This window comes from Pseudomonas rustica (genome assembly GCF_049959085.1).
GTDB classification, from domain to species: Bacteria; Pseudomonadota; Gammaproteobacteria; order Pseudomonadales; family Pseudomonadaceae; genus Aquipseudomonas; species Aquipseudomonas rustica.
Map to the genome: position 1 here is coordinate 4,998,182 of NZ_CP188200.1, position 115,343 is coordinate 5,113,524.

Sequence of the window (115,343 nt, forward strand, 5' to 3'; positions counted from 1 at the left end):
CACAGCGCCAGACGCCCATCGGGATGTGCGATCAGAGTACCGGCACCTTTGAGAGTTACAGTCGCTGCATATTTTTTGCTCAATGCCCGCGCGGCGGCCGGTCGGTCAGCCTGCACTTCGGCGGTACTGATGCCGAGCAACCGCGCCGCTTCGCCGGGATGCGGGGTGATCACGCAATCCTTGGGCAGCTTCGCTAAACCGCTCGCCAGCAGGTTCAACGCATCGGCGTCCCACACTTGCGGCAACGGCGCATTGGCAGCTGCTGACAGCAACGCCCGGCCCCAACTGGCCTGGCCGAGTCCGGGGCCGATCACCAGTGTCGAGACTTTTTCCAGCAAGCCCATCAATTGATTGGCCGACGATGTGCCGAGCGTCATCACCTCCGGCACACGAGTCAGCGCAGCCGGGACGTGCTCCGGGCGCGTCGCCAGCGAAACCATCCCGGCGCCGCTGCGCAAGGCGCTTTCGGTGCTGAGCAGGATCGCCCCGCCAAACCCGTGATCGCCACCGATCAGCAGCACATGGCCGAAACGACCTTTGTGCGAAGTCGGCGTACGCGCCGCCAGTTTCGGAAGATTAGTCGGGTTGAGCCGCTGGGCGATGCCCGGAATGTCACGATAGATGTCGGCACTGGCTTGCAGATCATTAAACAGCAACGAGCCGATGTGATCCGCCGCATCGCCGGTGAACAAACCGAGTTTCAGCCCGATAAAGGTCACCGTCAGATCGGCCTGCACGGCGGCACCGAGCACATGCCCGGTGTCAGCGCACAATCCGGAAGGGATATCGACGGCCGTTACCGGCAAGCCGCTGGCGTTAATGGCTTTGATCGCCGAGAGGTAAGGCTCGCGCACGTCACCGCTCAAACCGGTGCCGAGCAAGGCATCAAGAATGACGCCGCGCAGTTCGCTGCGAGCCTGCCAGCCTTGCACCGCAACACCTTCAGCCCGCGCCTCGGAGTGGGCCAGCGCGGCATCGCCCTGCAATCGCTGCGGATCGCCGACTGCCAACACCCGCACCTGCCAGCCAGCTCGCTGCGCCATGGCCGCAACCAGATAACCGTCGCCAGCATTGTTGCCATGCCCGGCCAGCACCGTCAGCTCAGTCGCCGACGGCCATTGCCGAACCAGCGCGCGCCACGTTGCATGCGCCGCGCGCTGCATCAATTCGAAGCCCGGCGTGCCGGCGGCAATCAACCGCGCATCGAGTTCGCGCACCTGTGCGGCGCCATACAGCGCGTCGGGTAATTCATCTTTCGTGTGCGGCATGCGTCTTCGGGCTCCGATGTCTGGCAGAATTATACGCACCTCAGCTCCGGTTTCTCTCGCCTCATGTCCGCCATCACCACAGACCTGCCCGCCCTCGCCCAATCGATCAAGGATTGGGGCCGCGAGCTGGGCTTTCAGCAAGTCGGCATCAGCGGTCTGGATCTCGCCGAGCATGAACAGCATCTGCAGCGCTGGCTTGCGGCCGGCTACCACGGCGAAATGGACTACATGGGTGCCCACGGCAGCAAACGCTCGCACCCGGAAGAACTGGTGCCGGGCACATTGCGCGTGGTTTCGCTGCGCATGGACTACCTGCCCGGCGATACCGAAATGGCCAAACGCCTGGCCCAACCGGAAAAAGCCTACGTCTCGCGTTATGCCTTGGGCCGCGATTACCACAAATTGATCCGTAAACGTGTGCAGCAATTAGCCGACAAGATTCAATCCGAGATCGGCCCGTTCGGTTTTCGCGCCTTTGTCGACAGCGCGCCGGTGCTGGAAAAAGCCATCGCCGAGCAGGCCGGACTGGGCTGGATCGGTAAAAACACCTTGGTACTGAACCGCAAGGCTGGCAGCTACTTCTTCTTGAGCGAGTTGTTCGTCGACTTGCCGTTGCCGGTCGATGATCCGCACAGCACCGAACATTGCGGCCGCTGCACCGCGTGCCTCGACATCTGCCCGACCAATGCCTTCGTCGGCCCCTATGTGCTGGACGCGCGACGCTGCATTTCGTACCTGACCATCGAACTGAAAAACGCGATCCCCGAAGACCTGCGCCCACTGATCGGCAACCGCGTGTTTGGCTGCGACGACTGCCAGATCGTCTGCCCGTGGAACCGTTTCGCCAAACCCTCTGGGGAGAGCGACTTCAAACCACGGCACAATCTGGACAATGCGGAACTGGCTGAGTTGTTTATGTGGGACGAGGACAAATTCCTCAGCAGCACCGAAGGCTCACCGCTACGCCGCGCCGGGTATGAGCGTTGGTTGCGCAATCTGGCGGTGGGGCTCGGTAACGCGCCGTCGAGCATTCCAGTGCTGGAAGCGTTGAAGGCGCGGCGGGATTATCCGTCAGAGCTGGTACAAGAACACGTCGAATGGGCTCTGAAACAACACGGAATCGCATAATCCCCTGTAGGAGCTGCCGCAGGCTGCGATCTTTTGATCTTGAACGTCAAAAGATCGCAGCCTTCGGCAGCTCCTACATGGAATATCGCGTTACGGCTGATCGTTATAGACGAACTTGGGCATTTCCCAGTGGAAGCGGATCGCCAGCAGCCGCAGCAGGAAACCGCCGAACAACGTAATCAGGATCGCCTGCTCGCTTGGCAAATTCAGATACAGGCAAAGCATGTAACACCACGCCGCCGCGAACGAGACGCTGGCGTAGAGTTCTCGGCGGAAGATCAGCGGGATGTCGTTGCAGAAGATGTCGCGGAGGATGCCGCCGAAGACGCCGGTGATCACGCCGCTGACCGAGGCCACCAACATGCCGTGGCCCATTTCCAGTGCGGTCATGCAGCCGATCAGGGTGAAGGCCACCAGACCGACGGCGTCGAGCACCAGAAACAGTGAGCGCAGGTGGCGCATCCAGCGGGCGGTGAATACTGTGAACATTGCTGCGACCGAGGTCAGCACCAGGTATTCCGGGTGTTTGACCCACGTCAGCGGGTAGTGTCCGAGCAGTACGTCGCGCACCGAACCGCCGCCCAACGCCGTGACGCAGGCGATCAGCACCACGCCAAACCAATCCATGCCGCGACGGCCGGCGGACAGCGCGCCAGTCATGGCTTCAGCGGTGATGGCGATCAGATAGAGCATCAGCAACATGGTGGCGATCCAGTCAGGAAGGCGCGCAGTCTAGCCATTTCGGTGCGGCACCAAAAGAGGGCGCCGCAGCAAACACAAAACCCCGTAGGAGCTGCCGCAGGCTGCGATCTTTTGATCTTGATTTTTCAGGTTCAAAGAAAGATCAAAAGATCGCAGCCTGCGGCAGCTCCTACAGGGATCGCATCAGAACTTGATGAAGTGCTTGCGGTAGTGCTGCAGCTCGGCGATCGATTCGCGAATATCGTCCAGCGCCAAATGGGTGCTGCCCTTTTTGAAGCTGTCGCGTACGTCCGGTGCCCAGCGTGCCGCCAGTTCCTTGAGCGTCGAGACGTCGAGGTTGCGGTAGTGGAAGTAGCTTTCCAGCGCTTTCATGTGGGTATAAAGGAAGCGCCGATCCTGGCAGATGCTGTTGCCGCAGATCGGCGACTTGCCCTTCGGCACCCATTTCTCGAGGAAGGCGATGGTTTCCGCTTCGGCTTCTGCCATGCTGATGCGGCTGTCGCGCACGCGCTGGGTCAGGCCGGAGTTGCCGTGGGTGCGGGTGTTCCACTCGTCCATGCGCGCGAGCACTTCGTCGCTGTGGTGGATGGCGATCACCGGGCCTTCGGCCAAGGTGTTGAGGTCACTGTCGGTGACGATGGTGGCCATTTCGATGATGACGTCGTTGTCCGGGTCAAGGCCGGTCATTTCGAGGTCGATCCAGATCAGATTCTGCGGGTTTTGCATGTTTCGGCTCCTGAGCAATGCTGCGCAGTTTAGCCTAGGCCGGCTGCCGGGCGTGCTAAACTCGCGGCCGTTTTACCTAATCGCTGCATTCTTCAGACGGAACACCCATGGCCAAACGCCAACTCAATCGTCGTCAAAACTGGCGCATCGAAAAGATTCAGGGCGAACGCGCCGCACGCGCCGCCAAACGCGAGTCCTCGGCTGTCGAAGCCCTGGAGGGCGGCGACCTGGGCCCGGAACAGACCGGCCTGGTGATCGCTCACTTCGGCGTGCAAGTCGAAGTCGAGGCCATTGACGGCGAACAGGCTGGCCAGGTTTTCCGCTGCCACTTGCGCGCCAACCTGCCTGCGCTGGTGACCGGCGACACGGTTGTCTGGCGTGCCGGCAATCAGGGCATCGGTGTGATCGTCGCGCAATTGCCGCGTACCACCGAGCTCTGCCGTCCGGACAGCCGAGGCCAGTTGAAGCCGGTCGCGGCCAACGTCGACATGATCGTCATTGTCTTCGCCCCGCTGCCCGAGCCGCATGCCAACCTGATCGACCGCTATCTCGTAGCCGCCGAACACGCCGGCATCCGCCCGTTGCTGCTGCTGAACAAATTCGACCTGATCGACGAGCACAACGCACCGGCGCTCAATGCGCTGCTGGCGGTGTACCGCACGCTCGGTTATCCGGTGCTGGAAGTGTCGGCGCACCACGGTGACGGCATGGAACAGCTGCAAAAGCAGCTCGACGGACGCATCAGCGTGTTCGTCGGTCAGTCCGGTGTCGGCAAGTCGTCGCTGGTCAACAGCTTGCTGCCTGAAGTCGAAACCCGCGTCGGGCCGCTGTCCGAGTTGTCCGGTCAGGGCACGCACACGACGACCACCGCGCGCCTGTTCCACTTCCCCGGCGGCGGTGAGTTGATCGACTCCCCGGGTATCCGTGAATTCGGCCTCGGCCACGTCAGCCGCGCCGATGTTGAAGCCGGTTTCATCGAGTTCGACGACCTGCTCGGCACTTGCCGTTTCCGCGACTGCAAGCACGACCGCGAACCGGGTTGTGCGTTGCTCAAGGCACTGGAAGACGGCCGCGTTCAGCAACAGCGCATGAACAGCTACCGCTCGATCATCGCCAGCCTGCCCGAAAACGGCTATTAAACAGTCGCACCGGCAGCCCTTTCCCCAAGGGCTGCCGGATGTCGGTTTTCCCCTGACACCCTCCTCCCTTTTTTAAACATCGGTCTTTTCTGTAGGACTTCTGCACGCCTGTTTGCAGGACATTTCTCTTTCTCCGCCCAAGCCTTGTAGGCTCATTTCATGGGCCTACATTGAGTTCCTCGTCGCACGTTCGCGCCCCAGAGGAACCCCCATGCAAACCTACCATTTGTTCATCAGCCACTCGTGGAACTACTCCCACGCCCACGACAATCTGGTGCGCCTGCTCAGTGCCCACCCCGACTTCACCTACAAGAATTTTTCGGTGCCGCCGCACAACCCGATCATGGGCGCGCAGACTGACAAACAGCTCGAAGAAGCCATCGAAAACAAGATTCGTCCGTGCTCGGCGGTGCTGATCATGGCCGGCATGTATTCGACCTACAGCAAGTGGATCAACAAGGAAATCGAGATCGCCAAGCGCATGGGCAAGGTGATCATCGCGGTGAAACCGTTCGGCGCCGAGCGCATTTCCACGGTGGTGCGTAACGCCGCACACGCCGAATGCGCGTGGAACACCAACAGCATCGTCGGCGCGATCCGCCTGCACACGGCGGCCTGATCATGCGCAAGGGACTGTTTATCGGCATCAACGACTACACGCATATTTCGCGCCTGAGCGGTTGCAGCAATGACGCCATGGCCATGGCCTCGGTGCTGAAAACCGACGCCGACGGCGACCCCAATTTCAAGAACGTCGTGCTGACGTCGGCCGAAGATTACCTGGGTCGGGAGATGCTCGAAGACCAGATCCGCGAGCTGTTTTCCGGCGACTGCAATGTCGCCCTGCTGTATTTCGCCGGGCATGGCGGTTTCGATACCGACAATGACGAAGGCATGTTGCTGCCCCAGGATTATCGCAACGCCAAGGACGGCATCCGCATCAGCGACATCCTCAACTGGGCGAGCAAAGCCACGCGCATCAAGAACAAAGTGATCATCCTTGATTGCTGCCAAAGCGGCGCCGCCGGTGAAGTGCGCGCCTTGCGCAGCGAGAGCAGTGTGGTCGGCGAAGGCATGACCATTCTGACCGCGTGCAAAAAGGAAGAACCGGCCATGGAAGGCGCGCAACACGGCGTGTTTACCGGTTTACTGCTGCAGGCTTTGCACGGTGGCGCGGCGAACATTCTCGGCAAGATCACGCCCGGCAGCCTCTATTCCTTTGTCGATAACGCGCTCGATGCGTGGGAACAACGCCCGGTGTTCAAGACCAATGTGTCGCAGTTCATTTCCCTGCGCGAAGTCTCGCCGCTGATCCCCAAAGAGATCCTGCGCAAACTGCCCGAATGGTTTGCCGAAGCCGAATCGACCTACCCGCTCGACCCAAGCTACGAACCGACCGAAGCCAGCTTCAATCCGGAACACGGCGAGGTCTTCGCGCAACTGCAGAAGTGCAATCGCCACAGCCTGATCGAACCGGTCGACGCCGAGCACATGTACTACGCCGCCCTCCACTCCACCGGCTGCCGCCTCACCGCGCTCGGCGCCTACTACCGCGAACTCGCAATCAAAGGACACTTCTGATGCCTGTGTTTATCAGCTACCGCCACATGGATCGTATGCAGGCCATGGCGATCAACAGTCGCCTGAAACAGGCGAACATCAAGACTTATCTGGATGTGCTCGATCCGGAATCACAGACCACCGACGACATCACCGGCGTCATCACCCGCAACATCACCGAGTGCACGCACTTGCTGGCAGTGGTCTCGGAGCGGACGGCTTCGTCGTGGTGGGTGCCGTTCGAGATTGGTGAGGCGACCATCAGCAACCGGCGGATCTGCTCGTTCAAGACCGGGCCGGCGGAGCTGCCGCTGTATCTGGATAAATGGCCGAAATTGAGTACGGATAAAGATCTGGATTTCTTTATTGATGCTTATCGTGAGGAAGTGACGAACAAGCGTTCGGTGATGCTGGATTCGATGAGTGAGTCGATGAAGGGGACTTACAAGAGGAATGCTGAGCAGTTTCATGATCAGTTGAAGGGCAGGATTCGGCGGGGGTTTTGAGATCTCACTGACCGCCTCTCAATCATTTTCGTGGCGTTAAGAAAATGATCTGCAAAATGAAACCGACAACCACAAAAAAGCCGACATCTCTGTCGGCTTTTTCGTCTCTTACTGCTTCGGCGCAGGAGCCGGCGCTGGCGCCGCACTCCCCGGTTCCGCCGGTTTCGGCGCGGCGTCATCAAACAAGTTCAGCCGTTCACGCAACTCATGCGGCGGCACCGGTTGCTGATCCGCCGGCAGAGCATTCGGATCAACCGGCGCTGCCGGGGTGGCGCCGTTGTGGCTTTCATCGACTGGTTTCGCTGCGTCCGCACCTTGCGCACCCTCGATCGCTTCCTGGGCCTTTTTGGTCAGGACGACGATGTCGATGCGGCGGTTGACCGGGTTGAACGGATTTTCCCGGTCGAACAACGCCGACGAGGCATAACCGACCACTCGCGCCACTTGCGCATCCGGATAGCTACCCGCCACCAGTGCACGACGTGCAGCGTTGGCGCGGTTGGCCGACAGCTCCCAGTTTCCGAAATCGCCGGTGCCAGTGTACGGCTTGGCGTCGGTGTGGCCGCTGATGCTGATCTTGTTCGGCACCGCTTTGATGGTATCGGCCATCGCCAGCAAGATGTCTTCGAAGTACGGCTTCAGGCGTGCAGAGCCTGAGTCGAACATCGGCCGGTTTTCGGCGTCCATGATCTGGATACGCAAGCCGTTCGGGGTGATCTCGAAGAGGATCTGATCCTTGAATTTCTGCAGCTGCGGGTTCTCGTCGACCTTGTTCTGCAGTTCTTGCAGGAGCAGTTCCAGACGTTCTTTCTCGACCTGCTCGGCCATGCCTTCGACCTGTTCGGTGTCGACGGTAACCTTGTCTGGTTGCGGCTGGGATTTCACCTCAGGGTTGAGGGTATTTTCCGGCGCCAGGGTCGGCGTGCCGCCCAAGTCGATGATGTACGGCGTGCCGCTTTCGGAGAAGCCGACCGGGTCTTTGAAATAACCGGCGATGGCGATCTTCTGCTCAGGCGTGGCGGTGGACAACAGCCACAGCACGAGGAAGAACGCCATCATCGCCGTCGCAAAGTCGGCGAAGGCGATTTTCCACGCCCCGCCGTGATGCCCACCGGCTATGCGCTTGACGCGCTTGATGATAATCGGCTGATTATTTTCCATGACTTAGCGACCGCGAACCGCTTGTTCCAGCTCGGCGAAGCTTGGACGGTGCGCCGGGTACAGAACCTTGCGCCCGAACTCGACTGCCAGCGATGGCGGCATGCCAGAAGCCGAAGCCACCAGCGATGCCTTGATGGCTTCGTAAACGTTCAGCTCTTCCTTGGCGTCGTGGGCCAGCGAATGCGCCAGCGGGCCGAAGAAACCGTACGCCGCGAGAATACCGAAGAAGGTACCCACCAGTGCCGCACCGACGTGCAGACCGATGGATTTCTGATCGCCTTCACCCAGCGAAGCCATGGTCACCACGATACCGAGTACCGCCGCAACGATACCGAAACCCGGCATGGCGTCGGCGATGCCGTTCACCGCGTGGGATGGGTGTTCGAGGTCTTCTTTAAGGCTGTACAGCTCCATGTCGAACAAGCCTTCCAGCTCGTGCGGGGCCATGTTGCCGGACGACATGATCCGCAGGTAATCGCAGATGAACGCGGTCATGCGTTCGTCTTTGAGCACGGCCGGGTACTTGGCGAAGATCGGGCTCGCGGCGGCATCTTCGATGTCGCCCTCGATGGCCATCATGCCTTCGCGGCGGCTCTTGTTGAGGATCTCGTAGATCAGACCCAGCACTTCCAGATAGAACGTGTGGGTGAAGCGCGAACTGAACATGCTCAGGGATTTCTTGAGCACGTGCATCGTCATGTAGCCGGGGTTGGCCTGCAGGAACGCACCGAGTGCCGCGCCACCGATAATCAACACCTCGAAAGGCTGGATCAGGGCGGCAATTTTGCCGTGGGAAAGCACGTATCCGCCGAGCACGCTCGCGAATACGACGATGATGCCGATAATTTTAGCCATAGGTAGAAAGTACTTATTTAAGTCGGGTTCAAGGTCATATTCGGAAGTTAAAAAATCTCTTCTTCTACTTATCGGCAAAACTGCGCCAGACTATAGCCAGTTCAGGCGAAAAGCCAATTTAGCCCATGCCGGGCGCGTCTAAAGCAGATGAAGATCCCGTCCAGACATGGCTAATGAAACGAACGTCCCACACGCAAAACCGACCACCCTCGAAGGCTGGGTCAAGCTGCTCGACAGCGTTCGCCTGCCGGTGCCGCAAGAGGCGCATGACAAGGTCTGTCGCGCGATCCGTGACAACCGCAGTTCGCTGCGCGACATCGCCGATTTGATGCAGGACAGCCCGGCGCTGGCCTTGAGCATCATCCGTGAGGCCAATCGTCACACCCACGGCAACATGGGCACGCCGGCGGAAAATCTGGAAGTGGCGATCAACCGTCTCGGCCTCGCCCGCACCGAAGAACTGCTCGCGCGCCTGCCAGCCGAACCGCAGATGCAAATCCCCAAGGCCCTGCGCCAATTGCAGATGATCAGCCAGCACGCGACGCAACAGGCCAACGGTTTTTTCGCCAGTCGCCTGGCGCGGCTGTGGCAGGACATTCATTGGGGCAGCCTGTTGTTTCTGTCGCCGCTGTGGCCACTGGCGCTGACTTATCCACAGTTGCTCGAAGAGTGGGAGCTGCGGGTTATCCACAAGGGCGAGTCGGCGCGCACCGTCGAAAAGCAATTGTTCGGCGTGCGCCTGCTGCGGATCGCGGAAGCGCTGGTTGCGGTCTGGCACCTGCCGATCTGGGTGCAGCAAGGCTATAAATTGCTGCTCAGCGAACAGCGTGAACTGGTCAAAGTGCTGCGCATCGCCCGCGACAGCGAACACCCGCTGCGCCAGCAAAATCGCCTCGACGATGACCCGACCCTGCGCCGCTGGCTCAATCAACCGGCCAACACCGTGCTGCTGGCCAACGGTCTGGCGCTGTCGGCGCAACAGGCCTGGGACAGTCCGCACAGTGAACGCTGGCAGTACCTGACCAGCCTTTACCTGCAGATTTCCATGGACGAGGTGCAGCAACAGTTGCACCAACAAGCCGCGAACAGTGCCCGGCAACATGCGATGCCTGATTTGTGGCACCCGGCGGTTTCCCTGCTGTGGCCGTGGGGCATTCGTCGTTTACCCGCCGGCATGCTGCCCGCCGCCGCGCCGACCTCTGAAGATTTGAGCCAGTGGCGCAAGCAATGCGCCGAACTGCTAGCCGAGCCGAGCCGTTTCACCAATGCCATGAGCCTGACCGTCGCCGCCCGCGATGCGCTGGTGGCCAGCGGCATGCGTCGGGTGATGATCCTGATGGCTGACCGCACGCAATCCAATCTGCGCGTGAATCAAACCTCCGGCCTGCCGAAAGAAGCGGCGGCGCTGAATTTTGTCGTCAGCCAGAGCAGCGTGCTGCAACGTTTGCTCGCGCAACAGGCGCAGGTGCGGATCAACCCGGACAACAATGCACAATTTTCCGCGCTGCTGCCGCCGGGCCTGTGCACGCTGTTTCGCGGCGAGCATTTGTTCCTGCGTTCATTGGTCAACAATGGCCGGGTGATCATGATCGTCGTCGCCGATCAGGGCGGCGGGCCGTTTGCCGACATCACTGTGCAGGCCTTTGGCAAAACCGCGCAGTGCATCGAAAAAGCCCTGCACAGCTTTAGCAGCCGTGGCCGATGAGGCTGCGCTACAATCCTCCCCTTTGTGCTCTGGAGACCTCGCATGTCTGACTTCTCTGGCTTGCCGCTCGTCATTGAACCGAGCGACCTGCTGCCTCGGCTTGAGTCTGAAGAGCTGATTCTGGTGGATCTGACCAGTGCCGCCCGCTACACCGAGGGACATCTCCCCGGCGCGCGCTTTGTCGACCCCAAGCGTACCCAGCTCGGCCAGCCGCCGGCGCCGGGTTTGCTGCCGGCCAAAGCCGATCTGGAAGCATTGTTCGGCGAGCTGGGCCATCGCAAGGACGCGGTCTACGTGGTTTACGACGATGAGGGCGGCGGCTGGGCCGGGCGCTTCATCTGGTTGCTCGACGTAATCGGTCACCACAAGTACCACTATATAGACGGTGGTTTGCCGGCGTGGCTGGCGGATGGCATGCCGATGTCGATTCAAGTGCCGGCAGCCGTCGGCGGCCCGCTGCCGTTGACCCTGCACGACGAGCCGACCGCGACCCGTGAATACCTGCAAAGCCGTCTCGGGGCTGCCGATCTGGCGATCTGGGATGCGCGCGGGCCGCTGGAATACTCCGGCGAGAAAGTGCTGGCCGCCAAGGCCGGGCACATTCCCGGCGCGGTCAATTTCGAATGGACGGCGGGCATGGACAAGGCGCGTCAGCTGCGCATTCGCAGCGACATGCCGCAGATCCTCGAAGATCTCGGGATCACCAAGGACAAAGAAATCATTACCCACTGCCAGACCCATCACCGGTCGGGCTTCACTTATCTGGTGGCCAAATCCCTCGGTTATCCGCGGGTCAAAGGCTACGCCGGTTCCTGGGGCGAATGGGGCAACCACCCTGACACGCCAGTCGAGATTTAAGGTTTTTAAGGACAACTAATGAAAGAGCGTCTGTTTATCCTCAGCCAGTACCTGCTGCCTCATCACCTGCTGTCGCGCCTGGCCGGCTGCGTTGCCGAGTGCCGCGTGCGCTGGTTCAAAAATGCGTTCACCCAGTGGTTCGCCAAGCGTTATCAAGTCGACATGTCGCAAGCGCTGGTGGAAGACCTGACCGCTTACGAGCACTTCAACGCCTTCTTCACCCGCGCCCTGAAAGACGGCGCGCGCCCGCTGGACGAAACCCCGGGCGCGATCCTCAGCCCGGCCGACGGTGCGGTCAGCCAGCTCGGCCCGATCGAACACGGTCGCGTGTTCCAGGCCAAGGGCCACAGCTTCAGCGTGCTCGAACTGCTCGGCGGTGATGCGGCCAATGCGGCACCGTTCATGGGCGGCGACTTCGCCACTATTTACCTGTCGCCGAAGGACTACCACCGCGTACACATGCCGCTGGCCGGCACCCTGCGCGAGATGGTCTACATCCCGGGCCGGATCTTCTCGGTGAATCAGACCACCGCTGAAAACGTGCCGGAACTGTTCGCTCGCAACGAGCGCGTGGCGTGCATTTTCGACACCGAGCGCGGCCCGATGGCGGTGGTGCTGGTCGGCGCGATGATCGTCGCTTCGATCGAAACCGTGTGGGCCGGTCTGGTCACCCCGCCGAAGCGTGAGCTGAAAACCTTCCGCTACGACGAAGCCGCCCGTGCGCCGATCCACTTGGAGAAAGGTGCTGAACTGGGCCGCTTCAAGCTGGGTTCGACCGCGATCGTGCTGTTCGGCCCGGATCAGGTGAAATGGGCTGAAGAACTGGTTGCCGGTTCGCCGGTGCAGATGGGCCAAGGCCTGGCACTGCCAAACGCCTGAGTACGCATCGACCGTCATGGATTCCCCTGACGGTCGATACCTCTGTAGGAGCTGCCGAAGGCTGCGATCTTTTGATCTTTGGACGCGGAGCGTCCACGGCTGCATTCCCACGCAGAGCGTGGGAACGATCAAGATCAAAAGATCGCAGCCTGCGGCAGCCCCTACACGTTGTTTTGTGTGCATCTTCAATGACGATGCGTTGAGGCAGAACACCCGCTCGCTTATTTGCTGCTATGGTTTTTGGCATGAGCCAGACCATCTCTCCCCCACAGCTGCGCGCCCCGACCCCGAATCAGCCGCGCCTGTCATTTTGCGAAGCCACCCCGCGCGACCTCAAGCGCTGGATCGCCGGCCTGCCCAAGGCCAACATCGGCGAAACCGCCCGCCAGTTGTATCAAGGCCTCGGCGAACTCAACCAATTACTCACCCCCAGCGACAATCGTCTGCACCTGCTCGAATTGCTGCGGCCCGAGGTGTATTTCGTCTGTCAGCATCTGGAGCGACATTTCCTGCATCAGGCGATCATGCTCGATGAGCGTTCGCGCAAGATCAGCAATCTGTGTCAGGCCCTGCAAAGTCATCTGGCGATCGGTTACAAACAGATCGTTCTGCGGATTACGCCGAAGTACAGCAAGGATCGTGCAGCACTGCTCGGTTTGGCGTTGCAGCGCGCGGCGCATGCGTTGAAGGGCCAACTGGTTCGCGCAACCCAGCTATACAGTCCGCCGCCAGAGCATTTGTGGTTTGAACTGCATCAGCTCTATCGCATCGCCTGTGAGTTGCAGCTGCAACAGCGGCGCGTGCATGACGATCTGGCCAGCCTGACCACCGAGCTGAGCCTCGAACAAACCTACATCGCCGCCCTGCTTCTCGGCAGCGCCCGCTGCAATCAACTGCGCCAGAACCAGATCGCCCGCCTTGCCGAAGTGCTTGAACCATGGAGCGCCCTGCTCAAGCTGCACCCCGGTACGCCCGACGACGGCCTGTTTGCGATCAGCGCCGAACTCGATATCGGCCCGCGTTACCGCAGCATGTTTCGCAGTGAGCAGCGCGCCGGTTTGCTCGGCTTCGATCCGCAACCGCTGGTGAATACCCTCGAAGCGCATTTGCTGCATCAGGACACGTCCAAGCCTTTGCCCGTCCCGACCGGACTGAGTTTCGACACGCTGCAACATTTACACGCGACGTGGGGCGAAGCGGCTGAACGCAGTTTTCAGCGCACCGTCGGCCAAGGCAATCTGACCGTGTGCGTCGGCATGAGCGCCCTGCACTTCTACCTTGGCGGCGAGCGCAGTTTCAGCGACATGCTCAAACATCCCGGCGCCCGCGCAGCGAATTTCAGCCACGCCGTGGCCGAGGGTGAAAAGGACAGCTGGAGCCAGGCCTTCGATGCGGCGCCACAGAATAACGAGGAGTTTTTGCCCTACGAAGAAATCCAGTACGACCACCTCGTCGACGACGAAAGCAGCGCCGATGCGGCACCGCACTATCCGACTTATGCATTGCCCGTGATCAATCACAGCCCCGGCGGCTACTGTTTAGGCTGGCCGAAAGAAGTCCCCGCCGAGTTGCAGGCCGGGGAAATGCTCGGGATTCAGGACAGCGTCAGTCTGGGCTGGAGCATCGCGGTGATTCGCTGGATTCGTCAGGTGCGCGGCGGCGGCACGCAAATGGGCATTGAACTGGTGGCGCCACACGCCCAGCCCTGCGGCTTGCAACTGGTGCGTTCGCGGGACGATCACAGCCAGTATTTGCGTGGATTATTGTTGCCGGAGATCAGCGCCATCGACGTGCCCGCGACACTGCTCGCACCGCGTCTGCCGTTTCAGGAAGGCAGCAAAATCTTGATCAACACCCACGGCGAAGAACACCGCGCCGGGCTGGATCGGCGGGTGGCGAGTACGCACAGTTTTAATCAGTTCGCTTACCGCTCGCTGGAAGCCGCGCAGAATGGCGGGAGCGAGGAGGATTTTGATTCGTTGTGGAAGTCGCTATAAAGCAAAAGATCGCAGCCTTCGGCAGCTCCTACAGGAGAAAAACCATGTAGGAGCTGCCGAAGGCTGCGATCTTTTGATCTTTAATTACAACTGCCCATCACGATCGCGGAAGCCCAGCAGATACAGCACACCATCCAGACCCAACGTCGAAATCGCCTGCTTCGCCGATTGCTTCACCAACGGCTTGGCGCGGAACGCCACGCCCAACCCGGCAATTGCCAGCATCGGCAGATCGTTCGCGCCATCGCCCACGGCAATGGTCTGCTCCAGACGCAAACCTTCCTTGTGTGCCAACTCTTTCAGCAAATCAGCTTTACGCTGCGCATCGACAATCGGCTCGATCGCCACGCCGGTGCACTTGCCGTCGACCACTTCCAGTTCGTTGGCGAACACGTAGTCGATGCCGAGTTTGGCCTGCAATTGCTTGGCGAAATAGGTGAAGCCGCCAGACAGGATCGCGGTCTTGTAACCCAGACGTTTGAGCTCGGCGAACAACGTTTCCGCGCCTTCGGTCAGACGCAGCGAAGCGCCGATCGAATCAAGCACGCTGACGTCGAGGCCTTTGAGCAGCGCCAGACGTTCTTTGAAACTGGCGCGGAAATCCAGCTCGCCGGACATCGCCCGTTCGGTGATGGCCGACACCTGTTCGCCGACACCGGCAGCCTTGGCCAGCTCATCGATCACTTCGGCTTCGATCAGCGTCGAGTCCATGTCGAACACGGCCAGACGACGGTTGCGACGGAACAGCGAGTCTTCCTGGAAAGCGATGTCGACGTTCAGCTCTTGGGCGACGCTGAGGAATTCGGCGCGCAAGGCCTGCGGATCGGCCGCTTCGCCACGCACGGAAAACTCGATGCAGCCCTTGCCCTTGTCCGCTGGCGTGTCCAGCGGCATGCGACCCGACAGACGGTCGATGTGGTCGATGTTCAAACCGTATTTAGCAGTGATAGAGCTGACGGCCTGCAATTGGCCGGCGGTCACCTTGCGGGTCAGCAAGGTCACGATGTGGCGTTTTTTGCCCTGGTTGCCCACCCATTGCTGGTAATCCTCTTCGGACACCGGGGTGAAGCGCACCTGCTGGTCGAGCTCGTAGCCCTTGAACAGGATGTCCTTGAGCACGGATTTGCCTTGCTCGGAGTCGGGAATTTCAACCAGGATGCCGAACGACAGGGTGTCGTGGATCACCGCCTGACCGATATCGAGAATGTTCACACCACCTTGTGCCAGAACACCGGTAATGGCTGCCGTCAGACCCGGACGGTCGACTCCCGTGATGTTAATCAGGACGATTTCGCGCAACGCGCACCCCCGCAACTGGAAAAAAACCGCATTCTACTCACTTTCAGTGACCATCGGGCACCGTCAGCGCTTTGCCGGTCTAGGGCCTGTCGCTATACTGCGCGTCAACTTCACGGACAAAAGAGCCGAGCTCAGTGAACCGGCCCACGCCAGTTAAAACCGATAACTTCTTCCTGCTGATCTTCCGTGCACTGCGCCACCGCCGTGTACCGATTGCATTGCGCATTGCCAGCCATAACGTGATCCTGGTCGCTCTGGCCCTGGTGATCTATGCCGGCGTGATGGGTTTGCAATTCAAGCAGGCCATGCACCAGCAGGCCGATGCGCTGGGCGAAAGCCTGACCACGCAGACCGCGACCTCTGCCACGGAGCTGTTGGTGTCCAACGACATCCTCAGCCTCAACGTGCTGCTCAACAACCTGACCAAGAACAAACTGGTGGCCCACGCGGCGATCTACAGCGTGGATAACCGCATCCTCGCCGAGTCCGGTCAGCGGCCCAAGCACAGCCTGTTGGGCGAAGCCGAAGGCATGTACGAGAGCAAGATCACGTTCCAGGACGTGACCGCCGGGCAACTGCGCATCAGCCTCGACATGGATCAGTTCCAGCAGCCGATGACCATCAGCCTGCAAAGCATGGGCATTCTCAGCGGGATTCTGTTGGCACTGTCGCTAGCCCTGAGCCTGCGCATTGGCCGTAATTTGTCGACGCCACTGCTGCAATTGCGCGTGTGGCTGCGCAACATCGACGAGTACACGCCAGGCACAGATCGTCAGGACGAGATCGGCGATCTGGCGCGTCAACTGCACGCCAACTACGCCCCGGAACCAGCGCCCGTGCCTGAACCGGAACCCGAGCCGGAATTCGAAGAAGAGGACGACGAGCCCGAGTTCGAAGTGCGCAACCTGCGCGATCCGAGCTTCGACGAATCCCGTCCGATGGCCGCCCAGAAACCGGCGCCACGCCACGTCGTCAGCACCGTTGAAGACGATGAAGACGACGATGCGTTTGCCGATCTGCGCGACGAATCGCTCGATGCAGCACCGCAACCGGTCGTGCGCAAAGCCACGCCGAGCGTGCCGCAACACAGTGCGGTGCTCGCCGTGCAGCTGGGTTCGCAGGAACAACTGCGTCGCCTGCCGCGTGCGCGTCTGGAAGAATTGCTGGAACGTTATCGCGACTGTCTCGATCAGGCGGCTTCGTTGTATCAGGGTGAAATCGAAACCTTGAACGACGGCAGCACGCTGATGCTGTTCCACACCGAAGACAGCGGCGACGATTACCTAACCAACGCGATCTGCTGCGGCGAGCTGCTGCGCGCGCTGGGCCATCAGTTGCAGATTGAAGTCGCGGACAGCGGCATCACCCTGCAATTGCAGTTGGGCCTGACCTTGGGCGATGAGCTGTTTGGGTTGAGCCAGATCGATCTGCTGCTGACGGATTCGGCGCAGGATGCTTTGGCCCTGTCGCAGCACAGCCGCAATCTGCTGCTGGTGGAACGCAAGATTGGTGACGACGCGCTAATCCGCCAACGCGCGCGAATCCGCCCGATCGCCAGCCCTGAGGGCGCTTGCTGTGTGGAGCGTTTGATGGAGCCTTATCCGTCGATGCTGGAACGGCAACTGGCGCGGATGCATGAGCGTCGGGCTTAAGTTGTAGGAGCTGCCGAAGGCTGCGATTTTTTCGCTGCTAAACATAAGGCCTGTAGACGAGTGATTGTCTGCGGGCTTTTTTGTGGGTGACTGAAAATCCCCTCACCCTAGCCCTCTCCCGGAGGGAGAGGGGACTGATTGGGGGATATTGCAGAGTTACACCGACTTGAACGCCCAGCTGTGAATCCATAATCGCCAGGATATTTAAGATCGATGTATGCCGCCAGACACCTCGGTCAGTCCCCTCTCCCTCTGGGAGAGGGTTAGGGTGAGGGGCTTTTGATCTTTCACGCAGAACCCCAGACACAACAAAGCCCGCACAAGGCGGGCTCTGTTTTAACTCGATCCAGCTTTAGAAGCGGAACACTTCCATATCCGTCCGAATCGGCGAAGCCATCGGAATCTTCGGCTGCTTATCCGCGTCCGCCGCCGGCGCAGCCGGTTTCGGTGCCGATTTACGCGGCGCTTCAGCCACCGGAGGCTGATTAGCCAACGGTTTCAGCGCCACCGACAACTGCTCAGCCAGACGCTGCAACAAAATTCCTTGCGCCTGAACCTGCGAAGCCGTACTACCGGCATGCAGCTCTTGCAGATGAATGATGCGGTTATCCCGCACCTGACCACGACGGTCAATCAAACGCCACTGCGCATCCAGAATCGCCGGTTGTTTAACGCCGGAGTCCAGACGCGTGATGGTCAGCAACACCTGCACATCCGGGGTAAACCCGCTGGTGGCCGGTGCCAGCACCACACGTTGGCTGTCGAGGTGACCCGCGACCTGACGCATCAACAACTGATCGATATCCGACGAAAGGCTGCCGGCCCAACGACCATCGGTCGCCGCTTGCAGGCTGCCGTCGGGTTGACGTTGCAGCAGTGTTTCACGTTGCAGGTAATCAGCGACGACTACCGGGCCCAACAAAACCGCCATGCCCGCGCTTTGCGCAGGCTGAACCGGACTTCCGCTGTCCAGTTGATACAGCGACACCGGCTGGTGAACGCTGCAACCCGCCAGGCCAAGAACGCCGGCGAGCAACAAAATAAGTGGAAGGCGTAGCGCAGTCATCATCCCGTCCAGGTGGCCGCCACAAGGCTGACCACAGTGAAAATACTCAATAAATATGAAGAACGCTCGGCCACGCCGGCGCTTGAAAGGCCATATCATCCGTGAATATGCGTTCCGACTCCAGCGCCAAAGCGTCGATCTACGCGTTAAATCGTGGATCGACGCCTCTAGGACGCCTAATTGAGGTTTTCGACGAGCAGCGCATCCACTCTCTGGAAGCCCCTAGGTAGCTTATTGCCACGACGTCCACGCTCACCTTTGTAGTGTTCGAGGTCGTCGGCCTTCAGCGACAGAGTCCGTTTTCCGGCCTGTAACACCAACGTGGCGCCTTCCGGAATGACGGCGATGTCTGTGACATATTCTTCGCGACTGGCCACACGTTCACCGGAAATACCGATGATCTTGTTGCCTTTGCCCTTCCCTAATTGTGGCAGATCGCTGATTTTGAAGATCAGCAGGCGACCTTCGGTCGTGACCGAGGCCAGCCAGTTGTGCTCACGATCAGCCACCGGACGTGGCGCGATGACTTTGGCGTTGTTCGGCAGGCTCAACAGGGCTTTACCGGCCTTGTTCTTGGCTTGCAGGTCTTCGCCTTTCACGACGAAACCGTAACCGGCGTCTGAGGCGATCACGTACAACGCGTCGTCTTCCGGCATCAGCACGCATTCAAACGAGGCGCCCGGTGGCGGCGTCAGACGGCCGGTCAACGGTTCGCCCTGGCCACGCGCCGACGGCAACGTGTGCGCGGCAACCGAATAGCTGCGGCCGGTGGAGTCGATTACCACGGCAGACTGGTTGGAACGCCCCGCCGCCGAGGTCTTGAAGCCGTCGCCAGCCTTATAGGACAGGCCGGTCGCGTCGATATCGTGACCTTTGGCCGAACGGATCCAGCCTTTTTCCGACAGCACAACGGTGACTTTCTCGTTCGGCAGCAGATCGTGCTCGGTCAACGCTTTGGCTTCGCTGCGCTCGACGATTGGCGAACGACGGTCGTCGCCATAGGTTTCGGCGTCCTTGATCAGCTCGGTGCGCACCAGTTTTTTCAACTTGGCTTCGCTGCCCAGCAGCGCTTGCAGCTTGGCTTGTTCCTTGAGCAGTTCGTCCTGCTCGTCGCGCAGCTTCATCTCTTCCAGTCGCGCCAACTGACGCAGACGGGTGTCGAGAATGTAGTCGGCCTGAATCTCGCTGAGGGCGAAACGCTCGATCAGCTTGGCTTTCGGGTGTTCCTCGGTACGGATGATGTGGATCACTTCATCCAGATTGAGGTAGGCGATCAACAAACCGTCCAACAGGTGCAGACGACGCTCGACTTTATCGAGGCGGAATTGCAGGCGGCGACGCACGGTCTGCACGCGGAATTCCAGCCATTCGACCAGCAAGGCGCGGAGGTTTTTCAGCTGCGGTTTGCCGTCCAGACCGATGATGTTGACGTTGACCCGGTAGGTCGACTCCAGCTCGGTGCTGGCGAACAGGTGCTGCATCAGCGCATCGTGATCGACGCGGCTATTGACCGGAATGATGACGATGCGGCACGGGTTTTCGTGGTCGGATTCGTCACGCAGGTCCGCGATCTGCGGCGCTTTCGACGGTTTCGCCTGCATCAGCGCGGCGATCTGCTCCAGCACTTTCGCACCGGAAACCTGGTGCGGCAGCGCGGTGACGATGATGTCGCCATCCTCGACGTGGTACACGGCGCGCATGCGTACCGAGCCCTTGCCGGTTTCGTACATTTTCAGCAGGTCGGCGCGCGGCGTGATGATTTCCGCTTCGGTCGGATAGTCCGGGCCCTGAATATGCTCGCAGAGCTGTTCGACGGTGGCTTTCGGCTCATCGAGCAGACGCACGCAAGCAGTGGCGACTTCGCGCAGGTTGTGCGGCGGCACGTCGGTGGCCATGCCCACGGCGATGCCGGTGGTGCCGTTGAGCAGAATGTTAGGCAGGCGCGCCGGCAGCACCAACGGTTCCTGCAGGGTGCCGTCGAAGTTCGGGCCCCAGTCTGCAGTGCCTTGGCCCAGCTCGCTGAGCAATACCTCGGAATAACGCGACAAACGCGCTTCGGTGTATCGCATGGCGGCGAAGGACTTCGGATCATCCGGCGCACCCCAGTTACCCTGGCCGTCGACCAGCGTGTAGCGATAGCTGAACGGCTGAGCCATCAGCACCATCGCTTCGTAGCACGCCGAGTCACCGTGCGGGTGAAACTTACCGAGCACGTCACCGACGGTACGCGCCGATTTCTTGTGCTTGGAATCGGCGTCCAGGCCCAACTCGCTCATCGCATAAATGATGCGACGCTGTACCGGTTTCAGACCGTCGCCGATATGCGGCAGCGCACGGTCCATGATCACGTACATGGAGTAGTTGAGGTAGGCACTTTCGGTGAAGTCAGCCAGCGACCGGCGTTCTACACCGTCCAGGCTGAGATCAAGGGGATTGCTCATGCAGGCCTCATCGGTTCGTTGTCTGGCGCAGCAACATGGTGCCACCGCGCTGAGTAAATTCAAGTTTGTTCAAGGCGCTCATGCCGAGCAGCACCTGATCGCCATGCAGCCCCGGCGCCACCAGTGCGCGGACATCCCGCAACACGATGTCGCCCAATTGCAGGCGGGCAATTTTGGTTCGATAGCCCTGGCTCAGGCCGTTGGCCGTGCTCAGGGTCACACCGAAACCTTCTTCCAGCTTCAAACGTTTGGCCAGATCCGCCGGGATCGCCACGTCAGTGGCGCCGGTGTCGAGCATGAACTCCACCGGCTCACCGTTGATCTGACCGCTGGCGACAAAATGCCCTTGGGCATTGCCGGCCAGTTTCACCTCAATAAATCCTTCGCCCTGCTCCGAACTGACTACCACGTTCGGATTCTGCTGGCGTTGCTCCCACTGGCCGAAAAACCGCGTAGCGAGAAACAGCGCCGCGCACCAGGCCAGAATCATCAGCACGCGACCGGCGCGTTTGCCCGGGGGTTGCTGGCTCAAGGCTTGGCGCTCCAGCCACCGTCAGGCGCGGCAAAGCGCCAGATGATCGGGCGTTTTTCGCCGTCGGCGCGGACGCCTTCATTGTTGTCGATACCGATCCACGCGCCCTGCGCATCCACCACCAATGCTTCTGCCAGACCGTAGGCCTGTGGGTATTGGCGCTGCGGCTGCAAGGCATCTTCAGCGAACGACCAACATTGCTCGACTTTAGCCGTGACCGCGTCGCGGCGGCAGATCTCGAAGGCATTGCGTTCCAGCGTGAACAGCTTGCCGTTGAACAGCGACAGATCGGCGAAATCACGGGTGACGGCGCGAGCCTTGGGGAACTGCGGCGGCTGCATTTCAACGCCAGCTTCGCTGAGCAGAACACAGGCACCGTCGCAATCCCAGACCGTTTGCTGACGCTTGATGGTCAGCAGACCACGGCGCTCACGCTCGGCGGCCAACCAGATCTGATCGCCCGCCGGGTTGATCGCCAAGCCTTCGAACAGCGCATTGAAGTGCAGCAACATGCCACTGGCGCGGGCTTCTTTGACCAGCATTGGCGAGATTTTCAGCCATGACGCCGGGCCTTGTGGCGGCACTTGCAACACGGCCGCGTGGGCCTCGCTGACGATGAAGCGATTGCCAGCGTTGTCGCAGGTGATGCCTTCGAAATCCAGATCGCCGCCACGCACAAACGATGCAGCCCACGTGCGCGAGCTGATGCCCCACGGCAAACCGCTGTCAGGCACCGGCGGGACGTCGATGTGCACGGTTTCGGCCTGCCAGACCTTGTCGCCGGTATTGAGACGGTAGATCTGATCGTCATCGCGATCGGACACCGTCCACAACTCGTTACCGCACAGCGCCAGCCCCGAAAGGTTGCCGCCGCGCATGCCGTCGACCGGATGCTCGGCGAGCAGGCGCAGCTCTTGTATCGGCTCGGCCGACACGCTCATTGAACTCAGCAGCAACGCACCCGCCAAGGCCCAGCCAAAGTGCATCAGGTCAGCACCTCGGCGAGGTTGCCTTTGGATTCCAGCCAGGTTTTGCGGTCACCGGCGCGTTTTTTCGCCAGCAGCATGTCCATCATTTCCGAGGTTTCGGCGTAGTCTTCGCCCAGCGTCAGCTGCACCAGACGCCGAGTGTTCGGATCCATGGTGGTTTCGCGCAGCTGCGGCGGGTTCATTTCACCCAGACCTTTGAATCGCGTGACCTGCGGTTTGCCGCGTTTCTTCTCGGCAACCAGACGGTCGAGAATGCCGTCGCGCTCGGCTTCGTCGAGGGCGTAGTAAATCTCTTTGCCCAGGTCGATGCGGTACAACGGCGGCATGGCGACGTAGACGTGACCGGCATCCACCAGCGGGCGGAAATGCTGGACGAAAAGCGCGCACAGCAGCGTGGCAATGTGCAGACCGTCGGAGTCGGCGTCGGCGAGGATGCAGATCTTGCCGTAGCGCAGCTGGCTCATGTCCGCCGCGCCAGGATCGACACCAATAGCGACGGCGATGTTGTGCACTTCCTGACTGGCGAGCACTTCGCTGCCGTCGACTTCCCAAGTGTTGAGGATCTTGCCGCGCAACGGCAGGATCGCCTGGAATTCCTTGTCCCGCGCTTGCTTGGCGGAACCGCCGGCGGAATCACCTTCGACGAGGAACAGTTCGGAGCGCATCGGATCCTGGCCGGCGCAATCCGCCAGTTTGCCCGGCAATGCCGGGCCTGCGGTGACGCGTTTACGTTCAACCTTTTTGCTTGCCTTGAGACGACGACCGGCGTTGTTGATCGCCAGTTCGGCCAGGGCCAGACCGGTTTCCGGGTTGGCGTTGAGCCACAGGCTGAAGGCGTCTTTAACCACACCGGAGACGAATGCCGCGGCTTCACGGGACGACAGTCGTTCTTTGGTCTGGCCGGAGAATTGCGGCTCCTGCATTTTCATCGACAGGACGAACGCAATGCGCTCCCAGACGTCTTCCGGCGCCAGCTTCACGCCGCGTGGCAGCAGACTGCGGAATTCGCAGAATTCTCGCATCGCATCGAGCAGGCCCTGACGCAAACCGTTGACGTGGGTGCCGCCCTGCGCCGTCGGGATCAGGTTGACGTAGCTTTCCTGCACCGCGTCGCCACCTTCCGGCAGCCACAACAGCGCCCAGTCGACGGCTTCTTTATTACCGGCAAAAGCGCCGCAGAACGGCTCGTTTGGCAGGCGTTCGAATTCGTTGACGGCGTCGACCAGATACGAGCGCAGGCCGTCTTCGTAATGCCACTCGACTTTCTCGCCGGTGCCTTTGTCTTCGAAGCTGACCAGCAGACCCGGGCACAGCACAGCCTTGGCCTTGAGCACGTGCTTGAGGCGGCTGATGGAGAATTTTGGTGAATCGAAGTATTTCGGATCCGGCGCGAAGTACACGCTGGTGCCGGTGTTGCGTTTGCCGACGGTGCCGACGATTTCCAGCTCGGTGGCTTTGTAGCCATCGGCGAACGTCATCTGGTATTCGTTGCCGTCACGCTTTACGCGCACGCGAACTTCGGTCGACAAGGCGTTGACCACGGAAATACCCACGCCGTGCAGACCGCCAGAGAACTGGTAGTTCTTGTTGGAAAACTTGCCGCCCGCGTGGAGCTTGGTGAGGATCAGTTCGACGCCCGACACACCCTCTTCCGGGTGGATGTCGACCGGCATGCCACGGCCGTCATCGCTGACTTCCAGCGAGTGATCGGCGTGCAGGATGACCTGCACCGATTTGGCGTGACCAGCCAGGGCTTCGTCGACGCTGTTGTCGATGACTTCCTGGGCGAGGTGGTTCGGCCGACTGGTGTCGGTGTACATGCCGGGGCGTTTGCGCACCGGGTCGAGGCCCGAGAGGACTTCGATGGCGTCGGCGTTATAAGAGCTAGCGCTGGGAGTGGCCATAGGGTCTCGTCGTCAGTCATTCATGAAATAGGGGCAAGACTTCACAGTGTGGTGAAATCGATTGCCTGGTACACATCGGCACCAATGCCGGCAAAACTCAGCAACGCCGGCAATTGACCGGCAAAGCCTTGGAAACTGTGGTCGCCGCCGGCCTGAATGCGCAAGGCACAGGCGCGGTAATACTGCTGGGCGAGGCGATAATCCAGTGTTTCATCGCCGGTCTGCAACCATACCTGATAGCGCTGGGCGTCCACAGGTGCTGGCACTTCCAGCTCGGCCAGGGCCGTTACATGGTCGTGGGTCAATTCCCAGGTTTCATCGGTATACAGGTTTTTCTGCGTGCCCAGATAGCCGTCGAACATCCGGTGCGGGCTGACCGCCGGGTTGACCAGCAAGGCTTTCAGGCCATGGCGCTCGGCCAGGTGAGTCGCATAGTAGCCGCCGAGGGAGCTTCCCACCAGCAATGGGCTGCCCAGTTCAGCGATTGCCTGCTCCAGCTGACCGATGGCTTCGCGCGGATGGTGATGCAGGGCCGGGACACGCAGTTTGTCGCTCAAACCCAGTTGCTCCATCACCGTTACCAGCTGACAGGCCTTTTTCGAGGCCGGGGCGCTGTTGAAACCGTGGATATAGAGGATCGAACCGGACATTTGAGCTCCCTGAGTGTCGGCGAAAGATAGCGGAGTTTACAGGGAGTCACGGCAGGATGGGCCATCCAAATGATGCCTGGCTGCATCCTGTAGGAGCTGCCGAAGGCTGCGATCTTTTGATTCTGTTTTTAAGATCAAAAGATCGCAGCCTGCGGCAGCTCCTACAGGGATTATCAATAGCCGTTGGAGCCGTAGTCGACGGTGAAGGCGAAATTGATGACGCGTTCCACGCCAGTTTCCAGCCGCCCATCCGGCAACAGCCGTAACCAGCGATACCCCGGCGCCTGCTCCCCCACCTTGAAGTCCTCACTGCCCGGCTCAAACTGAATGCACGTCGACGGCGAAGCCATCAACCGCACACCATTACGCTCGCGATCGATCTCCTGATGCACATGCCCCCACAACACCGCGCGGGCCTGTGGAAAACGATCCAGCACCTCGAAAAACGCTTCAGGATTGCGCAAACCAATTGGCTCCATCCACGCGCAGCCAATCGGAACCGGATGATGGTGAAAGCACACCAGATGATGCCGCTCCGGCGCTTCGCTCAGCGAACGGGCCAGCAGCTGCAATTGATCGTCCTGCAAATACCCCGGAACCGAACCCGGCACCGCCGAATCCAGCATCGTCACCCGCCAGTTGCCGATATCCACAATCGGTTCCAGCAATGCGCTTTGCACGGCGGCAACCGCCATGATTTGCGGCTCATCGTGATTACCGGGTATCCAGCGCGCCGGCGCATCGATCTGCGCGCTCATCTTGCGAAACTGTTGATACGACTCCAGCGTGCCGTCCTGGGAAATATCGCCAGTGGCCAGAATCAGGTCGATCTGCGGCTGTTGCCCAAGTACCAGTTCGATGACCTTTTGCAGGCTCTCGCGGGTGTTCATGCCCAGCAGCGAACCGTCCGCCTCGGCGAACAGATGGCTGTCGGACAACTGCACCAGCAGCGCCGAATCGGCGGGGGTCAACGTGGATACGCTCGGCAAGGCGTTCTCCCAAGGCAAAAGCACGGAATCGATCAAGTGCCGCAATTATGCTGGGGGATCAGTAAAAGAGGAAAGCGGTGAACCGGACGCAGTTCACAACTAGCGTACGACTTCGTACTCGTGCCCCAGCGCCAGGCAATGACTCAACCATTCCCCCAGGAACAGATTGAGCTGAGCCTTTTCATCCGGCTGATGCATCGCGGCGTTCGGGTAAGGATAGATGCCGCGAAAGCGTCGTGCATGTTCGGCGCTGACCACTTCGGCCATGCGCGCGTCGTGATAGACCTGCACTTCTAGTTGCGGCACCGGCAGCCACGGCAGGCTGTGCTCCTGACGCACTTGCAAAGTGGTGGTGTACGGGCAGGTTTGCAGCACTTCGAGGGCCAGCACGCCGAGCATCTGCTCGCCCTGGGTCACGGCGATGCGCCGCGCCTCGGGCTCGTTGCGCATGTCCGGCACCAGTCGCATCAGGCGCGCGTAGTTGGCCTCGCAGGCGGCTTGCAGCCCCGCGAGGTCGACTCGATAACGATCGCGCAACTTGTTTACAACCATAGCCCCCTCACTTCGGCGCGGTTCAGCGCCAGCCACTGCAAGGCGATAATGCTCGCCGCGTTGGCAATGCGTCCGTCACGGACGGCCTGCAAGGCATCTTCAAAGGCCCAGACCGTGACGCGGATATCTTCTGCCTCTTCTTCCAGGCCATGCAGGCCGCCTGCGCCTTCGGTGCTGCAACGCCCCAAGTACAAATGCACGAACTCGTTGCTGCCGCCCGGCGACGGGAAATATTTGGTCATCGGCCACAGGGCCTTGATGTCCAGCCCAGCTTCCTCCTGCGCCTCGCGGTGAGCAACTTCTTCCGGTTGCTCATCCTTGTCGATCAGACCAGCGACCAGTTCGACCAGCCACGGGTTGTCGGTCTTGCCCATGGCGCCGATGCGAAACTGCTCGATCAGCACCACTTCGTCGCGCTGCGGATCGTACGGCAGCATGCACACGGCATCGTGGCGGACGAAGATTTCACGGTTGATTTCGCGGCTCATGCCACCGGCGAACAATTCATGGCGCAGGTGCACGCGGTCGAGCTTGTAAAAGCCCTCGTAGCATTTTTCGCGCCGCACGATATCGACGGCGGTCGGAATGGCGTTGGCAAAATCAGTCATGAGCATCCTCTTTACTGCAATTCCATTACGAGGCTGCGTTGCTTGATTGGCAACCTCGACTTCGCGCCATCCTAACGCGCCCGAACGGTTTGATGCAGCCCCTTTACCGTCAGCGGGATGGACGGTGGAGGCGAAACCCACTCTAATTAGCTTAGTGGCGAACTGACTGCCTCGTTGAGAGTCGAAGCGGTAACTTTTTGCCTTCCCTTGTTTTCGAAAGGACGCCTATGTCGCTTTTCAAAATTGCCTCCGTGGCCGCCATCGCCCTGACTCTGGGCGCCTGCGCGAGCCTGTTCCAGCCCAACTACCGCACGCCGCTGGAGACCACTCGCGACGCATCTGAACAGTTGAAACCTGGCTGTTCCAACCCGGATTGTCCGCTGGTGAACATCGACACCCTGCGCTTCCCGGCAGAACCTGCACTGGACGGCATCATCGAAAAACGTCTGCTGCAAATGACCCGCACCGAGAAAAATGCCCCGGTAGCGCCGACCCTGGCGGCTTATCGCGATCAGTTTCTGGCCAGTGCCGGCCCGCGCAACAGCAGCTACCTGCAAGCGAAAGTACGTGAGCAGCATGACGGCTTGGTGATCATCGAGTTGTCGAGCTACCTCGACACCGGCGGCGCGCATGGCAATCCGGGTCGCGGTTTCATCAACTATTCGCGCCAGCAGCACAAGGTGCTGAACCTGTCCGACATGTTGCTGCCGGGTCAGGAAGACGCATTCTGGAAAGCGGCGCAGGTTGCGCACAACAGCTGGTTGATCAGCACTAAGCTCGATCAGGAAGCGGAGTTCGTGAAGAACTGGCCGTTCGTGAAAACCCAGAACGTGGCGCTGACCTATGGCGGCGTGATCCTCAAGTACGACGTGACCACCATTGCGCCTTACGCACTGGGCCACGTCGAACTGAAGATTCCTTATCCGCGTCTGAACGGCATTCTCAAGCCTGAGCTGTTTCCCGGCCGTAACTGAAGGCCCGACCCAGCACTAGCTGCAACAGCCCTGCCAGCACCAGCGCCGGCAGGGTTGCGCCGACATCCGGATACAGATTCGCCAGCAAGTGATAGGTGCTCACGCCACCCAGCCACGCCAACAACGCCGGCCAGCGCAATGCGGCTGATGCGACTTGAGCGCTGCGCTTACGCAGAATGAAGTGATCCACCAGCACCACGCCGAACAGCGGCGCAAACACCGAACCGATCAGCAGCAGGAAATTCTGATACTGCGCCAACGGCGCCAGCAGGGCGATCAGCGTGCAGATCACGCCGATGGCCAAGGCCAGATGCTCGACTTTCAGGCGCAACAGAATCCCGCTGGACACCGCTGCCGAGTGAATATCGGCGAAGGCGTTTTCCGACTCGTCCAACAGAATCAGCAACAGCGGAATGCCCAGACCGGCGCCAGCCAATGCCAACAGCAGCGCGTTGACTTCACCGCTCGGCGCGAAGGCCAGGGTGTAGGCGACGCCAAGGCTCATCAGCCAGAAGTTACCGATGAAGAAACCGACCGCAGTGCCACCGAACACATTCTTCGCACGCTTGCCGAAACGCGAGTAATCGGCGATCAGCGGCAGCCACGACAGCGGCATCGCGATGGCAATGTCGAAGCCCACGGCGAATGGCATCGAACCGTCACCGGCGCGCGACCACAGAGCGGCCAGATCGGCTTTGGCGAACAGGTTCCAGGTCAGCCAGATGCACGCGGCGAGCAACAGCCAAATGCCCCACTTGCGCAGGATCTTCCGCACGAAGGTCAACGGGCCACTGACCGCTAGCAAGGTTGCCAGCGCGCCGAAAAACAGCGTCCACAACACCGGGTTCGACCACAGCGAACCTTCGCTGAACGCGCGGGTGCCGAGCAGGCTGGCGGCGTCGCGCATGACGATGATTTCGAACGAACCCCAACCGATCAGTTGCAGCAAATTGAGCAGCGCCGGCAGGCTCGCGCCTTTGCTGCCGAGGCTGAGCTTCAGCGCGGCCATCGACGACAGGCCGGTGTCACTGCCGATCACGCCAACGGCGGCCAGCAACAGCACACCGACCAGCGTGCCAAGGAAAATCGCCAACAGCGAACCGGACAGGCCCAAACCTGGCGCGAGCAATGCGCCGGTCTGCAAAACCATCAGGCCTATGCCGAGGGAGAACCACAGGGAAAAAAGATCGCGACCACCGAATACACGCTTGTCGGCGGGTACGGCGAGGTCGGGAGAATAAGTGCTGGGTTGAATGCTCAAGGGTGCTGATCTCACAGGAGTGATAGCTACAAGTTGCAAGCCACAAGCTGCAAGAAAAAGCAGGTTTCGCATCTGCTTTTATCTTGCAGCTTGCAGCTTGCCGCTTACACTTTTTTATAAAGCTGACTGCCTTCCTTCTTGAACCGCTCGGCCTGTTCCGCCAGGCCTTGGGCGACGTCCACGTCGACCGCTTCGATCCGCTGGTTGGCCGCGTATTCGCGGACTTCCTGGGTGATCTTCATCGAGCAGAATTTCGGCCCGCACATCGAACAGAAGTGCGCGACCTTCGCCGAATCCTTCGGCAGGGTTTCATCGTGATACGAACGCGCGGTGTCCGGATCGAGGCCGAGGTTGAACTGGTCTTCCCAACGGAATTCGAAACGCGCCTTGCTCAAGGCGTTGTCGCGAATCTGTGCGCCCGGATGCCCTTTGGCCAAGTCCGCCGCATGCGCCGCGATCTTGTAAGTGATGATCCCGGTCTTCACGTCATCCTTGTTCGGCAGGCCCAAGTGTTCCTTCGGCGTCACGTAGCAAAGCATCGCGCAACCGAACCAGCCGATCATCGCCGCACCGATACCGGAGGTGATGTGGTCATAGCCCGGCGCGATGTCGGTGGTCAGCGGGCCGAGGGTGTAGAACGGCGCCTCGTCGCAGCACTCCAGCTGCTTGTCCATGTTCTCTTTGATCAACTGCATCGGCACGTGGCCCGGGCCTTCGATCATGCACTGCACGTCGTGTTTCCAGGCGATCTTGGTCAGCTCGCCCAAGGTCTCCAGTTCGCCGAATTGCGCTTCGTCGTTGGCGTCGGCAATCGAGCCCGGACGCAGGCCATCGCCCAGCGAGAAGCTGACGTCGTAGGCCTTCATGATTTCGCAGATTTCGTCGAAGTGGGTGTAGAGGAAGTTCTCTTTATGGTGCGCCAGGCACCACTTGGCCATGATCGAACCGCCACGGGAGACGATGCCGGTCACGCGCTTGGCGGTCAGCGGCACGTAGCGCAGCAGTACGCCGGCGTGGATGGTGAAATAGTCGACGCCCTGCTCGGCCTGCTCGATCAGCGTGTCGCGGAACAGCTCCCAGGTCAGGTCTTCGGCGACGCCATTGACTTTTTCCAGCGCCTGATAAATCGGCACGGTGCCGATCGGCACTGGCGAGTTGCGGATGATCCACTCGCGGGTTTCGTGAATGTGTTTACCGGTGGACAAGTCCATCACGGTGTCCGAACCCCAGCGAATGCCCCAGGTCAGTTTCGCCACTTCTTCTTCGATCGAAGAACCCAGCGCGCTGTTGCCGATGTTGCCGTTGATCTTCACCAGGAAGTTACGGCCGATGATCATCGGTTCCAGTTCGACGTGGTTGATGTTGGCCGGAATGATTGCGCGGCCACGGGCGATTTCTTCGCGGACGAATTCGGCGGTGATTTCTTTCGGGATGCTCGCGCCGAAGCTGTGCCCGGCGTGTTGTTGCGTCAACAGGCCGGCAGCGCGGGCCTCTTGCAGTTTCATGTTTTCGCGGATGGCGACGTATTCCATCTCGGCGGTGATGATGCCTTTACGGGCGTAGTGCATCTGGCTGACGTTGGCCCCGGCCTTGGCGCGGCGCGGGTTGTTGACGTGGGCGAAACGCAGTTTGGTCAGTTCGGCATCGGCCAGACGTTGTTGGCCGAAGTTCGAACTCAAGCCTGGCAGGCGCTCGGTGTCGCCACGGTCGTCGATCCACGCCGAACGCACATCGCCCAGACCTTTGCGCACATCGATCACCACGTTCGGATCGGTGTACGGGCCTGAGGTGTCGTAAACGGTGACCGGCGCGTTGATTTCACCGCCGAAATCGGTCGGCGTCACGTCGAGGCTGATTTCGCGCATCGGCACGCGGATGTCCGGGCGGGAGCCCTGAACGTAGACTTTTTGCGAACGGGTGAACGGCTTGACCGATTGCTCGTCGACCTTGGCCGAGTCACTCAGGTTGATCGCGTTTTTTGATTTTGTAGTCATCACGGGCTCTCCAGACAGCATCCAGGCAGTGGATTGTCGGAGCAGAACCTGAAAGGCACGGACGCACCAGGACTGGTGCTGTGCATCGTCGTCGAGCGTTCGATTGTCGAACAATTTCCCGGACGAAGCACAAGAGGACTCGCCGGGTGACGAGAAATCTTGTTCCCTACGCAGGCGCTAACCTGATCAGGTTCAACGGGATCCGAAATTATTCGATCTCAGCCTCATAGCAAGGCACCCCGACAAGAACCCGGCCAGTCTAGACACAACTGGCAAAGAACGCCAACACCGCGGCAAACACCATGATGAATGGCGCAAATACAGGGGCTTGGCCGATTGTTGTGAACCGATTGCGCAACTACACTCGCTTTGCCCTGCCGCGCCTTGACGCTACAGGGGCCGCGCCGTAGCCTTGGCGCGCACATTATTTCCATAATATTAATGCTAGGGATCGCCTCATGCTGCGCAAACTCTCACTGGCTATTGCCGTGTCTTGTGCGTCCAACGCAATGGCCTGGGCAGCAGAAGCGCCCTTGTCGACCAAAACCGATCTGGTCAGCGTTTACCAGGAAGCGGTCGACAACAACGCCGATCTGGCCGCCGCCCGCGCCCAGTACGGCGCACAGAAAGAAGTGGTGCCACAGGCCCGCGCAGGTTTGCTGCCGAACCTGTCCGGCGGTGCCGAAACGGCCAACGTGCGCACCTCGATTGATCAGCCTTCAGCCATCGCCAACCGCAGCGCGCATTCGTACCAAGCGACCCTCGCCCAACCGTTGTTCCGCGCCGATCGCTGGTTCCAGTACCAGGCCGCGAAGGACGTCAACGAGCAAGCCGCACTGCAACTCTCGGCAACCGAGCAGAACTTGATCCTGCAATCGGCGGAAAGCTATTTCAACGTGCTGCGCAGCCAGGACAATCTGGCCTCGACCAAGGCCGAAGAAGCCGCGTTCAAGCGCCAGCTCGACCAGTCCAACGAGCGTTTCGATGTCGGCCTGTCGGACAAGACCGACGTCCTGCAATCGCAAGCCAGTTACGACACCGCGCGGGCCAACCGCATCGTTGCGCAGCGTCAGGTCGATGATGCGTTTGAAGCGCTGATCACCCTGACCAACCGTCAGTACAACTCGATTCAGGGCATCGTTCACTCGCTGCCGATTCTGCCGCCAGCGCCGAACGATGCTAAATCGTGGGTTGATACGGCGGCGCGCCAGAACCTCAATTTGCTGGCCAGTAACTACGCCGTCAGCTCGGCGGAAGAGACATTGAAGCAGCGCAAGGCCGGCCACTTGCCGACCCTCGATGCTGTGGCCAAATACGAAAAAGGTGACAACGACGCCCTCGGTTTCGCCAACCCGAACTCGTTCGGCGCGCCTTACGGTGGCAACGTTGAACAGACCACCGTCGGCCTGCAACTGAGCGTGCCGATTTACAGCGGCGGGCTGACCAGTTCGCAAGTGCGTCAGTCGTATGCGCAGCTGGATCAGAGCGAACAACAGCGCGAATCGCTGCGTCGGCAGATCGTCGAAAACACCCGCAACCTGCACCGCGCGGTGAACACCGACGTCGAGCAGGTACAGGCGCGCAAGCAATCGATCATCTCCAACCAGAGCGCGGTGGAAGCCACGGAAATCGGTTATCAGGTCGGTACGCGCAACATCGTTGACGTGCTCGATGCGCAGCGTCAGCTGTACACCTCTGTGCGCAACTACAACAACACGCGGTATGACTACATCCTCGACAACCTGCGCTTGAAGCAGGCGGCGGGGACGTTGAATCCGGGTGATCTGGAAGATCTGCGACGCTATCTGAAAGCCGACTACAACCCGGACAAGGATTTCCTCCCGCCGGATCTGGCCAAGGCTGCGGAAGAGCAACTCAAGGCCCGCCCTTAAAAGCAAAAGATCGCAGCCTTCGGCAGCTCCTACATTGGAATGAATTCCCCTGTAGGAGCTGCCGAAGGCTCGGGCCGCGATCGGACGATCTTTTCGCTTTATTTGATCAGCCGCGCCAAGCCATCCAGCAACCGCTGCAACGCGCCCTGATTGCGGCGCATCACGGCCAGCCCGGCGTCGGCCATGCGTTGCGCATCACGCGGCAACTCGAACAAGCGCCGCACTTCCACCGCCAGCCCTTCGGCATCCTCCACTTCTGCCAACGCCCCGGCTTCACGCAACTGCGCGGCGATGTCGAGGAAGTTGAACAGGTGCGGGCCGCTCAGCACCGGTTTCGCCAAGGCTGCGGGCTCCAGCAAATTGTGCCCGCCATTAGCCACCAGGCTGCCGCCAACAAACGCACTGTCGGCCAAGGCATACAGAAACAGCAATTCGCCCATGGTGTCGCCAAGCAGCACCGACGTTTGCGCATCAACATTGGCCCAGGTCGAACGTCGCACCGTGGAGAAACCCTCACGCTGACACAGCTCGAACACCGAGTTGAAACGCTCAGGATGACGCGGCACCAGAATCAGCAACGCGTCCGGGTGATTGGCCAGCAAACGACGATGGGCATCAAGCACCACTTCGTCCTCGCCTTCGTGAGTGCTGGCGGCGATCCACACCGGACGCTCCAGCGCCTGCCATTGCCCGCGCAATTCGGCGGCGCGTTGCAGCAGCGCGGGGTCAATGGTCAGGTCGAATTTGATCGAGCCCGTCACCTCGACCGTTTCCGAACGCGCACCCAAATCACGAAAGCGCTGCGCTTCTGCCTCCGTCTGAATGGCGAAAAAACTCATCTCGGCGAGCATCGGCGCCGTCAGTTTGCGGAACCGCCCATAACCGCGCGCCGAACGCTCGGACAAGCGTCCGTTGGCCAACGCCACCGGAATCCCGCGTTTGGCGCACTGATGAATGTGGTTGGGCCACAACTCGGTTTCCATGATCACCGCGAGTTTCGGTTGCACGCGATCAAGAAACCGCGCCGCCGCACACGGCAAGTCATACGGCAGGTAGCAGTGCTGGATGCGCGGCTCGTTGGCGAACAGCGCTTGAATCCGCTCCGAACCGGTCGGGGTCATGCAGGTCACGGTGATCGGCAGGTGTGGATAACGTTGCAGCAGAGCGCGGATCATCGGCGCCGCAGCGATGCTCTCGCCCACCGACACCGCGTGCACCCAGATGCCGCCGGGTTGCAGCTTCGGCATCCCATAGGAAAAACGTTCGCCAATCCGCTTGGCATACGCCGGCGCCTTGCGCGCCCGCAGCCACAGCCGAATCGCCACCAATGGCAGCCCCAGGTAAAACAGCGCGGTGTAGAGAGTTCTATTCATGGCGGCGGAGTTTATCGACTTTTGTCGCCGATCGCCCGCAAGTGCACGGCAAAACGCTCCGCCAGCCAACGCGCCGCCGGGCCGAGCGGCTCGTCACGGCGCCAGACCAGTTCCACCACCAGCGCCGGCGGTGTCCATTCGCTGTCGAGTTCGACCATCAAACCTTGATAGGCCGAGTACTGCACGACGTGGCGTGGCAGCCACGCCCAGCCGAGATCGCGCACCAGCCATTCGGCCATCACGTAGTAGCTGTCGGCGCGCCACACCTGCGGGCTGGCCGGTTCGTTGCCGGGGTAGACACTGGTTTGGGTCGACATCAATAGTTGCCGATGCTGCGCCATCTGCTGACATGTGACGTAGCTCTGCGTCGCCAACGGATGATTGATCCCGCAGACAGTGACCATTTCCACGCTGCCAAGGACTCGACGCTCTAGCGCTTCGGGGATTTCGTCGTGATAGAACAGCAGGCCGAGGTCGGCGCGACGCTCTTCCAGTTTGCGCGCGACTTCACCTTGGGCGGCGCTGGTCAGTTGCACTTCGAGGCTGGGGAATTGCTCGGCCAGTGCGCCGAAACTTTCCACCAATGCCTGATAAGGCATCGCTTCATCCTGCGCCACGCGCAACTGCGCTTCCTGACCGCGCATCATCGCCATCGCCCGGCCGTTGAGGCGCTCGCACTGGCGCAGTACTTCCCGCGCCTCTTCGAGCAACGCCTCGCCCGCTTCGGTGAGGGTCGGCTGGCGACCGCTGCTACGCTCGAACAGGCTGACACCGAGATCGTCTTCGAGCATGGCGATGGCGCTGCTGATCGCCGACTGCGCCTTGCGCTGCTGCCGCGCCACGGCGGAAAACGAGCGCTGCTCGGCGACGCTGACAAACACCCGAAGCTGATCCAGATTCCACTGCATGCTGACTCACCAACCCATCTTCAGAACAGATAGGTAATGACTTTACCCCATCTGGGGAATCTCTAGAATGCCGGCTCAGTAAAGCAACGTTTCACCTTGAGGATTTGAACCATGAACGCCTACGCCTACCTGGCCATTGCCATTTGCGCCGAAGTGATCGCCACCGTGTCGATGAAAGCCGTCAAAGGCTTCAGCACGCCGCTGCCGCTGGTGTTGGTCATCGTCGGTTACGGCATCGCGTTCTGGATGCTGACGCTGGTGGTGCGCACGGTGCCAGTCGGCGTGGCTTACGCGGTGTGGGCGGGGATGGGGATTGTGATGGTCAGCGTCGCGGCGCTGTTTATTTATGGGCAGAAACTGGATGTGCCGGCGATGCTCGGGATGGCGCTGATCGTGCTGGGCGTCGTCGTCATTCAGCTGTTCTCGAAAACCGCCGGCCACTAATCGGCAAACACCTATCCCTGTAGGAGCAGAGCTTGCTCGCGAAGGCGTCGTGTCAGGCAAAAAATTCATCCCAGACACACCGCTTTCGCGAGCAAGCTTGGCTCCTACAGGTTTTGCATTCGTCGCATTGATCATCGACAAATCCCGCGCTTTGCCGAGTCTGTATACTGCGCCCTCGTCTTGAACACCTGAGGTCGTTGCATGCCATCCGTTATTTCCACCGACGTTCTGATTGTCGGCGCTGGTGTCGCCGGCCTCTGGCTGAACGCGCGTCTGCGCCGTCAGGGTTTTTCGACCGTGCTGGTGGAAAGCGCCAGCCTCGGTGGCGGGCAGACCGTGAAGTCCCAGGGCATCATCCATGGCGGCGCCAAATACGCGCTGCACGGTGCGCTGACCGGTGCTTCGGAAGCCATCGCCGACATGCCGCGCCGCTGGCGTGAAGCGCTGGCAGGAGACGGCGAGCTGGATCTGTCCGGCGTGCGCCTGCTCTCCGAAGCTCACTATCTGTGGTCGCCCGGCACCCTCGCCGGCAACCTCACCAGTTTCTTCGCCAGTAAAGCCGTGCGTGGCCGCGTTGATCAGGTCAAGGGCGAGCAACTGCCGCCGGCCCTGCAAGACAAACGCTTCAAGGGCAAGGTCTACCGCCTCGCCGAACTGGTGGTGGATGTGCCGAGCCTGGTGCAGCGTCTCGCCGATCTGGCGGGTGACGGTCTGCTCGCCGGACAAACCATCGAGCCGCTGCTGGAAGCGGGCGTGCTGGTTGGCCTGAAAGTCGATGGCCGCGAAATTCGTGCGCAACGCATCGTGCTCAGCGCTGGCGCCGGCACCGCGCAATTGCTCGAAGACCTCGGCCTGAGCCAACCGGCCATGCAACGTCGACCGCTGCACATGATCATCGCCAAAGGCCCGGGCCTGAAGCCGCTGTACGCGCACTGCCTGGGCGGCGGCACCAAACCGCGCATCACCGTGACCACCCATCCTGCCGCTGACGGTCAGTGGGTCTGGTACATGGGCGGCGACATCGCCGAAAGCGAAGGCGTGCACCGCGAACCCGCCGAGCAGATCGCCACTGCACAAAAAGAAATTGCACAGCTGCTGCCGTGGATCGACCTCAGCACCACGCAATGGACGACCCTGCGCGTCGACCGCGCCGAACCGCTGCAAACCGGGCTGACACGCCCCGATAATGCCTTCCTCGCCGAGCAGGGCCGGTTGCTGGTCGGCTGGCCGACCAAACTGGCGCTGGCGCCGGACTTCGCTGATCGCGTGATCGCTGCACTTGAGCGCGACGGCATTCAGCCCCACGCCAGCGAACCGTTACCGGCCCTGCCGAAACCACCGATGGGCGTTCCTGCCTGGGAGCAACTGCTGCCATGAGCCTTCCGAGCCTGCACGACTTCCACCGCCCATTGGGCAGCACCGGCCTGACGGTTTCGCCGCTGGGTCTGGGCACGGTCAAACTCGGCCGCGACCAAGGCGTGAAATACCCCAACGGTTTTCAGATTCCCGGCGACGACGAAGCGCGGATGTTGCTGCGCCAGGCGCGCGAACTGGGCATCAACCTGATCGACACTGCCCCCGCTTATGGTCGCAGCGAAGAACGCCTCGGCCCGCTGCTGCGCGATCAGCGTCAGGACTGGGTGATTGTCAGCAAAGTCGGTGAAGAATTTGCCGATGGCCTGTCGCACCACGACTTCAGCGCTGCGCATACACGCATGTCGGTTGAACGCAGTCTGCAACGTCTTGAAACCGATTTTATCGATCTGGTTCTGGTGCATTCCGACGGCAACGATATGGCGATCCTTCAGCACGAAGAAGTTTACGCAACCCTCGCCGCGCTCAAGGCCGAAGGCAAGATTCGCGGCTTCGGCTTCTCCGGCAAAACCGTCGAGGGTGGCTTGAAAGCGTTGGAGCATGGGGACTGCGCGATGGTCACCTACAATCTGAACGAACAGAGCGAGAAAGCAGTCATTGACTATGCTGCTGCCCACGGCAAAGCCATTCTGGTGAAAAAGGCGCTGGCCAGCGGTCACGTTTGCCTGAGTCCGGGAGTCGATCCGGTGCGCGCCAGCTTCGAGTTGTTGTTTGCCCAGCCAGGCGTAGCCAGTGCTATTGTCGGAACGATCAATCCGCTGCACCTCGCCCACAACGTTGCGACCGTAGCCCAAGTCCTTCGTGGTCACTGACGCCGCCCCGCGGCATTAAGCAGGAGCCGACATGCCGCGCACGCTCATCAGAAAGAACCCGAGCAACTTCAAAACCCTGCCACTGTTCGTCGAAGCCACGCCTGAAGGCCTGACCTATCAGAGCGTCGGCATGCCGCTGAATTTTTCCCAGACCCTGCAACGGCGCAAACCGGTGAGCGTGGCGGACCCCGAGCGTTTTTCGCTGGAACTGGCCAACCTCGGTGTGTCGGTGCGACTGACCCTGCATTGGCAGAATCGCGATTACTGGGTGCTGGTGCGTCAACGACGGCAGGATCGCGGCGACGTGGTGCTGAAACTGATTTCCGGTTATGTGCCGGCGCACGAACTGAATATTCCGCTGCACACGGCGATTCAGGAAATTGCTGAAGAGTGTTTGCTGGAAACCCCGGAAGGCTGGCTCGGCGGCCGATTCAACGATACGTGGCTGCCGGCGCCCTACTCGTCTGCCCTGCATTATCGTGAAGCGTTGCCGTTTCGTTTGTCGCCGCTGTCGGGTTCAGCGCGTCCGGTGCGCTGCGCCAATCTGCAATTGCAGGAACGGCCACGGGCTTATGTGCATTTGCCGACGGCGTCGCTGCAATTGATTTACGACCTGCGTCTAGACGTGCCCAAGGAAGCCAAATCCTTGAGCCTGTTTCATGTCGACGAGCGACTGGAAGGCGATCAACTGGTGGCGCGGCTGGATCGCAAGCGGCCCGATTTGTACCTGATGCCGTTGCAGGACGGTCAGCCGTTGCCGGAGTTGTACACCCTGAAAAAGGATCAACTGTACCCGGCGAGTACTCGCGGTTTATATCTGGCGGAAAGCTTTGCCCGTCAGGAGGGCTGGCTGGTGCGCGATGAGCGGATTCGCTGGAAGGACTGGTTGCGTCAACAAGGTCTGACGCCACCGGAGAAGACAACTGGTCTCGCGCGATTACGCGGCAAGGCCAAGCAATTGCTGAAGAAAATCGTACCGCGCAAGAAAGTGAATTCCTGAAAGCAAAAGATCGCAGCCTGCGGCAGCTCCTACAGGGGAATACATTCCAATGTAGGAGCTGCCGCAGGCTGCGATCTTTTGACCTTAATGACCGCGGATTTTTTCCACAATCGCCGTGGTCGAGCTGTTTTCCACCAGCCCCAGCACTTTCACCGTGCCGCCATAAGCGGTGACGATATCCGCGCCAACCACCTGATCAATGCCGTAATCCCCACCCTTGACCAATACATCCGGCTTGACCTCGCGCAGCAGGTTTTCCGGCGTGCCTTCAGGGAAGCTGATCACCCAGTCCACCGCGCCCAGACCGGCAAGAACCGCCATACGACGGTCGACGCTATTGATCGGACGGCCCGGGCCTTTCAGACGGCTGACAGAGGCGTCATCGTTGATCGCCACGATCAGGCGATCACCTTGCGCGCGCGCCTGTTCCAGATAGGTCACGTGGCCGGCATGCAGAATGTCGAAGCAGCCATTGGTGAAGACGATCCGCTCGTTGTGCGCACGGGCATCGTCAACCGCCAGCAGCAGTTGCTCCAGCCCCAGCACGCCACGCTCCGAACCTTCTTCGCGCTGGATTGCGCGACGCAGTTCCGGGGCGCTGATCGCCGCCGTACCCAATTTGCCAACGACGATGCCGGCGGCCAGGTTGGCCAGGGCCACCGCGTGAGGCAGTTCCTCGCCCGCCGCGATCGCTGCCGCCAACGTCGAAATAACGGTATCGCCAGCGCCGGTGACGTCGAACACTTCACGGGCACGTGCCGGCAAGTGCAGCGCCGGATGATCCGGGCGCAACAGAGTCATGCCGTGCTCGCCGCGGGTCACCAGCAGCGCGCCGAGCTCGAGGTCGTGCATCAGGGTCGCGCCCTTGCTCACCAGCTCGTGCTCATCGGCGCAACCGCCGACGATGGTTTCGAATTCGCTGAGGTTCGGCGTGATCAGGCTGGCGCCACGGTAGATCGAGAAATCCTTGCCCTTCGGATCGGCCAGCACCGGAATGCCTTTGGCACGCGCGGCCTGGATCAGCACCTGATGGTTTTTCAACGCGCCTTTGCCGTAGTCCGACAGCACCAGCACCTTGATGCCTTCGAGCAAGTCTTCGACCTGCGAGGCCAAGGCCAATGCATCAGTGGCAAACGGTTCTTCAAAGTCGATACGCAGCAATTGCTGGTGCCGGCTCATGACCCGCAGTTTGACGATAGTCGGCTGATGCGCGATGCGCTGGAACAGGGCACGAACACCCGCACCTTTGAGACTGTTGCTCAGGCTGTCGGCAGCTTCGTCATCGCCGGTCACACCGACCAGCGACGCCGGCGCACCCAGCGCGGCAATGTTCAAGGCAACGTTGGCAGCGCCGCCCGGACGGTCTTCGATTTGCTCGACTTTAACGACCGGCACCGGCGCCTCAGGGGAAATCCGTGAGGTACCACCATGCCAGTAACGGTCGAGCATGACATCGCCGACCACCAAGACAGGGGCTTGATCGAATCGCGGCATGGACAACTTCATGGAGCAACCCACATACAAAATGAACAGGGGCGCGATATTAACACAGGGTTGGCGCCGGCTTGCGCGCAGGCTGCAACAGGATGAAACAGGTGGGTTTTCTGCTCATTTTTTGAGCACAGCACCCGCCACACGCTGAACGACAGTTGCAAACACCTTGCCCCTTATTCGTAGCCCAATAATTCATAGTCACGGGCGTAAACCTCACGTACCCGTTGCCGGGTGAGCGCCGTGCAGAATTGTCGCGCAGGCATGGGCTGGCGTTGTCGAGAACTGTTGAGGTGAGGCAACCGGCCCGCCACGCCCAAATGTTCGCAGACCAAGTGAAAATCGCGCTGCAGATGCTCCTGATAGCCGATGAAGTCCAACGCCAGATGCCCGAGTGAATCGGTGAGGAAGTCGGTTTGCGCGGCGAAGTGCAATTGTCGCGTGATGTTTTCGGGGTGCAACCAGCGGGCGACGAAATCATCGAAGTCGCGAAACTGCCGCACCAATTGCTGCGCGGAGTGATCGCGACCACTCAACTCGTTACCGCGCAGAAACGCATACGCCGAGTAGGCCCGCTCCAGCGGGTCACGCACAAAGGCAAACTTGAAGGTGGTCGAAAACTGCCTGGGGAATTGCTCTTCGTACCAGTACAACGGCAGATGCCCCGGACGCCAGCCGTCGAACATCGCTTCGCAGACACTGCTGCCGGCGCACTTGGGCACATGAATGAATAAACAGGAGTGCTGCTGAAAAGCCTTTGGAAACGCCACGCTGGCCGACATCGACTTGTTCACGACCTGCCGATCAACCACCGACAAGCGCCCCAGCAGGAAGGCCCGCTGCGGTTTGGGCAGCAGTTTCCACAGATAGCGTTGCAACATGAGAGTACCCGCGCGACGGGGATGTCCCCCTCGATAGATGTAAGAGTTCGTTGAGGAACCTTAACAAGCGCGGTGCCCGGTTTTATGCCGGTTTGGTCAAGAAGGGTAAAGGTCTGGATACAAACAACGTCCCACAGCTGCAATGCAGTTTCCCTGTAGGAGCTGCCGAAGGCTGCGATCTTTTGATCTTGCTTCTATGAAAACAGATCAAAAGATCGCAGCCTGCGGCAGCTCCTACCGGACCGCGTGAACATTATCAGGCGATGTCTTCAGCCGGGGCATCGAGGCCCATGGCGTTCAGACGCGCGTAGTAACCGTTCTGCGCCAGCAATTCATCGTGGGTGCCGCGTTCAACAATGCGGCCCTGATCCATGACCAGAATCAGGTCAGCCTTCTCGATGGTCGACAGACGGTGCGCGATCACCAGCGTGGTGCGGCCCTTCATCACTTGATCCAGAGCCGCCTGAATGTGCCGTTCCGATTCAGTGTCGAGGGCCGAGGTGGCCTCGTCGAGAATCAACAGCGGCGCGTTCTTGAGCAACGCACGGGCAATCGCCAGACGCTGACGCTGACCACCGGAAAGCAGCACGCCGTTCTCGCCAACCTGAGTGTCGAGGCCTTCAGGCAGTTGCGCGATGAAGTCCATCGCGTAGGCATCACGCGCGGCTTTCTCGATGTCTTCACGCGGCGCGCCGGCCAGATCGCCATAGGCGATGTTGTTGGCCACGGTGTCGCTGAACAGGGTTACGTGCTGAGTCACCTGAGCGATATGACGACGCAGGTTGAGCAGTTTGTAGTTTTCGACTTCCACACCGTCGATAAGGATTTCGCCCTTGTCGTGGTGATAGAAGCGCGGAATCAGGTTGGCCAGCGTCGACTTGCCGCTGCCGGAGCGACCAACCAGCGCAACCATCTGCCCCGGCTCAACGCTGAAGCTGATGTTGTCGAGCACCTGACGCTCGGTGTCCGGGTAGGTGAAGCTAAGGTTGCGCACGTCCAGACGACCGGTGACCGCATCGCGCTCGACCGTGCCGGTGTCGACTTCAGGCGCAACATCCAGCTGCTCGAAGATGCTTTCCGCACCGGCCACACCTTTCTGGATGGTCGAGCTGACCTCGGACAATTGGCGAATCGGCTTCGGCAGCAAGCCCGCCAGGGTGATGTAGGCGACCATGTCACCAGCCGAAGCGTCACCGCGCAGGTACAGCACGAGGAACATCAGCACGGCCATGGCGCTGTAGATCACCAGTTGCAGCATCGGCGTGTAGATCGCACCGGTGCGGGTCATGCGCAGCTGTTTGTCGGTGTTGCTCTGGCTGGCCTTGAGGAAGCGCTTCTCTTCGTAGACTTCGCCGCCGAAGCTGCGCACCACGCGATAACCCTGAATGGTTTCCGACGCCACGTGAGTGACGTCGCCCATGGCCAGCTGGATTTTCTTGCTCTGTTTGCGGAATTTCTTGCTCGCAGTGCGCACCATCACGGCGATCAGCGGCAGGATCGCGACCATCACCAGCGTCAGCTTCCAGTTCATGAACAGCAGGGAGGCGAACAGGAAGATCACCGTCATGCCTTCACGGATTACGACCTTGATCGCATCCGTTGCCGCCCCCGTGACCATGGTCACGTTGAAGGTGATGCGGGAAATCAGATGACCGGAGTTATGCTTGTCGAAGTAGCGGTTCGGCAGCACCAGCAGGTTATTGAACAACTGCACGCGCAAGTCATGCACCAGGCCTAAGGAAACCTTGGCCAGAAAATAGTTGCCCAGATAAGATCCCAGACCCTGCCACGCCGCGATCAGGATGATCAGCAACGGTACGGCCTGCAGCAGTTGCAGGTCACGCAGGTAAGGCACGGTCGGGAACAGCACGGCTTCCGGGTTCGACAGGCCGTCGACGAAGTACTTGAGAATGTAACCAAGCATCGGCTGGGTCGAAGCGAAAATCAGAAAACCGACGATGCTGATCAGAAACAGACTGATGTACGGCCGAACATAGCCGAGCAGGCGGAAGTAGATTTTCAAGCTCGAGGGGCTTGCGGCAGGACTGGAGTCGGTCATATCACGCGAAGAGTCGATAAATAAGGACGCCGACTTTAACACAGCTTCTTCGGGGTTCTGGCAATCGGCGAAAGGCTGTTATTGTTAGACACCTTTTTAAGCATCAAATAGCCATCATCCGAATGGTCGATCAACTTCTTCAGGATTGAATCTCTCAGCATGCAACTTCGCGGCTTCAGCAGTACGTCCAATCGAGTCTTCGACTTCATTAGCCTGTGGATACTTCCCGTCGGCTATTTCCTGCTCCTGTGCGCGCTGTTCTTTTTGCCGGGCCGAAGTCTGCATCACAAGCTGTTTTACGGCTTGTTCAGCATTCCAACGCTGATCGCCCTGTGCCTGCGCCCACGTGAACTCAAAGAATTACTGCGTGAACCGATCTTCGTCTCGCTGTTGATATTTGTCGCCTGGGCGCTGCTGAGCCTCAGTTGGGGGCCGCGCGAAGAAGGCCTCGCCGGGATGTTCAAACCGTCATTGCACACCTTGCTGCTGTTTGCCGGCACCTATCTGCTGGTGCGTTATCGCAGTGAGATTCTGCAACCGTTGATGTTCGGCGCGGCGCTGGTGGCCCTGGGCGCAACAATCTGGTTCCTGTTTCGTTTTGCCCACATGTATCAACCGGGCATGCGCCTGATCGGCGGCGGAGCCTTCGACAACCCGCTGCTCAGTTCTCACTTGTTCGGTTTTTTCGCCGCCTATTGGCTGAGCGTGACCATGACCTGCAAACGCCGCCAGATGATGTGGCTGAGTGTGCCGGCAATGGCAATCATGTTCATGGCGGTCATTGGCACCGGCTCCAGAACGCCGCTCGTAGCGCTGACCATGGCCGCGTTGTGGCTGTGCTTCATTTGCTGGAACCGTCGCTCGATAGGCTTGTTGATCGGCCTGGCGCTCAGTGGCGTGACGGTCGCCGTTCTGTTTGCACAAATGATCATCGAACGTGGCGATTCGTATCGACTGGAAATCTGGAAGCAAGTACTGCACATGATTGCCGACCATCCCTGGATCGGACATGGTTACAGCGCCACGTTGTCCGTCGACCCCGGCGTCGGCATCAATTTCCAGGAGCCGCACAGCTTCGTGCTGGGCGTTCTCTATTACGTCGGCATTGTCGGCCTGCTGCCATGGCTGTTCTTCATTTTCTGGGGCTTGTTGAGCAGTTGGCGTCAGCGCGTACAACCACTGTTGATCGTTGCCTCGACGCTGCTGATCTTCGGCATCGGCGCCGGCCTCACCGAAGGCGGCGGGATCATTTCGCGGCCCAAGGAGCACTGGTTCCTGCTGTGGATCCCGTTGGCACTGATCGCGGCACTGAGCATCAATCAGCGTGCGCGACGACTGCTAACCCTGCCGGTGCAAAAACTCTCTGCGACTGACCTGCAGCACTTGAGCAATGGCGCTCAGGTCATAGAAGAAGACGGCCTCGGCCCGAAAGTCCTGCGCCTGACCGATGGCAGCTTCCTCAAACTGTTCCGCCGTCGCCGCTGGTACACCTCGGGCAGTTTCAATCCGTATTCCGAGCGCTTTGCCGTCAACAGCGAACAGTTGCGCCTTATGGGCATTCCCACCCCGCAAGTGCTAAATCTTTATCGCCTCAACGATGGCAGCAGCGCCGTGCATTACGCCCCGCTGCCTGGCCACACGTTGCGTCAGGTATTGCAGAGCATTACCGCACCGGCCGTCCGTCAGGCGCTGGTCGAGCGCTTTGGCAAATTCATGGCGCAACTGCATGAAAAAGGCGTGTATTTCCGCTCGCTGCACTTGGGCAACGTGTTAGTGCTGGAGGATGGCGAGTTCGGTTTGATTGATCTGGCCGACCTGCGCGTTTACCCTAGCCCGCTCAATCTTTCCCTACGTCAGCGCAATCTGCGCCATATGCAACGTTACACCGTCGACAAGCGCTGGCTGTTCGAGGATCATTTCGAAGCGCTGCTTCAGGGCTACGCTGTGATGGCGTCGCAATCTGCGGTGGATAATCTGCACAGGCAAGTGCTGGCCGGCAACACTGCGGCCCGAGTTCATTGATGATCGAAACCAACCCCCTCATTGCGCTGGTAGCCTATGCGCTGGCCATCGTATCCGCCGCGCTTTTGTTGCGCGTCGTACCGAAAATCGCCCGCCACCTGCAGCATTCCGGTGAAAGCCGCTATGCCAGCATCGATGGCCTGCGCGGCTACTTGGCCTTTGGTGTGTTCGTACACCACGCCGTCATTACCTGGATCTTTCTGCGCACTGGCGAGTTCGGCTTTCCGCCGAGCAACTTCTACTCGATGATCGGCCAGGGCAGCGTTGCGCTGTTCTTCATGATCACCGGCTTCCTGTTCTGGAACCGTCTGCTGACCCAAGGGCGCCAGCACGACTGGCTGGCCTTCGGCATTTCACGGGTATTTCGTCTGTATCCGCTGTACCTGCCGCTGATGTTGATCGTCTTCGTCACCGTGTTCCATTTGCAGAACTGGGAACTGAAAGAGCCTGGCAGCGCACTGTTCAAACAGATTCTGGCGTGGCTGACCTTCGACCGTCCGGACATCAACCAATACCCGCAAACCGGCATGCTGATTTCCAACGTCACCTGGACGCTGGCCTATGAAGTGTTCTTCTATCTGGCGCTGCCACTGGCCGGGATGGTGTTCATCTATCGCGGCAGCTGGATACAAGTGGTGCTGTGCCTGATCGGCATTTACGCGCTGTATCAAGTGGTCGGCTGGGAGCACTCGCTGAAGAAACACTTCCTCGCCAGTTTTCTCGGTGGCATCGCCGCGGCGTACTGGATTCGCAAGCCTGCGCTGGTGGCCTGGAGCCGCACACGTCTGGCGGGCGTGATTGCCGTGTTGGCGCTGGTGATTGCGTTCACAGCGTTCAACCGTGCGTTCAAGACCGGGCCGCTGTTCCTGCTGTCATTGTTTTTCGTGATCGTGGCGTCGGGCAACAGTCTGTTCGGTGCGCTCAAGCCACGCAGCATCCGCTGGCTCGGCGAGATCAGCTACAGCACCTATCTGCTGCACGGTTTTGTGTTGTGGCTGATGGTGCAGCGTCTGCCGCTGCTGCTGAATCTGGATGCGCGGGAGGCGGATGTCTATCTGCCGCTGATCGCGATCTGCACCTGCCTGCTGATTCTGATCAGCAGCCTGAGCTTTCTGTACATCGAGTTGCCGGGCATGGCCGCCGGCAAGAAGGTGTTGCAGTGGATTCGCTCGCGGCAGAAAGGCGATAAGCCGCTCTCGGAGAAAGTCGCCCGCTAAGCGCGGGCGACAGCTGTTTCAGCTCTTTTCCTGCGGCGAAAACAGTAACCGCCCAAGACCGCGCCAGGTCTTCTTGTTCCACGCCTTGAACGGGATCTGCTTCAGCAGCTCCCACGCCAGCTTGCGATTGCGGTTGGCGGTTTTCAGGAACATCGAATTCAGCGCCTTGTAGCGCACTTCGTCGTACAGCGGATGATCGCTGAACAGCGCATAGATACGCAGAATGCTTTCGATCATGAAGCGGTGATTCTTGTACGAGTTGGTCGCGTGCTTGCGATAGCGCGCCATCACCACGTTCAAGCCATCGATGAAATAACCGGCGCGGGTCACCTTCAGTTCGATGTAGAGGTCTTCGAGGCGAATCGTCGGGTCGAAGCCACCGACCTTGTCCAGCGCTTCGCGGCGAATCATCAGGGTCGGGGCTGGTGGATACGGTTTGCGCTCAAGGAACATGTCGTCGAAATCCAGACGACGGAACGGCACATCACGGCGCTGACGCTTTTCCGGGTAGAGGTTGCCGTCGGCGTCCATCAATTCGATGTTGCCGGCACAAATCCCCACTTCCGGCTTGCCGTCCATATACGCCACCTGAATCGCGATGCGCTCCGGGTACATGATGTCGTCGGAGCCGAATGGCACGATCAAGCTACCCTTGGCCCGCGCGATGGCGCCGTTGAGCGTATTGGTCAGGCCCTGATTCTGCTGCACTCGAAAATCGAAACCGTACTGCGCCTGCAAGGCACTGATGCGCTCGACGCTGTCGTCCTTCGAGCCGTCATCGACCACCAGCAATTCGATGTTCTGGTAGGTCTGATTGATGACACTGAGGATGCTCTCCTCGATGTACGGGCCGTGGTTGTACGAGGCGATGATCACGGTGACGAGGGCGTTCGCTTCGCTCATGGCTTCTTGTTCGCTCAAGGCTGTTTGCTCGCCCATGGCTTTCTGCTCGCTCATGGCTGCTCCTTGCGTGCCTGTTCCAGGCCAGAGTCGATCAGATTGAGGTACTTCTGACGGAACACCTCGATGTCATGTTGTTCTTGCAGATAGCGGTAGGCTTGCTCGCCCTTGGCCTTGAGTTCGTCGTCGGACAGAGCGAGGTACTGATCCAGCGCCGCGACAATACTCGGCACATCCTTGGGCGTAATCGCCAGACCGCCAGCGCCTTCAATCAGCGGCACCATCGCCGGCACGTTCGAGGCGATCACCGGCAAATGTCCGCTCATGCCTTCCAGCAAGGCCAGACCCAAACCTTCGGCCAGCGACGGCATCGTCCAGATATCAAACGCGCGCACGTATTGCAGCGCGTTTTCTTTGAAACCCAGCAAGTGCGCACGACCGCTCAGGCCCAGTTGTTCGATCTCGGCAGCCAGCGGTGCTTGCAGGCGCCCGGCACCGATGATCGCCAACTGCGTGTTCGGGTATTTGTCTTTCAGCGCGGCAAATGCCTGCAACAGATAGGTGTGACCCTTGACCGAAACCAGCCGCCCCAACGCGCCGATCAGGCGCACATTCGGGTCGATGCCGAGCAGCTCACGCGCCTTTTCGCGGCTGTGCTGCAAACCTTCGGCCTGTTCGATGTCGATGGCGTTGGTGATGGCATACGTGTTCTGGTCGGTGAAACCGCAATCGCAGTCCAGCAAGTACTGTTTAACCGCCGGCGAAACACCGACGAAGCGCCAGTGCCGATCAATCAGCCGCTGCGTTTGACGACGACGATAGAAGCGGTCGTACTCGCCGAAACCATGGGAGATGCCAATGCACAGCGGCACCTTCAACCAGCGGTTCAGGGTGAGCATCATGTTCACCGGTTTGAAGCGGTTGCAGATGACGACGTCGAACTTTTCCCGGCGGCAGAACTTGTACAGTTCCCACATCGCGCGCAGGCGCATGCCTTTCAGGGATTTGTCGGAAAACTCGAAATACACCGAGCGATCGGCGCGGCTGACTGGCTCGCCAGGTGCGGGTTTGCCACGCAGGAACGCTGCGGTGATTTCATAGCGATCCGACGGCAACGCCTTGACGATCTGCTCGGCAAGGTCAGCGAAATCATGGGCTTTGACGTTGTAGTCAGGCTGCAACTGCAGCACCTTCGACCGTTGACTCATAACTCTCCCCGATTAACGCCTGATTCACCCGGTTTCAGCAGCCACAGCAATTCCTGGCGTCTGACCGCTTTTCGAAAAAATTCGTTTTCGCCGTACACCGACGGCGCGCGACCGGCCAGCAAACGCTGGATCACGCGGCGCAAACGGCGTTTGAACGGCGCTGGCGGCTGCAAGTCATGCATCATGCCCAGCGCCATGGCTTTGTCGCGTTGCTGTTCGATAGTCAGTGGCAGGCACAGCGGCTGCATCGGTACGGCGCCATCGAACGCTGGCGGCAGCGCGATGCCTGCACCGGCATTGCCCATCGGCCAGCGATCGTTGTCGTGCAAATGGTTGGCGTAGCCGAGCAGGGTTGGCTGCCAGTCCAGAGTGTTCAGCACTTGCAGCACGGCTTGCTGGCTGCACAGATGATCAGGATGCGGATCCAGCGTCGGATGCGGCAGGACGATCACGTCCGGACGTGCGCGCAGCAGCACTTCGCGCAGGTCGGCCAGCAGATTGTTCCAGGTCGGCGCGCCATCGACATCGCTCGGCAAGCTGAACGGGTTCAACTGGCGGAACAGGCGGGTATCGCTCAGATCGGCTTCGCGTGAAGCCATCGCTTGATTCGGCGCCGCCTGCATCGCTGCCAGTTGCAGACAGAAGTAACCAAGTTGCACGCAGTTTTCCGCCGGCACACCGGCCCAGCGCGGCACGGCGAGGCTGTCCCAGGCGCGCAACCGGCCCTTGAGCCGCGCGGCTTCGACCTTGTTCAGGCCCATCTGCTGATAATGCTCGGCTTCGATTTCGCCAGCGGTCAGGGTGACGATCCAGGCTTCATCGGCCTGGCTGTACAAACCGTAGGCAGCCAGCTCGGCGTCGTCGGCGTGCGGTGCGATGACCATCACTCGTGAACGGCGATAATCGGTTTGCTCCAACGCCCACAAAACCGGTTCACCGGAGACGCGACAGAAGCGCCCGCGCAAACGCAGCACACCTTGCGACAAGGCTTGCGCCTGACCGCTGAGGTTCAGATAGCGCAGACCGTTGACGCCGCGCTCGAAGGTTTGCGCATCAGGATTCGTACCGCCCACCAATTCGATACGCGGATCGAAGAAGCGGCCCAGCCACGTGCTTTTGACCTGCACCGCGAGAATCAGCGTGGCGTCATCCATCACCATCACGCCGTCATCCAGACGCAATTGCTCGCCGTTCAGATGCACTTTCGGCTGTGGCGTAAACGGTGGAAAGCTGTACTGGTAATCGTCTTTCGGCGAATAGAACAAATGATCGGCGAACCACGCCTCATGGGCGACCCAGCCGATCACCGCGAGCAGCAACGGCAACCACCAAGCGACCAAAACGCCGATCGCGATCAACACGATCAACGCAATCAGCAGGCCGATACGTTTGTTGCGCCGGTGGCGCTTGAGCAGTTGCTGTTTGCGGCTCATGGGCGGGCTCATACGGTGAACACCGGCACAGGATTGCACCAGCGATCCTTGTATTCACGGTCGGCGCGACCGAAGGAAAAGCGCAGCGGCTTGTTCAGCGCGCGCGCATGTTCCCAGGCGCTTTGCGTATTGAGGAAGCTCAACACGCTGCCGGGACTGAATTCACGGGTTTCGGGGTCGACGCCGCCGTTGATGTATTCGACGCTGATCCACTCCGGCGCTTCGACGCGGTACACCAATTGAATGGCAATCGGCGCCTCGTTGAGGAAGATCACCGAACCGATCAGCAACTCACGCAACAGCTCGATGACATCAGCCATGCGCGCCGCGCCGGTAGCGGGGAAACCCCAGCGGCGCTGAAACAGATCGCAGTAGATCGCCGCCAGCTCAACGCTGGAGAAGTCGCTGACCGGACGCACCACGCCGCCCGCCTCTTCCAGCAGACGCAATTCGCGGCGCTGGTTGTAACGAAACTTCTTCGACAGTTCTTCCGGGGTGCGGGCCATGGCCAGTTGCTCGGTCTGCAACTTCATGCCGCTGAAGCGACTTTCGTTGAGCGCCGACAGGTAGCGCGCGCGATGGCGCAGCGGGGCTTGGACATCGACGGCGGCCGGCAGGATCAACTCGGCGTTACCGAGGTCGAACAGGCCTTTTTTGCCGTTGCGCTTGAGCACGTCCTTGGACAGCGCGAGATCACGGCCCCAGGTCGGGATCGCCGCTTTGATTTCGCCTTGCTGCTCCCAGGCCAGATAGCGCACCGGGATGCCAGCCAGATCGGCCAGACGCTCAACCACCAGCGGATGCGTGGCGACACTGCCGCCGAAACGCTGCCAGGTGGTTGCATAGGTCGAGGCGTCAACGGGCGACCAGCCACGTTCGCGCCAGCCTTGGAATCGGTTGAGCATCAGCCCCTCGGTGCCAGATCGATAACTTGCGGCAGACGCCAGAAGGTGTCGCGCACCGCACGGTCGGAGAATTGCTCACGCAGACGTTCGAGCATCATCTCGGCGCACTGATGGCGCTGTTGATCATCCATACCAGCCAAATGTTGCAAGCCCTGGGCAAGACGCTCGGCATCGCCCAGCGGGAACAGAATGCCCACGCCTTCGACGACTTCCTTCGCCCCGCCACACGCGGTGGCCAGCAACGGTACGCCGGCGGCCATGGCCTCCAGCAGCACCATGCCGAACGGTTCGTGATCGGAGCTCAGCGCGAAGACATTGAAGGCGCGGAAGTAATTGCGTGCGTCCGGCACCTGACCGAGGAACAGCACGCGATCGCCGATACCCAGCTCTAGCGCCAGCTCTTTGAGAACCTGTTCCAGACGGCCCTTGCCGAGAATCACCAGTTGGCTGTTATCGGGCAACCCCGGCAGCGCGGCGGCGAAACCTCGCAGCAATGTCGCCTGATCCTTGTCCGGGTGCAGTCGACCAACGTTGCCGACAATCCACGCATCCGCCGCCAGCCCCAAGGTCTCGCGGGCTTCGCGGGCGGACACCTGAGCAAATTGCAGCGCAGGCAGATCGATACGGTTGTACAGCGTCTGAATCCGCGTTTGCGGCCACTTCGGCAGGCAACGACGCATGTCGTCACGCACCGCATCGGACACACCGAGCAGGCTCAGACGTTTACGGAAAATGTGCGCAAACAGCTTGCGCGTACGGCGTTGGTAATCACCAAACGCGTGATGCACGCCAATCACCGGCAGCGACGTGCCGAGCAAGGCGATGTAGATCGGCTTGAAACGATGGGCGATGCAGAAACTGAAATTGCGTGAAGCGGCGATCTTGCGCAGATCGCCGATGGCGCCCAGCTTCAGGCCACGAATGGCCTTGGAGCTGTATTCCATGAACAACACTTCATCGGAGGCACACGCCGCAGCCACCTCGCTATCGGCGGCCCCGGTCAGAAAGACCGTGGTCACCCGATAACCGGTGCCCGCGAACAGGCTGGCGTACTGCCGTGCGCAGTCGAGGAACGGCCCGTCATAGCCGTGACAGAACTGCAACACATGGCGTTCAGCCGAGCGAGTCATAAGCGTTTGCGCCCTCTTTGACCACCAGAATGTCTTCCATGATCAGGTACTGCAGATCGGAGCCGAAGAACATGTTCAGCGCGTCGGTCGGCGAGCAGATCATCGGTTCGCCACGACGGTTGAGCGAAGTGTTCAGCGACACACCATTGCCGGTGAGGACTTCGAGCGCTTTCATCATGTCGTAGTAGCGCGGGTTGTATTCGCGCTTGAGCACCTGGGCACGGGACGTACCGTCTTCATGGACGACTTCCGGCACACGGGTTTTCCACTCATCCGCGACTTCGAAAGTGAAGGTCATGAACGGCGCCGGGTGATCGATCTTGATCATCTGTGGCGCAACGGTGTCGAGCATCGACGGGCAGAAAGGCCTCCAGCGCTCGCGGAACTTGATCTGATGGTTGATGCGGTCAGCCACGCCAGGAATGCTCGGGCAGCCGATGATCGAACGGCCACCGAGTGCGCGCGGACCGAACTCCATGCGGCCCTGGAACCAGGCCACCGGGTTGCCATCGACCATGATCTTGGCGATCTGCTCAGGCATGTTGTCGAGCTTGCGCCAGGTCGGCTTGTTCTCGTGACGGGCGCACGCGGCGATCACGTCTTCGTTGCTGTACGACGGCCCGAGGTAGACGTGTTCCATCTTCTCGACCGGTACGCCACGGGCGTGCGACACGTAAGCGGCGGCGCCAACAGCGGTGCCGGCATCGCCGGACGCAGGTTGTACGAACAATTCTTTAACGTCATCGCGGGCGATGATTTTCTGGTTGAGCTTGACGTTCAACGCACAGCCGCCGGCGAACGCGAGTTTGCCGGTTTCCTTGAGGATGTCGCCCAGGTAGTGGTCGATCATCTGCAGCGAGATCTTTTCGAACAGCGCTTGCATGCTCGCGGCGTAGTGAATGTACGGCTCGTCAGCGATGTCGCCTTCGCGTTTCGGGCCCAGCCATTCGATCAGCTTCGGCGAGAAGTAGAAGCCTTTGCCCTTCTCTTTGTAGCGACGCAGGCCGATCACGTTGGCGTAGTCGGTGTTGATCACCAGCTCGCCGTTCTCGAACGAGGCCAGACGCGAGAAGTCATATTTGCTGGCGTCGCCGTACGGCGCCATGCCCATGACCTTGAACTCACCGTCGAGCATCTCGAAACCGAGGAACTCGGTGATCGCGCCGTACAGGCCGCCGAGGGAGTCCGGATCGAAGAATTCCTTGATCTTGTGGATCTTGCCGTTTTCGCCGTAACCGAAGAAGGTCGTGGCGTACTCACCCTTGCCGTCGATGCCGAGAATCGCGGTTTTCTCTTGGAAACCCGAGCAGTGGTAGGCGCTGGAGGCGTGAGCCAGGTGGTGCTCGACCGGCTCGATCTTGATCTTTTTCGGATCAAAACCCAGTTGCTCCAGGCACCAGACGATCTTGTTGCGATAGCGCTTGTAGCGGCGGTTGCCCATCAGAATCGCGTCAAGAGCGCGATCCGGTGCGTACCAGTAGCGCTTGGCGTAGTGCCAGCGCGCCTCACCGAACAGGCTGATCGGCGCGAACGGAATCGCTACCACGTCAACGTCGGACGGCTTGATGCCAGCCTGCTCAAGGCAGAACTTCGCCGATTCGTAGGGCATGCGGTTCTTTGCATGCTTATCGCGTACGAAGCGCTCTTCCTCAGCCGCCGCCACCAACTTGCCGTCGATGTACAAGGCTGCTGAAGGATCATGGCTAAGGGCGCCGGACAGGCCAAGAATCGTCAATGCCACAGGGGTCTAGCCTCTTTAGTCTGCATGCAGGCGCAAGGCGCCTTGAAAATTGAAGTGCCCTCGCACCGGGCGAGAGACAGCTAAAGGGCGGGATTATAGCGTAAACGTGGCGGGAATGACCCAGAGCTATTTGCCGAACAGCGGTGAGGATCAAAAGATCGCAGCCTTCGGCAGCTCCTACAGGAAATCGCATTCCAAATGTAGGAGCTGCCGAAGGCTGCGATCTTTTAAGTCTTCAGACTCGATCAATACTTTTCGGCAAGCGCTGATCAATCACTTGATACAGCGCGCTGCTCTCGGGCCAGTTGCGCATGAAGCGTGCGCGGTCGCGGGCGTAGGCCGGGGCGAAGCTGCTGGCGGAGCGGTGTTGGCACATCGAGTCGAGATCGATCAGCGCCCAGCGATCGTCCTGCCAGAACAGGTTATGGCCCTTGAAATCGCCATGACTGATGCGTTCGGCGATCAGGCGGGCGAACAGTTGATCCAGCGCCTGCAGCTCGGATTCCGGCGCGTTGCCGTTTTCAACATACGGCGCAAAGCGCTCGATGATGTCCGGGCCCGGCAGGTATTCGGTGATCAGATAAGCGCGGCTGCGCAGCCACAGAAAGCGTTTTTCCAGCACGGCCAGCGGTTTCGGCGTGGCGATGCCGAGGAACGCCAGACGATTGCCTTCACGCCATGAGTGCCAGGCGCGGCTCGGGCGCCAGAAGCGTTTGAGCCAATGAGCAAAATTCTTGATGTTGTAGCGCTTGATCACCAGTTTGCGCCCGGCCACTTCAACCTTGCCGACGCTCGCCGCGCCGCCGGTTTTGTACAAATGGCCCTGATCGAGCAACGCATCGGCCTGTTCCAGCACCGGCGCCATCGCCGCTTCTTCCTCACGACGAATAGCACGTAGCGCGAATGCTCCGCGCTGCACGGCAAACAGCGTGCACTCGCGACCGACCTTGATCAGGTAATCGCGCAAACGCCAGGCGCGCACTTTGTCGATCTGCTTCTGCAACGCTTCCAGCGGCAACGCGTGTTCGCCGTTGCTCAGCAGGTAATACACCAGCAATTCTTCGGTAAATGGCTCCAGCGCCTTGGGCAACTGGGCGAAAAACACACCGAGATTTTCCAGCACTTTCTGCCGCGACAACGGCTGACCGGCGGTTTCCGCGCAGATGCCGGCACCGTCGATCAGATACAACTGGCCGCCATGGCGCAGCAGATTGTCGAGGTGCAGGTCTTCCTGCCAGAGGCCTTTGCTGTGCAACTGCGCAATCGCGCCGAGTGCGTCGCCCAGCACCGCCGATTGTTCATCCGCCAGCACCGGCAACGACTCGACCTTTTGCCAGGCATCGCCAAGGCTTTCAGCGTCTTCAAGGAATTCGAACAGCAGCCAGCCGCCCTCGCCGTCCTTCAAGCCATCGGCCAGCAGCAGCGGCGTGGTCAGGCCTTGTGCCGCCAGCAGCTTCACGCCATTGAGTTCACGCTGAAAATGCCGCGCCGCCTTGCTGCCGACCAGCAACTTCGCCAGCACTGGCCGCCCGCGCCAGACCCCGGCACCGACATAACGCTGCCCCGGCAGCACCCGCAGCAGACTTAGCAGCTGCAAATCGGCAGGCCCGGCGGCATCGGCCAGGGAAATCGTCAACGGCAGACTTGGCGTGCGCCCGGCGTTTTTCAGGTCGGACAACTGCATCAGCGAGTCTCCTTGCGACTGCGCCGCGCGGTCAGACGCGTAACCCAGGCGTCGACCAACGAACTGTCGGTCGCCTGATCGACATAAGCCGCAAGCAGCTCGCGCAGTTGCGCCTCGTTCCATTGCGGCGCACGGCGCACCAGCGGTTCCAGATCCTTGACCCGATCGCGCATGCCCCACAGCAGTGGCCGGGTTTTCTCCAGGTCGATCAACTGCGCGCGATACTCAGCACCGTCGGCCTGCAAAAAAATATGTTTCGGGTAAAAACAGCCGTGCACCTGACGCAGACCGTGCAGCAGCCGCGCCAGTTGCCCGCAGGCCTTGAGGATCGCTGATTGCTGCGCGGCGGTCAGTTCCGGCCAGCACTGCAACAACGAATCAAGATCATCCCAGCCATCGAGGGCGCGGGTCAGCAGGATCGCGCGGACTTCGCCGTCGACCTTGCGCTGGCCGAAGAACGCCGCTTGCAGCGCCGGGATACCGAGCTTGTTGTAGCGACTAATGTTGCGAAATTCGCGAGCAAAACTCGGCTCACCAAACGGCGCGTGCAAGGTGCGCGTCAGGTAGTTGCTCTGGCGCTTGAGGTAGTAGGCGTGCCCTTCCAGCTCCAGACGAAACACGCTGCTCCAGCCGCCACCGTCGGTGTTCGGCTCGTCCACCGCTTCAAGCTGTTTGGCCCAGAGCGCGTCGAAGGTGCCGAGGCCATGGCGCTCAAGCAGCGCACGGTCTTCAGCGGCCAGAAAATCAGTCATTCGCGTCCCTCGAAAAATCTCACCACGTGGCGAATGCGCTTCTTGTCAGCGGCATTCAGGCGATCACGCCCACGGTATTGCAGATAAAAGCGCAGGCGCTGGGTGTTCGACAGGTGATATTTGGCGACCTTGTCGAGGCAGGCCAGATCCTTGGTGATGCGGTACTTGAGCCAGAAACCGCGCCAGAAATCGCCGTTCGGGCAGTCGATCAGGAACAGTCGATCCTGATCGTCGATCAGCAGGTTGCGCCACTTCAAATCGTTATGGGTGAAGCGGTGATCGTGCATCGTTCGCGTATAAGCGGCCAACTGCCGACTGACACCATCGACCCAGGCGCGATCCTTGAGTTTCGGATCGTTGCGCTCAGCCAGCGCCGAGAGATCCTCGGTGCGCGGCAGTTCGCGGGTGATCATCGCGCCACGGGCGTACGCCGCGCCACGGCGCTCCAGACCCCAGGCCACCACTTCGGCGGTGGGAATGCCCCACTTGGCGAAGCGCTTGAGGTTCTGCCATTCCATCTTCACGCGCGGCTTGCCGAGGTAACGGCGCAAGCCTTTACCGGCGCCGACGTAGCGTTTGACGTAATAGTTGACGCCGTTGCGCTCGACCCGGACGACTTCCGACAGCGGATCGCGAGTCAGCCGTTCGCCTTGCAGCGCGAACACCGCTTCGAGGCTGCCAAAATCTTCGGCGAGTTCACTGTATTGCGGCTCCAGAATCCAACCCGCCATCAGAGCGCATCCCCGTAGCGCTGTTTACGCGCATAGAGCTTGTTGGCCTTGCCTTCGAGCCAGCTCAGCAACGGCGCTTCTTCGGCGAGAATCTGCCGCAGCGGTTGCTGGAAATAACCCTTGAGGAAACGCAGCTTGTCGCGTCGGGTCAGGCCGATATCCAGCGCGGAAAAGTACAGCGCGGCCAGATCCTTGTTGCGCCAGCGCTGGGTGATTTTCGCGCGGGTCTGGGCACGGTGCAGGTCGATCACCGAGAGCTTGAAATCGTCTGCCGTCACCGGTTTGTCGGTGTGCAGAAGGAAGTGACAGATGTAGCAGTCACGGTGATTGACGCCGGCGCGGTGCATCATGCCGGTCATGCGCGCGACTTCGGCGATCAGCGCGCGCTTGAGTTTCGGCTCGGGCGGCTGCTTGATCCAGTCGATGCTGAAGTCTTCGAGGCTGACGGTCGGCGCCAGTTCTTCAGTGACGATGAACGAGTGCTGATCCGCCGGGTTGCTGCCCTTCTCGCCGTACGCGACGGCAGTCATGGTCGGCACGCCGACTTCCTGCAAACGCTGGATAGCCTTCCACTCCTGACCCGCGCCGAGTACCGGCAGCTTGGCGGTCAGCAGGTTCTTGAAGATTTCGCCCCAGCCGATGCCACGGTGGATCTTCACAAAAAATCCGTTGCCGTCGACTTCCGTGCGCAGTGTCCGGCGTGCTTCCAGCTCGCGGTATACCTCGCCCTGCAAGCCTTCGACTTCGGCGAACGGGTCGCGTCCGGCCCAAAGGCTTTTGAACGGTTCAGCCAGCATCAACTTCATTAAGCGTGCTCCGCCAGAATCACATCGGCCGCGTGTTGCGGCATGCTGTAGAGGTCGGCCGTCTCGGCGAAGGCCAGACCATTGCGGCTCCAGGCCGCGCGTGCAGCGTCGTCTTTCAACATGTCAGTCAGGTAGTGCGTCAGCTGCGCTTGATCGAACGGTTCGTCCAGCACTCGCCCGGCGTCGGCCTCGGCGATGTAATGGGCGTAACCGCAGACCGCGCTGACCAGCACCGGCAACCCGGCGACCAACGCTTCAAGCAACACAGTACCGGTGTTTTCGTTGTACGCCGGGTGAATCAACAGATCAGCGCCGAGCAGGAAACGCGGGATATCGCTGCGCCCTTTGAGGAACGTGACGTTATCGCCCAGACCCAACGTCGCGCTCTGCATCTGGAATAATTTGGGGTCATCCTGGCCGATTACAAACAGCCGCGTGCGCTTCTTCAGTTCGGCGGGCAATGCCGCGAGTGCTTTCAGGCTGCGATCAACGCCCTTGGTCTTGAAGCCGGAACCGATCTGCACCAGCAGCAGTTCGTCATCCTTCAGATTGAATTCGGCGCGGAAACCGGCGCGGATTTCGTCAGCATCCGCTGGACGGCGACGATCCTGAGCGATGCCCGGTGGCAACAAGTGGAAGCGCTCAAGCGGCGTGTCGTAATGCTTGATGAACAGCGGCTGCTGCACTTCGGAAATCATCAGCACTTCGGTCTTCGCATCTTTGGCGAACACCGCGCGCTCGTATTCGGCGAAGTGGCGATAGCGGCCCCAGCGGCGGTACAGCGAGTTGCGCAGGTTCTGCGCCTTGTCTTCGAAGCAGCCGTCGGCGGCGTAATAAACGTCCAGACCGGGCATCTTGTTGAAGCCGATCAGGCGATCAACCGGGCGCTTGGCCAGATCCGCTTCCATCCACGCGCTGAGTTTTTCGTTGCGACGATGATTGAAGAACGCTTTCACCGGGGCCACCAGCACTTCAAAACCGGGCGGCACGTCGCCTTCCCAGATCAGCGTGTAGACGCGGATCTGATGCCCGCGTTTCTGGCATTCGAGGGCGATGCGCATGAAGTCGCGCTGCAAGCCACCGAACGGGAAATATTTGTACAGGACGAATGCCAATTGCATCAGCGCAGCTCCTCAGCCATTAACAACGTGCTCAGTCGGCTGGCGACACGCTCGGGATTCAGACGCGTGAAGCACAGAGGCTGTTCACGCTTCAGGTCAAACTGACGGGCATCCTGCGCGGTCGGTTGATAGGTACATTTCTTTTGCAGGCACGGCGCGCACGGGAAGTCGCTGGCCAGGTGAATCTGCAGTTTGCCGTAGGCGCCGGTCAGGCCCGGATTGGTCGGGCCGAACAGCGAAATGGTCGGCACGTCCAGTGCCGCTGCCAAATGGCCGAGGCCGGTGTCCACCGCCACGCAGGCTTGCGCCCCGGCGAGGACTTTGCCGACGCCGGCCAGATTGAGTTTCGGCAGCACTTCGGCGTGCTTGAAACCGACGGCAATGCGTTCGGCGCGAGCCTTTTCCTGCGGGTTGCCCCACGGCAGTTTGACGCCGACGCCGAGGTAACCGACGCGTTCGGTCAATTCGCGCCAGTAGGCTTCCGGCCAGTGTTTGGTGTCCCACGTGGTGCCGTGCAGGAACACTACGAAGGCGTTTTTGCGTGGCAGTTCGACCAGACGCTCGACGTTGAGGCCGTAATCGCCCAGGCCTTTGGGCAGGTCGTAACCGAGGGCGATGGCGAACAGTTGGCGCACGCGTTCGACGGCGTGTTGCCCACGGGCCACGGCCAGTTTGCGATCGTAAAAACGCGCGGCCATCGGCTCACGCGCCGAACCTTTGTCGAGTCCGGCCACCGGCGCTTTGACGTAACGGGTCAGCCAGGCGCTTTTCAGCAAGCCTTGGGCGTCGATCACCAAGTCGTATTTGTTGGCGCGCACGCTTTGCTTGAAGCGTTTCCACTCGCCGCTGGCGATAGTTTTCCAGAGGTTTTTGCGCCAGCGGCGGATCGCCACCGGAATCACTTTGTCGACGGCCGGGTGCCAGGTCGGGATCTCGGCAAAACCTTCTTCAACGACCCAGTCGAATTTGATTCCGGGAATGGCCCGGGCGGCGTCGGTCAGCGCCGGCAACGCATGAATCACGTCGCCCAGCGATGAAGTTTTGATCAACAGTACCCGCAACTTAATGAACCTCGACCACAGAGCCCTGCAATTTCTGCAAGGCATCGTTGACCGCGTCCGGCATCAGCTGGCGCAGGCAGTTGTAATGGCCGAAGCGGCAGGTACGGTCGAAGCATGGGCTGCAATCGAGACCCAGACGCACCACTTCAACGTGCTCGGCCAACGGCGGGGTGAAGCCCGGCGAGGTCGAGCCGTAGACCGCGACCAGTGGACGGTTCAGGGCGGCGGCGACGTGCATCAGGCCGGAGTCATTGGAGACCACCGAGTCGGCGCAGGACATCAGGTCGATGGCCTCGGCCAGCGAGGTGCCGCCGCTGAGGTTGACCGATTCTTCGCGCAAGCCCGGGATCAATCGGGCGCGAATGTCTTCGCCGACCGCGTGATCGTTTTTCGAGCCGAACAGCCACACCTGCCAGCCTTCGCGGATTCGCGCTTCGGCGACTTTCGCGTAGTGCTCGGACGGCCAACGTTTGGACTCGCCGAACTCGGCGCCGGGGCACAGGGCCAATACCGGGCGATCGAGGCTCAGGCCGAACTTGGCCAGCGCGGCTTCGCGGGTGACCGGGTCGATTTGCAGGCTTGGGCGTGGATAGGGTTTCGGCAGCTCGGCGTTCGGCTCATAGGCCAAAGCCATGAAACGCTCGATCATCAGCGGATAGCGTTCTTTGTCGAGGGTGCGCACGTCGTTGAGCAAGCCGTAACGGAATTCGCCACGCCAGCCGGTGCGTTTCGGGATGCCGGCGAAGAACGGCACCAGCGCCGATTTCAGCGAGTTGGGCAGCAGGATCGCCTGATCGTACTGACCGCGCAGGGATTTGCCGATGCGCCGACGCGTCGCCAGTTCCAGCGCGCCATGGCCGAGCGGGAAGCTCAAGGCCTGGCGCACTTCGGGCATGCGCTCAAGGATCGGCCGGCTCCACTCGGGGGCCAGCACGTCGATTTCGCATTGCGGGTGGCGCTGTTTGAGACACTGAAACAGTGTCTGCGCCATCACCATGTCACCGACCCAACTGGGCCCAACGATCAGAATATTCATGTGGTTTCCAAAAACGAACCGGGGAGGCAATTACGCCTCCCCGCCTCGAGAATTCTACAAACACTGTAGATCTACTGTGGGAGCGAGCCTGCTCGCGAAAGGGTCTTCACATTCAACATTATTGTCGTCTGATACTCCGCTATCGCTGGCAAGCCAGCTCCCACAGGGTTTTGCATCCGTTCCAACATCTGCGATTTACCGCAGATCTATTGTAGGAGTGAGCCTGCTCGCGAAGGGGCCGGCACATCCAAAATCAATGCTGCCTGACACTCCGCCTTCGCGAGCAGGCTCACTCCTACAGGTTTTGCATCCGTTCCAACATCTGCATTTCACCGCAGATCTATTGTGGGAGCGGGCTTGCTCGCGAAGAGGCCAGCACATCCAACATCGATACTGCCTGACACTCCGCCTTCGCGAGCAGGCTCGCTCCTACAGGGTTTTGCACTCACTCCAACATCTGCATTTCAGCGCAGATCTATTGTAGGAGTGAGCCTGCTCGCGAAGGGGCCGGCACATTCAACATCGATGTTGCCTGACACTCCGCTTTCGCGAGCAGGCTCGCTCCTACAGGGTTTTGCATCCGTTCCAACATCTGCATTTCAGCGCAGATCTATTGTAGGAGTGAGCCTGCTCGCGAAGAGGCCGGCACATCCAACATCGATGTCGCCTGACACTCCGCCTTCGCGAGCAGGCTCGCTCCTACAGGGTTTTGCATTCGTTCCAACATCTGCATTTCAGCGCAGATCACTGTGGGAGTGAGCCTGCTCGCGAAGAGGCCGGCACATCCAAAATCAATGCTGCCTGACACTCCGCCTTCGCGAGCAGGCTCGCTCCCACAGGGTTTTGCATTCGTTCCAACATCTGCGATTCACCGCAGATCTATTGTAGGAGTGAGCCTGCTCGCGAAGGGGCCGGCACATTCAACATCGATGTTGCCTGACACTCCGCTTTCGCGAGCAGGCTCGCTCCCACCTTTTGAATTTCGTTGCCTTCATTGGCGGTTTCAGCTTAGCCCCATCTCTTTCCAGATCCGCAACACCTGTCGCCGTTCTTCGACGAACTGGTCGCCTGCAATCACCCCCGGATCCTTCTGCAAGGCCTGCCGGTGGGCGGCGGAGCGGTAGGCTTTGTAGGCCTCGCGCAACAGGCTGGCGTCTTCGGCAGGCATCAGCCCTTCGTGTTCCAGCTCTTCCGTGATGCGGATGTTATCGGTCCAGCGCAGCAATGGCGGGTGGTTGTGCGACCACGCCAGGGCCGCGTATTGCACCATAAATTCAATATCGACGATACCTCCGGCGTCCTGCTTGAGGTCGAACGGCGCCGTGGCGTCGAAGGCATTCGCCGCGGTGCCGGCCGCGGTGCTCTTGGTGCCGAGGTTGTCGCGCATCTTCGCGCGCATCTCGCTGACCTCCTGTTGCAACTTGGCCAGATCCCGCGCTTTGCCCAACACCTGCGCGCGAACCTTCTCGAACGCTTTGCCAACATCCTGACTGCCAACCAGCACCCGCGCCCGCACCAACGCCTGATGCTCCCACGTCCACGCTTCATTTTCCTGATAGCGGGCGAACGCGCCGAGCGAACTCACCAACAGTCCCGAAGCACCGGACGGCCGCAGACGCATATCCACTTCATACAACTGGCCAGAGTTGGTCTGCGCCGTCAGCAAGTGAATGATCCGCTGCCCCAGCCGGGTAAAGAACTGCGCGCCATCAATCGGTTTCGCCCCGTCGGTTTCCGCCTGCGGATCACCGTCATGGATAAACACCAGATCCAGATCGGAACCATGCCCCAGTTCCAGACCGCCGACTTTCCCATAACCGACAATGATGAAGCCGGGATCGCACAAGGTGCCGTCGGTGCGCAGCGGCGTGCCGTGTTTGGCCACGGTCTGGCGCCAGGCCAGGGCCAGCACTTGTTCAAGAATCGCCTCAGCGAGCCAGGTCAGGTAATCGCTGACTTTCATCAACGGCAGGCTGCCGGCGATTTCCGAGGCGGCGACGCGCAAACGGTGCGCCAATTTGAAATGACGCAGGGCTTCCATTTGTTGTTCGAGGTCGTCTTCGGGGATTCGCGTCAGCCGCTCGCGCAATTCGGCGGCCAATTCCGGCGCCAGGGGCGGCTTGAACAAACGCCCTTCGTTGAGCAATTCATCCATCAGCAGCGGGAAGCGAGTGATCTGCTCAGCAATCCACGGGCTCGCCGCGCACAACGTCAGCAAGCGGCGCAGCGCACCGGGGTTTTCCGTGAGCAAGACTAAATAAGCCGAACGCCGAGCGACCGCTTCCACCAGAGGCAATACGCGCTCAAGCACCAGATCGGGGTTGGCATGCTCAACCGCTTGCGCCAACAGGCGCGGAATAAACGCATCAAGGCGCTCACGCCCCAATCGCTGCATCGCGCGCAATTGCGGGCTGCCGCGCAAACCGGCCAGTGCCTTCAGGGCTTTGCTGGCATCAGCGAAACCGCCCTCTTCCAGCTGTCGGCAAGCCGCCTCTTCGTCCTGCTCCTCTTCCCACAACGGCAACCATTCACCGCCGACCACCACTTCGCTTTCGGTGCCTTCTTCCTCGTCGGGATCGGCAATCACCTGCGCAAAGTGCCAGGCGACGCGGCCGCGCCAGAACATCAGCTTCTCGTGGAAAGCGTCCCAATCGGCAAAGCCGAGCATGAAAGCAATGCGCGCCTGATCCTGCGCGCCGTCCGGCAGCATCTGCGTCTGACGGTCGGCAATCGCTTGAATCGCATGCTCGGTGTATCGCAGAAATTCGTAACCTTCACGCAACTCGCTGATCACCGCTGGCGGCAGGTAGCCCTGCCCTTCCAGCGTGCTCAACACCTTTAATAGAGGACGCTGTTGCAGACTCAGGTCGCGGCCACCGTGGATCAACTGAAAGGCCTGAGCAATAAACTCGACCTCACGAATCCCGCCGGAGCCGAGCTTGATATTGTCGGCCATGCCCTTGCGCCGCACTTCCTGCTGGATGAGCTGCTTCATGGTGCGCAGCGCTTCGATCGCCGAGAAGTCCAGGTAACGCCGATAGACAAATGGCCGCAGCATGTCGAGCAACTGCGCGCCCGCGACCTGATCGCCGGCCACCACCCGCGCCTTGATCATCGCGTAGCGTTCCCAGTCGCGGCCCTGATCCTGGTAATACTGTTCCAGCGCATTGAAGCTCAGCACCAGCGCGCCGGAGGAACCGTACGGGCGCAGGCGCATGTCGACGCGGAACACAAAGCCGTCGACGGTCATCGGATCCAGTGCCTTGATCAGGCGCTGGCCGAGACGAATGAAAAACTCCTGATTATCCAGCGAGCGTTTCACGCCCACCGTTTCGCCGCCCTCGGGGTAGGCAAAAATCAAATCGATGTCGGAGGACAGGTTCAGCTCGACCGCGCCGAGCTTGCCCATGCCGAGGATGACCATGGGCTGCGGCTCACCGCTGCGGCGACCGGTCGGCGTGCCGAATTGTTCGCAATGGCGGCTGTACAACCATTGATAAGCCTGGTCGATGGTGGCGTCGGCCATGTCCGAGAGGTCGCGGCAGGTCTGCACCAGATCGGCCTGTCGGGTGAGGTCACGCCAGATGATCCGCACTTGATGGCGCGCCCGTTGGCGACGCAGGGCGCGACCGAGTTCGTCTTCGGTCTGTGCCGCGTTCACCGCAGCGGAAATCTGCGCACACAATTCACCCGGTGCGAACGGCCGGTCGAGTTCGCCAGACTGCACCAGCGCGAGCAACATCAAAGGGTCACGAACGCTCTGTTCAATGACGAACTCGCTGGCAGCGGTGACGCGGGCGAATTGCGCCCAGCGTTCTGGCGTCCAGGTCGAGAAGCCGTGATCGTCTTCCAGTTCGGCGACGGCCGTACGGAACGACTGTTCGGATCGAGTGACCAACGGCAGGAGGATGGCAGGCAGTTCGGCAAGCACGGGCAGGGTCATGGTCTATCCTTGATCGGCGTGTAATCAGCCGCTTGTAGTGAATGGTGAAAACCCGCTACCTGAAGGACTGTCGAACAAAAGTTAGAAATAGCTGAAATTTCTTCTTCTTTAGCATCCAGCATCAAAGTTTCACCTTTTACGGATGGCAATCGACCAACCTTAACGATTATTCTCACAACGCAGTCAGAGGCCACAAGCCTTTCATCTGTAGTTTTACTACTCGTCTATACATCCGAAAGGCTGAAATGCTCAAAGATTTGTAGTAAAACTACACGCCGCCGGAACAACCTGTCGGCAATCCAAGAATTTTAAATCGTCTGCCCACAAGGCCAGTCGCAAACTCAGGCAACCGATTCTGGAAGCCTTTCCGCCCTGGAGCAAGCCATGCAAGACCTCGATCCCGTCGAAACCCAGGAATGGCTGGACGCCCTGGAATCGGTTCTCGACAAAGAAGGCGAAGACCGTGCTCACTATCTGATGACCCGTATGGGTGAACTGGCAACCCGCAGCGGTTCGCAGCTCCCTTACGCCATCACCACGCCTTACCGCAACACCATCCCGGTAACCCACGAAGCACGCATGCCTGGCGACCTGTTCATGGAACGCCGCATTCGCTCGCTGGTACGCTGGAACGCGATGGCCATGGTAATGCGTACGAACCTGAAAGATTCCGACCTCGGTGGTCACATCTCCAGCTTCGCTTCCAGTGCGACCCTGTATGACATCGGCTTCAACTACTTCTTCCAGGCCCCGACCGACGAACACGGCGGCGACCTGATCTACTTCCAGGGCCACACCTCGCCAGGCGTTTACGCCCGTGCGTTCATGGAAGGCCGTATCACCGAAGACCAGATGAACAACTTCCGCCAGGAAGTCGACGGACAGGGCCTGTCGTCCTACCCGCACCCTTGGCTGATGCCTGACTTCTGGCAGTTCCCGACCGTATCGATGGGTCTGGGTCCGATTCAAGCGATCTACCAGGCACGTTTCATGAAGTACCTGGAACACCGCGGTTTCATCCAGCCGGGCAAACAGAAAGTCTGGTGCTTCCTGGGCGACGGCGAGTGCGACGAGCCGGAATCCCTGGGCGCGATCTCCCTGGCCGGCCGCGAGAAGCTGGATAACCTGATCTTCGTCATCAACTGCAACCTGCAGCGCCTCGACGGCCCGGTTCGCGGCAACGGCAAGATCATCCAGGAGCTCGAAGGCGTGTTCCGCGGTGCTCAGTGGAACGTGACCAAAGTCATCTGGGGCCGTTTCTGGGACCCACTGCTGGCCAAAGACGTCGACGGCATCCTGCAACGTCGCATGGACGAAGTCATCGACGGCGAGTATCAGAACTACAAAGCCAAAGACGGCGCGTTCGTTCGCGAGCACTTCTTCAACACGCCAGAACTCAAGGCGATGGTTGCTGATCTGTCCGACGACGAGATCTGGAAACTCAACCGTGGCGGCCACGACCCGTACAAGGTCTATGCGGCGTACCACGAAGCGGTCAACCACAAAGAACAACCAACCGTCATCCTCGCCAAGACCATCAAAGGTTATGGCACCGGTGCCGGCGAAGCGAAAAACACTGCGCACAACACCAAGAAAGTCGACGTCGACAGCCTGAAGTTGTTCCGCGATCGTTTCGACATCCCGGTCAAGGACGAAGAGCTGGAGAACCTGCCGTTCTTCAAGCCAGAGCCAAACAGCGCCGAAGCCCGCTACCTCAGCGAGCGTCGCACTGCACTGGGCGGTTTCGTGCCACAGCGCCGCGCACAAAGCTTCAGCGTGCCGACGCCGGATCTGGACACCCTCAAGGCCATCCTTGACGGTTCCGGCGACCGTGAAATTTCCACCACCATGGCCTTCGTGCGGATCCTCGCGCAACTGGTCAAGGACAAGGAAATCGGCCCGCGCATCGTTCCGATCATCCCGGACGAAGCCCGTACCTTCGGTATGGAAGGCATGTTCCGTCAGCTCGGCATCTACTCGTCCGTCGGCCAGCTCTACGAGCCAGTCGATAAAGACCAGGTGATGTTCTACAAGGAAGACCAGAAAGGTCAGATCCTTGAAGAAGGCATCAACGAAGCAGGCGCCATGAGCTCGTTCATCGCCGCCGGTACTTCGTACTCCAGCCACAACCAGCCGATGCTGCCGTTCTACATCTTCTACTCGATGTTCGGCTTCCAGCGTATCGGTGACCTGGCCTGGGCCGCTGGCGACAGCCGTACCCGTGGCTTCCTGATCGGCGGCACCGCCGGCCGTACCACCCTGAACGGTGAAGGTCTGCAACACGAAGACGGTCACAGCCACCTGCTGGCTGCAACCATCCCGAACTGCCGCACCTACGATCCAACCTACGGCTACGAGCTGGCGGTGATCATTCAGGACGGCATGAAGAAGATGACCGAAGAGCAACAGGACATCTTCTATTACATCACCGTGATGAACGAGTCGTACCAGCAGCCAGCCATGCCGGCCGGTGCCGAAGAAGGCATCAAGAAAGGCATGTACCTGCTCGAAGAAGACACCCGCGATGCGGCGCACCACGTACAGCTGATGGGCTCCGGCACCATCCTGCGTGAAGTCCGTGAAGCGGCGAAGATCCTGCGTGAAGAGTTCAACGTTGGCGCTGACGTGTGGAGCGTTACCAGCTTCAACGAACTGCGTCGCGACGGCCTCGCTGTCGAGCGCAGCAACCGTCTGAAGCCGGGCCAGAAGCCTAAGCTGAGCTACGTCGAAGAGTGCCTGAACGGCCGTAAAGGTCCGGTCATCGCCTCTACCGACTACATGAAACTGTTCGCCGAGCAGATCCGTCAGTGGGTACCGTCGAAGGAATTCAAAGTCCTCGGCACCGACGGTTTCGGCCGCAGCGACAGCCGCAAGAAACTGCGTCATTTCTTCGAAGTTGACCGTCATTTCGTGGTGTTGGCAGCCCTGGAAGCACTGGCTGACCGTGGTGATATCGAACCTAAGGTTGTGGCTGAAGCCATCACCAAGTTCGGCATCGACCCGGAAAAACGCAACCCACTGGACTGCTGAGGAGACATTTTGTGAGCGAACTCATTCGCGTACCTGACATCGGCAGCGGTGAAGGTGAAGTAATTGAACTGTTTGTGAAGGTCGGCGACCGTATCGAAGCCGACCAGAGCATCCTGACCCTGGAATCGGACAAGGCCAGCATGGAAGTGCCGGCCCCGAAAGCCGGCGTCATCAAAAGCCTGAAAGTGAAGCTGGGCGACCGTCTGAAAGAAGGCGACGAACTGCTTGAGCTGGAAGTCGAGGGCGCCGCTGAAGCGGCCCCTGCTCCGGCTGCTGCACCGGCTAAAAAGGCTGAAGAAAAACCGGCCGCCGCTCCTGCTGCTGCCGCTCCTGCTGCTGCCGCGCCAGCCGCTGCCCCTGCTGCCGCTTCGGTTCAGCAAGTGCACGTGCCGGACATCGGTTCTTCGGGCAAGGCGCAGATCATCGAGATTCAGGTCAAGGTCGGCGACACCGTCGAAGCTGATCAATCGCTGATCACGCTGGAATCCGACAAGGCGAGCATGGAAATCCCGTCGCCTGCCGCTGGCGTGGTCAAGGCCATCAGCGTCAAGCTCAACGACGAAGTCGGCACTGGCGACCTGATTCTGGATCTGGAAGTGGCGGGTGCTGCGGCCCCTGCTGCGGCCGCTCCGGCTCAGGCTGCTGCACCGGCCGCTGCCGCTGCGCCTGCTCCGGCAGCCGCGCCAGCCGCTCCGGTTGCTGACAGCGTTCAGGACATCCACGTTCCGGACATCGGTTCGTCGGGCAAAGCCAAGATCATCGAAGTGTTGGTCAAGGCTGGCGACACCGTTGAAGCTGACCAGTCGCTGATCACCCTGGAATCCGACAAGGCGAGCATGGAAATTCCATCGCCTGCCGCTGGCGTGGTGGAAAGCGTTTCCATCAAGCTGGATGACGAAGTCGGTACCGGCGACCTGATTCTGAAGCTGAAAGTCAAAGGCGCGGCCCCTGCTGCTGCCCCGGCGCCAGCTGCCGCCGCTGCTCCAAGTGCTCCTGCCGCTGCTGCTCCGGCTGCCGCTGCGCCTGCACCTGCTGCCGCTCCAGCCGCCCCGGCCAAGCCGGGCGCCAAAGTTCACGCCGGCCCAGCCGTGCGTCAACTGGCCCGTGAGTTCGGCGTCGAGCTGAACGCTGTCGGCGCCAGCGGCCCGCACGGTCGTATCTTGAAAGAAGACGTGCAGGTTTACGTCAAAGCGATGATGCAGAAGGCCAAGGAAGCACCGGCCGCTGCTGCTGGCGCAACCGGTGGCGCGGGCATCCCGCCGATTCCGGTCGTCGATTTCAGCCGTTTCGGCGAAATCGAAGAAGTGCCGATGACTCGCCTGATGCAGATCGGCGCGTCGAGCCTGCACCGCAGCTGGCTGAACATCCCGCACGTGACTCAGTTCGATTCGGCTGATATCACCGAGCTGGAAGCATTCCGCGTTGCACAGAAAGCCGTTGCAGAGAAGGCCGGCGTCAAGCTGACCATCCTGCCGCTGTTGCTCAAGTCGTGCGCGCACATGCTCAAGGAGCTGCCGGACTTCAACAGTTCGCTGGCACCAAGCGGCAAAGCGATCATCCGCAAGAAGTACATCAACATCGGCTTCGCCGTCGACACCCCGGATGGCCTGCTGGTACCGGTCATCAAGAACGTCGACCAGAAGAGCCTGCTGCAACTGGCAGCCGAAGCCGCTGCGCTGGCCGCCAAGGCCCGCGACAAGAAGCTCACCGCTGACGACATGCAAGGCGCCTGCTTCACCATTTCCAGCCTCGGCCACATTGGCGGCACCGGCTTCACGCCGATCGTCAACGCGCCGGAAGTGGCGATCCTCGGTGTTTCCAAGGCAACCATCCAGCCAGTCTGGGACGGCAAAGCCTTCCAGCCGAAACTGATGCTGCCGCTGTCGTTGTCCTACGATCACCGTGTGATCAACGGCGCCGCTGCCGCACGCTTCACCCAGCGTCTGGGCAGCCTGCTGGCGGACATCCGTACCATCCTGCTGTAATCCCAAGTGGCCCTCCAGCAATGGAGGGCCACTTGTGTTTCACGTTTTCGAGCGCCACACGCTCGTACCTCAACCCCGTCAGTTTGACGGGGCTTTTTTTTGCCTGAAATTCGCTTCTTATACTTTTCCCACACATTGCGCTGACATCGGCTACAGCCCGAGTCAACTTCGTGCCGATCTTTTTATCCAAACGCCAACTAGTCTTGGCACAGCACAGTCAAACTACCTTTTAGTTTTATCTGACACTCATTCGAATGGATTCGAACATGTTAAAACCGACTATCGGCCCGATTATTGGCCACGTTACAACTAACCAGGCGCGGATATTTATTCGCGGCGAGTTTCAAAAAGATCTTCAGGTGTTCGCCGGCATTCGTTACCGGGCCAGCGACACGCCACAATGGACTAAAGGCATTTTTGCCAAACTCGACGAATCTCGCGACATGTCCAATGTGATCGCACTTAATAACTTGGATGAAGACACCGAATACGAATATCAAACCGGCTGGTTCAGCCCGATGAGTCCGGTACACACCGTCGACAGCGTCGCCGAGCTACCGCTGCAATGGCCGCGCGAGATCTATCGCTTCCGCACCCGCTCCGGCGAATCATTGCAGCCGCGCGCCTACATCGTTGGTTCGTGTCGTTACCTGCGCATGACGGCAGGGGTTGCGGTGCTGCCGCAGTTGGGTGACCGAATCTTTGCTTCAATCCGTCAATTGATTGAGGGGATACAACCACCCATCAGTGCAATGCTGATGACCGGCGATCAGATCTATGTCGACGACCTCAACTTGATTGCGCCTGATCACGAATACAAAGATATTCTCGCAAAGTACCGCGCAGCTTTTTCGCAACCCAACATAAAGCGCTTAATGTCGGAAACTTCGACGTACATGATTCTCGACGACCATGAAATCGAGGACAATTGGCCGGCGAATGCCGAAGCAGGTGACGACGCGTTATATAACAACGCCACCAAAGCCTATGAACTGTATCAAGCCAGCCATAGCCCGGCCTGTTCTTTGGCAACTAACGGCCAAGTTGATCATTCATCTGTCCAGCATTATTGGTATCAATTCAGCGACGGCGATCTCGAATGGTTTGTCACCGACAGCCGCACCCGACGCAACTTGTCGGCCGATGATCGACGCATCCTAGACGACGAACAGGAGCAAGCGCTGCTGGACTGGCTGATCAACAGCACGGCGCGGGTCAAATTCGTGGTCACCAGCGTGATGTTCTACCCGGACGGCAAAGGCCTTGGCGAAGATGCGTGGAAAGCTTTTCCGGAGCAGCGTCTGCGCTTGCTGGAAACCATCCGTACCCGGCGGATCAGCAATGTCATCTTTATTTCCGGCGACGTGCACGGCTCGATGACTGCGCGCCTGACGCACAGTGAAGATCACGATTTCGAAGTGCACACCGTGGTGTCATCGCCGCTGTGCAACAGCAAACTGCTGCCGTATGCCAAGGCGTCCACTTTCATTCTGGATCAGCCGTTGGTGCGCACGGCGGCGGGCGATTATGTGCATGAGTTGACGAGCGAGGTGATCAGTCAGGATAACTTCGCGCACATGGTGGTCGAGGCTGAGCGGATTGTGGTGAATTACCATGATCGCGATGGCAAGCCATTGCAGTCGATTGCGATAGATCTGCGCTAAACCTTAAAAGATCGCAGCCTTCGGCAGCTCCTACATTTGACCTCGTTCCCCTGTAAGAGCTGCCGAAGGCTGCGATCTTTTGCTGTTTTCAAATAGACGCTGGAGAAATGTTCACTCCAGCCGACATATTCTTATAGCACTTGGCCTTCATCACTCTTGTCAGTCAGTGCTGCAATGATGCAACCTTGCCGCAGGCAACGTTTAAGAGGGCGAGAGCCCGGCGCGTTCAGCATATTTCCAAGCGAGTTCCCTTCATGAAGAGCCAACCCGATGCCGCCAGCCGTATGGTGGCCGAGGTAGTGACGCAGTTGCCTGTGCCCTCGCGGCTCGGCATGCTGCGTTTCGAGCGCTTGAATGAAGCCAGTTGGGCGATGCTCTTTCTCGATCCGAATTGCGAACGCCAGTTCGGCCAGCCCGCTGTCGAGCTGTGCGCTCTGGTCGGTTCGCCTTACGCCAGCCTGATGGAACCGGAAGCGCGCTATCAACTGCACGACGCGATCCAGCAACAACTCGGCGCCAGCCCGCATTATCTGGTGCGTTACACCCTGCACACCCCGGCCGGCGCGCTGAATATTCTTGAACTGGGCGAAGCCTACAAACAACACAATCGTCACCTGCTGCGCGGCTATTTGCTGGCGGTCGATGACGTCTTCGACGATGCGCCGCTGCAACCCTCGGTCGACCTCGAAACCCAGAACTCGCGCCTGCAAATCGCCCTCGAACTGAACCAGCGCGCGCAGCAGGAACAACTGCTGCATCTGGAGCGTGTCCGCGCCCAGCAGGATTTGATTTTGCTGCTCGCCCGTCAGCGCTACAGCACGCACAATTCCTTGCAGGAAGCCGCCGAACTGATCACCCGCTGCGCCTGCGATATCTATGAAATCGACTGCGCCAGCCTGTGGAACCTCGAAGGCCAGCAACTGGTGCCGATCTCGGCGTACCACCGTACGACGCAGGAATACATCCTGCCGGACGTGATCGACGTCAGCACCTTCCCCGATTACATGGAAGCGTTGCAGAGCAGCCGCGCCATCGATGCGCACAACGCGATGCGTGACCCGCGTACCCGCGAAATGGCCGAAGCCCTGCGCCCGCGCGACGTCAACGCGATGCTCGATGCCAGCATTCGTGTCGATGGTCAGGTCGTCGGCGTGTTGTGCCTGGAACAGACCGGCGTCACTCGGGCCTGGCAGTCCGACGAGATCGCCTTCGCCGGCGAGTTGGCCGACCAGTTCGCGCAAGTCATCAACAACCACAACCGCCGCACCGCCACCAGCGCCCTGCACCTGTTCCAGCGTGCGGTCGAGCAAAGCGCCAACGCGTTTTTGCTGGTCAATTGCGACGGCGTGGTCGAGTACGTCAACCCGAGCTTCACCGCGATCACCCAGTACACCACCGAGGAAGTCCACGGCCAGCGCCTATCCGAGCTGCCAGCCTTGGAAAACCTTAGCGAGCTGCTGTTCGATGCCCCTTCCGCACTGGCCAAGAGCAACAGTTGGCAGGGCGAATTCAAGAGCCGCCGGAAAAACCTCGAACCGTACTGGGGCCAGTTGTCGATCTCCAAGGTCTACGGCGACAACCGTGAGCTGACGCATTACATCGGCATTTACGAAGACATCACCCAGACCAAGCTCGCGCAACAGCGCATCGAGCGCCTGGCCTATACCGACAACCTGACCAACCTCGGTAACCGTCCGGCGTTTATCCGCAATCTGGACGAACGCTTCGCCCGGGATAGCGATACCCCGATCAGCCTGTTGCTGGTCGACATCGACAACTTCAAGCGCATCAACGACAGCCTCGGCCACCAGACCGGCGACAAACTGCTGATCAGCCTGGCCCGGCGTCTGCGCAACAGCCTCAGCCCAAGTGGCAGCCTCGCGCGATTCGCCAGTAACGAATTTGCCGTGCTGCTCGACGACACCGATCTGGCGACTGGTCAGCAGATCGCCAACCAATTGTTGGCGACGCTGGATAAACCGATGTTCGTCGACAACCAGTTGATCAGTGTCACCGGCTCGGTCGGTCTGGCCTGTGCACCGCTGCACGGTCGCGACCCGCAAACCCTGATGCGTAACGCCGGTCTTGCTCTGCATAAGGCCAAGGCCAACGGCAAACATCAGGTGCAAGTCTTCACCGAAGCGCTGAACGCCGAGGCCAGTTACAAACTGTTCGTCGAGAACAACCTGCGCCGCGCCCTCACCCAGAACGAGCTGGACGTGTTCTATCAGCCCAAGTTGTGCCTGCGCAGCGGTCGCTTGCTGGGCATGGAAGCGCTGTTGCGCTGGAACCACCCGGAACGCGGGATGATCCGCCCGGATCAGTTCATCAGCGTAGCCGAAGAGACCGGGCTGATCATTCCGATCGGCAAGTGGATCGCGCGTCAGGCTTGCCGCATGAGCAAAGCGCTGACCGCTGCCGGCATGGGCAATCTGCAAGTGGCGATCAACCTGTCGCCGAAACAGTTTTCCGACCCGGATCTGGTCGCCTCCATCGCCAACATCCTCAAGGAAGAAGCGCTGCCGGCCCATCTGCTCGAACTGGAACTGACCGAAGGTTTGCTGCTGGAAGCCACTGAGGACACGCACTTGCAGCTTGATCAGCTCAAGCGTCTGGGCCTGACCTTGGCCATGGACGACTTCGGTACCGGTTATTCGTCGCTGAGTTATTTGAAGAAATTCCCGATCGACATCATCAAGATCGATCGCAGCTTTATCCACGAAATCCCCGACAACCAGGACGACATGGAAATCACCTCAGCGGTGATCGCCATGGCGCACAACCTCAAGCTCAAGGTTGTGGCGGAAGGCATCGAGACCGCCGAGCAACTGGCGTTCCTCCGTCGCCATCGCTGCGACGTCGGCCAGGGCTACCTGTTCGACCGCCCGATCCCCGGCGGCGAGCTGATTCAGGCCCTCAAGCGCTACCCGCGCGGCCCGCTCGCCCTCTAACCCCCCGCCGCCCTCTCATGTAGGAGCTGCCGAAGGCTGCGATCTTTTGATCCTGTTTTTTTAAAGACAAGATCAAAAGATCGCAGCCTTCGGCAGCTCCTACATTGGATAGTGCGAAGTCGGGCATCATTGGGCACACTGGCGGTCTGACTTTTTACATCCAACCTGACTGAGAGGACTGATCATGGTTCTGCGCTCGGAAATTCTGGTGAACAAAAACGTGCTTCCAACCAAAGAACAAGCTCTGCCCGGCCGCGAAACCGCGATGACCCTGCCTGAAAAACACTTCGTGTTTGAAGACACCCCGCTGCTCGGCCCGTTTTTCCAGGACGTCGATTTTGCGATCTTTGGTCTCGGTTGCTTCTGGGGCGCCGAGCGCCGCTTCTGGCAGCGCGAAGGCGTGGTCAGCACGGTCGTCGGTTACGCTGGCGGCTTCACCCCGAACCCGACCTACGAAGAAGTCTGCTCAGGCCTGACCGGCCACTCCGAAGTGGTGCTGGTGGTGTTCGACAAGGATAAAGTCAGCTACGAAGAGCTGCTGGCGATGTTCTGGGAACTGCACAACCCGACGCAAGGCATGCGTCAGGGCAACGACATCGGCACGCAGTACCGCTCGGTGATCTACGCGACTTCGCCAGAGCATCTGGACGCGGCGCTGAAGAGCAAAGCGGTGTATCAGGCTGAATTGTCGAAGGCTGGCCTGGGTGAAATCAGCACCGAGATCGAACAAGCGCCGACCGTGTACTTCGCCGAGACGTATCACCAGCAGTATCTGGCGAAGAATCCTGAAGGTTATTGCGGGATTGGCGGCACCGGCGTGTGCATGCCACCGAGTCTGGCGGGTAATTAAAGCCTGAAAGCAAAAGATCGCAGCCTTCGGCAGCCCCTACAGGAGATCAGTGATCGTCCGCACATTTGTGGACGACCCCACCCCCTGTAGGAGCTGCCGCAGGCTGCGATCTTTTGATCTTGCCGTTGATCAGCTCTCAGCAATCAACCAATCCATCTGCCAGCCACCCTGAGTCTGCCCCAGTTTCTTCGACAACCACGGCAGCAACTCACGCAGTTCTTCCTCCAGCCCCCACGGCGGATTGGCAATCGCCATTCCGGAGCCGTTCAGACTGTTCGGCGTATCCAGCGGATGCACCAGCAACTCCACGCGCAACAGCTTCGGCGCGCCGCTCCCGGCCAGATCCTGATAGAAACGACGCAGCGCACGCTGGTCTTTCACCGGATACCAGATCGCCGCCACCGTTTGGCGCATGCGGCCAATGGCCTCTTTCAACGACGCCGCGCAGCGCTGCATCTCATCAAGCTGTTCGAACGGCGGATCGATCAGCATCACCGCGCGCTTCTCCTGCACCGGCAACATCGCCCGCGCCACATGCCAACCCTCGCCGAGGTGAACCTTGACCCGACGATCACCGGCCATGTTGTCCTTGAGCAGCACGCCGTCTTCCGGGTGCTTCTCGTTGAGCATCACCCGATCCTGCGGCCGCGTCAGACGCCGCGCCAGCTCCGGCGAACCCGGATAGTAGCGCAACTGGCCATCCGGATTCATCTCGTGCAGCACTTTCATGTAATCGGCGGTCAGCGCCGGCAGATCCGGCTGATCCCACAAGCGCGCGATGCCCTCCAGGTACTCGCCGGTGCGATTCGCCTGATCGCCCTGCAAGTCATACAGACCGATGCCGGCGTGGCTGTCGAGATAGGCAAACGGCTGCTCCTTGCGCGACATCAAGGCGATGAGGCGGGTCAAGGTCAGGTGTTTGAACACATCGGCGTGATTGCCGGCATGGAAGGCGTGACGATAATTCATGGCTGCTCCTGCGAAGGGCGCAAAGTTTACCTTTTACCGCGCGGCAAGTCAGGGGTTGGCGGCTGAGCGGGCCTCAACATCAAAAGATCGCAGCCTTCGCTAGCTCTACAGGGTGACCCCTAGTTCCCGTGTAGGAGCTGCCGAAGGCTGCGATCTTTTGATCTTTTTCAGGCGGGCATGCTGCTCAACCGCTTACCGATGACATCCAGCACATCACAGCCATCACGTAGCGGAATCACACACAGCATGGCGAAATCGCTGAGGATGACGGAGTCGCACTCGATCTAGCCGCGCATGCACATGTTTTCCAGCACTTGAATCACGGCGCGCAGATGGTGGTTAAAGGCGATGTCTCGTAAAGCCCGAGCAACATCAAGAAACATTTTGCGGCAGCATAACCATCGTCGCACAAGCGAAGGGAATGCGAATATCCGTATCACTTAAAACCTGTAAAGAGGGAAATTTACATGGGAAGAAAGGTGATCGGTATCGGCGCCCCTACATCAACCGGGGGCGCGGTTCTGGAAGGAAACATCGGAATCAACATTGATTACGCGGTGAGCACTTCATCTCTCGGCCATATGGCCAGCTGTCCCGTATGCCCTCCGGGTAAAGGCCCGATTGTCGCGGTAGGCCCGCGAACTATCACTCTGCCTGCAGGACTGGTTGCGCTTGAGGGTGATTATGTAGCGTGTGGCTGTCCGCCGAAATCCAACACTGTTCTCTTTGCTCAATCCTCCGTCTTTGGTGGAGGCGAACATAGCGCTGCAAGCTTCTCTCCCATCATTCCTTTGGTCCCCAAACCGAAAAGTATTCAACGCATAACGTTTTCATATGGAGCCAACCAAACTCCGGTGGACTCGGTGTCGCGCTTTTATACCGACTTGAATATTCATGTGAAAACTTCCGGCTATTCACCCGGCGAGACCGTTACCGTGACGATCAGCGGTGCAACCGAAAAAGCGCTGTCTGGCACCGTGGGCCCGAAAGGTATAGCGATCATTCCAAACGCTTTTGAGGCTGAAGCCTTTGACATGGAGGGAGAAATTTAATGGCTCAGCTCAATATCAGTGCCGGTGGAGTCACCTCCAACATCCTCGTAAAAAGGCCAAAATTCAGCACCTTGTGGACAGCCTACGCAGAAGTTGGTCTTAAAAGCTCGATTGATGTGTACGCGCTCGTAGGAGGCAATGTCGAAGCTGCCAGAGCAGAAAAACCTGATGCTTACGCAAACGCATGCGCTCTGAGGATAAGTAGAGGGTTTAACTATGGTGGATACAAAGTACCGAAAGGAACGATCATTCCAAGCAAATCCATCTATCGTCTTGCTGGTGCGGATCAACTCCCCTATATCATGAAAGTTGCAGATTTTCTGGCTTTCCTGAAACATAATTGGGGTGCTCCGGATCGTGAGTTGATAATGAGCGAGGCAAATTACATCAATGGTAAGAGAGGCGTGATTATCATGGAGATCAATGGCTGGAGCGATGCGACGGGTCATGCGACTTTGTGGAACGGTAGCGCGACCGGCGATAACAGTGACTACCACCGCTCAGACAGTCACACTTACGATACGCCAGACGTAAAGCTGGAAAAAATCAATTTCTGGGAGTTAAAGGGATGAAATTCCAGCTGCTTATCGCAATAGGCATTCTTGGCCTGTCCGCTAACGCCATTTCAAGTGAAGCAGATCTCAATAGTGCAAGAACCTCACTGAAGAATTACGGCCTAGCTAACTGCATATCGAATCAATTCAAGAGTGCATCAGATATCAAGTCAGACCTCGGACTTGCGATTGGCGCTTACTCAGTTATGGGCAAAGGGGAACACGCCATATTGCAGAATGAGGACACACTGGAAGTCACCCACGACCCCTACCTCGAAACCGAAAAATTCGTGACAGAGGCGTACACGAAGACATCTTCAATCAGCAAACAGTCGGGCAAAAATATCGTGTTCTATTCTTGCCTCGAAATTTACAACTCTCCTGCGTTCGACGCTTTTATCAAGTCACAGGATCAGTACCTACAGAATTAAAATTCTCACAGGTGGTTAGTGATCCTTCCATCTACCAAGGCAGGAAGGATCTGTCACAACACCGGCGTTAAGGCATGCTGCGCAGGCGCCTGCCGATGACATCAAGCACATCACAACCGTCGCGCAAGGGGATCACGCAGAGCTGGGCGAAGTCGCTGAGGATGACGGAGTCGCATTCGACCGAGCCGCGCATGCACATGTTTTCCAGCACTTGAGCCACAGCGCGGAGGCGGTAGTTGGCGGCGTCCATGAGGATGTCGAGCGGCGCATGAGTGTCGATGAACAGCGTGGGCATATCGCTGCAGTTGCTGGTCAGGGCCATGAAGCGGTTGTCGGGATGGGGAGTGACTTTTTTGTAGGGTGGATCGGGTTTTAAATTTTTCAATGGACTGACTCCTAACGTATGAACTGGAGCCGCCACTTTTACTTCCACGCAATAGGTGGCGGCTGTACGCAGGTGTGGAAGACCGGGACGTTAGGCACCCGGCGCACTCGAAAGCGCCCCGCGCACAGCCACCATAAAAACAGAGAGCAAAGAATGCCTGCCTGGTGGTGCTTCATGCGCCTAACGATAAAAGGGCTTCCACGCCCTGCCACCGAATTTGCGGTGACAGCCAAAAGACTATCCCTGCAACCCACCGCCCACCAGTTCATGGAAACCGCCGCAACTCGAAGGAAAAGTCCGACACCTTCGCCCGGAAATCTTACTTATCTTCGTCCCGCAAATAGGCCAACAACGCTAACTGCGACGAATCTTCCGACACCGAAACCTGAAAAAACTGCCTGACCTTGCAACGCAAAACCGGCTCGGGAAACGCTTCGAAAATTGGCGGATGTTCCTCGCTCAGCCACTGCAGAGTATTGCTGACCCGGACTTCGTCACCCGTCGAAACCAACACCGAATCCGGCACCTTCCACCAAGGAAAAACTCGTCCAGAAACCTGCGCCACGCCACCGATATCAATTGCCTGACCATTGATCAAACCGCGCGAGATAACCGGCAACAGCTGCACCGAATCTACTGCATCAGACTGCAGAATCGGCAACAGAAAACGTCCATCCCAGAATCGAAAAAACACCGTTTTCCCGTCCGGCATCAGTACCTGAGTCAAGCTGCGAAAATGCTCGACCACCACTTCAGGACTCGCCGAAGACACTGCCAACCAGCCCCAATCGCGGGACTCGGTAGTCGCCACCCAATCGAGAAACTCACTGTCCACAGCGACAATTCCCACGAAGGGCATCACCGTATCCCACTCAGCGTAAATAGTGTCCGCCCAAATCGGACTTGGCGCTTGTGCGGTAGTTGACCCGCTCCAGACCTTGAACGGCTCGCCATCGCTGGTGCTGCTGAGAACTGCAAACAGTTGTTCATCGGCCATTAGCGGCTGACGCTGTAACCAATGCTGGGGAATCAGTTTATTCATTCAAGGGCCTATGCAGCTCTCGACAATATCGAGAATGCCGTTATCTACAAAAACAAATGGCTGAGTTACAAACTAGCGTAAAGAGACAACCTGAATGACAAAAACAGATTGATCATCGAAAAGTGGTTAACTCAACCAACCATTAACCTTCCCCAACACCACACCGATTATTGCAATGGCGCTTAACACCAACATCATCCAATTGGAAAATAAAATTATCCGCCGCAAGCCTACCGGCAAGGCTTCGTAATCCTTGGCGTCCAGCTCACCATTTCGTATGGATTTACGCGAGAAGATCATGAGCGTGCCCACACTACTAATAAATAGAAATCGGCCAATCGGCTCCCACCCCAAGGTGCGTTTTCTAGAAATAACAGCCGGCGAATTGCTCAAATACTCAAAGATATCCCGCGCAAAAAAATAAGCGACAAACAGCAAAATCAAGGACGACAGAAAAATAAGTGCAATCAATACCAAACCACTCAACAGGAAGAGTATTTCAATATCAGATCTCATTTCTGGATTTCATAGACAACATCTGCCCCTTGCTCGCCCCACTCCCCGAATGGATAGCAAAACCCATTCAATTAAGACTTACCAACAGAAAAAAAATCTATTTAATCAATAAAAAATTCATTCAATCCAACCCATATACTTATAACCAGCCAAAAGCACAATCATTGCCCCACCTCCCCCGAGCGCAGAAAGATAACAAATACGAACAGCCATCATTAATTCACGGGGAAAATTCAGATAGTCGTCCTTATCCAAAGCGCCACCCCTAATGGCCAAAGATGGAAAGAGCATGAAAGAACCTATACAAATCAAGACAAAATAAGCACCGAAAAATGAAAAAGACTTACTGACCCAAACTCCACTGGATCTACCAAGAAGATCCAGAATTCTCTGCATCTTAAAAAAATACAAATAAACGTGACCAAAAAAAGATATAAGCCCCAGCCCTAAAAATAAAGCACCAAACGTCAAGACAAACCAAATTTCGTCATCATCAGTCATGTGTAAAAGTCAGCGATACAAAACATACATAACCACCATAAGCGCAGCCAGCAACCACATAGAATAGTTACAAAATCTGATTAATGCCTTCAAACCGCATGGAAACCGTTCGTAATCTTGAGCATTCAGGATCTGCTTTCTTATTGAGCGACGAGGAATGATTAGCATCATGCTGATATGCCCGAGGAGTGCCAATCGCGAGAGTGGATCAAGACTCAAACGCATTGATCTACCGATTACAGCAGGAGAATTATTTAAATAGCCCAATATCTCTTTAATTCGACAATATGCAAGATAGAACATCAGAGCCAAGCATAAGACAAACAATGCAGCCAATGTCAAAACCACACATACATAAACTTCATTCAGTGCTATTTTCATTGCGCAGTCTCATATAACAATTCACCCACCCACTCACCGAATAGAGCACCACCCTCGCCCCCGGCCAATGCACCCACGCCTGTCAAAGCGAGACCACAAGCAACTCCACCGACCCCGACAGTACCTATACCGATGACTGCGCAAGCGGAGCCACCATCATTGCGCCGCCCCATCCACCGGCAACATTACCGCCCAATTTCCCGGCCTCAGTGAACTTGGCCCTCCTGCATGCCTCCTCCGTTCCTGCGCGACAAGTATCTTTAATCTTGAACCCGGCAGCACCCGCACCTAAACCAATTCCAATCCAGCCACCCAGTTTCATAACCTTGCTAGCCTTGCTGACGCCATCAATATGCGTCGCATATCCAGGAATCCCGGCTGAAGTACCAGCCTTGCTCCAGTGATGGACGAGGCTGCGACTAGAAATACCTAGCGCACTCCTCAGACTCGGATGATTGGGCAAACCGACTGTTTTACGCACCAAGGGACTTAAACTGTTATCAAGTTGCGTCATCAACTGTTTGCGCGTGGCAAAGAAATCCGCCCCCTGCAGCTTGCCATGCTTGTCGAATGTCTGTTTATGCAAAACCTCCAACTCACCCAAAGTCTCGGCGAGTTTCTTAAGATGACTACCAAACATCGCCGAACCGATCCCCACCCCAGTCGAACCCTACGATAAAAACGACTCAATCTCCCCATGATGCCGCGCCATGAACTCCGCCTCCGCATCATTCATCGGCGCCAACACGGCATCAACTTTCTGCGCCGCCTCCATCAATAACGCCTCTTCCCGAGTGCATTGCGTATTACGCGGATCGCTCAGAACGATCAGTTGCCCAGGTTTGGCGTATTGGCTGAGCTGCGGATTCAGACTGCGGAATTTCTCCAGCACGGCCGGATCCGGCTGCGGGAACAGTGTGGATTCCAGTGCAGACCGAGACATTCCCTGTTCAACAATATGAAAGCCCGGCTCAACGCTGGAAGGCGCCGGCCGGGCTGAGGACTTTGGGGATTGGGTCAACCCGCTCGGTGTCGGGCAGATGCCATCCTTGCACCGCTCACACTCTTCGCAGAATGGCGCATCACCTTTCAGGCTCATGATTTGCGCCGCCGTGAGCATCGCCGCCGACGCTGCGGCCAGTTTCTCCGGCAGTCCCGGCACGACCGGTGCTGCACTCATCGCCGCCATCGGCGCGCCACCCACGACAATCGGCACGCTGCTGAAAATCCCGCCGGGGCCGATGTTGATCCATTGCCCGCCGGCCTGAATCGTTGCACTCGCGCCGCCATCAATGACCACTTGCTGGCCAGCGCTGATGTGGATTTGCGCACTGGCGTTAAGCGCCTGACTGCTCACGCGAACATGCTGATCACCGATCACGGTCAGGTGATCATCTTTCTTCACTTCAGTCTGGCGCTGTCCGTGGGTGATGCGCTGCTCATCGGCTTTCAACTCATGGCGAGCAAGGCCGGTGACGACGATGTTGCGCTGGTTATCCACTTGCACTTGTTGATCGTGCAGCACGTGCTGCGTCCAGTTGCGCTGGGCCCGCAGATAGATTTCCTCGGCACCTTTGCGATCCTCGATGCGCAGTTCGTTGTAGCCGCCACCGCCGGGACTGCTCTGGCTGCGGAAGATGCTGCGGGTTTTGTCGGCGGGCAGATCCAGCGGCACTGGCGTCGCAGCATTTGGCAGGCAGCCCATGACCAGCGGTTTGTCGGCATCGGCGTCGATGAACCCGACCAGCACTTCCATGCCGACTCGCGGAATCAGCACGCTGCCATAAGCGTCGTGGGCCCAGCCGCTGGCGACACGCAGCCAGCAACTGGAATGCTCGTTCAACTCACCATCACGATCCCAGGCCAGTTGCACCTTGACCCGACCGTACTCGTCGCAATGGATTTCCATGTCTTTCGGGCCGGTGACGACGGCCGGTTGATAACCGAGCATGCGCGGTTTTTCCGGGCCCAGCGCCGGACGAAAGAACACGTCCCACGGCGTGGCGAGAAAGGTATTACGGTAACCCTGGAAACCTTCCCCATCGCTGGTCGCCGTTTCTTCCAGCACTTGCGGCTGTCGGCCATGGTGCTCGACGGCAGTCAGCAACCACAGGTCATTCCAGTCTTGGCGCGGATGGTCGGCCAGTTGCAGGAAATGTCCGCAAACCAAGGAGGATTCGTCGCTAAGGCCCTCGGCCTGACGGTAATCGGCGACATGCCGTTCAAGTGCGCGCTGGGCGAGGTGCTTGCCGGTTTCACGATCTTTGAATTGGCCGGGAAAGTGATAGTCCTCCAGCACCGGGCGCTGCTCACTGTCGATACGGCTTTCCAGTTGCAGACGCGGTTTTACGAAGTTGTAGTCGCGCCGGGTGACCACGCTGGTACGGGTTTCCACGCGAACGTTGAAGCGCTTGATCGCCGGCGCCGCACCGAGCATGCCGCTGCCGGGCAGATACAAGGTCGGCTCGGCGAGTTTCGGGAAAACGGTCTGATCGTCACCGAACACCAGCAAGTGCCCTTCGAGGCTGTGCTGAAAGTGATAATGGATGCCGACTTCCGCACACAGACGCTGGATGAACGCCAGATCACTCTCCCCGTACTGCACGCAATACTCACGCACCGGGTAATCGCTGCCGAGGCGAAATTCGAAAGCATCGCGCAGGATCGAGTGATCCTTGAGGATTTGCTCAACGATTTGCGGAACGCTGAGATGCTGAAAAATACGCTGATTGATGCGGTGCCCGAGGTAGGTCAGTCGCGGGACAAGGCTGAGGTGATAGCGCGTCAGACGTTTCCCGGAATCGCCCTGCCCGACCTGATAAATCTGACCGTGAACGCCGGAACCGTCAGCGTCAAAGCTGAGAAACGCCTGACAGTGCAACAGGCTTTCGAGATCCAGATCGGGCCGCTCACTGACCAGTTCCAGCTCAAAACGAAAGGGTTGGCTGATGGCTTCCTTGCCCGTGAACTCAAGGACTTTGAGGTCAATTTGGGCGCCTTCGAGGGTCAACGTGAAACGCGGTTGATTGGCAGGCGCGAACATCCGATGTGTCTCTGCAGAGTGAGGGCGGGCGATTCTGCATGAGGGGCAAGGGGTGTTGAGTGGGGGACGGAAAAATCAGATTTGCCCTACTTCTGTTGTCGAAAAAACCTCAGAAAATTGGCTCATTCGACTACAGACAAATCCCTCAACCCCACAGCAGATCCCTGTAGGAGTGAGCCTGCTCGCGATGGCGTTGTGTCATATGACATCAATGTTGAATGTCAGACCTCTATCGCGAGCAGGCTCACTCCTACAGGGACTGCGGTGAATAAGAAATCACAGGCACAAAAAAACGGCCCGTTTCCTGTAGGAAACGGGCCGTTTTCATGTGAGCCGTAGCTCAGCGTTTTACTTGTTCAGCATGAAATCTTTTTCCGCTGCCTCGAAGCGCTCAACCATGCCGCGAGTCGGTTCGCCCGCCTTGCTGACAAAGTAGATCGCCAGGCTGGCGAAGATGAAGCCCGGGATGATTTCGTACAGACCCAGCAGTTCGAAATGCTTCCAAACCACCACGGTGACGGCACCAACCACGATACCGGCCAGTGCGCCGTTGCGGGTCATGTCTTTCCAGATCACCGAGATCAGCACAACCGGGCCGAATGCAGCACCGAAACCCGCCCAAGCGTAGGACACCAGGCCCAGTACGCGGTTATCCGGGTTGGCCGCCAGTGCGATGGCGATCAACGCAACCAGCAAAACCATGGCGCGACCGACCCAGACCAGCTCCAGTTGCGAGGCCGATTTACGCAGGAAGGTTTTGTAGAAGTCTTCGGTCAGGGCGCTCGAGCACACCAGCAACTGGCAGCTCAGGGTGCTCATCACCGCAGCCAGAATGGCCGACAGCAGTACACCGGCAATCCATGGGTTGAAGAGGATTTTCGCCAGTTCGATGAACACACGCTCGTGGTTCTCGGTGACGGGACCGGCCAGTTCCGGGTGCGCCGAGAAGTAAGCGATACCGAAGAAGCCGACGGCCACGGTGCCGCCCAGGCACAGGATCATCCAGGTCATGGAAATGCGACGCGCCTTGGCGATCGATTTCACCGAATCCGCCGCCATGAAACGCGCGAGGATGTGCGGCTGGCCGAAGTAGCCCAGACCCCAGCCCATCAGCGAGATGATGCCGATGAAAGTGGTGCCTTTGAGCATGTCGAAGTTGCTTGGATCTTGCGCTTCGATGGCCAGGAACGTGGTGTCGACGCCGCCAGTGGCCAGCAGCACGATGATCGGCGTGAGGATCAGCGCGAAAATCATCAGGGTCGCTTGAACGGTGTCAGTCCAGCTTACCGCGAGGAAACCGCCGATAAAGGTGTAGGCAATTGTCGCCGCAGCACCGGCCCACAGCGCCGTCTCGTAGGACATGCCGAAGGTGCTTTCGAACAGACGGGCGCCGGCAACGATGCCGGAAGCGCAATAGATGGTGAAGAACACCAGAATCACGATCGCCGAGATAATGCGCAGCAGACCGCTTTTGTCTTCGAAACGGCTGGCGAAGTAGTCCGGCAGGGTCAGGGCGTCGCCGTTGTGCTCGGTCTGCACACGCAGACGGCCGGCGACGAACAGCCAGTTCAGGTAGGCACCGACGATCAAGCCGATGGCGATCCAGCTTTCAGACAGACCGGACATGTAGATGGCGCCCGGCAGGCCCATCAGCAACCAGCCGCTCATGTCGGAAGCACCGGCGGATAGCGCGGTGACGACGCTGCCCAGGCTGCGGCCGCCCAGAATGTAGTCAGAAAGGTTGTTGGTGGAGCGATAGGCCATCAAGCCGATCAGCACCATTGCTGCGATGTAGATCACGAACGTGATCAAGGTTGGATTGCTAACGCTCATTAAGTTACGCCCTGGCTTTGTTTTTATGTAGCGGCGGTGATGAACCGCTCGCAAACGACGACGTTTGGCAGACGATTCGGGATCCCGCGCATTTAGGACTGATGTTTCCCCAGGAAAGCCATCAGCCGATACACCGGGTTATTTCCCCGGTTGCACCTTGGGCGCGAATCCTATGCAACAAAGCAAAAGAGGTGCAACCAGTTTCGTGAGAATAAGTTGCACCTAGTCGGTTTTATCGACAATCACCGCGTTTTTGCTCCCTTTTGTGGCAGTCATGGCCATTTGCTAGAAGCAAAAGCACCAAGCAGGAGCAGTACTTTCGTACCAGAAAATAATTCCTGACGAGCTGCTTATTATTCCGGCAAAAAAAGGGTTGCACCCGGTTGCACCTCTTTCGGCGCACGGCTAATCTTGCGGCCAGCTGATGCCACGCAACTGTGGCAACCATGAGGATAAAAATATGGCTACCACCACCCTTGGGGTCAAACTCGATGACCCGACCCGCGAGCGCCTGAAGGCTGCCGCGACCTCGATTGATCGCACACCGCACTGGCTGATCAAGCAGGCAATTTTCAATTACCTGGAGAAACTCGAGGGTGGTGCAACCCTGACCGAGCTGAACGGTCTGACCGCCAAGGACGCCGATGAGGCGGGCGAAGTCCACAACGATCACGCTCACCAGTGCTTCCTTGAATTCGCTGAAAGCATCCTGCCGCAGTCCGTTCTGCGCGCTTCGATCACTGCCGCTTACCGTCGCCCTGAGCCGGAAGTCGTGCCGATGCTGATCGAACAGGCTCGCCTGCCGGTCGCCATGGCTGAAGCCACCAACAAACTCGCCGCCTCCATCGCGGAAAAACTGCGTAACCAGAAAAGTGCCGGCGGTCGTGCGGGCATTGTTCAGGGTCTGCTGCAGGAATTTTCCTTGTCGTCCCAGGAAGGCGTGGCGCTGATGTGCCTGGCCGAAGCGCTGCTGCGTATCCCGGACAAAGGCACTCGTGATGCGCTGATCCGCGACAAGATCAGCACCGGCAACTGGCACCCGCACTTGGGCAACAGCCCGTCGCTGTTCGTCAACGCCGCCACCTGGGGCCTGCTGCTGACCGGCAAACTGGTCTCGACGCACAACGAAGCCGGCCTGACCTCGTCGCTGAGCCGCATCATCGGCAAGAGCGGCGAACCGATGATCCGCAAGGGCGTCGACATGGCCATGCGCCTGATGGGCGAGCAGTTCGTCACCGGTGAAACCATCGCCGAAGCGCTGGCCAATGCGAGCAAGTTCGAAGCCAAGGGCTTCCGTTATTCCTACGACATGCTCGGTGAAGCGGCGCTGACCGAACACGACGCGCAGAAGTACTTGGCGTCGTACGAACAAGCCATTCACTCGATCGGCAAAGCCTCCCACGGTCGTGGGATTTATGAAGGCCCGGGCATCTCCATCAAGCTGTCGGCATTGCACCCGCGTTACAGCCGCGCGCAATACGAGCGTGTGATGGACGAGTTGTACCCGCGCCTGCTGTCGCTGACCCTGCTGGCCAAGCAATACGACATCGGCCTGAACATCGACGCCGAAGAAGCCGACCGTCTCGAACTGTCGCTGGATCTGCTAGAGCGCCTGTGCTTCGAGCCGCAACTGACTGGCTGGAACGGCATTGGTTTCGTCATCCAGGCTTATCAGAAGCGTTGCCCGTATGTGATCGACTACGTGATCGATCTGGCTCGCCGCAGCCGTCATCGCCTGATGATCCGCCTGGTGAAAGGCGCGTACTGGGACAGCGAAATCAAACGTGCCCAGGTCGAAGGCCTGGAAGGCTATCCGGTCTACACCCGCAAGGTGTACACCGACGTTTCCTACATCGCTTGCGCACGCAAACTGCTGTCGGTGCCGGAAGTCATCTACCCGCAGTTCGCCACGCACAACGCCCACACCCTGTCGGCCATTTACCACATTGCCGGTCAGAACTATTACCCTGGCCAGTACGAATTCCAGTGCCTGCACGGCATGGGCGAACCGCTTTACGAACAAGTTGTAGGCAAAGTTTCCGACGGCAAGCTGAACCGTCCGTGCCGCGTGTACGCGCCGGTCGGTACTCACGAAACATTGCTGGCGTACCTCGTACGTCGCTTGCTGGAAAACGGCGCGAACACCTCGTTCGTCAACCGCATCGCCGATCAGTCGATTTCGATTCAGGAGCTTGTGGCCGATCCGGTGGCGCAGATCGAGCAGATGGCGACCGTGGAAGGTGGTTTCGGCCTGCCGCACCCGCGCATTCCACTGCCGCGTGATCTGTACGGTGCCGAGCGCGCCAACTCCAGCGGCATCGACATGGCCAACGAACACCGTCTGGCTTCGCTGTCCTGCGCCCTGCTCGCCACTGCCCACACCGACTGGAAAGCTGCGCCGATGCTCGGTTGCGCTTCCAGCACTGAAACTCCGGCAGCCGTGCTGAACCCGGCAGATCACCGTGATGTGGTCGGTCACGTTCAAGAAGCCACTGTCGAAGACGTCGACAACGCCATTCAATGCGCGCTGAATGCCGCACCAATCTGGCAGGCCACTCCGCCGGCCGAACGTGCGGCGATTCTGGAGCGCGCCGCTGACTTGATGGAAGGCGAGATCCAGCCGCTGATGGGCCTGTTGGCGCGTGAAGCCGGCAAGACTTTCGCCAACGCCATCGCCGAAGTCCGCGAAGCCGTCGACTTCCTGCGTTATTACGCAGTGCAGGCGCGCAACGATTTCAGCAACGACGCCCACCGCCCATTGGGTCCAGTGGTATGCATCAGCCCGTGGAACTTCCCGCTGGCGATCTTCAGCGGTCAAGTCGCTGCGGCATTGGCTGCCGGTAACCCGGTATTGGCCAAACCTGCCGAGCAAACTCCGCTGGTGGCGGCTCAAGCCGTGCGCTTGCTGCTCGAAGCCGGGATCCCGGAAGGCGTGCTGCAACTGCTGCCGGGGCGCGGTGAAACTGTCGGTGCCGGTCTGGTCGGTGATGAGCGCGTCAAAGGCGTGATGTTCACCGGTTCCACCGAAGTCGCGCGCCTGCTGCAACGCAACATTGCTGGCCGTCTCGACAGCCAGGGCCGTCCGATTCCACTGATCGCCGAAACCGGCGGGCAGAACGCGATGATCGTCGACTCCTCGGCACTGACCGAACAAGTCGTGATCGACGTGGTGTCGTCGGCGTTCGACAGCGCTGGCCAGCGTTGCTCGGCGCTGCGGGTACTGTGCTTGCAGGAAGATTCCGCGGATCGTGTCATCGAAATGCTCAAAGGTGCCATGGCGGAAAGCCGTCTCGGCAACCCGGAGCGCCTGTCCGTGGACATCGGCCCGGTGATCGACGCCGAAGCCAAGGCTGGCATCGACAAGCACATCCAGGGCATGCGCGACAAAGGTCGCAATGTTTACCAAGTGGCGATCGCCGACACCGAAGAGGTCAAACGCGGCACCTTCGTCATGCCGACCCTGATCGAACTGGAAAGCTTCGACGAGCTGCAACGCGAGATCTTCGGCCCGGTGCTGCACGTGGTGCGCTACAAGCGTAAAGAGATCGATCAACTGATCGGCCAGATCAACGCTTCCGGTTATGGCCTGACGCTGGGCGTGCACACGCGGATCGACGAGACCATCGCCAAGGTGATCGACAACGTCAACGCCGGTAACGTCTACGTTAACCGCAACATCGTCGGTGCCGTGGTCGGCGTGCAGCCATTCGGCGGCGAAGGTTTGTCCGGTACTGGCCCGAAAGCCGGTGGCCCGCTGTACCTGTACCGTTTGCTGGCGACACGTCCTACCGATGCCATCGAACAATCCTTCGCTCGTGGTGATGCGGTTATCGCCCCGGACGTTCGTTTGCGCGACGCCATGAGCAAACCGCTGAACGCCCTGAAAGCCTGGGCTGAAAGCAACAAGTACGCCGACCTGAGCACCCTGTGCGTGCAGTACGCGGCGCAATCGCAGAGCGGCATCACTCGCGTGCTGGCCGGCCCGACCGGCGAGAAAAACAGCTACGCGATCCTGCCGCGCGAGCACGTGCTGTGCCTGGCCGAGGTTGAAGGTGATCTGCTGACGCAACTGGCAGCGGTGCTGGCGGTAGGCGGTTCGGCGGTATGGCCGGAGTCCGACATCAGCAAGGCATTGTTCGCACGCCTGCCGAAGGAGATTCAGGCGCGGATCAAGCTGGTTGCTGACTGGAATAAAGACGAAGTGGTGTTTGATGCGGTGCTGCATCACGGCCATTCCGACCAGTTGCGCGGCGTTTGCCAGCAGATTGCCAAGCGTGCCGGCGCGATTGTTGGGGTTCAGGGCTTGTCCCAGGGCGAGACCAACATTGCCCTGGAGCGTCTGGTGATCGAGCGCGCGTTGAGCGTTAACACTGCGGCGGCGGGTGGTAATGCCAGCTTGATGACGATCGGCTAAACCGCTGTAAATCCAGGCGGCCGCAATGGTCGCCTGGAATGAAATCCCCTGTAGGAGTGAGCCTGCTCGCGATAGCGATCTATCAGACACATTTGTTTGACTGACACACCGCTATCGCGAGCAGGCTCACTCCTACAAAAGATCAAAAGATCAAAAGATCGCAGCCTTCGGCAGCTCCTACAGAAGGCTGCGATCTTTTGCTTCTGTATCACGCCCATCAATCATCCTGTTCAGCATTTATCAGCACGCCTAGACTCGGCCCAACCCCAATTTCAGGTAGGCCGCCATGTCCGAGACGCTGCTCAGTTCCCGCAATCTGGCTTTCGAGCTGTATGAAGTCCTCGATGCCGAGGGCCTGACACGGCGTGAGCGCTTTGCCGAACACAACCGCGAGACCTTCGACGCTGCTATCGGCACCGCGCGCAATATCGCCGAGAAATACTTCGCCCCGCACAACCGCAAAGGCGACGAAAACGAGCCGCGCTACGAGGACGGCAAGGCGATTTTGATTCCCGAGGTAAAACCGGCGGTGGATGCCTTCCTTGAAGCCGGATTCCTCAACGCCGCGAGAAGTTTCGACGCCGGCGGCATGCAACTTCCTACATTGCTGTCGCAAGCCTGCTTCGCGCATTTCCAGTCGGCCAACGCTGCTTCGACCTCGTACCCGTTCCTGACCATGGGCGCGGCGAACCTGATCGAAAGCTTCGGCACTGAAGAGCAAAAGCAGCGCTTCCTGCAACCGATGATCGACGGCCGCTTCTTCGGCACTATGGCCCTGACTGAGCCGCACGCCGGCTCATCGTTGTCGGATATTCGTACACGCGCCGAGCCGGCGTCTGACGGCACCTATCGACTCAAGGGCAACAAGATTTTCATTTCCGGCGGCGATCACCCGCTCTCGGAAAACATCGTACACATGGTGCTGGCCAAACTGCCGGACGCGCCGCCGGGGGTGAAAGGCATTTCGCTGTTCATCGTGCCAAAGTTTCTGGTCAACGATGACGGCAGCCTCGGCCCACGCAACGACGTGCTGCTGGCCGGGTTATTCCACAAAATGGGCTGGCGCGGCACCACCTCCACCGCACTGAACTTCGGCGATAACGGCGAGTGTGTCGGCTATCTGGTTGGCGAACCACATCGCGGTTTGAGCTACATGTTCCAGATGATGAACGAGGCGCGGATCGGCGTCGGCATGGGCGCAGTGATGCTCGGCTACGCCGGTTATCTGTACTCGCTGGAGTACGCCCGCGAACGTCCGCAAGGTCGAGTGCCGGACAGCAAGGATCCGACTACCGCGCCGGTGGCGATCATTCAGCACGCCGACGTAAGACGCATGCTGCTGACGCAAAAATCCTACGTCGAAGGGGCATTTGACCTCGGCTTGTACGCCGCTCGCCTGTTCGATGACACCACGACGCTTGAAAGCGAAACCGAGCGTAAACAAGCGCAGGAATTGCTGGATTTGCTAACGCCAATCGTCAAATCCTGGCCATCGGAGTTCTGCCTGAAAGCCAACGAACTGGCGATCCAGATTCTTGGCGGTCACGGTTATACCCGTGAGTATCCAGTCGAGCAGTACTACCGCGACAACCGTCTGAACCCGATCCATGAAGGCACCCACGGCATTCAGTCGCTGGACTTGCTTGGGCGTAAGTTGGCGCAGAACGGCGGCGCGGGGCTGAAGCAGCTGATTCGCCTGATTGCCAATACGGCCGAACGCTCGACTGCGCACGATTCGCTGACAGCACTGCGTGAGCCACTGGAAAAACTGGTGGCACGCCTGCAAACCGTGACCATTGGTTTGCTGACGGATCTGGCGCAGGGCGAGGTCAACAGCAGCCTGGCGAACTCGGCGCTGTACCTGAAAGTGTTCGGGCACGCGGTGATTGGCTGGCGCTGGCTGGAACAGGCGATTCGTGCGGAGGAAGGCTTGGCCAAGGGCAATGCGGCCGATGCTGACTTCTATAAAGGCAAGTTGCAGGCGGCGCGGTATTTTCTGACGTGGGAAGTGCCGGGTTGCCACCATGAATTGGCGTTGCTGGAGGCGCGGGATGATACGTGCCTGGCGATGCAGGATGCGTGGTTCTGAACAGCTACCCTCACCCCAGCCCTCTCCCGGAGGGAGAGGGGGCCGACCGGGGGATGGTTGATACTCCATCGACCTGAAAGAGGCTCACCGAATCCATAATCGACTGGCGTTTTCAGGTCGATGTATAGCAAAAGACACCTCGGTCAGTCCCCTCTCCCTCCGGGAGAGGGCTAGGGTGAGGGGCTTTTCTGGCTCAACACTCAACTCAACCTGAACCCACCCATCTGCCGCGCCAGATCATCCGCCAGTTTCTGCAACATCTGACAATCCTCACGACAAGCGCGAACCTCCCCCGCCGTCGCCCGCGCCAGATCGGAAATCCCCTGCACGTTGCGGTTGATCTCCTCCGTCACCGCCGACTGCTCCTCGGTCGCCGTCGCCACCTGATGGTTCATGTCGCTGATGCGCTCGACCTGCCCGGTAATCGCGGTCAAAGAAGCGCCCGTACGCTGACTCGACTCAACCCCGGTACCCGTCGCCGCTTGCCCGGTACGCATGGACGACACAGCGTTTTCCGCGCCCTGCTTGAGGCTGCCGATCATCTGTTGAATCTCATCAGTGGACGCCTGAGTCCGCCGCGCCAACGTGCGCACTTCATCAGCAACAACGGCAAACCCACGCCCCATATCCCCGGCACGCGCCGCTTCAATCGCCGCATTGAGCGCCAGCAAATTCGTCTGCTCAGACACCCCGCGAATCACCGCCAACACCGAGTCAATCGATGCCACTTGATGCGCCAGTTCACCCACTGCGCCCGCCGCCAGACCAATTTCGTCCGACATGCTTTCGATATGCCGGATCGACCCGCCAACATCTTCCCGCGCCTGCATCGCTTCATCCCGCGCAGTCTGCGATGCGAGCGCCGCGTTGCCGGCGTTTTGCGCAATCTCCTGAACCGTCAGGCCCATTTCGTGAACCGCAGTGGCAACCATGTCAGTCATTTCCTGCTGACGACCGGAGCGCTCGGCGGTGTTTTCGACCACCTTCGCCACCTGCCCCACCGCCGTGCGCAGACGCTCGCTGGTGGTCAGCACTTCCGCGATCATGCCGCGCTGACTGTCGAGGAAACGGTTGAAGCCGCGCGCCAGATCACCCAGCTCATCAGCACGGCTGGAATCTAACCGATGGGTCAAATCTCCCCCGCCGCTACCGATTGCTACCAGCGCCGCTGTTACCTGACGAATCGGTCGCACCAGCCCGCGCGCCAGCCACACCACCAAGGCCAGGCACACCAGCGCTACAGCCAGACCGATGCCGCCACTCATCCACATCGCTTTGCGCGCTTCGGCGTAGATTTGCGATTGCGGCACTTCGGCCACCAGCGTCCAGCCCAGATCACGCAACGGCAGGCTGAAGGCCAGATAATCTTCGCCATCACGCTGGAAGCTACTGTTCGTGGCAATTTTTTGACCCATGACCGCTTGCGCTGCCGCAGCACCAATCTGCTCCGTAAGCGTGCGTTTGCCACTGAACTGCGCTTCAGGATGCACCTGAATCAAACCGTCGGAACGCACGAGATAGACCTTGCCGCGCTCGCCGAAGCTGAAGTTGTGAATAAGCTCCGACAGCTCTTTCATGCTCAGCCCGAGACCGGCGACACCGACCACTTTGCCGGCCTGCTCGACCTTCAAATCGATAAACAGCGCCAATTCTCCAGTGGCGCCATCGTTGTCGATATTGAGGGTGCGCGACTGGTTGCTGTCGAGGAAGGAATAGAACCAGGCATCGGCCGGCTTGGTTCGACTGAGGGTGCGATCCAGGCCTTTTTCGGTGATGTAATGATTGGATTCGGTGCCGATGATCAAAGCCGTAAAAGCCTTGTGTTCGGCGCGGATGCCTTCCAGATACTGCGCGAAGCCCGCCGTTTTGCTGCTGTCTTCGCCAGACGCCAACCAGTCACGCACCATGGTGTTGCTGGCGATGTCTTTCGCGGCGGTGAGGGGCTGGACGAGGATGCGCTCGATGTCGTTGCGCGTCGCTTCGATGCTCGACGGCAAGGCTTGTTCGACCAGATAGCTCTGGGCGAGACGGTTGACCACCAGGGTATAAATGCCAACCACGATCAGGATACTGACCAGCAGAGCGGTGCCCATGCTGAGGATCAGTTGCCATTGGATACTGCGTCGCCACAACTGCATGGAGCACCCCCAAAGAATAAGTGGCGGAAGCAATGCAACAGCCGTGCCGATTGTATACAACCCGATCGACAATCTATTCTTTGGTTGTGCGCAACGCCGTCAACCCTGATTGATGGTCTTGGCGATGGTGTCGACCGTGGCGCTGACTTGCTCTTGGTAACGGTCGAGTTCTTCCTGATGCTGCTTCTTCATGTCGATCTGCTGCGAGCACAGATTCATCGCGGCCAGCACCAGCAAGCGATCACCGATCAGCGTCGGGTATTTGCGTTTGGTGTCGGCCAAAGCGGCTTTAAGCATCAATGCTGCGTCCAGCAGGGTCTGTTCTTCCCCGGCCGGTGCCTTGATCGAATAGTCCTCCCCGAGAATGGAGATGACTTTTACCCCTGCTGTGCCGTGGTTCATGCGCTGACGGGACCGGCGTTGACGCGATCAACCAGCGCCTGAATGCGGGCGGCGGTGGTGCCATGCTTTTCTTCCTGTTCCATCAGGCTCAGTTGCAGGCTTTCGTTTTCATCCTTGGCCTGAGCCAGTTCGGTGGACAGGTTCTGATTGGTTTGCGCGAGGGTCTGGTTCTGCTGCACCAGGTCGCTGACGAGCTGTTCCAATTGGCTGAGGGATGCTTCCAACATTTTGATCTTCCAGGCATTTTCAAAGGGCGCGTACGATAAAGAAAAGTCACCACGGATGCCAGGGTTAAACCGGCGCAAGGCCTTGATTTTCCTGGCGGGCGAGCGTTCCCGCGAGCTTTAAAGACTGTGATTTGCCGATCTTGTTCCTGCACTTCGTCGCCGAGCGCCCTCTGCGACAAATACGCGCAGCCCCTCAAGACTTTAGTCGCATGACCGATAAGTCATCCATTCAGCAGTTTTAGCCCGCATGGATGCGGCCCTTCTCGGTACCCTCCATGTCCCTTCGCAATATGAACATCGCCCCACGGGCGTTCACCGGTTTCGCCCTGATTGGCGCATTGATGTTGATCCTCGGCGTGTTCGCGCTCAATCAGATGAGCAAAATTCGCGGCGCCACCGAAGACATCACCAACAGCAGCGTGCCGAGCATCAAGAGCCTCGACGAATTCACCCAGCTGACCCTGCGCCTGCGGGTGCTGTCGTACCGTTTGCTGGTCAACCGCGAACCGGACGTGCAGCAGAAAACCATGGACTTGCTGGACATGCGCAACCAGCAGATCCGCAAGGCCCAGAGCGATTACGAGCCGTTTATCAGCAGCCCCGACGAACGTGCGGCGTACGATCAATATGTGCAGTTGCTGAGCCAGTACCGCCAGATCGAAGACCGGATGAGAACCCTGTCGCGCAACAATCAGGTGGATGAACTGCGCAACCTGCTCAACACCGACTTGCTGACCAACTCCGAAGCGGTCAACACCGTGCTCAACCGTTTGCTGGAGATCAATACCCGGCAAACCGTCGACACCAATCAGCAAGCGGCGGATCAATATTCTTCGGCGTTCGACCTGGTGGTCACCCTGCTGGTGATTGCCACTGCACTGACTTTGTTATTCGCCTGGTTGCTGACCGCCAGCATTACCAAGCCAATCGCCAAGGCACTGGAAGCCGCAGAAACCATCGCTGAAGGCAACCTGACGCAGCCGATTCAGGTCGATGGCAGTGACGAAGCCGGGCGCTTGCTGGCAGCGATGGCGAAGATGCAATCGAAGCTGCGCGACACTTTGCAGCGGATTTCCGGGTCGGCCACGCAACTGGCGTCGGCAGCGGAAGAACTCAACAGCGTCACCGACGAAAGCGCACGCGGCCTGGTGCAGCAGAACAACGAAATCGAACAAGCGGCCACCGCGGTCAACGAAATGACCAGCGCCGTGGAAGAAGTTGCGCGCAACGCGGTGAGCACCTCGGAAGCCTCGAAGAACGCTACAACGTCGGCCGGCGATGGTCGTGATCTGGTGCAGGAAACCGTCAGCGCCATCGAACGCATGAGCGCCGATGTACAGAGCACAGCATCGTTGATCGGTGATCTGGCCAATGAATCCCGAGACATCGGCAAGGTGCTGGATGTGATTCGTGGTTTGGCCGATCAGACCAACCTGCTGGCGCTGAACGCGGCGATTGAAGCGGCGCGCGCCGGTGAAGCCGGTCGTGGTTTTGCGGTGGTGGCGGATGAAGTGCGCGCCTTGGCGCATCGCACACAGCAGTCGACCAGTGAAATCGAGCGGATGATCGGCAGCATTCAGAGCGGCACCGAACACGCGGTGGATTCGATGCGCAACAGCACCGAACGCGCGGAGTCGACGTTGAACATTGCTCGCGGCGCGGGGATGTCGCTGGATACGATCAACACTGCCATTGTTGAAATTAACGAGCGCAACCTGGTGATCGCCAGCGCGGCGGAAGAGCAGGCGCAGGTGGCGCGCGAGGTGGATCGTAACCTGGTGAATATTCGGGATTTGTCGGTGCAATCAGCGACCGGGGCCAATCAGACGAGTGCGGCGAGTAATGAGCTGTCGCGGCTGGCGCTGGATCTGAACAATATGGTTGGGCGGTTTAGCCTCTGAAAAAGCAAAAGATCGCAGCCTGCGGCAGCTCCTACACGGGATTGATGTGCACCCTGTAGGAGCTGCCGCAGGCTGCGATCCTTTGATCTTGAAAAAAGCTTTTTGACAGCATCACATTTCAACAGGTTAGAATCGCTGGCACGCAGACTGCATGGTCAGTTTGTGCCCGTCTTTACGCTTCTGGAGTACTGCCTTTGAATGCGACGACCATCAACAGCCTGTTCTTGATCGGCGCGTTGCTGGTAGGTGCAAGCATTCTCGTCAGCTCACTCTCCTCCCGTCTCGGCATCCCGATTCTGGTCATTATCCTCGCAGTCGGCATGGCCGCCGGGGTTGATGGCGGCGGGATTATTTTCGATAACTACCCAACGGCCTATCTGGTCGGCAACCTCGCACTGGCGGTGATCCTCCTCGACGGCGGCTTGCGCACACGGGTTTCGAGTTTCCGCGTGGCGTTGTGGCCGGCGTTATCGCTGGCGACGGTCGGGGTGTTGATCACCACCGGGCTGACCGGCATGGCCGCCGCATGGCTGTTCGACCTGAACCTGATCCAAGGCCTGCTCATCGGCGCCATCGTCGGCTCGACGGACGCCGCAGCGGTGTTCTCCTTGCTCGGCGGCAAAGGCCTGAACGAACGGGTTACGGCCAGCCTGGAAATCGAATCCGGCAGCAACGACCCGATGGCGGTGTTTCTCACCGTAACCCTGATCGACATGCTTGCCAGCGGCCAGACCGGCCTGCACTGGAGCCTGCTGACCCACCTGATCCGCGAGTTCGGCATCGGCGGCGTGATCGGTCTCGGCGGCGGTTGGGTCATGCTGCAATTGGTCAACCGCATCAATCTGGCCAACGGCCTATATCCGATTCTGGTGATTGCCGGCGGTCTGGTGGTGTTCGCCCTGACCAACGCCTTGCACGGCAGCGGTTTCCTCGCGGTGTATCTGTGCGGTCTGGTCATCGGCAACCGCCCGGTGCGCAGCCGTCACGGCATTCTGCACATGCTCGACGGCATGGCGTGGCTGGCGCAGATCGGCATGTTCCTTGTGCTGGGGCTGCTGGTGACGCCGCATGATTTGCTGCCGATCGCCCTGCCCGCCCTCGGTCTGGCGCTATGGATGATTCTGTTCGCGCGACCGCTGTCGGTGATGGTCGGTCTGCTGCCGTTCAAAGCCTTCCATGGCCGTGAAAAAGCCTTTATTTCCTGGGTCGGCCTGCGTGGCGCAGTACCGATCATTTTGGCGGTGTTCCCGCTGATGGCCGGGCTGCCGAATGCGCAGCTGTACTTCAACCTCGCCTTCTTTATCGTGCTGGTGTCGCTGTTGGTGCAGGGCACAAGCCTGCCGTGGGTCGCCAAATTGTTGAAGGTGACGGTGCCGCCGGAGCCTGCGCCGATTTCCCGGGCGGCGCTGGAAGTCCATGTCACCAGCGAGTGGGAGCTGTTCGTTTATAAGCTCGGCGCGGAGAAATGGTGCATCGGTTCACCCCTGCGCGAGCTGAAAATGCCCGAAGGAACCCGCATCGCTGCCCTGTTTCGTGGCCAGCAACTGCTCCATCCGTCGGGTAGTACGGTGCTGGAAGTCGATGATTTGCTGTGTGTTATCGGCCACGAACACAACTTGCCGGCCCTCGGAAAACTGTTCAGCCAGGCGCCACAACGCGGCCTCGATTTGCGTTTCTTCGGCGACTTTGTGCTCGAAGGAGACGCCCAGCTTAAAGCGGTTGCAGCGCTGTATGGCCTGCCGGCCGAGGGCATCGATCCGGACATGACCCTGGGCGCCTTCATCGCGCAGAAAGTCGGCGGCGCACCGATCGTTGGCGACCAGGTGGAGTGGAACAACACCCACTGGACGGTTGCGGTCATGGACGGGAACAAGATCGGCAAAGTGGGCGTCAGATTCCCCGAAGGAAGTCGCCCGGGCCCCGGACTCTTCCTCTAAACTGCGTCCACTATCACTTGCTTGACCGGTCTCTATGCCTACCCTGCGCTCCTTTTTCGCCGCGGCCCTGCTGGGCCTGAGTCTTACTGTCGGCCCGCTGTATGCCGCCGAACCACCGTCCAGCGATGCCGTCCAGGCCAGCCTGGACAAACTTGCCGACAGCAAACTGCCGGATGCCGACAAAAAGACCCTGCAAACCGTCCTGCAGAACACGCTCAATCAGCTGAACAATCAGCGTGATTACGAGCAGAAACTGATCGACCTCAAGCAGCAACTGGCGACCGCACCCAAGCAGACCATCGAAAACGCTCGCGAACTGACGCGCCTCAAAGCCACGACCGTGGTGCCGGTGGCGCAGCGCTTCCCCCGCGAATCGATCACGCAACTGGAGCAGATCCTCACCGACCGCTCCACCCAGCAAAGTGATCTGCAAAAAGCCTTGGCCGACGCCAACAGCCTGATCATCACCGCGCAGACGCGCCCGGAGCGCGCTCAGGCGGAAATCTCCGCCAGCCAGACGCGCATTCAGCAGATCAACAACATCCTCAAGTCCGGCAAGGACGCGGGCAAATCCGTCAGCGCCGAGCAGCGTGATCAACTCAACGCTGAACTGGCGGCGCTGAACGCGCTGATCCCGTTGCGCCGCCAGGAGCTGGCCGGCAACAGCCAGTTGCAGGATCTCGGCAATGCCCAGCATGACTTGCTCTCGGAAAAATCCGACCGCCTCGACCGCGAGATTCAGGAGCTGCAGACCCTGATCAACCAGAAGCGTCTGGCGCAGTCGCAGGAAACAGTAACCCAGCAATCGATCGAAGCGCAGAAGGCCGGCGGCAGCAGCTTGCTCGCCAGCGAAAGCACGGCCAACCTCAAGCTCTCCGACTACCTGCTGAAAAGCACCGACCGCCTCAACGAAGTCACCCAGCAAAACCTGCAGACCAAACAGCAACTCGATACCCTGACCCAGAGCGATTCCGCCCTCGACGAGCAGATCAACGTACTCAAAGGCAGCCTGCTGCTGTCGAAGATTCTCTATAAGCAGAAGCAGGCCCTGCCGCGCCTGAAGGTCGACCGCGACCTGGCCGATCAGATCGCCGACATTCGTCTGTATCAGTTTGAAGTCAGCCAACAGCGCGAACTGCTCAGCAGTCCGACCACCTACGTCGACAACCTGCTCGCCACGCAGCCGCCGGAACAAGTCACCCCGCAACTGCGCAAAAGCCTGCTGGATCTGGCCAACACCCGCGCCGACCTGCTGGAGCGGCTGAACCGCGAACTGAGCGCGGTGCTCAACGAATCGATCACCCTGCAACTCAATCAGAAACAACTGCTGAGCACCGCGCAAAGCCTGCGCGCGACCCTCGATGAGCAGATGTTCTGGATTCCGAGCAACAAGCCGCTGGATCTGGAGTGGATGCGCAGCGTGCCGGAGCGCCTCAAGCGTCAGGTCGACACACTGCCGTGGGCTTCAAGCCTCAGCGAATTGACTGATGGCCTGACCCAGCGACCACTGCTGTTCCTGCCGTTGGCGCTGCTGATCGGCGCCTTGTTGTGGCGCCGCAAAAGTCTCTACGGGCGCCTGAACAAGGTTCACCAGGACATCGGTCACTTCAAGCGCGACAGCCAGTGGCACACGCCGCAAGCGATCCTGATCAACATTCTGTTGGCGATGCCGGTGGCACTGGCGCTGGCCCTGTGTGGTCTGGCCTTGCAGATCGACGCACGCGGACAGAACGCCAACATGGGCGCGGCGCTGCTGCAAATGGCGCAGGCGTGGCTGGTGTTTTACACCGCGTACCGGATTCTCGCGCCGGCCGGCGTGGCCGAGCTGCACTTCCGCTGGGAGAAACCGCAGGTGGAATTCCTGCGCGGCTGGATCCGTCGGCTCGGTCTGGTGGTCATGGCATTGGTAACGATTGTCGCTGTTGCCGAACTGCAACCCGCGGCACTCGCCGACGACGTGCTCGGCATGCCGGTGGTACTGACCTGCTACGCCTTGATGGCCTGGCTGCTCAGCCGCCTGCTGATCAGCAGCCCGGCCCACGAAAACACTTCGCTGTTCCGCAAAGCCGTCGGCGTGATGTTCACGGTGCTGCCGATCGCCCTGTTCGTCGCGGTGTGCTTCGGCTACTACTACACCGCGCTGAAACTCAGCGACCGCTTGATCAACACCCTGTATTTGCTGATGTTCTGGCTGGTGATCGAAGCCACTTTCGTTCGCGGCCTGAGCGTTGCTGCACGGCGTCTGGCCTACCAGCGCGCACTGGCCAAACGGCAGGCAGCGAAAGAGGCTGGCGACGGCGAAGCGGTGATCGAAGAGCCGACGCTGGACATCGAAAAGGTCAACGAACAGTCGCTGCGCCTGATCCGTCTGGCCCTGCTCGGCGGCTTTATCGCGGCGCTGTACTGGGTCTGGTCGGATCTGATTTCGGTGTTCTCGTACCTCGACAACATCACCCTCTACGAATACACCAGCGGCACCGGCGCCAACATGAGCATGGTGCCGATCAGCATCGGCGACATGCTCGGCGCGTTGATCATCATCGGCATTACCTTCGCCCTCGCGCGCAACTTGCCGGGCTTGCTCGAAGTGTTCGTGCTGTCCAAGCTCAATCTGGCGCAGGGCAGCGCGTACGCGACCACGACGCTACTGTCGTACGTGATCGCCGGTGTCGGTTTCGTCTCGACGCTGTCGACCCTCGGCGTCAGTTGGGACAAGTTGCAATGGCTGGTGGCGGCGCTGTCGGTCGGTCTCGGTTTCGGTATGCAGGAGATCTTTGCGAACTTCATCTCCGGCATCATGATCCTCTTCGAACGCCCGGTGCGGATCGGTGACACCATCACCATCGGCAACCTGTCGGGCACGGTGAGCAAGATCCGCATCCGCGCCACGACCATCACCGACTTCGACCGCAAGGACATCATTGTCCCGAACAAGACGTTCATCACCGGGCAACTGATCAACTGGTCGCTGACTGACACCATCACCCGCGTGACGCTGAAACTCGGCGTCGATTACGGCTCCGATCTGGATCTGGTCAAGGAATTGCTGCTCAAGGCTGCCCGCGAGAATCCGCGCGTGCTCAAGGAACCCGAGCCGCACGTGTACTTCCTCAACTTCGGCGAAAGCACCCTCGACCATGAGTTGCGCATGCACGTGCGTGACCTCGGTGACCGCAACCCGGTGCTCGATGAGGTCAACCGCTTCATCAACCGCGAGTTCAAGAAGCAGCACATCAACATCTCGTTCCGGCAGATGGAGGTGTACCTGAAGAATCTGCACGGTCAGGAATACAAGATGGTGCCGATCGAGCCGGAGACGAAAACCATCGTGCCGGTCGCCGACGATCAGAAACCGCTGCAAGAGCCGCCGCCGGCCAAACTCGACTAACCGGTCTATTCCCAGCAGAATGCTCGGACATTCTGCTGGAGCAGGCCCTTGAAAGCCCTCGACGAACTGACCTTCGACAATCGCTTCGCCCGCCTCGGTGACGCGTTTTCCGCCCACGTGCTGCCCGAGCCGATCGACAATCCGCGTCTGGTCGTTGCCAGCCCGGCGGCGCTGGCGTTGCTGGATCTCGATCCAGCCACCGCCGAAACCGAGGAATTTGCCGAACTGTTTGGCGGCCACAAGCTGTGGGCCGATGCCGAGCCGCGCGCGATGGTCTATTCCGGGCATCAATTCGGTGGCTACACGCCGCAACTGGGCGATGGTCGCGGACTGCTGCTGGGCGAGGTCTACAACGCAGCGGGCGAGCATTGGGACTTGCACCTCAAGGGCGCTGGTCAGACGCCGTTTTCGCGTATGGGCGATGGTCGCGCGGTGCTGCGCTCGTCGATCCGCGAGTTCCTCGCCTCAGAAGCGCTGTTCGGGCTGAATATTCCATCCTCGCGCGCAGCCTGCGTGATCGGCTCCGACACCCCGGTCTGGCGCGAAAAACAGGAACGCGCGGCGATGGTGCTGCGTCTGGCGCCGAGCCATATCCGCTTCGGCCACTTCGAATATTTCTACTACACCAAACGCCCCGAACAGCAGAAAGCACTCGGCGAGCACGTGCTGGCCATGCATTTCCCGGAATGCCTTGAGCAGCCGGAACCGTATCTGGCGATGTTCCGCGAGATCGTCGAGCGCAACGCCGAACTGATCGCCAAATGGCAAGCCTACGGCTTCTGCCACGGGGTAATGAACACCGACAACATGTCGATCCTCGGCATCACCTTCGACTTCGGCCCGTTCGCCTTCCTCGACGACTTCGACGCCAACTTCATCTGCAACCACTCGGATGATCAGGGCCGCTACTCGTTCAGCAATCAGGTGCCGGTCGGCCAGTGGAACCTCAGCGCGCTGGCCCAGGCATTGACGCCGTTTATCAGTGTCGAAGCCCTGCGCGAAACCCTCGGTTTGTACCTGCCGCTGTTCCAAGCGCACTACCTCGACCTGATGCGCCGCCGCTTCGGCTTCACCAGCGCCGAAGACGACGACCAGAAACTGCTCGAAGATCTGCTGCAACTGATGCAAAACAGCGGCGTCGACTACACGCTGTTCTTCCGCCGACTCGGCGAAGACTCACCTCAGCAGGCAGTTGCTCAGTTGCGCGACGACTTTGTCGACATCAAAGGCTTCGACGCCTGGGGCGAACGCTACGTCGCCCGGGTTGCCCGCGATGGCGTTCCTGATCAAGAACAGCGCCGCGCGCAGATGCACGCGGTTAACCCGCTGTACATCCTGCGTAATTATTTGGCGCAAAAAGCTATCGACGCGGCGGAGCAAGGGGATTACTCAGAGGTACGCCGGCTGCACGCGGTGCTGAGCAAACCGTTTGAAGAACAGCCGGGGATGGAAGGTTATGCCGAGCGGCCTCCGGAGTGGGGAAAGCATTTGGAGATTAGTTGTTCTTCGTGAGGCGTCTCAGCTTAGCGGATCGATTGCACTGATCACACGGTCGACAATGTCAGACATTGTCACGTCATCCAGTCGCTCAATGAATTTGGCCGTGCCGTCTCGCACCCGTTGTTCGATGTCAAAACTCCGAACCTGATTACACACCGCTACACCATTGGTTTCGTGGCCAGTAATGGCCACTGCCAAACCCAAATTCCGGCTGAAATTCCCACCACTAGTAACAGGCACCGTCATGCTTACACCCAATGCGTTGATTTCTCTGGGCGTAATCACCACAAAGCGATGCCTGTCCTTCATTTCCCGCCCTGCGACGGGATTTGGATCAATCCAGTAGACGTCACCCCGCTGTGGAGGCTGTCTGCGCACCATCAACCCAGCTCCCGGCCAACAGGGCCACCATCAAGAGCTTCAGCAGTCTGGACGTTCAGTTTCTGCAATTCCTCTGCGCCTTCGAGTAACTCGGACAAGCTATAACGCTTACGAGCAGGAGGCGCAGCGGGACGGGCAATCAATTCACCGTCAACGACGTTGAGCTCAAGCTGCGCCCCCACCTCCAAATGCAATAGCTTCAACAGCGTCGGCGGAATTGTAATGATGGCAGCGCCACCTTGGCGGCGAATTTTGGAAGTTACGGACATTATGTCGCTCCGATTTGATGCAGAGAGATCATCGAACTCTCGGTTAGTGCAACAAAAGTAGCACGCAGATAAAGACAAAGCGATCTCCTCACGACAAGCGTAAAACGCTGAATTGGCCTTCAGACTAGCCATCGATCCCGGAATGCTTTGAGAAAACTGTGAGCAGTTGAGACATTGATAAATTGGCAGATCGACTCCAAATCAGCCCTATAGACTGCCTCTTAGAGAACCCATCATGACCAGCCCACTCCTCATCCCCTGCCCCTCCTGCAACGGCCTCAACCGCATCCCGCCCGAGCGCCTCGCCGATCAACCGAAATGCGGTCGCTGCAAATCCCCGGTGCTATTGAGCAAACCCTTCGAACTCAAGCAAGGCGATTACGCCAGTCAGATCAAAGGTGATCTGCCGTTGCTGGTGGATGTCTGGGCGGAGTGGTGTGGGCCGTGCAAGTCGTTTGCGCCGGTGTTCGAGCAGGCGGCGGTGCAGTTGGCGGGCAAGTGTCGGTTGGCCAAGCTGGATAGCGAGGCGAATCAGCAGTTGTCGGCGCAGTTGGGGATTCGCTCGATTCCGAGTTTGATTCTGTTCAAGAATGGCAAAGAGCTGGCGCGACAGAGTGGCGCGTTGCCGTTGCCGCAGTTGCTGGCGTGGCTGCGTAGCCAAGGCATCTGACACACCGTAGATCGAATGTGGGAGCGAGCCTGCTCGCGAAAGCGTCCGTTCAGTCAACATATGTGTTGAAAGTACCGACCTCTTCGCGAGCAGGCTCGCTCCCACAGGGGATTTGTGGATTGTTTGAAAGATCAGTGCCCTTCGATCAGGTTGTGCAGTTCGACAAATTGCTGGGTCAGTTTGTGTCGCGGATCGAGGTGGATCAGCGGTGTGCTGGCCTGATGGGATTCGCGCATGCGCACCGAGCTGGTCAGGTATACCGGCAGCACCGGCAACCCTTCGGCAATCAATTCATCGAGAATCTGCTGCGGCAGGCTGGCCCGGGCCTGGAACTGGTTGACCACGATGCCTTCAACTTCCAGACCTTCGTTGTGATCCTCTTTCAACTCTTCGATTTCCGCGATCAGTCCATACAAGGCCTGACGCGAGAAGCTGTCGCAATCGAAGGGAATCAGCACACGATCAGCGGCAATCAGTGCTGATACCGCGTAAAAATTCAGCGCCGGCGGCGTATCGAGATAAATCCGGTCGTAATCCTCGGACAGTTCATCAAGCAACTTACGCAGCTTGTTGATCTTGTGCTTGGCTTCAAGTTTGGGCTGCAAATCGGCCAGTTCGGCGGTGGCGGTGATGATGTGCAGGTTGTCGAACGGGGTTTCGTAAATATCCGCCTGGTTTTTCTTCGAGAACGGCCCGGAAGACAGCGTCTGCTTGAAGAAATCGGCAATGCCCATCGGGATGTCGTCGCCGGTGAGCCCGGTCAGATACTGAGTGGAGTTGGCCTGGGCATCGAGATCCACCAACAACGTGCGATAACCCTCGCTGGCACTGACCGCCGCCAGATTGCAGGCAATGCTCGATTTGCCTACACCACCTTTCTGATTGAACACCACGCGCCGCATGACAAAACCTCCGTGTATCAAAGAATGACCGAGTGTAGATGCGCGCGGCCTCGCTTCGCTACCTCATCGGACATGGACTACACAGTCAGGTGCAAACTTCCGTCTGCAGTCTCAGTAAAAACTGCCGACGATTGACGAGATCCCCGACAGACAGGCCCGCGCCAATCTGGATAATGGCCAAATGACAGTTTTACCGCGAACCAGCCAGTACATTTCATTGCGCAAAATGTAACCAGCATTTGCTACACGCCCGTCGCACCGGGATAATGCGCGCCACCCGGCGCCAAGCGCCACGCCAAGTCCGCTGCGGCTTTGGTGGCTAAATGCGTCAACAAAAGCCCGCAGGGGCGGGATGAATGTCCGTGATCAACTTCAACATCGCCCAATGGCGCGCGTGGGCTCCCGGGCTCGACAGCGTGGACGCCTGGCAGGCCTGGAGCCGACAACCGGTCGTGCTCCAGAGCAGTGATGCCGCGCCCGATGTGTCGTTTTTACCGGCCATGCAGCGGCGCCGTCTTAGTCGACTGGCGCGGATGGCGTTCAGCGTTGGCTGGCCACTCGCCGACGGGCGGGAAAACCTGCCGTTGGTATTTGTCTCGCGCCACGGCGAAACCCCGCGCACGTACGAAATTCTCAGCGATCTGGCCACCGACCAGCCGCTATCCCCCACCCAGTTCAGCCTGTCAGTGCATAACGCGATCATCGGTCTTTGGTCGATCATGCGCGGCGAAACCAGCGAAATGACCGCCCTTGCCGCAGCGGGTGACGGCCTCGAACACGGCATGCTCGAAGCGGCGGCACTACTGAATGAAGGCGCCCCGGCCGTGTTGCTGGTGATCACCGAGGAACAACCGCCGCAAGCCTATTCGCAGTGGATTGATGATGTGCCGTTCCCTTACGCGCTGGGTCTGTTGCTAACCCCCGGTACCGACTGGCGGCTGACCCTGAACAGCACCCCGCAAGCACTGTCCAAATCGGACTGGCCCCACGCGCTCAATCTGTTGCGTACCCTGCTCGGCCAGCAAACCCTTTGCCAACATGCCTGGAAAAATCGTGTATGGACCTGGCAACGCAAGCCGTGACCGAGAAAAACCGCGACGCCTATTACTGGCGGTTGCTGGCCACCGCCGCAAGCTTCGCCCTGTTCGGGCTCGGCGGGCTGTGCCTGCGCCTGGTGGTATTCCCGATTCTCGGCTGTCTGCCCGGCGACGCGCTGGTTCATCGCCAACGCGCGCGGCAGATGGTCGGTCGGCTGTTCTGGTTTTTTGTGCAGTTCATGGCCCGCACCGGCGTGCTGACCTACGACATTCAAGGCGCAGAACGCCTCGGCCGACCGGGGCAAATGATCATCGCCAACCATCCGTCGCTGATCGACGTGGTGTTTCTGATCGGCCTGGTGCGCCAGGCCAATTGCGTGGTGAAGAAAAGCCTGTGGGAAAACCCCTTCACCCGTGGCCCGCTGCGCCGCACCGAATACATCAGCAATGACGGCAGCATGGACATGCTCGACGCCGCCGCAGAATCATTGCAAAGCGGCCAGAGCCTGATCATTTTCCCCGAAGGCACCCGCACTCAGCCGGGACAGCCGCCAGCCTTTCATCGGGGCGCCGCAGCCATTGCCCTGCGCGGTGCGAAAATCCTCACGCCCGTGATCATCAAGGTCAACCCGACCACCCTGACCAAAGCCGAGCCGTGGTATCGCATCCCGCGCCGTCGTGTGCACTTCAGTTTTCGGGTCGGGGCCGATATAGATCCACAGACCTTCGCCGCGCAGGGGCCCGCCCCGCAAGCCTCGCGCAAGCTCAACGATTATTTGCATTCTTACTTTATCAAGGAGCTCGCCGAAGATGAGCGAACTGAACACCCCTAGCCTGGTGCGTGACATCAAACTGCTGATCATCGACGCCCTCGGCCTCGAAGACATCAGCGCCGACGACATCGGTGACGAACAAACGCTGTTCGGTGAAGGCCTGGGCCTGGATTCCGTCGACGCGCTGGAATTGGGTCTGGCGATCCAGAAAAAGTACGGCATCAAAATCGACGCCGACGCCAAAGACACCCGCAACCATTTCACCAACGTGGCGAGCCTTGCGGCCTTCGTCACGGCAAAACAGGCAGCTTGAGACCGGACCATGCAAACTCGTGACGACATTTTCAACACCCTGCGCGATGCCTTGGTCGAGCTGTTCGAACTGGATCCGGCCCGCGTAAGCCTGGATTCCAACCTGTATCAGGATCTGGAAATCGACAGCATCGACGCGGTCGATCTGATCGATCACATCAAACGCCAGACCGGCAAGAAAATCGCCGCCGAAGAGTTCAAGACCGTGCGCACCGTCGGTGACGTGGTCGAGGCGGTTTACCGTCTGGTTCAACCGGCCGCATGAGCCGATTGATCGGCCTGGGCCTGCTGCTGGCCGGTCTGCTGTACCCCTTTGCGGTGTATTTCGGCATGGAGCACTTCGCCCCGTGGCAGTTCGGTCTGCTGCTGGGCGGCTTGTGGCTCGCGCGCGCCCTGACCGGCGAGCGCAAACCCGGCAGCCTGTGGATGGCTTGCGTGGCGATCGTGTTCTGCCTGTTGCTGGCGCTGTTCGACAGTCCGCTGTTACTGCGTTGGTACCCGGTGCTGATCAGCGGTTTCATGCTGGTGCTGTTCAGCCTGAGCCTGAAATACGGGCCGCCGATGGTCGAGCGACTGGCGCGGTTGCGTGAGTCAGAGCTGCCGGACATCGCGATTCGCTACACACGCAAGGTCACGGTGGCCTGGAGCGTGTTTTTCTTTTGCAACGGTTTGTGCGCCGCCCTCCTGACCCTGTGGGCGCCGCTGAATTGGTGGATGTTGTACACCGGCCTGATCTCCTACGGATTGATCGGCCTGATGTTTGCCATTGAATGGCTAATACGACAACGGGTAAGAGGCCGTACATGAACTGGATAAAACTTGAGCAGTTGTTGCTCAAGGCCCTGCCGGCGCGGGCGATTTGCGCTGCGCCGGCACTCGATCACGCGCAACTGTGCGAACAGGCGCTGAGCGTTGCCGCCGGCCTGCAAGCGCAGGGCGTTAAGCGCCTCGCCGTGCATCTGGAGGATGCCGCTGATCTCGCCATCGCCCTGCTCGGAGCGTGGCGCGCCGGCGTCAGCGTGTTGTTGCCGTCGGATTTGCAGCCGCAAACTCGCCAGCGCTGGTCGAGCGAAGTCGATCTGTGGCTGACCGATCACGCCGAAGACGCGCACCTGACTGACTTTCAGCAGCCGGCATTGCCCGCTGCGGTGTTGAATCTCGATCAATGTCAGCTGAGCCTGTGCACCTCCGGCTCCAGCGGCGAACCCAAGCGTATCGACAAAACCCTGCGCCAACTGGCGAATGAAGTTGAAGCGCTGGAGCAACTGTGGGGCGCGGATCTTGCTGAAGCCTGCATCATCGGCAGCGTCGCCACTCAACACATCTATGGTTTGCTGTTTCGCGTGTTGTGGCCGCTGTGCGCCGGGCGCCCGTTTGTGCGCAAGCAACTGGCCTTCCCGGAAGACATGCAGCGCGCCAGCCGCGAACATCCGACCTTCGCCTGGGTCGCGAGCCCGGCGCTGCTCAAACGCATGGGCGACAACCTTGATTGGCCAGCGCTCAGTGCCGTGCGCCGAGTGTTTTCCTCCGGTGGCGCGCTGCCGCTTGAGGCTGCGCAAAGTCTGCAAAAACGCTTGCAGCAATGGCCGACGGAAATCCTCGGCAGCTCGGAAACCGGCGGCATTGCCTGGCGTCAGGGTGAACAACTGTGGCAACCGTTCGCCGGTGTCCAATTGAGCCAGGACAGCGAGGGCGCGCTGTTGATCGCTTCGCCTTATCTGCCAGGCGGCCATGTTGAACACACCGCCGATGCCGCGCGCATTGCTGCCGATGGTCGTTTCGAGTTGTTGGGACGGCTGGATCGCATCGTCAAACTCGAAGAAAAACGTATTTCTTTGCCGATGCTGGAACAGGCCTTGGTCGCTCACGACTGGGTTGCCGAAGCGCGGCTTGGCGTGGTGCAGGAAAACCGCGCGTCCCTTGGCGCCCTGCTGGTGCTCAGCGATTCGGGGTTGTTTGCGTTGCGTGAACATGGCCGCCGCAGCCTCACCGAAACTTTGCGCCAGCATTTGCGCCAACACTGTGAAGCTCTGGCCCTGCCGCGACGCTGGCGGCTGGTGCGGCAATTGCCGTTGAACAGCCAGGGCAAACTGCCCCAGGCCGAGGTTGAAGCACTGTTGATGGCGCCGCGTCCGAAAGCGCCGGAAGTGCTGTCGCAGGTCGAGACTGAGGGTGAATGGAGTTTGCAACTGAGCGTGCCGCCGGATCTGGCTTATTTCAGCGGCCACTTCCCCAAAGCGCCGGTATTGCCGGGCGTGGTGCAGGTGGAATGGGCGCTGAACCTTGGGCGGCAGTTGTTGAATCTGAGCGGGCCGTTTGCCGGGATGGAAGTGCTGAAGTTCCAGCAACTGGTGCGGCCGGGGGATGAAATTCAGCTGCACTTGCGCTTTGATCCGGAGCGCAGCAAGTTGTATTTCGCTTATCGCAATGACACGGCGACGTGCTCCAGTGGGCGGATTCTTTTGGGTGTAGAGCATGATTGACCTTGGTGAGTGCTGCGCACTCAATCGCGAGCAGGCTCGCTCCCACAGAAACCGCGATCTCATGTGGGAGCGAGCCTGCTCGCGAAGCAGTCACTGCAATTTTCCAGTGGAGAAACGGCATGCATAACCCTTGCGCCGTGATCCCGGTTTATAACCACGAATCTGCGATAGGCACCGTGGTCGATGCTCTGCTCGCGCAAGATCTGCCATGCATTCTGGTCGACGACGCCAGCAAGCCCTCCTGCGCAAAAGTCCTCGATGCTCTGGCCGAACGCGACAACGTGCATCTGGTGCGCCTGACCGCCAACCAAGGCAAGGGCGGTGCGGTGATGACCGGTCTGCGTGAAGCCGCGCTGCTGAGTTTCACCCATGCCTTGCAGGTCGACGCCGACGGCCAGCACGACTTGCACGACGTCGCCCGCTTCGTTGAAGAATCCCGCGCACATCCCAACGCCATGATCTGCGGCTATCCACTGTTCGACGAAAGCGTGCCCAAGGGCCGGTTGTACGCGCGCTACCTGACCCACGTCATGGTGTGGATCAATACGCTGTCGCTGCAAATCCGCGACTCGATGTGCGGCTTTCGCGTCTATCCGCTGACCCCGACGCTGGCGGTGATCGACTCAAGAAAAGTCGGCAAACGCATGGATTTCGACTCGGATATTCTCGTCCGCCTGGCCTGGCGGAATCAGCCGATGCGTTGGCTGCAAACCAGCGTGCATTACCCGCTGGACGGCGTGTCGCACTTCCGCCTGTTCCACGACAACGCGCTGATTTCGAGCATGCACACACGGCTGTTCTTCGGCATGTTGCTGCGCTTTCCCGTGATCCTCTGGCGACGGTGGCGCGCATGACCGGCGAAACCGACAAGAAGCACTGGGCCGACCGCGAAGAGCGCGGCAGCTTCCTGCTGATGAAATTCACCGCGTTCGCCGCCAAAGTCCTCGGTCGACGCCTGCTCAGCCCGTTGCTCTACGGCATCGTTTTGTACTTTTTCCTGTTCGGTCGCACCGCGCGGCGCAGTGCCTGGCAATTCCAACAACGTCTGGCCGACTGGAGCCAACGCGATGACTTGCGCCCAAGCCACTGGCGCGTGTTCAGTCAGTTCATGGCGTTCGCCGACTCCATGCTCGACAAGCTCGACGTGTGGAACGGCAAGCTCAGCATTGAACAGATCGAAATCATCGACCCGGCGCTGCTGCGCAATCAGTTGCGTGGCACACGCGGGCAACTGCTGGTTGGCGCGCATCTGGGCAATCTCGAAGTCTGCCGCGCGCTGGCGGAGATCGGCGAAAAAGTCACCATGAACGTGCTGGTGCACACCAAGCACGCCGAGCAATTCAACCGTTTGCTCGGTGAGGCTGGAGCGACCAATCTGCGCCTGATTCAGGTCAGCGAACTCGACCCGGTGATCATGCTGCAACTGCACGAACGTCTTGAGCGCGGCGAGTGGCTGGCGATTGCCGGCGACCGCGTGCCGCTGCACGGCGGGCGCAGCGTGACCGTGGATTTTCTCGGTCACCCGGCGCCGTTTCCGCAAGGACCGTGGCTGCTGGCCGGCCTGCTGAAATGCCCGGTCAATCTGCTGATGTGCCTGAAACAAGCGGACGGTCACTATCGCCTGACCCTCGAACCGTTCGCCGACGCGGTAACGTGGAAGCGCAGCGAGCGCGAGCAGGTCATTCATCAGTGGGCCACCCGCTATGCCCAGCGCCTGAGTCACTATTGCCTCGAAGCACCGCGCCAATGGTTCAACTTTTACCCTTTCTGGAAGACCGATGACGACGCCAACCCATGAGCCGGTAACCTTCGGCGAACGCCCTTTGCGCATCGAAGACGTGCTGGCCCTGGCCAATCGTCAGGCGCCCGTGCAGTTGCAGAGCGACCCTGAGTATCGCGAGCGCATCGCCAAAGGCGCGCGATTCCTCGATTCGCTGCTGGACAAGGAAGGCGTGATCTACGGCGTGACCACCGGTTACGGTGATTCCTGCGTGGTCGCGGTGCCGCTGCATCACGTCGAAGCGTTGCCGCGTCATCTCTACACGTTCCACGGTTGCGGCCTCGGCAAACTGCTCGACGCGCAAGCGACCCGCGCGGTGTTGGCGGCGCGTTTGCAGTCGTTGTGCCACGGCGTTTCCGGGGTGCGCGTGGAACTGCTCGAGCGGCTGCACGCGTTTCTCGAATACGACATTCTGCCGCTGATTCCTGAAGAAGGTTCGGTCGGCGCCAGCGGCGATCTGACGCCGCTGTCCTACGTTGCCGCGACACTTTCCGGCGAGCGTGAAGTGATGTTCCGTGGCGAACGCCGTCAGGCTGCCGATGTGCATCGCGAACTCGGCTGGACACCTTTGGTGCTGCGCCCGAAAGAAGCCTTGGCGCTGATGAACGGCACCGCCGTGATGACCGGCCTCGCCTGCCTCGCCTTCGCCCGCGCCGATTATCTGCTGCAACTGGCCACACGCATCACCGCGCTCAACGTCGTCGCGCTGCAAGGCAATCCGGAGCATTTCGACGAACGTCTGTTCGCCGCCAAACCGCATCCGGGACAAATGCAGGTTGCCGCGTGGCTGCGCAAGGATCTGGCGATCGACGCACCGACCGCGCCACTGCATCGCTTGCAGGATCGCTACTCGCTGCGCTGCGCCCCGCACGTGCTCGGTGTGTTGGCCGACAGCCTGAACTGGCTGCGGTCGTTCATTGAAATCGAACTGAACAGCGCCAACGACAACCCGATCATCGACGCCGAAGCCGAGCGCGTTTTGCACGGCGGGCACTTCTACGGCGGTCACATTGCGTTCGCCATGGACAGCCTGAAAAACCTCGTGGCCAACGTCGCCGACCTGCTCGACCGGCAACTCGCGCTGCTGGTCGACGAGCGCTACAACCACGGCTTGCCGAGCAACCTGTCCGGCGCGCCGGCAGATCGCGCGATGATCAACCACGGCTTCAAAGCCGTGCAGATCGGCACCAGCGCCTGGACTGCCGAAGCGCTGAAAAACACCATGCCGGCCAGCGTGTTCTCGCGTTCCACTGAGTGCCATAACCAAGACAAAGTGAGCATGGGCACCATCGCTGCCCGCGATGCGATTCGCGTGCTGGAGCTGACCGAACAAGTCGCCGCCGCCACCCTGCTCGCCGCCAATCAAGGCGTGTGGCTGCGCGCTCAGGCCGAAGACGCACGACCGCTGCCACCGTCGCTGGCGGCAATGCACGAAGAGTTGGCCAAAGACTTCCCGCCGGTCATTGAGGATCGTGCACTGGAAGGCGAACTGCGCCTGTGCCTGCAACGCATCGCCGCGCAACACTGGAGGCTGCATGCGTAGCGCCGGAGTGCTTCACGCCGACACCGAAATCCTCGTGCCGTTTTTTGACGTCGACACCATGCACGTGGTTTGGCACGGCCATTACGTCAAGTATCTGGAAGTCGCGCGCTGTGCGCTGCTGGACACGATCGGCCACAACTACACGCACATGGTCGAGTCCGGTTTCGCCTGGCCGATTATCGACCTGCAACTGCGCTACGTGCGCGGCGCGGTGTTTGGTCAGCGCCTGAATGTGCGCGCCAGTCTGGTCGAGTGGGAAAACCGTCTGAAGATCAATTACCTGATCACCGACCTGCACAGCGGCGAACGCCTGACCCGCGCCAGCTCGGTGCAAGTCGCCGTCGAAGTCAGCAGCCGCGAGATGCAGCTGGCTTCACCGAAAGTCTTCACCGACGCCGTGGAAAGGATGCTGCGATGAATGTTTTTGTGAAAAGCCTGAGCGTTCTGGCGCTGCTGACGATGTCGGCACTGGCCAACGCCTTCGACCTGCAACAACTCAGCGAACAACTGGCGAAACCGGACGTGATCCACGGCCAGTTCATTCAGGAAAAACACCTGCGCGCCCTGCCGCAACCGCTGATCAGCAAGGGCAGTTTTGTGCTGGCGAAAAATCACGGCCTGCTCTGGCTACTGAAAACCCCGCTGCAGCAGGACTACCGCATCACCGCCAACGGCATCGCCCGCCGCGACG

94 protein-coding genes, 4 pseudogenes and 1 riboswitch (2 of these 99 running past the window's edge) are annotated in these 115,343 nt (G+C 59.6%); of the genes and pseudogenes, 45 read left to right on the plus strand and 53 right to left on the minus strand.

The window, feature by feature from the left end:
- Nucleotides 1-1,268, minus strand: partial view of an NAD(P)H-hydrate dehydratase gene (locus tag ACP3TY_RS22795; RefSeq protein ID WP_426618542.1) — the 5' portion only. Its footprint begins 232 nt before the window's first position; only the first 1,268 of its 1,500 coding nucleotides appear in the window; the start codon lies at nt 1,266-1,268; the stop codon falls past the left edge of the window.
- A 63-nt stretch (nt 1,269-1,331) separates the two neighbouring features.
- Between ACP3TY_RS22795 and queG the strand changes: the two genes are divergently transcribed.
- Nucleotides 1,332-2,396 (plus strand): tRNA epoxyqueuosine(34) reductase QueG, encoded by a 1,065-nt coding sequence (gene queG / locus ACP3TY_RS22800; RefSeq protein WP_159815244.1) that lies wholly within the window; start codon nt 1,332-1,334, stop codon nt 2,394-2,396.
- A gap of 90 nt (nt 2,397-2,486) precedes the next feature.
- Here queG and ACP3TY_RS22805 read toward each other — a convergent pair whose 3' ends face one another.
- Both ACP3TY_RS22805 and orn read right to left on the minus strand, forming a co-directional pair.
- Nucleotides 2,487-3,098, minus strand: a complete 612-nt coding sequence (locus ACP3TY_RS22805) for a trimeric intracellular cation channel family protein (protein WP_282357910.1) — start codon at nt 3,096-3,098, stop codon at nt 2,487-2,489.
- A gap of 183 nt (nt 3,099-3,281) precedes the next feature.
- Nucleotides 3,282-3,824, minus strand: coding sequence for an oligoribonuclease (gene orn, locus ACP3TY_RS22810; RefSeq protein ID WP_053116764.1), 543 nt, complete (start codon nt 3,822-3,824; stop codon nt 3,282-3,284).
- 107 nt (nt 3,825-3,931) lie between these two features.
- On the opposite strand from orn, the gene rsgA reads away from it, so the two are divergent.
- The 4 genes from rsgA to ACP3TY_RS22830 all read left to right on the plus strand — a co-directional run bounded on the left by rsgA (nt 3,932) and on the right by ACP3TY_RS22830 (nt 7,029).
- Nucleotides 3,932-4,963, plus strand: a complete 1,032-nt coding sequence (gene rsgA / locus ACP3TY_RS22815; RefSeq protein ID WP_007915800.1) for a small ribosomal subunit biogenesis GTPase RsgA — start codon at nt 3,932-3,934, stop codon at nt 4,961-4,963.
- 211 nt (nt 4,964-5,174) lie between these two features.
- Nucleotides 5,175-5,582: a TIR domain-containing protein gene (locus ACP3TY_RS22820; protein WP_053116763.1), complete on the plus strand. Its 408-nt coding sequence runs from the start codon at nt 5,175-5,177 to the stop codon at nt 5,580-5,582.
- Nucleotides 5,583-5,584: 2 nt separating this feature from the next.
- On the plus strand, nt 5,585-6,544 hold the full coding sequence (locus ACP3TY_RS22825; protein WP_053116762.1) for a caspase family protein: 960 nt from the start codon (nt 5,585-5,587) through the stop codon (nt 6,542-6,544).
- Complete coding sequence (locus ACP3TY_RS22830; RefSeq protein WP_053116761.1) at nt 6,544-7,029, plus strand: toll/interleukin-1 receptor domain-containing protein; 486 nt, start codon at nt 6,544-6,546, stop codon at nt 7,027-7,029. Before ACP3TY_RS22825 ends, ACP3TY_RS22830 begins: the two co-directional genes overlap by 1 nt.
- A gap of 108 nt (nt 7,030-7,137) precedes the next feature.
- On the opposite strand, the gene motB is transcribed toward ACP3TY_RS22830, so the two are convergent.
- On the minus strand, nt 7,138-8,190 hold the full coding sequence (gene motB / locus ACP3TY_RS22835; protein ID WP_426618543.1) for a flagellar motor protein MotB: 1,053 nt from the start codon (nt 8,188-8,190) through the stop codon (nt 7,138-7,140).
- 3 nt (nt 8,191-8,193) lie between these two features.
- The gene (gene motA / locus ACP3TY_RS22840; protein ID WP_053116758.1) at nt 8,194-9,045 is read right to left on the minus strand and encodes a flagellar motor stator protein MotA; all 852 of its coding nucleotides are present in this window, start codon (nt 9,043-9,045) and stop codon (nt 8,194-8,196) included.
- A 166-nt stretch (nt 9,046-9,211) separates the two neighbouring features.
- On the opposite strand from motA, the gene ACP3TY_RS22845 reads away from it, so the two are divergent.
- The 4 genes from ACP3TY_RS22845 to ACP3TY_RS22860 all read left to right on the plus strand — a co-directional run bounded on the left by ACP3TY_RS22845 (nt 9,212) and on the right by ACP3TY_RS22860 (nt 14,484).
- Entirely contained in the window at nt 9,212-10,750 is a 1,539-nt protein-coding gene (locus ACP3TY_RS22845) for an HDOD domain-containing protein (protein WP_426618544.1), read from the plus strand.
- A gap of 42 nt (nt 10,751-10,792) precedes the next feature.
- Entirely contained in the window at nt 10,793-11,608 is an 816-nt protein-coding gene (gene rhdA, locus ACP3TY_RS22850) for a rhodanese-like domain-containing protein (RefSeq protein ID WP_212544898.1), read from the plus strand.
- An 18-nt stretch (nt 11,609-11,626) separates the two neighbouring features.
- A complete protein-coding gene (gene asd / locus ACP3TY_RS22855; protein ID WP_053116755.1) occupies nt 11,627-12,487 on the plus strand; it encodes an archaetidylserine decarboxylase in 861 nt (286 codons plus the stop codon).
- A gap of 245 nt (nt 12,488-12,732) precedes the next feature.
- Entirely contained in the window at nt 12,733-14,484 is a 1,752-nt protein-coding gene (locus tag ACP3TY_RS22860) for a molecular chaperone (RefSeq protein ID WP_426618545.1), read from the plus strand.
- 84 nt (nt 14,485-14,568) lie between these two features.
- Here the strand turns inward: ACP3TY_RS22860 and serB are convergent, their stop codons facing one another.
- Nucleotides 14,569-15,783 carry a phosphoserine phosphatase SerB gene (gene serB, locus ACP3TY_RS22865; RefSeq protein ID WP_053116753.1) on the minus strand — a complete coding sequence of 405 codons (1,215 nt, stop codon included), beginning with the start codon at nt 15,781-15,783 and terminating at the stop codon, nt 14,569-14,571.
- Nucleotides 15,784-15,917: 134 nt separating this feature from the next.
- On the opposite strand from serB, the gene ACP3TY_RS22870 reads away from it, so the two are divergent.
- A complete protein-coding gene (locus ACP3TY_RS22870; protein WP_400755625.1) occupies nt 15,918-17,435 on the plus strand; it encodes an AhpA/YtjB family protein in 1,518 nt (505 codons plus the stop codon).
- A gap of 352 nt (nt 17,436-17,787) precedes the next feature.
- On the opposite strand, the gene ACP3TY_RS22875 is transcribed toward ACP3TY_RS22870, so the two are convergent.
- The 9 genes from ACP3TY_RS22875 to ACP3TY_RS22915 form a co-directional block, all read right to left on the minus strand.
- Nucleotides 17,788-18,501 (minus strand): PqiC family protein, encoded by a 714-nt coding sequence (locus ACP3TY_RS22875; RefSeq protein WP_053116751.1) that lies wholly within the window; start codon nt 18,499-18,501, stop codon nt 17,788-17,790.
- Between the two features lie 176 nt (nt 18,502-18,677).
- Nucleotides 18,678-20,942 carry a DNA topoisomerase IV subunit A gene (gene parC, locus ACP3TY_RS22880; protein ID WP_053116750.1) on the minus strand — a complete coding sequence of 755 codons (2,265 nt, stop codon included), beginning with the start codon at nt 20,940-20,942 and terminating at the stop codon, nt 18,678-18,680.
- A 7-nt stretch (nt 20,943-20,949) separates the two neighbouring features.
- The gene (locus ACP3TY_RS22885) at nt 20,950-21,474 is read right to left on the minus strand and encodes a retropepsin-like aspartic protease family protein (RefSeq protein WP_053116749.1); all 525 of its coding nucleotides are present in this window, start codon (nt 21,472-21,474) and stop codon (nt 20,950-20,952) included.
- Entirely contained in the window at nt 21,471-22,460 is a 990-nt protein-coding gene (locus ACP3TY_RS22890; RefSeq protein WP_053116748.1) for an esterase-like activity of phytase family protein, read from the minus strand. The genes ACP3TY_RS22885 and ACP3TY_RS22890 overlap by 4 nt, the downstream gene beginning before the upstream one ends.
- A complete protein-coding gene (gene parE / locus ACP3TY_RS22895) occupies nt 22,460-24,367 on the minus strand; it encodes a DNA topoisomerase IV subunit B (protein WP_053116747.1) in 1,908 nt (635 codons plus the stop codon). Before parE ends, ACP3TY_RS22890 begins: the two co-directional genes overlap by 1 nt.
- A 41-nt stretch (nt 24,368-24,408) precedes the next feature.
- Entirely contained in the window at nt 24,409-25,017 is a 609-nt protein-coding gene (locus tag ACP3TY_RS22900) for a YqiA/YcfP family alpha/beta fold hydrolase (RefSeq protein ID WP_426618546.1), read from the minus strand.
- 173 nt (nt 25,018-25,190) lie between these two features.
- Complete coding sequence (gene cpdA, locus ACP3TY_RS22905) at nt 25,191-26,006, minus strand: 3',5'-cyclic-AMP phosphodiesterase (RefSeq protein WP_426618547.1); 816 nt, start codon at nt 26,004-26,006, stop codon at nt 25,191-25,193.
- Between the two features lie 99 nt (nt 26,007-26,105).
- On the minus strand, nt 26,106-26,558 hold the full coding sequence (locus tag ACP3TY_RS22910; protein ID WP_064117171.1) for a DUF1249 domain-containing protein: 453 nt from the start codon (nt 26,556-26,558) through the stop codon (nt 26,106-26,108).
- Nucleotides 26,549-27,166 (minus strand): NUDIX domain-containing protein, encoded by a 618-nt coding sequence (locus ACP3TY_RS22915; RefSeq protein WP_053116743.1) that lies wholly within the window; start codon nt 27,164-27,166, stop codon nt 26,549-26,551. The genes ACP3TY_RS22910 and ACP3TY_RS22915 overlap by 10 nt, the downstream gene beginning before the upstream one ends.
- Nucleotides 27,167-27,393: 227 nt before the next feature.
- Here ACP3TY_RS22915 and ACP3TY_RS22920 point away from each other — a divergent pair, with 227 nt between their 5' ends.
- Nucleotides 27,394-28,140 (plus strand): RsiV family protein, encoded by a 747-nt coding sequence (locus ACP3TY_RS22920; RefSeq protein WP_053116742.1) that lies wholly within the window; start codon nt 27,394-27,396, stop codon nt 28,138-28,140.
- On the opposite strand, the gene cytX is transcribed toward ACP3TY_RS22920, so the two are convergent.
- Together cytX and thiC are read right to left on the minus strand one after the other, a co-directional pair.
- Complete coding sequence (gene cytX / locus ACP3TY_RS22925; RefSeq protein WP_426618548.1) at nt 28,109-29,401, minus strand: putative hydroxymethylpyrimidine transporter CytX; 1,293 nt, start codon at nt 29,399-29,401, stop codon at nt 28,109-28,111. The two genes, ACP3TY_RS22920 and cytX, sit on opposite strands and share 32 nt — an antisense overlap.
- 104 nt (nt 29,402-29,505) lie before the next feature.
- On the minus strand, nt 29,506-31,395 hold the full coding sequence (gene thiC / locus ACP3TY_RS22930) for a phosphomethylpyrimidine synthase ThiC (RefSeq protein ID WP_053116740.1): 1,890 nt from the start codon (nt 31,393-31,395) through the stop codon (nt 29,506-29,508).
- A gap of 146 nt (nt 31,396-31,541) precedes the next feature.
- Nucleotides 31,542-31,647, minus strand: a riboswitch (TPP riboswitch).
- A 206-nt stretch (nt 31,648-31,853) separates the two neighbouring features.
- Here thiC and ACP3TY_RS22935 point away from each other — a divergent pair.
- Complete coding sequence (locus tag ACP3TY_RS22935) at nt 31,854-33,287, plus strand: TolC family outer membrane protein (RefSeq protein ID WP_053116739.1); 1,434 nt, start codon at nt 31,854-31,856, stop codon at nt 33,285-33,287.
- A gap of 98 nt (nt 33,288-33,385) precedes the next feature.
- On the opposite strand, the gene waaA is transcribed toward ACP3TY_RS22935, so the two are convergent.
- Nucleotides 33,386-34,660, minus strand: a complete 1,275-nt coding sequence (gene waaA, locus ACP3TY_RS22940; RefSeq protein ID WP_426618549.1) for a lipid IV(A) 3-deoxy-D-manno-octulosonic acid transferase — start codon at nt 34,658-34,660, stop codon at nt 33,386-33,388.
- 11 nt (nt 34,661-34,671) lie between these two features.
- Nucleotides 34,672-35,568: a LysR family transcriptional regulator gene (locus ACP3TY_RS22945; protein ID WP_053116737.1), complete on the minus strand. Its 897-nt coding sequence runs from the start codon at nt 35,566-35,568 to the stop codon at nt 34,672-34,674.
- A 111-nt stretch (nt 35,569-35,679) separates the two neighbouring features.
- On the opposite strand from ACP3TY_RS22945, the gene ACP3TY_RS22950 reads away from it, so the two are divergent.
- The 4 genes from ACP3TY_RS22950 to ACP3TY_RS22965 all read left to right on the plus strand — a co-directional run bounded on the left by ACP3TY_RS22950 (nt 35,680) and on the right by ACP3TY_RS22965 (nt 39,198).
- Nucleotides 35,680-36,012 (plus strand): DMT family transporter, encoded by a 333-nt coding sequence (locus ACP3TY_RS22950; protein ID WP_053116736.1) that lies wholly within the window; start codon nt 35,680-35,682, stop codon nt 36,010-36,012.
- Nucleotides 36,013-36,213: 201 nt separating this feature from the next.
- Nucleotides 36,214-37,389, plus strand: a complete 1,176-nt coding sequence (locus ACP3TY_RS22955) for an NAD(P)/FAD-dependent oxidoreductase (RefSeq protein WP_426618550.1) — start codon at nt 36,214-36,216, stop codon at nt 37,387-37,389.
- Entirely contained in the window at nt 37,386-38,198 is an 813-nt protein-coding gene (locus ACP3TY_RS22960; RefSeq protein ID WP_426618551.1) for an aldo/keto reductase, read from the plus strand. Before ACP3TY_RS22955 ends, ACP3TY_RS22960 begins: the two co-directional genes overlap by 4 nt.
- Before the next feature lie 31 nt (nt 38,199-38,229).
- Nucleotides 38,230-39,198 carry a metal ABC transporter ATPase gene (locus ACP3TY_RS22965; RefSeq protein WP_426618552.1) on the plus strand — a complete coding sequence of 323 codons (969 nt, stop codon included), beginning with the start codon at nt 38,230-38,232 and terminating at the stop codon, nt 39,196-39,198.
- Between the two features lie 84 nt (nt 39,199-39,282).
- On the opposite strand, the gene hldE is transcribed toward ACP3TY_RS22965, so the two are convergent.
- From hldE to msbA, 3 genes are all read right to left on the minus strand, one after another.
- Nucleotides 39,283-40,704: a bifunctional D-glycero-beta-D-manno-heptose-7-phosphate kinase/D-glycero-beta-D-manno-heptose 1-phosphate adenylyltransferase HldE gene (gene hldE, locus ACP3TY_RS22970; RefSeq protein ID WP_159811693.1), complete on the minus strand. Its 1,422-nt coding sequence runs from the start codon at nt 40,702-40,704 to the stop codon at nt 39,283-39,285.
- Between the two features lie 161 nt (nt 40,705-40,865).
- Nucleotides 40,866-41,570, minus strand: coding sequence for a sulfotransferase family 2 domain-containing protein (locus ACP3TY_RS22975; protein ID WP_426618553.1), 705 nt, complete (start codon nt 41,568-41,570; stop codon nt 40,866-40,868).
- 256 nt (nt 41,571-41,826) lie between these two features.
- Nucleotides 41,827-43,629 (minus strand): lipid A export permease/ATP-binding protein MsbA, encoded by a 1,803-nt coding sequence (msbA, locus tag ACP3TY_RS22980; protein WP_159811690.1) that lies wholly within the window; start codon nt 43,627-43,629, stop codon nt 41,827-41,829.
- Between the two features lie 159 nt (nt 43,630-43,788).
- Here msbA and ACP3TY_RS22985 point away from each other — a divergent pair, with 159 nt between their 5' ends.
- Both ACP3TY_RS22985 and ACP3TY_RS22990 read left to right on the plus strand, forming a co-directional pair.
- The gene (locus ACP3TY_RS22985; RefSeq protein ID WP_426618554.1) at nt 43,789-45,651 is read left to right on the plus strand and encodes an O-antigen ligase family protein; all 1,863 of its coding nucleotides are present in this window, start codon (nt 43,789-43,791) and stop codon (nt 45,649-45,651) included.
- Nucleotides 45,651-46,868 (plus strand): acyltransferase family protein, encoded by a 1,218-nt coding sequence (locus tag ACP3TY_RS22990; RefSeq protein ID WP_426618555.1) that lies wholly within the window; start codon nt 45,651-45,653, stop codon nt 46,866-46,868. Before ACP3TY_RS22985 ends, ACP3TY_RS22990 begins: the two co-directional genes overlap by 1 nt.
- A gap of 18 nt (nt 46,869-46,886) precedes the next feature.
- Here the strand turns inward: ACP3TY_RS22990 and ACP3TY_RS22995 are convergent, their stop codons facing one another.
- The 15 genes from ACP3TY_RS22995 to ACP3TY_RS23065 form a co-directional block, all read right to left on the minus strand.
- Nucleotides 46,887-47,771, minus strand: coding sequence for a glycosyltransferase (locus tag ACP3TY_RS22995; protein WP_426620515.1), 885 nt, complete (start codon nt 47,769-47,771; stop codon nt 46,887-46,889).
- Nucleotides 47,772-47,821: 50 nt separating this feature from the next.
- Entirely contained in the window at nt 47,822-48,976 is a 1,155-nt protein-coding gene (locus ACP3TY_RS23000; protein ID WP_426618556.1) for a glycosyltransferase family 4 protein, read from the minus strand.
- Nucleotides 48,973-50,409, minus strand: a complete 1,437-nt coding sequence (locus ACP3TY_RS23005; protein ID WP_426618557.1) for a PIG-L family deacetylase — start codon at nt 50,407-50,409, stop codon at nt 48,973-48,975. The genes ACP3TY_RS23000 and ACP3TY_RS23005 overlap by 4 nt, the downstream gene beginning before the upstream one ends.
- 8 nt (nt 50,410-50,417) lie before the next feature.
- Complete coding sequence (locus ACP3TY_RS23010; protein ID WP_053116723.1) at nt 50,418-51,314, minus strand: antimicrobial resistance protein Mig-14; 897 nt, start codon at nt 51,312-51,314, stop codon at nt 50,418-50,420.
- Nucleotides 51,314-52,444, minus strand: a complete 1,131-nt coding sequence (locus ACP3TY_RS23015; RefSeq protein ID WP_426618558.1) for a glycosyltransferase — start codon at nt 52,442-52,444, stop codon at nt 51,314-51,316. Before ACP3TY_RS23015 ends, ACP3TY_RS23010 begins: the two co-directional genes overlap by 1 nt.
- Nucleotides 52,428-54,185 carry a carbamoyltransferase family protein gene (locus tag ACP3TY_RS23020; protein ID WP_008079282.1) on the minus strand — a complete coding sequence of 586 codons (1,758 nt, stop codon included), beginning with the start codon at nt 54,183-54,185 and terminating at the stop codon, nt 52,428-52,430. Before ACP3TY_RS23020 ends, ACP3TY_RS23015 begins: the two co-directional genes overlap by 17 nt.
- A 235-nt stretch (nt 54,186-54,420) precedes the next feature.
- Nucleotides 54,421-55,869, minus strand: a complete 1,449-nt coding sequence (locus ACP3TY_RS23025; protein ID WP_426618559.1) for a lipopolysaccharide kinase InaA family protein — start codon at nt 55,867-55,869, stop codon at nt 54,421-54,423.
- Nucleotides 55,869-56,621, minus strand: coding sequence for a lipopolysaccharide kinase InaA family protein (locus ACP3TY_RS23030; RefSeq protein ID WP_426618560.1), 753 nt, complete (start codon nt 56,619-56,621; stop codon nt 55,869-55,871). The genes ACP3TY_RS23025 and ACP3TY_RS23030 overlap by 1 nt, the downstream gene beginning before the upstream one ends.
- Nucleotides 56,618-57,352 carry a lipopolysaccharide kinase InaA family protein gene (locus tag ACP3TY_RS23035; protein ID WP_426618561.1) on the minus strand — a complete coding sequence of 245 codons (735 nt, stop codon included), beginning with the start codon at nt 57,350-57,352 and terminating at the stop codon, nt 56,618-56,620. The genes ACP3TY_RS23030 and ACP3TY_RS23035 overlap by 4 nt, the downstream gene beginning before the upstream one ends.
- Nucleotides 57,352-58,158 carry a lipopolysaccharide core heptose(I) kinase RfaP gene (gene rfaP / locus ACP3TY_RS23040; protein WP_053116717.1) on the minus strand — a complete coding sequence of 269 codons (807 nt, stop codon included), beginning with the start codon at nt 58,156-58,158 and terminating at the stop codon, nt 57,352-57,354. The genes ACP3TY_RS23035 and rfaP overlap by 1 nt, the downstream gene beginning before the upstream one ends.
- Complete coding sequence (locus ACP3TY_RS23045; protein ID WP_426618562.1) at nt 58,158-59,279, minus strand: glycosyltransferase family 4 protein; 1,122 nt, start codon at nt 59,277-59,279, stop codon at nt 58,158-58,160. The genes rfaP and ACP3TY_RS23045 overlap by 1 nt, the downstream gene beginning before the upstream one ends.
- Nucleotides 59,279-60,340: a lipopolysaccharide heptosyltransferase I gene (gene waaC, locus ACP3TY_RS23050; RefSeq protein WP_426618563.1), complete on the minus strand. Its 1,062-nt coding sequence runs from the start codon at nt 60,338-60,340 to the stop codon at nt 59,279-59,281. Before waaC ends, ACP3TY_RS23045 begins: the two co-directional genes overlap by 1 nt.
- 1 nt (nt 60,341) lies before the next feature.
- Nucleotides 60,342-61,376 carry a lipopolysaccharide heptosyltransferase II gene (gene waaF, locus ACP3TY_RS23055; RefSeq protein ID WP_053116714.1) on the minus strand — a complete coding sequence of 345 codons (1,035 nt, stop codon included), beginning with the start codon at nt 61,374-61,376 and terminating at the stop codon, nt 60,342-60,344.
- 1,003 nt (nt 61,377-62,379) lie between these two features.
- A complete protein-coding gene (gene glnE, locus ACP3TY_RS23060; RefSeq protein WP_426618564.1) occupies nt 62,380-65,319 on the minus strand; it encodes a bifunctional [glutamate--ammonia ligase]-adenylyl-L-tyrosine phosphorylase/[glutamate--ammonia-ligase] adenylyltransferase in 2,940 nt (979 codons plus the stop codon).
- Entirely contained in the window at nt 65,316-65,441 is a 126-nt protein-coding gene (locus ACP3TY_RS23065; protein WP_276514720.1) for a hypothetical protein, read from the minus strand. Before ACP3TY_RS23065 ends, glnE begins: the two co-directional genes overlap by 4 nt.
- A gap of 262 nt (nt 65,442-65,703) precedes the next feature.
- On the opposite strand from ACP3TY_RS23065, the gene aceE reads away from it, so the two are divergent.
- The 5 genes from aceE to msrA all read left to right on the plus strand — a co-directional run bounded on the left by aceE (nt 65,704) and on the right by msrA (nt 75,799).
- Nucleotides 65,704-68,349 carry a pyruvate dehydrogenase (acetyl-transferring), homodimeric type gene (aceE, locus tag ACP3TY_RS23070; RefSeq protein WP_008081364.1) on the plus strand — a complete coding sequence of 882 codons (2,646 nt, stop codon included), beginning with the start codon at nt 65,704-65,706 and terminating at the stop codon, nt 68,347-68,349.
- Nucleotides 68,350-68,360: 11 nt separating this feature from the next.
- Nucleotides 68,361-70,334: a dihydrolipoyllysine-residue acetyltransferase gene (aceF, locus tag ACP3TY_RS23075; protein WP_426618565.1), complete on the plus strand. Its 1,974-nt coding sequence runs from the start codon at nt 68,361-68,363 to the stop codon at nt 70,332-70,334.
- A gap of 266 nt (nt 70,335-70,600) precedes the next feature.
- Nucleotides 70,601-71,998 (plus strand): alkaline phosphatase D family protein, encoded by a 1,398-nt coding sequence (locus tag ACP3TY_RS23080; protein ID WP_426618566.1) that lies wholly within the window; start codon nt 70,601-70,603, stop codon nt 71,996-71,998.
- Between the two features lie 254 nt (nt 71,999-72,252).
- Nucleotides 72,253-74,949, plus strand: coding sequence for a putative bifunctional diguanylate cyclase/phosphodiesterase (locus tag ACP3TY_RS23085; protein WP_053116710.1), 2,697 nt, complete (start codon nt 72,253-72,255; stop codon nt 74,947-74,949).
- A 184-nt stretch (nt 74,950-75,133) separates the two neighbouring features.
- Complete coding sequence (msrA, locus tag ACP3TY_RS23090) at nt 75,134-75,799, plus strand: peptide-methionine (S)-S-oxide reductase MsrA (protein WP_053116709.1); 666 nt, start codon at nt 75,134-75,136, stop codon at nt 75,797-75,799.
- A gap of 129 nt (nt 75,800-75,928) precedes the next feature.
- Here msrA and ACP3TY_RS23095 read toward each other — a convergent pair whose 3' ends face one another.
- Together ACP3TY_RS23095 and ACP3TY_RS23100 are read right to left on the minus strand one after the other, a co-directional pair.
- Nucleotides 75,929-76,768, minus strand: coding sequence for a 23S rRNA (adenine(2030)-N(6))-methyltransferase RlmJ (locus ACP3TY_RS23095; RefSeq protein WP_053116708.1), 840 nt, complete (start codon nt 76,766-76,768; stop codon nt 75,929-75,931).
- A 167-nt stretch (nt 76,769-76,935) separates the two neighbouring features.
- Nucleotides 76,936-77,115, minus strand: a pseudogene (locus ACP3TY_RS23100) (hypothetical protein); the annotation flags it as partial.
- Between the two features lie 120 nt (nt 77,116-77,235).
- On the opposite strand from ACP3TY_RS23100, the gene ACP3TY_RS23105 reads away from it, so the two are divergent.
- From ACP3TY_RS23105 to ACP3TY_RS23115, 3 genes are read left to right on the plus strand one after another with little or no spacing between them, the layout of a single operon-like run.
- A complete protein-coding gene (locus ACP3TY_RS23105) occupies nt 77,236-77,820 on the plus strand; it encodes a PAAR domain-containing protein (RefSeq protein ID WP_212544868.1) in 585 nt (194 codons plus the stop codon).
- Nucleotides 77,820-78,392, plus strand: a complete 573-nt coding sequence (locus tag ACP3TY_RS23110) for a type VI secretion system amidase effector protein Tae4 (RefSeq protein ID WP_426618567.1) — start codon at nt 77,820-77,822, stop codon at nt 78,390-78,392. Before ACP3TY_RS23105 ends, ACP3TY_RS23110 begins: the two co-directional genes overlap by 1 nt.
- Nucleotides 78,389-78,805, plus strand: a complete 417-nt coding sequence (locus tag ACP3TY_RS23115) for a hypothetical protein (RefSeq protein ID WP_212544866.1) — start codon at nt 78,389-78,391, stop codon at nt 78,803-78,805. The genes ACP3TY_RS23110 and ACP3TY_RS23115 overlap by 4 nt, the downstream gene beginning before the upstream one ends.
- Before the next feature lie 67 nt (nt 78,806-78,872).
- Here ACP3TY_RS23115 and ACP3TY_RS23120 read toward each other — a convergent pair whose 3' ends face one another.
- The 8 genes and pseudogenes from ACP3TY_RS23120 to putP form a co-directional block, all read right to left on the minus strand.
- The gene (locus tag ACP3TY_RS23120; RefSeq protein WP_426618568.1) at nt 78,873-79,190 is read right to left on the minus strand and encodes a hypothetical protein; all 318 of its coding nucleotides are present in this window, start codon (nt 79,188-79,190) and stop codon (nt 78,873-78,875) included.
- A 319-nt stretch (nt 79,191-79,509) separates the two neighbouring features.
- Nucleotides 79,510-80,187 carry a DUF4123 domain-containing protein gene (locus ACP3TY_RS23125; protein ID WP_426618569.1) on the minus strand — a complete coding sequence of 226 codons (678 nt, stop codon included), beginning with the start codon at nt 80,185-80,187 and terminating at the stop codon, nt 79,510-79,512.
- Between the two features lie 171 nt (nt 80,188-80,358).
- The gene (locus ACP3TY_RS23130) at nt 80,359-80,748 is read right to left on the minus strand and encodes a hypothetical protein (RefSeq protein ID WP_426618570.1); all 390 of its coding nucleotides are present in this window, start codon (nt 80,746-80,748) and stop codon (nt 80,359-80,361) included.
- Nucleotides 80,749-80,865: 117 nt separating this feature from the next.
- Nucleotides 80,866-81,249: a hypothetical protein gene (locus ACP3TY_RS23135; protein ID WP_426618571.1), complete on the minus strand. Its 384-nt coding sequence runs from the start codon at nt 81,247-81,249 to the stop codon at nt 80,866-80,868.
- A gap of 9 nt (nt 81,250-81,258) precedes the next feature.
- A complete protein-coding gene (locus tag ACP3TY_RS23140; RefSeq protein WP_426618572.1) occupies nt 81,259-81,630 on the minus strand; it encodes a hypothetical protein in 372 nt (123 codons plus the stop codon).
- A gap of 124 nt (nt 81,631-81,754) precedes the next feature.
- Nucleotides 81,755-82,270, minus strand: coding sequence for a hypothetical protein (locus tag ACP3TY_RS23145; protein ID WP_426618573.1), 516 nt, complete (start codon nt 82,268-82,270; stop codon nt 81,755-81,757).
- A gap of 396 nt (nt 82,271-82,666) precedes the next feature.
- Nucleotides 82,667-84,673: pseudogene (locus ACP3TY_RS23150) on the minus strand (type VI secretion system tip protein VgrG); the annotation flags it as partial.
- A 348-nt stretch (nt 84,674-85,021) separates the two neighbouring features.
- Nucleotides 85,022-86,506, minus strand: coding sequence for a sodium/proline symporter PutP (putP, locus tag ACP3TY_RS23155; protein ID WP_426618574.1), 1,485 nt, complete (start codon nt 86,504-86,506; stop codon nt 85,022-85,024).
- Nucleotides 86,507-86,966: 460 nt separating this feature from the next.
- On the opposite strand from putP, the gene putA reads away from it, so the two are divergent.
- Nucleotides 86,967-90,920 carry a trifunctional transcriptional regulator/proline dehydrogenase/L-glutamate gamma-semialdehyde dehydrogenase gene (putA, locus tag ACP3TY_RS23160; protein ID WP_053116702.1) on the plus strand — a complete coding sequence of 1,318 codons (3,954 nt, stop codon included), beginning with the start codon at nt 86,967-86,969 and terminating at the stop codon, nt 90,918-90,920.
- 286 nt (nt 90,921-91,206) lie between these two features.
- A complete protein-coding gene (locus ACP3TY_RS23165; RefSeq protein ID WP_426618575.1) occupies nt 91,207-93,009 on the plus strand; it encodes an acyl-CoA dehydrogenase in 1,803 nt (600 codons plus the stop codon).
- A 200-nt stretch (nt 93,010-93,209) separates the two neighbouring features.
- Here ACP3TY_RS23165 and ACP3TY_RS23170 read toward each other — a convergent pair whose 3' ends face one another.
- From ACP3TY_RS23170 to ACP3TY_RS23180, 3 genes are all read right to left on the minus strand, one after another.
- The gene (locus ACP3TY_RS23170) at nt 93,210-95,147 is read right to left on the minus strand and encodes a methyl-accepting chemotaxis protein (protein WP_212544859.1); all 1,938 of its coding nucleotides are present in this window, start codon (nt 95,145-95,147) and stop codon (nt 93,210-93,212) included.
- Between the two features lie 99 nt (nt 95,148-95,246).
- Nucleotides 95,247-95,549: a cell division protein ZapA gene (locus ACP3TY_RS23175; RefSeq protein WP_053116699.1), complete on the minus strand. Its 303-nt coding sequence runs from the start codon at nt 95,547-95,549 to the stop codon at nt 95,247-95,249.
- Nucleotides 95,546-95,776 (minus strand): hypothetical protein, encoded by a 231-nt coding sequence (locus tag ACP3TY_RS23180; RefSeq protein WP_159811663.1) that lies wholly within the window; start codon nt 95,774-95,776, stop codon nt 95,546-95,548. The genes ACP3TY_RS23175 and ACP3TY_RS23180 overlap by 4 nt, the downstream gene beginning before the upstream one ends.
- 341 nt (nt 95,777-96,117) lie before the next feature.
- On the opposite strand from ACP3TY_RS23180, the pseudogene ACP3TY_RS23185 reads away from it, so the two are divergent.
- The 5 genes and pseudogenes from ACP3TY_RS23185 to selO all read left to right on the plus strand — a co-directional run.
- A pseudogene (locus ACP3TY_RS23185) lies at nt 96,118-96,774 on the plus strand (MCP four helix bundle domain-containing protein); the annotation flags it as partial.
- Between the two features lie 303 nt (nt 96,775-97,077).
- Nucleotides 97,078-97,677: pseudogene (locus tag ACP3TY_RS23190) on the plus strand (methyl-accepting chemotaxis protein); the annotation flags it as partial.
- 194 nt (nt 97,678-97,871) lie between these two features.
- Complete coding sequence (locus tag ACP3TY_RS23195; protein ID WP_212549893.1) at nt 97,872-99,614, plus strand: potassium/proton antiporter; 1,743 nt, start codon at nt 97,872-97,874, stop codon at nt 99,612-99,614.
- A gap of 34 nt (nt 99,615-99,648) precedes the next feature.
- Entirely contained in the window at nt 99,649-103,002 is a 3,354-nt protein-coding gene (mscK, locus tag ACP3TY_RS23200) for a mechanosensitive channel MscK (RefSeq protein WP_212549894.1), read from the plus strand.
- A 48-nt stretch (nt 103,003-103,050) separates the two neighbouring features.
- A complete protein-coding gene (gene selO, locus ACP3TY_RS23205; protein ID WP_400650309.1) occupies nt 103,051-104,514 on the plus strand; it encodes a protein adenylyltransferase SelO in 1,464 nt (487 codons plus the stop codon).
- A gap of 6 nt (nt 104,515-104,520) precedes the next feature.
- On the opposite strand, the gene ACP3TY_RS23210 is transcribed toward selO, so the two are convergent.
- Entirely contained in the window at nt 104,521-104,883 is a 363-nt protein-coding gene (locus ACP3TY_RS23210) for a type II toxin-antitoxin system PemK/MazF family toxin (RefSeq protein ID WP_159811659.1), read from the minus strand.
- Nucleotides 104,883-105,152, minus strand: a complete 270-nt coding sequence (locus tag ACP3TY_RS23215) for an AbrB/MazE/SpoVT family DNA-binding domain-containing protein (RefSeq protein ID WP_159811658.1) — start codon at nt 105,150-105,152, stop codon at nt 104,883-104,885. Before ACP3TY_RS23215 ends, ACP3TY_RS23210 begins: the two co-directional genes overlap by 1 nt.
- A 235-nt stretch (nt 105,153-105,387) precedes the next feature.
- Here ACP3TY_RS23215 and trxC point away from each other — a divergent pair, with 235 nt between their 5' ends.
- Nucleotides 105,388-105,822, plus strand: a complete 435-nt coding sequence (gene trxC / locus ACP3TY_RS23220; RefSeq protein ID WP_426618576.1) for a thioredoxin TrxC — start codon at nt 105,388-105,390, stop codon at nt 105,820-105,822.
- Nucleotides 105,823-105,953: 131 nt separating this feature from the next.
- Here the strand turns inward: trxC and ACP3TY_RS23225 are convergent, their stop codons facing one another.
- The gene (locus ACP3TY_RS23225; RefSeq protein WP_053116690.1) at nt 105,954-106,724 is read right to left on the minus strand and encodes a ParA family protein; all 771 of its coding nucleotides are present in this window, start codon (nt 106,722-106,724) and stop codon (nt 105,954-105,956) included.
- 356 nt (nt 106,725-107,080) lie between these two features.
- Here ACP3TY_RS23225 and ACP3TY_RS23230 point away from each other — a divergent pair, with 356 nt between their 5' ends.
- The 11 genes from ACP3TY_RS23230 to ACP3TY_RS23280 form a co-directional block, all read left to right on the plus strand.
- Nucleotides 107,081-107,806 carry a beta-ketoacyl synthase chain length factor gene (locus ACP3TY_RS23230; RefSeq protein ID WP_426618577.1) on the plus strand — a complete coding sequence of 242 codons (726 nt, stop codon included), beginning with the start codon at nt 107,081-107,083 and terminating at the stop codon, nt 107,804-107,806.
- A complete protein-coding gene (locus tag ACP3TY_RS23235) occupies nt 107,782-108,594 on the plus strand; it encodes a lysophospholipid acyltransferase family protein (RefSeq protein ID WP_426618578.1) in 813 nt (270 codons plus the stop codon). The genes ACP3TY_RS23230 and ACP3TY_RS23235 overlap by 25 nt, the downstream gene beginning before the upstream one ends.
- On the plus strand, nt 108,572-108,847 hold the full coding sequence (locus tag ACP3TY_RS23240) for a phosphopantetheine-binding protein (RefSeq protein ID WP_053116687.1): 276 nt from the start codon (nt 108,572-108,574) through the stop codon (nt 108,845-108,847). Before ACP3TY_RS23235 ends, ACP3TY_RS23240 begins: the two co-directional genes overlap by 23 nt.
- Before the next feature lie 9 nt (nt 108,848-108,856).
- Complete coding sequence (locus ACP3TY_RS23245; RefSeq protein ID WP_053116686.1) at nt 108,857-109,111, plus strand: acyl carrier protein; 255 nt, start codon at nt 108,857-108,859, stop codon at nt 109,109-109,111.
- Complete coding sequence (locus tag ACP3TY_RS23250; RefSeq protein ID WP_426618579.1) at nt 109,108-109,653, plus strand: hypothetical protein; 546 nt, start codon at nt 109,108-109,110, stop codon at nt 109,651-109,653. Before ACP3TY_RS23245 ends, ACP3TY_RS23250 begins: the two co-directional genes overlap by 4 nt.
- On the plus strand, nt 109,650-111,329 hold the full coding sequence (locus ACP3TY_RS23255; RefSeq protein ID WP_426618580.1) for an AMP-binding protein: 1,680 nt from the start codon (nt 109,650-109,652) through the stop codon (nt 111,327-111,329). The genes ACP3TY_RS23250 and ACP3TY_RS23255 overlap by 4 nt, the downstream gene beginning before the upstream one ends.
- Before the next feature lie 119 nt (nt 111,330-111,448).
- Nucleotides 111,449-112,183, plus strand: a complete 735-nt coding sequence (locus ACP3TY_RS23260; RefSeq protein WP_401243829.1) for a glycosyltransferase family 2 protein — start codon at nt 111,449-111,451, stop codon at nt 112,181-112,183.
- Nucleotides 112,180-113,127, plus strand: a complete 948-nt coding sequence (locus ACP3TY_RS23265) for a glycosyl transferase (RefSeq protein ID WP_426618581.1) — start codon at nt 112,180-112,182, stop codon at nt 113,125-113,127. The genes ACP3TY_RS23260 and ACP3TY_RS23265 overlap by 4 nt, the downstream gene beginning before the upstream one ends.
- A complete protein-coding gene (locus ACP3TY_RS23270) occupies nt 113,108-114,652 on the plus strand; it encodes an HAL/PAL/TAL family ammonia-lyase (protein WP_426618582.1) in 1,545 nt (514 codons plus the stop codon). Before ACP3TY_RS23265 ends, ACP3TY_RS23270 begins: the two co-directional genes overlap by 20 nt.
- The gene (locus ACP3TY_RS23275; RefSeq protein ID WP_426618583.1) at nt 114,645-115,070 is read left to right on the plus strand and encodes an acyl-CoA thioesterase; all 426 of its coding nucleotides are present in this window, start codon (nt 114,645-114,647) and stop codon (nt 115,068-115,070) included. The genes ACP3TY_RS23270 and ACP3TY_RS23275 overlap by 8 nt, the downstream gene beginning before the upstream one ends.
- On the plus strand, nt 115,067-115,343 hold the 5' end (the start) of the coding sequence (locus tag ACP3TY_RS23280; RefSeq protein ID WP_426618584.1) for an outer membrane lipoprotein carrier protein LolA. 326 nt of this gene lie beyond the right edge of the window; only the first 277 of its 603 coding nucleotides appear in the window; it begins with the start codon at nt 115,067-115,069; the stop codon falls past the right edge of the window. Before ACP3TY_RS23275 ends, ACP3TY_RS23280 begins: the two co-directional genes overlap by 4 nt.

What these genes read in the sequence shown, in the direction of transcription:
- ACP3TY_RS23095 (WP_053116708.1), bottom strand. Translation starts at nt 76,768, where the DNA reads ATGAATTATCGTCACGCCTTCCATGCCGGCAATCACGCCGATGTGTTC.
- ACP3TY_RS23080 (WP_426618566.1), top strand. Translation starts at nt 70,601, where the DNA reads ATGTTAAAACCGACTATCGGCCCGATTATTGGCCACGTTACAACTAAC.
- ACP3TY_RS23230 (WP_426618577.1), top strand. Translation starts at nt 107,081, where the DNA reads ATGTCCGTGATCAACTTCAACATCGCCCAATGGCGCGCGTGGGCTCCC.
- ACP3TY_RS22990 (WP_426618555.1), top strand. Translation starts at nt 45,651, where the DNA reads ATGATCGAAACCAACCCCCTCATTGCGCTGGTAGCCTATGCGCTGGCC.
- ACP3TY_RS23270 (WP_426618582.1), top strand. Translation starts at nt 113,108, where the DNA reads ATGACGACGCCAACCCATGAGCCGGTAACCTTCGGCGAACGCCCTTTG.
- ACP3TY_RS23265 (WP_426618581.1), top strand. Translation starts at nt 112,180, where the DNA reads ATGACCGGCGAAACCGACAAGAAGCACTGGGCCGACCGCGAAGAGCGC.
- ACP3TY_RS23255 (WP_426618580.1), top strand. Translation starts at nt 109,650, where the DNA reads ATGAACTGGATAAAACTTGAGCAGTTGTTGCTCAAGGCCCTGCCGGCG.
- asd (WP_053116755.1), top strand. Translation starts at nt 11,627, where the DNA reads ATGAAAGAGCGTCTGTTTATCCTCAGCCAGTACCTGCTGCCTCATCAC.
- ACP3TY_RS22875 (WP_053116751.1), bottom strand. Translation starts at nt 18,501, where the DNA reads ATGACTGCGCTACGCCTTCCACTTATTTTGTTGCTCGCCGGCGTTCTT.
- motB (WP_426618543.1), bottom strand. Translation starts at nt 8,190, where the DNA reads ATGGAAAATAATCAGCCGATTATCATCAAGCGCGTCAAGCGCATAGCC.
- ACP3TY_RS22985 (WP_426618554.1), top strand. Translation starts at nt 43,789, where the DNA reads ATGCAACTTCGCGGCTTCAGCAGTACGTCCAATCGAGTCTTCGACTTC.
- parC (WP_053116750.1), bottom strand. Translation starts at nt 20,942, where the DNA reads ATGAGCAATCCCCTTGATCTCAGCCTGGACGGTGTAGAACGCCGGTCG.
- ACP3TY_RS23115 (WP_212544866.1), top strand. Translation starts at nt 78,389, where the DNA reads ATGAAATTCCAGCTGCTTATCGCAATAGGCATTCTTGGCCTGTCCGCT.
- ACP3TY_RS23215 (WP_159811658.1), bottom strand. Translation starts at nt 105,152, where the DNA reads ATGTCCGTAACTTCCAAAATTCGCCGCCAAGGTGGCGCTGCCATCATT.
- ACP3TY_RS23165 (WP_426618575.1), top strand. Translation starts at nt 91,207, where the DNA reads ATGTCCGAGACGCTGCTCAGTTCCCGCAATCTGGCTTTCGAGCTGTAT.
- ACP3TY_RS22910 (WP_064117171.1), bottom strand. Translation starts at nt 26,558, where the DNA reads ATGGTTGTAAACAAGTTGCGCGATCGTTATCGAGTCGACCTCGCGGGG.
- ACP3TY_RS22955 (WP_426618550.1), top strand. Translation starts at nt 36,214, where the DNA reads ATGCCATCCGTTATTTCCACCGACGTTCTGATTGTCGGCGCTGGTGTC.
- ACP3TY_RS22820 (WP_053116763.1), top strand. Translation starts at nt 5,175, where the DNA reads ATGCAAACCTACCATTTGTTCATCAGCCACTCGTGGAACTACTCCCAC.
- ACP3TY_RS22965 (WP_426618552.1), top strand. Translation starts at nt 38,230, where the DNA reads ATGCCGCGCACGCTCATCAGAAAGAACCCGAGCAACTTCAAAACCCTG.
- ACP3TY_RS23175 (WP_053116699.1), bottom strand. Translation starts at nt 95,549, where the DNA reads ATGAACCACGGCACAGCAGGGGTAAAAGTCATCTCCATTCTCGGGGAG.
- ACP3TY_RS23010 (WP_053116723.1), bottom strand. Translation starts at nt 51,314, where the DNA reads ATGCTCAACCGATTCCAAGGCTGGCGCGAACGTGGCTGGTCGCCCGTT.
- ACP3TY_RS23035 (WP_426618561.1), bottom strand. Translation starts at nt 57,352, where the DNA reads ATGGCGGGTTGGATTCTGGAGCCGCAATACAGTGAACTCGCCGAAGAT.
- ACP3TY_RS22975 (WP_426618553.1), bottom strand. Translation starts at nt 41,570, where the DNA reads ATGTTGCAACGCTATCTGTGGAAACTGCTGCCCAAACCGCAGCGGGCC.
- mscK (WP_212549894.1), top strand. Translation starts at nt 99,649, where the DNA reads ATGCCTACCCTGCGCTCCTTTTTCGCCGCGGCCCTGCTGGGCCTGAGT.
- ACP3TY_RS23065 (WP_276514720.1), bottom strand. Translation starts at nt 65,441, where the DNA reads ATGCTGGATGCTAAAGAAGAAGAAATTTCAGCTATTTCTAACTTTTGT.
- ACP3TY_RS23125 (WP_426618569.1), bottom strand. Translation starts at nt 80,187, where the DNA reads ATGGCCGATGAACAACTGTTTGCAGTTCTCAGCAGCACCAGCGATGGC.
- waaF (WP_053116714.1), bottom strand. Translation starts at nt 61,376, where the DNA reads ATGAATATTCTGATCGTTGGGCCCAGTTGGGTCGGTGACATGGTGATG.
- ACP3TY_RS23025 (WP_426618559.1), bottom strand. Translation starts at nt 55,869, where the DNA reads ATGCAGTTGTCCGACCTGAAAAACGCCGGGCGCACGCCAAGTCTGCCG.
- putA (WP_053116702.1), top strand. Translation starts at nt 86,967, where the DNA reads ATGGCTACCACCACCCTTGGGGTCAAACTCGATGACCCGACCCGCGAG.
- trxC (WP_426618576.1), top strand. Translation starts at nt 105,388, where the DNA reads ATGACCAGCCCACTCCTCATCCCCTGCCCCTCCTGCAACGGCCTCAAC.
- motA (WP_053116758.1), bottom strand. Translation starts at nt 9,045, where the DNA reads ATGGCTAAAATTATCGGCATCATCGTCGTATTCGCGAGCGTGCTCGGC.
- ACP3TY_RS23000 (WP_426618556.1), bottom strand. Translation starts at nt 48,976, where the DNA reads ATGAGTCAACGGTCGAAGGTGCTGCAGTTGCAGCCTGACTACAACGTC.
- ACP3TY_RS22995 (WP_426620515.1), bottom strand. Translation starts at nt 47,771, where the DNA reads ATGAGCGAAGCGAACGCCCTCGTCACCGTGATCATCGCCTCGTACAAC.
- ACP3TY_RS23085 (WP_053116710.1), top strand. Translation starts at nt 72,253, where the DNA reads ATGAAGAGCCAACCCGATGCCGCCAGCCGTATGGTGGCCGAGGTAGTG.
- ACP3TY_RS22825 (WP_053116762.1), top strand. Translation starts at nt 5,585, where the DNA reads ATGCGCAAGGGACTGTTTATCGGCATCAACGACTACACGCATATTTCG.
- ACP3TY_RS22805 (WP_282357910.1), bottom strand. Translation starts at nt 3,098, where the DNA reads ATGTTGCTGATGCTCTATCTGATCGCCATCACCGCTGAAGCCATGACT.
- msbA (WP_159811690.1), bottom strand. Translation starts at nt 43,629, where the DNA reads ATGACCGACTCCAGTCCTGCCGCAAGCCCCTCGAGCTTGAAAATCTAC.
- ACP3TY_RS23275 (WP_426618583.1), top strand. Translation starts at nt 114,645, where the DNA reads ATGCGTAGCGCCGGAGTGCTTCACGCCGACACCGAAATCCTCGTGCCG.
- ACP3TY_RS23145 (WP_426618573.1), bottom strand. Translation starts at nt 82,270, where the DNA reads ATGTTTGGTAGTCATCTTAAGAAACTCGCCGAGACTTTGGGTGAGTTG.
- ACP3TY_RS22920 (WP_053116742.1), top strand. Translation starts at nt 27,394, where the DNA reads ATGTCGCTTTTCAAAATTGCCTCCGTGGCCGCCATCGCCCTGACTCTG.
- putP (WP_426618574.1), bottom strand. Translation starts at nt 86,506, where the DNA reads ATGAGCGTTAGCAATCCAACCTTGATCACGTTCGTGATCTACATCGCA.
- ACP3TY_RS23170 (WP_212544859.1), bottom strand. Translation starts at nt 95,147, where the DNA reads ATGCAGTTGTGGCGACGCAGTATCCAATGGCAACTGATCCTCAGCATG.
- rhdA (WP_212544898.1), top strand. Translation starts at nt 10,793, where the DNA reads ATGTCTGACTTCTCTGGCTTGCCGCTCGTCATTGAACCGAGCGACCTG.
- waaA (WP_426618549.1), bottom strand. Translation starts at nt 34,660, where the DNA reads ATGAATAGAACTCTCTACACCGCGCTGTTTTACCTGGGGCTGCCATTG.
- ACP3TY_RS23245 (WP_053116686.1), top strand. Translation starts at nt 108,857, where the DNA reads ATGCAAACTCGTGACGACATTTTCAACACCCTGCGCGATGCCTTGGTC.
- ACP3TY_RS23225 (WP_053116690.1), bottom strand. Translation starts at nt 106,724, where the DNA reads ATGCGGCGCGTGGTGTTCAATCAGAAAGGTGGTGTAGGCAAATCGAGC.
- ACP3TY_RS22935 (WP_053116739.1), top strand. Translation starts at nt 31,854, where the DNA reads ATGCTGCGCAAACTCTCACTGGCTATTGCCGTGTCTTGTGCGTCCAAC.
- ACP3TY_RS22900 (WP_426618546.1), bottom strand. Translation starts at nt 25,017, where the DNA reads ATGTCCGGTTCGATCCTCTATATCCACGGTTTCAACAGCGCCCCGGCC.
- ACP3TY_RS22860 (WP_426618545.1), top strand. Translation starts at nt 12,733, where the DNA reads ATGAGCCAGACCATCTCTCCCCCACAGCTGCGCGCCCCGACCCCGAAT.
- ACP3TY_RS22890 (WP_053116748.1), bottom strand. Translation starts at nt 22,460, where the DNA reads ATGCACTTTGGCTGGGCCTTGGCGGGTGCGTTGCTGCTGAGTTCAATG.
- ACP3TY_RS23240 (WP_053116687.1), top strand. Translation starts at nt 108,572, where the DNA reads ATGAGCGAACTGAACACCCCTAGCCTGGTGCGTGACATCAAACTGCTG.
- ACP3TY_RS23015 (WP_426618558.1), bottom strand. Translation starts at nt 52,444, where the DNA reads ATGACTCGCTCGGCTGAACGCCATGTGTTGCAGTTCTGTCACGGCTAT.
- ACP3TY_RS22950 (WP_053116736.1), top strand. Translation starts at nt 35,680, where the DNA reads ATGAACGCCTACGCCTACCTGGCCATTGCCATTTGCGCCGAAGTGATC.
- ACP3TY_RS22845 (WP_426618544.1), top strand. Translation starts at nt 9,212, where the DNA reads ATGGCTAATGAAACGAACGTCCCACACGCAAAACCGACCACCCTCGAA.
- parE (WP_053116747.1), bottom strand. Translation starts at nt 24,367, where the DNA reads ATGGCCACTCCCAGCGCTAGCTCTTATAACGCCGACGCCATCGAAGTC.
- rsgA (WP_007915800.1), top strand. Translation starts at nt 3,932, where the DNA reads ATGGCCAAACGCCAACTCAATCGTCGTCAAAACTGGCGCATCGAAAAG.
- aceE (WP_008081364.1), top strand. Translation starts at nt 65,704, where the DNA reads ATGCAAGACCTCGATCCCGTCGAAACCCAGGAATGGCTGGACGCCCTG.
- hldE (WP_159811693.1), bottom strand. Translation starts at nt 40,704, where the DNA reads ATGAAGTTGTCCATGCCGCGATTCGATCAAGCCCCTGTCTTGGTGGTC.
- glnE (WP_426618564.1), bottom strand. Translation starts at nt 65,319, where the DNA reads ATGACCCTGCCCGTGCTTGCCGAACTGCCTGCCATCCTCCTGCCGTTG.
- ACP3TY_RS23260 (WP_401243829.1), top strand. Translation starts at nt 111,449, where the DNA reads ATGCATAACCCTTGCGCCGTGATCCCGGTTTATAACCACGAATCTGCG.
- ACP3TY_RS23210 (WP_159811659.1), bottom strand. Translation starts at nt 104,883, where the DNA reads ATGGTGCGCAGACAGCCTCCACAGCGGGGTGACGTCTACTGGATTGAT.
- ACP3TY_RS23005 (WP_426618557.1), bottom strand. Translation starts at nt 50,409, where the DNA reads ATGAGCCGCAAACAGCAACTGCTCAAGCGCCACCGGCGCAACAAACGT.
- ACP3TY_RS23030 (WP_426618560.1), bottom strand. Translation starts at nt 56,621, where the DNA reads ATGACTGATTTTCTGGCCGCTGAAGACCGTGCGCTGCTTGAGCGCCAT.
- rfaP (WP_053116717.1), bottom strand. Translation starts at nt 58,158, where the DNA reads ATGAAGTTGATGCTGGCTGAACCGTTCAAAAGCCTTTGGGCCGGACGC.
- ACP3TY_RS23045 (WP_426618562.1), bottom strand. Translation starts at nt 59,279, where the DNA reads ATGCAATTGGCATTCGTCCTGTACAAATATTTCCCGTTCGGTGGCTTG.
- ACP3TY_RS22945 (WP_053116737.1), bottom strand. Translation starts at nt 35,568, where the DNA reads ATGCAGTGGAATCTGGATCAGCTTCGGGTGTTTGTCAGCGTCGCCGAG.
- ACP3TY_RS22915 (WP_053116743.1), bottom strand. Translation starts at nt 27,166, where the DNA reads ATGACTGATTTTGCCAACGCCATTCCGACCGCCGTCGATATCGTGCGG.
- ACP3TY_RS23130 (WP_426618570.1), bottom strand. Translation starts at nt 80,748, where the DNA reads ATGAGATCTGATATTGAAATACTCTTCCTGTTGAGTGGTTTGGTATTG.
- ACP3TY_RS23235 (WP_426618578.1), top strand. Translation starts at nt 107,782, where the DNA reads ATGGACCTGGCAACGCAAGCCGTGACCGAGAAAAACCGCGACGCCTAT.
- ACP3TY_RS22960 (WP_426618551.1), top strand. Translation starts at nt 37,386, where the DNA reads ATGAGCCTTCCGAGCCTGCACGACTTCCACCGCCCATTGGGCAGCACC.
- queG (WP_159815244.1), top strand. Translation starts at nt 1,332, where the DNA reads ATGTCCGCCATCACCACAGACCTGCCCGCCCTCGCCCAATCGATCAAG.
- ACP3TY_RS23250 (WP_426618579.1), top strand. Translation starts at nt 109,108, where the DNA reads ATGAGCCGATTGATCGGCCTGGGCCTGCTGCTGGCCGGTCTGCTGTAC.
- msrA (WP_053116709.1), top strand. Translation starts at nt 75,134, where the DNA reads ATGGTTCTGCGCTCGGAAATTCTGGTGAACAAAAACGTGCTTCCAACC.
- ACP3TY_RS23105 (WP_212544868.1), top strand. Translation starts at nt 77,236, where the DNA reads ATGGGAAGAAAGGTGATCGGTATCGGCGCCCCTACATCAACCGGGGGC.
- thiC (WP_053116740.1), bottom strand. Translation starts at nt 31,395, where the DNA reads ATGACTACAAAATCAAAAAACGCGATCAACCTGAGTGACTCGGCCAAG.
- ACP3TY_RS23110 (WP_426618567.1), top strand. Translation starts at nt 77,820, where the DNA reads ATGGCTCAGCTCAATATCAGTGCCGGTGGAGTCACCTCCAACATCCTC.
- ACP3TY_RS23180 (WP_159811663.1), bottom strand. Translation starts at nt 95,776, where the DNA reads ATGTTGGAAGCATCCCTCAGCCAATTGGAACAGCTCGTCAGCGACCTG.
- orn (WP_053116764.1), bottom strand. Translation starts at nt 3,824, where the DNA reads ATGCAAAACCCGCAGAATCTGATCTGGATCGACCTCGAAATGACCGGC.
- ACP3TY_RS23135 (WP_426618571.1), bottom strand. Translation starts at nt 81,249, where the DNA reads ATGACTGATGATGACGAAATTTGGTTTGTCTTGACGTTTGGTGCTTTA.
- ACP3TY_RS23140 (WP_426618572.1), bottom strand. Translation starts at nt 81,630, where the DNA reads ATGAAAATAGCACTGAATGAAGTTTATGTATGTGTGGTTTTGACATTG.
- ACP3TY_RS22830 (WP_053116761.1), top strand. Translation starts at nt 6,544, where the DNA reads ATGCCTGTGTTTATCAGCTACCGCCACATGGATCGTATGCAGGCCATG.